This window comes from Leucobacter albus (assembly GCF_039528015.1).
GTDB classification, from domain to species: domain Bacteria; phylum Actinomycetota; class Actinomycetes; order Actinomycetales; family Microbacteriaceae; genus Leucobacter; species Leucobacter albus.
Genome location: NZ_BAAAKZ010000001.1, coordinates 146,516 through 259,350 on the forward strand (window position 1 = coordinate 146,516; position 112,835 = coordinate 259,350).

Genomic DNA, 112,835 nt, shown 5'->3' on the forward strand with positions numbered 1-112,835 from the left:
CCGAGGTCGGGGCGGAAGCCGTTCGCGGGGTCTTCGGTGGTGATGCGGCACTGGAGGGCCGCGCCGTGCAGCTTAATCTTGTCTTGCGTGAGCCCGAGGTCTGCGAGGGTCTCGCCGGCTGCGATGCGCATCTGCGACTGCACGAGATCGACATCGGTGACCTCCTCGGTGACCGTGTGCTCGACCTGAATGCGCGGGTTCATCTCGATGAACACGTGCTCGCCGGCGCGGGCGCCCTCGGTGTCGAGCAGAAACTCGACGGTGCCGGCGTTGGCGTAGCCGATCGACTTCGCGAAGGCGAGCGCGTCGCGGGTCATCGCGTCGCGCTGCTCCTGCGTGAGGTTCGGTGCCGGCGCGATCTCGACGACCTTCTGGTGGCGGCGCTGCACCGAGCAGTCACGCTCGAACAGGTGCACGGCCTCGCCGGTGCCATCGGCGAGCACCTGCACCTCGATGTGGCGGGGGCGCAGCACGGCCTGCTCGATGAACATCGTCGCGTCGCCGAACGCGCTCTCGGCCTCGCGCATCGCTGCCTCGAGCGCCTCGCGCAGATCCTCGGCGCGCTCGACGCGGCGCATGCCGCGCCCGCCACCGCCCGCGACGGCCTTCGCGAAGACCGGGAAGCCGATCTCCTCGGCGCCCGCCATGAGCGCGTCGATGTCTTGTGACGGGGGAGTGGATCGGAGCACCGGTACACCGGCAGCGATCGCGTGCTCCTTGGCCGCGACCTTGTTCCCGGCCATTTCGAGGGCGAGCCGCCCCGGCCCGATGAACGTGATTCCGACGGCCTCGGCCGCGGCAGCGAGCTCGGGGTTCTCGGAGAGGAAGCCGTAGCCGGGGTAGATCGCGTCGGCGCCGCACTCCTGAGCGACCCGCACGATCTCGGCGATGTCGAGGTACGCCCGCACGGGGCCGCCCTCGGTGCCGATGAGGTAGGCCTCGTCGGCCTTCAGGCGGTGCAGGGAGTTGCGATCTTCGTATGGGTAGACAGCGACTGTTCGCGCGCCCAGCTCATTCGCCGCTCGAAAAGCGCGAATCGCGATCTCGCCACGGTTTGCGACCAGAATTTTTTTGAACATCGTCTTTGAGTCCCTCCCATGGGCGGTAGGCTGCCCGGTCGGAGGCGCGCGTTGTGCGCGCACCCCCGGTCAGTGTTGTGTGTAGAAGTTAAGTGTCAGTCTCCACGCGAAATGCGGGTCATTTCGTCCCGCGAAACTACCTTAATGCGCGTGCGGCCCGCAGTTTCACCAAGTGACAGCTCGTGCTCGTCGAGGCGATGCCAGCCATCCAGGTTCGTATACGGTATCCCGCGATCCGAGAGTAGCTCAGGAATGATGTCGGCGTCGGCATGTTCTGGCTGCCACCAGGTGTCGGCGTCAGCCATGAGGCACTCGAGCGTCTCCATCGCATCAGACTTCGTGTGGCCGATGAGGCCGACGGGGCCGCGCTTGATCCAGCCGGTCGCGTACACGCCCGGAACCCGGTTGCCCTCGAGGTCGAGCACGCGGCCCTGCTCGTTCGGAATCACGCCGCGAGACTCGTCGAACGGGATCTCGTCGAGCGGCGAGCCGTAGTAGCCGATTGCGCGGTACAGCGACTGCATCGGAACGACCTCGAACTCGCCGGTGTCGACGACGCCACCCTCGCCATCGGGCGCCGTGCGCTCGATCTTCAGGCCCGCGACGCGGCCGTTCTCAACGACCACCTCGACGGGCTTCGACCAGAAGTGCATGTGCAGGCGGCGCGACGACGGCTCGACCTCGCCTGCCTCGCGGGCGCGCTGCTCGTCACGCCACTTGTCCATGATTCGGGTCATGACGGTGACCTGCTTGTTCTTCGCGAGCACCTCGTCGGCGTAGGGGTCTGCGTGGGCAAAGTCGCGCTCGTCGACAACCATGTCGACGTCGCGCACCTCGCCGAGCTCGCGCAGCTCAAGCGGCGTGAACTTCACGTACTTTGGGCCGCGGCGGCCAAAGAGATGCAGCTCCTCAATCGGGTTCGCCTTGAGCCCCTGGTAGACATTCTCGGGAATCTCGGTGACGAGTAGGTCGTCGGCGTGCTTGATGAGCATGCGCGAAATATCTAGCGCGACGTTGCCGTTTCCGATAACTCCAACGGACGCAGCCTCGAGCGGCCAGGTGCGCGGCACGTCGGGGTGGCCATCGAACCAGCTCACGAAGTCGGCGGCGCCGTACGAGCCCTCGGCGTCGATGCCCGGCACGTCGAGCATGGCGTCGCGGATCGCGCCGGTCGAGAAGATCACCGCGTTGTAGTGCCGCTTGAGGTCTGCGAGGGTGAGATCTTGGCCGTAGCGAACGTTGCCGAAGAAGCGAATCTGGCCGCTGTCGAGCACGTCGCGCAGCGCATTAATGATGCCCTTGATGCGCGGGTGATCGGGGGAGACGCCGTAGCGCACGAGCCCGTAGGGGGCTGGCAGTTGCTCGAACAGATCGATCTCGACCTCGAAATCGCGTTCTGCCTTCAGCAGCAGGTCTGCGGCGTAAATACCGGCGGGGCCGGCCCCAACGATCGCCAAGCGCATCTTGCTCATACCTCGGAACTACCCTTCCCTCGAAACAATGGACTCCGCCATGCGCTCAAGCGCGCGCTTCACCGGCGACTTCGGCAGCACGTCGAGTGCTGCTACGGCCTCGTCGGCCCAGCGCTGGGCGGTGGCCTCGGTCTCACGCGTCACCTCGTGGGTGTACAGCGCGTCGACCTCAGGATCCATGACCGACAGGTCGGCTCCGTCGGCGATAGCCTGCACACCAGCGTCGATGCGGGTGAGCAGTGCTTGTGCCTCGGAATCGCCGCCTGCGGCGCGGTTTCGAAGGAGGAGCAGGGGGAGCGTCGCGACACCAGCGCGCAGGTCGGTGCCCGCGCGCTTGCCGGTTCGCTCCTTCTTGGGAGACAGGTCGATGACGTCGTCGATGAGCTGGAAGGCGACGCCGATGCGCTCGCCGTACTCGGTGACGGCGTTCGCGTGCTCGGCTGAGCCGCCGCCGAACATCACACCCATGCGCGCGGCGGTAGAGATGAGGGCGCCGGTCTTATCCGCGAGCACCTGAATATAGTGCGCGATCGGCTCGTCTTCTGGCTGCGGCCCGACGGTTTCGTGCAGCTGGCCTAGGCAGAGCCGCTCAAAGGTCTGCGCCTGCAGCAAGATCGCGTCTTCGCCCATGCCAGAAACAAGCGACGAAGCGCGCGCAAACAGCAGGTCTCCGGCCAAGATCGCCACGGAGTTCGACCACACGACCTGCGAGGCTGGCACCCCGCGGCGCAGGCTCGCGTCGTCCATGACGTCGTCGTGGTACAGCGACGCGAGGTGGGTCATCTCGACTGCGACGGCGGCGCGACGAACGAGCTCGCTCGGGCCGTCGCCGAGCTGGCTGGTGAGCACCGTCAGCATCGGGCGGATCCGCTTGCCTCCCGCCTCGGCCAGATAGCGAGCCGGAGCGTCTGCGACCGCAGAGGCAAAGCCAAGGTTCTCGAGCAGCGTCGCCTCGATGAGGTCGAGCTCGCGCTGCAGCTCCTTCGCCTGACGGCGATCTTCAGCGCTGCGGAAGAGGCGCATCGGGAGCGCCTGCGTCGTGGTGTCAGCCGTGTTCTGGCGGATCACTCGGTGCCTCGTTCGTTCGTCTCGGTTTTGGGGGTGGCGCCCTTGGGCTGTTGCTTGGGCTGCTTCTGCTGCTCCGCTGACTTGGCTGCGGTGTCGGCCGACGCTGCTGGCTTCTTTGCGGCGGCTGGCTTTTTCGCTGCGGCGGGCTTTTTCGCTGTTGGCTTCTTTGCGGCTGCGGGCTTCGACTCCGTGGCCGGCTTCTGTGCCGCCGGTTTCTTCGCTGCGGCGGGTTTCTTGGCGGCGGGTTTCTTCGTGGCCGGCTTCGTCTCGTCAGCGGGGCGCGCTGCCTCCGCGACCGGCTGCGGCTTTGCGCGCGGCACGAAGCCGCGGTGCAGCGCGACGATGCCGAGCGTCAGGTTGCGGTAGGCGACGCGCTCGAGCCCGGCCTCGCGGAGCCACGCCGCGAGCTCTGCCTGTGCTGGCCAGCTCTCGATCGACTCGTTGAGGTACTTGTAGGCCTCGGCGGCGTCGCGATTGATGACGCCGGCGACGCGCGGGAGCACGTGCCTGTTGTATTTCGTGTAGGCCCAGTTCACTGCGTCAGACGTCGGGCGCGAGAACTCTGCGACGACGACGCGACCGCCCGGCTTAACGACCCGGGCCATCTCGGCGAGCGCGCGCTTTGGCTCCGACACGTTGCGAAGCCCGTACGAGATCGTCGCCGCGTCGAAGCTGTCGTCTTCGAACGGCAGCTGCGTCGCATCGGCCCAGACGAAGTCGATGAGGTCGTTGCCGGCATGCCGCCTGCGGCCCTCGGCAAGCATGCCCTCGGAGAAGTCTGCGGCGGTGACGTGGGCGCCGTGCGCGGCGAGGGCGGCCGACGAGGTGCCGGTGCCCGCGGCGATGTCGAGAATCCGCATGCCCTTGCGGGGCGCGATCGCCCGGGTGGTGGCGAGGCGCCAGAGGCGCGAATTTCCGACCGACAGCACATCGTTGAGGAGGTCGTACTTCGGGGAAACCTCATCGAACATGGCAGAAACGTCCGTCGCATGCTTGGTCGTGGTGTCTGGTCGAGTCACCGTTCCATCGTAGCCGGTTGTGCCTCTGTGGGTGCTTGCAGTCGTCGACGAGTAGATTGGCATGGTGAAGACCGATGCGACCGTAAGCCCTGCGGGCGACGTACCAACACTCCGCGCGGTGACGCGGCCACTCGGCAAATTGCCAAATCTGCTCGCGTTTGCCGACGAGCACGCGCCGCTGTTTTGGAACCGCGGCGACCGCGGCTGCGTCGGTATCGGGGAGTTGCTACGGCTGAGTTTCACGGGGCCCGATAGGTTTCGTGCTGCCTCTGCCAGGTGGCGCGAGATCGCCGCGCTGGCCGCCGTCGATGACCCGGTCGCCATGCCGGGCTCAGGGCTCGTCGCCTTCGGCACCTTCGCGTTTGCCGACGAGAGCGCGGCTGTGAGTGTGCTCATAGTTCCTCGACTGCTTATTCATCGCCACCGCGGAACTGCCTGGGTCACCGAGGTCACCCTCGCCGGCGAAACCTCCGAGCTCGAGCGCGGGGCCGACCCGGCAGAGCTGCTGCCGACCGAGCGGGCGGTCGACGCAGCGAGCTGGGCCGGGGTGGAGCTGCGCCCCGCTGGCAGCACCGTCGACGCCTATCTCGCCGGCGTCGCCGACGCAACCGCGAGGGTCGTCGCCGGCGAGCTCGAAAAGGTGGTGCTGTCGCGCCAGATCGCGGGCAGCGTGAGCCGCGGATCCGACCTGCGCGTGCCGCTCGCACGCCTGAGCGAGCGCTACCTCGACTGCTGGACATTCGCGGTCGACGGGCTGATCGGCGCGAGCCCCGAGACGCTCGTGCGCTCGACGAGCGGCGCGGTTTCGGCGCGGGTGCTCGCGGGCACCCGCGGTAGGCACCAGGAAGACGCCGCGCGCGACCGGGCGGCCCGCGACGAGCTGCTGCGCTCGGCGAAGGAGCAGCACGAGCACGATTTTGCCGTGCAGAGCGTCGTCACGGCGCTCGCCCCCCACGTCACCGAGCTGCGCACGAGCGACGCCCCGTTCGCACTGCAACTGCCAAACGTGTGGCATCTCGCCACCGATCTCGGGGCCGCCCTCGGCGCCGAGTCGACCGCGCTCGAGCTCGTCGACGCGCTGCACCCGACCGCTGCGGTCGCGGGCACGCCAACGGCCGACGCGGTCGCGATGATCGCGGAGCTCGAGCCGTTCGACCGCGGCCGCTATTCGGGCGCGGTCGGGTGGATCGACGCAGCCGGAGACGGCGAATGGGTCATCGCGCTGCGGTGCGCGCAGTTGGGCGAGGCGGGCCCAGACGGGGCACGCGCGCTCGTCGCCACGGCTGGTGGCGGCATCGTCGAGGGGTCAGACCCGCAGCACGAGCTCGGCGAGACCGTTTCGAAGTTTCGACCGATCACGGAGGCCTTCGGGGGCTAGCCCGACAGGTCGGTCGGCGGTCGAGCGCGTTCGGTCTCGCCCGGGTGCCTCCGGTCAGCCTGGCCAGCGCAGCCCTGCGGTCGCGGCGAGCCTGGCCTGCTCAGCCGCGACGTCGAACTCGGCCGAGGGCCACTGCGGGTCGATGCCCCGCAGCGCCGCGATCACGATGCGCTGCACCGCGACCCGGGCGTACCACTTGGAGTTCGCCGGCACGACAAACCAGGGCGCGTGCGGCGCGTTCGTGCGCTCGATCGCGAGCTGGAACGCGGCCATGTACTCGGGCCACTTCTGCCGCTCGTCGACGTCTCCCGGGTTGTACTTCCAGTGCTTGGCCGGGTCGGCCAGCCTGTCGCCCAGTCGTTCGGCCTGCTCCTCGGGCGAGACGTGCAGCATGATCTTCACGATGCGCGTGCCGCTCTCGGCGAGCCCGCGCTCGAACTCGACGATCGCACCGTACCTGCGCTCGATCTCCTCTGGCGGCGCGAACTCGCGCACCCGCTGAATGAGCACGTCTTCGTAGTGCGAGCGGTCGAACAGCCCGATCACGCCCGGGCCTGGCACGCGGGGAGCAACGCGCCAGAGGAAGTCGTGTGCCCGCTCCTCTTCGGTTGGAGACTTGAACGCGGTGAGCTGCAGGCCGTGGGGCTCGAGCTGCGCGAAGACGTGGTTGACGATGCCGCCCTTGCCCGCAGCATCCATCGCCTGGAGCACGACGAGCACCCGGTCTGGCGCGCCGGCGCGGCTCTGGGCAAAGAGGCGCTCTTGCAGCTCACGCAGCTCCTGGGCCGAGGCCGCGAGCTCAGCCTGGCCGGCCTTCTTGTTCGCGGTGGTGCCCGGCGTCGAGGCCGGGTCGATCGCGGCGAGGTCGAAGCCGTTGCCTGTGCCTGTGCCTGTGCCTGTGCCTGTGCGTGTGCGTGTGCCGCCTTCGGTGCGGGTGCCGACGCGCAGCAGCTCATCTACATCACCGTTCCAGAACTGCTGTGTCATAGTGCCCCCTGGGTTGCTCACACGCTGCCTGCTTGGCAACCGTTGCAGTATGGCAACTCTAGGTGCTTGTGCGCCGGCTGCGCCCGAGCGGGGCTGTGTGTTGCCCGCGCCAGCCCTTCACTTGCCTCCGAGGTGGTGCGCCTATTGCCAGCAGCTACTATCTGATCTCGGAGACAAGTGCAGGGCTCGTGGGGCCCGGGGCGTGGGGCCAGGGGCCAGGGGCGTGGGGCCCGGGGCTAGCGGCCCGGGGCCCGGGGCCAGTGGCCCGCCAGCGAGCGCCGACCGCGAGCTCAGTTGGCGTCGAGCGGCACCTCGACGAGCATCGGCCCGGTCACGGGAGCGGTGAACAGCCGCTCGAGCTCGCCGCGCTCCGCGACGAGCCGGTACTCCCACCCGTAGGCCGCCGCGAGCGCCGCGAGGTCTGCGCGCCGCGGGGTGCGCATGACGCGCTCGAACGCCGCCGCCGGCGTTGTCGCTGCCACCTCGAGCCCGTCAAAGATCGTGCCGCCGCCGTCGTTGCCGACGATCACCTGCACGCGCGGCCGCGCCTCGGGAGCCTCAGGCAAGAGCAGGGACCCAGCGTCGTGCAGCAGCGCGAGGTCTCCGATGAGCACGCGAGTCGTGCCGGCTGCGCGCCTCGGGTCGGCATCTGCCTGGCTCGCGGCGGCCACTCCAAGCGCGGTCGCGATGGTTCCGTCGATGCCGGCGAGCCCCCGGTTGGCGTGCACCTGCAGCTTGCGAGCGGGCGCGAGCCCGTCGAGCACGCGCACGAGTCGCGAGGCTGCGACGACGAGCCGGTCGTGCGGCCACGTCGCGCGCCAGGTGCTCTCGACGAGCAGCTCACGCGACACGGGCTCGCGCTTCACCGCCACCTCTGCGCGCGCGTAGGCGTTGCGCTCCTTGTAGCCGGTCTCACGCGCCGCCTCGAGGTCTGGCTCGTGCACGGTGGTGCGCAGTCGCTGTAGCTCGCGGTCGGCGGCGACCCACGCCCCGAGCCAGCGCCGGTGCGCGCGCGGGTCGTGCCCGTCGGCGACGGCGGCCGTCGCAACGATGCGTGCGCCCGGTGCGGGGGCGTAGTGGTCGCCAGCGTGCGGATCCACCACGATCACATCGACGTCGCCCCGCTTGAGCATCGCGGGTACCTGGCGGGTGAGTGTTGGGTGCCCGAATACGATGGCGCGCTCGATGAGACCGCCGATTGCCGGGTCGTCGATGAGGGTCGCGTAGCAGCTGATGGCCTCGCGGCCGAAGCGCGCGCCGCTCACCGCCTCGGCGAGGAGCGGCAGCCCCGCCGCCCGCGAGAACTCCTCGGCGGCGTCGCCGGCGCCCGCCCCCGCGATCACGACCGCGAGCGCGTCGCCGTCGTGCACGTAGCCGCCCGCGCCCGTCGGGTCGGGGAAGTTGGTCTCGAAGCGCTCGCCGTCGCTGCGCGAGGCGGCCCCCGGCGCCAGCGCGGCATTCTGGGCGCGCTGGGTGCGGGCCTCGAGCCCCTCTTCGGCGGCCGCGGCGAAGCCCGCCGCGATCATGTCGTCAAAGCCCGCCGTGCCAGACAGCGGTTCGACGAACTGCAGGTTGAGCTGCACCGGGCCAGCCGGCTTGTCGCCGGGGAAGCCGAGCGCGGCGCTGAACGCGCGCGCGGCGACCCTGTCGGGGGTCTGCGCGCCCCCGCCTGGCCCGGCCACCTCGCCGGCGATCTCGCCGTGCTCGCCGAACGCGGGCGGTGCGACGTCGAGCGACAGCCTCGCTGCCTGGCCGAACGCGTCGAACTGGGTGGTGGTCTGATTGCTGCGGGTGCCGCGGAGCCGGGCAGGCCGATCGGCCGTGAGCGCGATGAACGGCACCCGGCCCTCGTGAGCCTCGAACGCGGCCGGCGCGAGGTTCGCGACCGCGGTTCCGCTCGTCACGATGACGGGGGCGGGAAGGCCGGTCTCGCGCGCGAGGCCGAGCGCGAAGAACGCGGCGGATCGCTCGTCGACCCGCACGTGCAGGCGGATAGCGCCGGCCGTTTCGGCCGCGGCCGCCGCGAGCGCGAGGGCCTGGGAGCGCGACCCCGGGCACACCACAACATCGGCGACACCGCGGCGGATCAGCCCGGCGAGCAGCTCAACTGCAAAGATCGATGCGGGAGCCGGCCCCGGCATTAGCGGGTCTTGTCCTGGCCCCGGTCGCGCTCCTCGCCCGGGCGCGGCTCCCCGGGCTCTTCGCCGGGGAATGTCTCATTGTCGAGCTCCTTCAGGCGCTCCTCGAGATCGCGCAGCGATTCGCGCTCGCTGTCTGAGAGCTGTCGGCCGGTGAACCGCGGGTCGTCGTCGGGGGCGAGGTGCTGCTTCGCTCCCGGGCCGCTCGTTGGGCTGCCCTTGCCGATCATTAACCAGAGCACCGCGCCGACGACGGGGAGCAGCACGATAATCACAATCCATACGGGCTTGCTCACGCCCCTGGCGCGCGAGTGGTCGGTCATCGCCGCGTCAACCAGCGAGTACAGGGTGAACGCCACGGCAATGACGGCGCCGATAATGATAAACCTGACCATGGCCTCATGTTACCCGGCAAGCCTCCGGGCGAGGAGGGGGAGCGTTCAGTCTGCGAGGGTAGACTCGCCGCTGTGAGTGAACAACGCAAAGCCTGGACCACGTACATTGTGCTGCGCCTGCTCTTTTTCGTGGTGCCCTTCGCGGCGCTGTACGCGCTCGCCCTGGCTCTCGGGTTCACCATGATGCTCGCCGGCATCACCGCCGCTGTGCTCGCAGCACTGATTGGTGTCTCGCTGTCGATTCTGCTGCTGTCGAAGCCGCGCGAGGAGGCGTCGGAGAGCATCTACGCCTGGCGCAATCGCGATCGCACGGCTGATGACGTTGCTGAGGACGCCGTGCTCGACAGCGAAACCGACGGGCGCTAGCTCGCCCCCGTCTTCTTGGCGCGCTGCTCTCGCAGAAAGTCGCGCGCCGTGTACTGGCGCGAACGCTGCCCGTAGTCGGCAGACGAGAGGCCGCTAATGAGGGAGCCAGCGTCGACATCGAGCACCGTCGCGATGCGCACGAGCGTTTCGGCCGACGGGCTCTGAGCGCCGCGCTCGATCTTGCCGATGCTCGTTTGGCTGAGCTCCGAGAGGTGGCTCAGGTCGTCCATCGAAATTCCCAGGGCGAGCCGGGCATTACGAATACGTTCGCCAATTATTTGGGCTGCGTGTGAGTGGAACGGTGGCACCATACAAGGGTCTCGGGTTTCGACAGGAAATGCCAGACCCAAAATCAGAGGGTGCAAAGTTGGTAGGTAGAAAAGTACCTGATTGTTCGCGGGCACTTCACCGGTGCCCGCGAGCTGGCGGCGATGCACCGGAAGATCACGGCGACCGCCGCATACACTTGACGGTGTTCGCCGCCCCCTATGTGTGTAAGGACGACAGCACATCGTGACCACCCCCTCAGACAGCGCCCCGATTCGCATTCTGCTCGGCTGCGACACCTTCGCGCCAGACGTGAACGGAGCCGCGCGCTTCGCCGAGCGACTTGCGGCCGGCCTGGTGCGCCGTGGCCACGAGGTGCACGTTGCCGCGCCGTCAAAGAAACACCGAACGGTCGGCGCGTTCCGCGAGACGATCGAGGGCGAGCAGATGGTCGTGCACCGCATCGCGAGCTGGCGGTGGTACCCGCACGACTGGCTGCGGTTCGTGCTGCCCTGGCGGGCACGGCACTATGCGCGACAGATCCTTGACCAGGTGAAGCCAGACGTGATCCACATCCAATCGCACATTGTGATCGGTCGCGCGCTGGCCCACGAGGGCGCTAGGCGCGGCATTCGCGTCGTCGCAACGAACCACGTGATGCCCGAGAACGTCTTCGATTTCACGCTGCTGCCCGAGCGTGCGAAGCGCATCTTTGTGCGCTGGGGCTGGCGCGACGCCGATCGGGTGCTGCGCCGCGCCGCGGCGATCACGACCCCGACGCGACGCGCAGCAGACTTTCTCGAGCGCAACACCTACCGCCGCGGCGTGCTGCCGGTGAGCTGCGGGCTGCGCGCGAGCGACTACACTGCGATTGTCGGGCCGCGCGAGCGTCACAAGATCGTGTTCGTTGGCCGCGTGACGCTCGAAAAAGAGATCGATGTCATCATCCGGGCGCTCGCGCGGCTCGACCCATCGCTCGACGCGAGCTTCACGATCGTCGGCGACGGCGACCAGCGCAAGCAGCTCGAGAAGCTCGTCGCAGAGCTCGGGCTTACGGGGCGCGTGCACTTCACCGGGCGGGTGAGTGACGAGGTGCTGCGCGGCCACCTCACCGACGCGACGGTGTTCGCAATCGCGTCTATTGCCGAGCTCCAGTCGATCGCCACGATGGAGGCGATGGCCTCTGGCCTGCCGATCGTCGCGGCCGATGCGATGGCGCTACCCCACCTCGTGCACCACGGCGAGAACGGCTACCTGTTCCAGGCGGGCAACGACCGCGAGCTCGCCGACGCGCTGACGAAGGTGCTGACCGCCGACCCGGCGGAGTACGAGCGTATGCAGCAGGCGTCGCTCGCCGCGGTGCAGTCGCACGATATCGACCGTACGCTCGACACCTTCGAATCCCTATACCGGGGCATTCCGGTCGCCTAGCGCGCGATGCACATTCTCATCGTCACCGATCAGCACCCCGAGTCGCTCGGTGGGGTGCAGGTCGCGCTGCGGTTGCAGCGACGCTTCCTCGAGCGCGCGGGGCACACGGTGTCGATAGCGGCCCCCGCGCTGGATCGCGCGGGCTACGACCCGGGTGCCGCTGGCCCGGGCGCGCAGGGCGCCGGGGCGTACATCGACCTCCCATCGCGCCCCATCACCACCGACCGCGAGTACGGCATCAGCTGGCCGGGGAGGCGCACCGACAGGGCGCTTGACGAAGCGCTCGCCGCGCGCCGTGCCGCGGGAGCTCCCCCGGTCGATCTCGTGCACATTCAGGGTGATTTCTGGGGCGCGATGATCGGGCTGCGGGCAGCGAAGCGGCACCGGCTACCGGTGGTGTTCACGATGCACAACAACGTTGAGGAGGGCACGCGGGCGGTCACGCGGCTCGCTCCCCTGGCGTTCGCGGGGCTGAGGGTGTGGCGGCGCCTGGCCGTTGGCCGAGCGCCCGCGGCGGCGCGGGCAGCGGCGGCGCGGGCAGCGGCGGCGCGGCCTGCGTCGGGTGGGCGGCGGCTCGGCGGCGGGGCCTGGCGCTATCTCTCCGAGCTCACCGCTGGCGCGGCGCTTGTGACCGCGCCGTCGGGGCACTTCGCCGCAGAGCTCGAGCGTCACGGCGTTGCTGACGAGGTCGCGGTGACGAGGGGCGGTGTCGATGACGAGCTCATCGCGACGGTGCGCTCCGCTCCGCGCACCGAGCGCGACCGGCCGCGGCTCGTGTGGCTCGGGCGCATGAGCGGCGAGAAGCGCGTGCTCGAGTTTATTGACGCCCTCGGGCAGGCTGCCGCGAACGCCGACGTGACGCTGCACGGGGCCGGGCTGCTGCTCGGCAAGGTGGAGCGGCGGATTGCGGAGCTGGGCCTCGGCGACCGGGTGCGCGTCGCGGGGCCGGTGCCCTACGAACAGGCGCTCGCGGCGATGCGCGACGCCGATGCGCTCGTGCAGACGTCGATCGGCTTCGAAACCCAGGGCCTCACGCCATACGAGGCGGCTGCGCTCGGCACACCGACGGTGTTCTGCGACCCGAATATTGCGGGCGATCTGGCGGTGACGCCGTCGTGGCTCGCGGCCGACGCGAGCGTCTCTGCGCTCGCCGCCGTGCTCCGCGACGCTGTTGAAGAGCTCAGCGGGCAGGCGGGCGAGCTGCGCGTGGGCGCGGCGGCGGGGGAGCGGCTGCTGCAGTCGACTCAGACGGCCGCGATGATCGCGCTGTACGAGCGGGTGCTCGCGAGCTGATTCGTGGCGGATCCGCGGCTCGTGCTCCCACGCGCCGAACGGCCGTTCTTCAGCGTCGCAGGCTGGGGCATCGCGATGGCTCTGTCGAGCCACGCGTTGTTGCCGGGGTCGCCGCTTAGAAGCGCCAGGCGACGGCCTGGAAGCCGGTCGGCGGTGCGGGCACCCACGAGTCGTCTGCCTGCACGTAGCCCGAGCCGGTCGGGTTGTTCGACTCGATGATCTTGTAGGTGCCGTCGTCGTTCACGCCGGTCACGAGCACGGTGTGCACGCCCGAGACCCACGAGGTCGGGAACTGCAGGTGCTCGTACTGAATCACGTCACCGGGCTGAGCCTCGCTTGGGGCCAGGCGCACGGCGCCTGCGTAGTTCGACACGGGGTCGCCGCCGCCGCTCCAGGCGCCTCCGCCCGCGCGGATCCACCGCTGAGCAGAGACGATGCACTCGCCGGGAGCTCCCCAGCCGGTCGCGCGGCTCGTGCCAATTTCGGCGGTGGCTGCGGCGATCGCAGCGTCGACGTCAAAACCGTGGGCGGCGCTTGCGCTTGTGCTTTCGGCTTCGGCGAGCACAGAGCTAATCGGCGCGAGGGGGGCGGTGCCCGCCTCGGTGCTCAGTGCTTGGGTGGTCAGGGAGACGGTTGGTGCGGCCGCTGCGGCCGTAAAAACTTCAGTCTCGATTGCGCCTGCTGGCGCTGCTCCCAGTGCGAAGGTCACAGTTGCTACGAGCGTGACCACAAAGGGTTTGGCGGGTGATGGCACTCAGAGACTCCAAAACGTTGATGATTGCATGGCCGGTGGGCCTGCAACCTTTCCAGTATGCGTTACTGTTCCGTTACATTCAAGCTGAGGTGCGTTTTCCCAGGTTCGCCGGGTTTCTGTCGCGTGGCGCGAGCGCGCTCTGGAACACGCTAGACTGGTTTGCGTTGGTTCGGTTCGCCGGTCAGCAAGGAGGATTCGCCTAGCGGCCTATGGCGCACGCCTGGAACGCGTGTTGGGTTCACGCCCTCGGGGGTTCAAATCCCCCATCCTCCGCCACTGGAAAGCCCCTCACGGCCGTGAGGGGCTTTCGTGTTTCTGCCGGCGTGTGCGGGTGCCCACAGCGCCAACGGCGTGGCAAGCCAACAGACTTGGCGCAACTCGCAAGGCTTGACACAGTTCGACAACAAAGTGCCCCGATCCAGACCTCCTATGGAGCGGCATAGATACTCTGGCTGTATCCGAAGCGGCGTAACTCGCTACACTCAGCTTCGAGGTTTCAACGAACGAATACCCCACCTCACACAAGGAGGAATCGATGAAGATTCGCTACGCACTTCCAGCTCTCGCCGCGGCGGCGGCACTCGTGCTCACCGGTTGCACGAACAACGCAGCCGAAGAAAGCGGTGGGGATGCCCCCGAGTCGTCGTCGATCAAGCCCGACGAGGCGGCGGTTGCGCTGCTGCCCGCCGAGCTGCGCGACGCCGGCACGCTCGTGATCGGCACCGACGCCGAGTACCCGCCGAACGAGTACAAGAACGACAAGGGCGAGCCGATCGGCTGGGGCGTAGATCTTGCCAACGCCGTCGCCGCGAAGCTCGGGCTCACCCCCGAGTGGGAGATCCTCGGGTTTGACGCCATCATCCCCCGTATTCAGGAGGGGGTCGTCAACCTCGGCTCCTCGTCGTTCACCGACACCGTCGAGCGCCAGAAGTCGGTTGACTTCGTGAACTTCTTGAACGCGGGCAGCCTCTGGGTGGCGCCGGCGGGCTCCGACGTGAACCCCGACGACGCATGCGGGCTCACGATCGCGGTGCAGGCCACGACCGTGCAGCACACCGACGAGCTGCCGCGCCGCGACCAGGAGTGCAAGGACGCGGGCAAGCCCGGTATCGAGATCATGCCGTTCGACGGCCAGCCCGAGGTGACGAACGCCGTGATCAACGGCATGGCCGACGCTTTCTCGGCAGACCTGCCCGTCTCGGGCGACGCCGTCGCGAAGACCGGTGGTCAGCTCGAGTCGGTCGGCGAGGTCTTCGACGCCGCGCCCTACGGCTTTGCCACAGAGAAGGGCAGCGACGTCACGAAGGCAGTGCAGGCGGCGCTGCAGTCGTTGATCGACGACGGCACCTACCTCGAGATTCTCAAGGGCGCCGGCATCGAGTCGGGCGCGCTCACCGAGGCGACGATCAACGCCGGCGAGAACTAACAGGTTCGATGCGGGGGAGGGGTGGCCGCGCTCCGGCCACCCCTCCTTCCACCCCTATAACGAGGAAGGGCAGTTATGTCCCACCCGACAGGCGGAGTTGACGACCAACACGCCGAACCAGAGGCGATTCAGGCGATTCGCCGCAAGCACCCCTGGCGCTTCGTGCTTGCCGTCGTGCTCGTCGTGCTCGCCGCGCTATTTGTTTACGACGCCGCCTTCAACCGCCCGGTGTTCGCCTGGCCAGAGGTCGGCAAGTATCTCTTCGACACCCGCATCATCGGTGCGATCGGGTACACGCTGCAGCTGACCGTCTATTCCATGATCATCGCGATCGTGCTCGGCGTGCTGCTCGCGGTGATGCGGCAGTCGCCCAACCCCGTCGTGAAGGCGGTGTCTTGGGTCTACCTGTGGCTCTTCCGCGGCACGCCGGTGTATGTGCAGCTCACCTTCTGGGGGCTCGTGACGGTCATCTACAAGACCATCACGATCGGCATCCCCTTCACCGACGCCGTCGTGACGCTCACGACGAAAGACCTGCTGTCGTACTACACCCTCGCGATCATCGGCCTCGCGCTGAACGAGGCCGCCTACATGGCCGAGATCGTGCGCGCTGGCCTGCTCGCGGTCGACAAGGGGCAAGACGAGGCGGCGACCGCGCTCGGGCTCGGCTGGTGGCACACGATGACCCGCGTGGTGCTGCCGCAGGCGATGCGCGTGATCATCCCGCCGACCGGCAACGAGGTCATCTCGATGCTGAAGACGACGTCGCTCGTCGCGGCGGTGCCGTTCATCGGCGAGCTCTTCACGAGGCAGCGAGATATCGCCGCGGTGACGTATCAGCCGGTGCCGATGCTCATCGTCGCGTCGATCTGGTACCTCGTGATCACGTCGATTCTCATGGTCGGCCAGTACTACCTCGAGAAGCACTTTGCGAAGGGCATCGGGCAACGGCCAGACGTGCAGCGGCCGAGCGTCGCGACAGAAACCATCACAGTTGTCGGTGAGGCCGAGCCCGGCCACCCGACCTACACCGAGGAAGACGGGCGCACAAGCATCGTGCCACCGCACTCGGGCACAGGGGGAGGCGGGCGATGACCGAGACACTCACCGGTACGCCGATGGTAAGGGCCGAGGCGATCTCGAAGTCGTACGGGTCGAACGAGGTGCTGAAGTCGATCTCGCTCGAGGTCAAGCGGGGCGAGGTGCTGTGCCTCGTTGGCCCCTCTGGGTCGGGCAAGTCGACGTTCTTGCGCTGCATCAATCACCTCGAGACGATCAACGCGGGCAGGCTCTGGGTCGACGGCGAGCTCGTCGGGTACCGCCAGCACGGCGACAAGATCTACGAGATGCACCCGAAGGAGGCCGCCAAGCAGCGCCGCGACATCGGCATGGTGTTCCAGCGCTTCAACCTCTTCCCGCATAAGACCGCGCTCGAGAACGTGATGATGGCGCCGACGCTGCTGAAGAAGGGCTCGAAGACCGCGCTGCAGTCGCGCGCGATGGAGCTGCTCGCGCGCGTCGGGCTTGCGGATCGCCATGACTACTACCCGGCTCACCTCTCGGGCGGCCAGCAGCAGCGCGTCGCGATCGCCCGCGCCCTCGCCATGGACCCGAAGCTCATGCTGTTCGATGAGCCGACGAGCGCGCTCGACCCCGAGCTCGTCGGTGAGGTGCTCGACGTGATGAAGGGCCTCGCCGAGAGCGGCATGACGATGATCGTCGTCACCCACGAGATGGGGTTCGCGAAGCAGGTCGCCGACAAGCTCGTGTTCATGGACGGGGGCGTGGTCGTCGAGTCGGGCGACCCCGTCGAGGTGCTCACGAACCCGCAGCGCGAGCGCACGAAGGCGTTCCTCTCCAAGGTACTGTAGCCACCGGCGCCCGCACAGGGGCCGCGCACGCGAAACGGGCGGGGATCCGCTCGATGTGGATCCCCGGCCGTTTCGCGCGCGCCGCCCGAACCGGGCAGCCGCGGCTCGCGCCTAGGAGTTTACGCCGAGGTCGCGCTTGATCTTTGTCGTCGAGACGCCCTCCGTGCGGTCGAGGTAGACGACGTCGCAGTACGGGGTGAGAATCTCGAACCTGGGGTCGCCCTCCCAGTCGCCGCCCATGACGACGGTGTCGATCTGGTACTTCCGCACGTCTTCGATCTTCTGATCCCACGACTCCTCGGGAATCACGAGGTCGACGTAGCGCACGGCCTCGAGCATGTTCTTCCGCGTCTCGAAGTCGTGGTAGGTCTTCTTGCCCTTGCCGGCGTTGAACTCCTCGGTCGAGGCGGCCACGACGAGGTAATCGCCGAGGCTCTTTGCGCGCTTCAGGAGCCGAATGTGCCCCCAGTGGAGCAGGTCGAAGGTGCCGTAGGTGAGGATGCGCTTCATGGCGCCATCCTATTAGGCGAGGCTGGGCTCCGCTCGTGGCGCAACGAACGCACTGGTTGTGGTGGGTGATTCTGCGTAGACTCGATGGCACGAGTTTCACCGTTGAAAGGGGTGCGGAGATGGCCGAGGAAACGAAGAAGGCAATGCCAGATCACGATTCGGACCCGGCTCGGACGCCGGGCGATGGCTGGGTCGGCGAGGGCGGGGCGTCGCACCTTGGCCCGGCGACGCATATCGCTTCGGGGCGCGAGGAAGTGGAGGGCGCTGACGCCGACGCCTCCGGTAGCGACGACGCTACCGATGGCGACGAGACTGCCGACGGCGCCGGCAAGTAGCGTGCTGCTCGCGCGCGCCTAGCCGCGCGCGAGCAGCAGCACGCCAGCGATGGCCGAGACCGCGCCGATGAGGAGCGCGACGGAGATGAGCACCGCGTGCACGGTGAGGAAGCGGGTCGGCCTGCCGTGCTCGTCACGCGCCCGCGGATCCTTCGCGACGCGCGTCCAGAAGCGCGGCCACACCAACACGTTGTAGACGGCGTTCACGAGCAAGAGCACTCCGGCAAAGACGACCATGGTCGCAAGTCTACGCGGGCGGAGCGGGGCGACATGCTTGAGCTCGAGTATCGGGTCGAGCGTTTCGGGCGCACGTCGATCACTCTGAGCTGCCGCGTCGAAAACGCCGTGACAGGCCAAGAGGTGCTCCGGCTCGACACGATCGTGTTCGTTGCCGTCGACGCAGCGGGCAACCCGACCGCACACGGTAAGACCGCACCGACGCCCGGCACCGAGCGCATTCGCGAGGGCGGGGCGTAGCCCGTGCCCCGTTAGCCGGCGGGTACCGCGTCGTAGGTCACCCACGGCGTCGCGGTTGCAACGCGATCGTAGATGCTGCGCGCCGTGGTGTTCGACTCTGCGGTGATCCAGCGCACGACCGAGGCGCCCTCGACCTCGGCGATGACGCCGAGCCTGGCGATCAGGGCGGTTGCGACCCCCTTGCCGCGCGCCGCAGGCGAGGTAAAGAGGTCGTCGAGGTAGAGCCCCGTCAGGCCCGAGAGCGGCCGCGCAAACGTGCGAAAGTGGGCGAACCCGATGACCTTGCCGCCCTCGACGGCCGCGATGCCCCGCGTCTCGTGGCTGGGGTCGTCGAGCCACGCCCACACGCGCTCGATGACCTCGGGGTCGTGGGGCTGCTTGTAGAACTCGCGATAGCCGCGAAAGCAGGCCTCCCACGACTCGCGGTCGCCGGGGTTGATGGCTCGCAAAATGAGTGCGCTCATTGAGCAGCTCCTGTCGTCGTGTCGGCCTGTCGCGCGTCACGATTCGGGCGCCGGCGGCCTGGGGAAATATGAGATAACCCTATCTGGCTCGCGCGCGCGTGACCGACTTCAACTATGCATTTTCAAAGAACTTGGCAAGAAAATGCATTACATTCCGCCGATAAAGTGCGATGCTGAGAACAGCGCCCATCTGCACGGGTGAGAGAAATTCCGATAGGAGCAACGAACATGACTGCAACCGATACCCCAGAACGCACTGTCGAGGAGCGCGCCACAGACGGCGCCCGTGTGCTCTTCGGCGTTGGTGGCCTCATCGCCATCGTGCTCGGCCTCTTCGTTCTGTTCGCGCCCAAGACCTCGGCCGGTGTGACGCTGACGCTCATCGCCGCGCTCATCGGCGCCTACGCAATCGTCACGGGCATCGTGTACTTCGGCACCGCAATCTTCTCGCGCGGCGTCGGTGGCTGGTCGCGGGTCGGCCACATTCTGCTCGGCATTCTGTACGTCATCGGCGGCGTGATCATCATGTCGAACCTGATGTTTGCCGGTGTCGTCACGGCGCTGATGTTCTCGATCATGGTCGGCGTGCTCTGGCTGTTCGAGGGCGTGCTCGCATTTGCCACGGCATCGAAGTCGAACAACAAGGTGTGGAGCATCATCTACGGCATCATCTCGGTGCTCGCGGGCGTCGCCCTGCTGCTCTCGCCGATGATGGGCGCAGTGACGCTCTGGTGGCTGCTCGGCATCTCGATGGTCGTGCTCGGCGTCGTGCAGGTCGTGCGCGCTTTCCGCGTCGGCAAGTAGCCCCGGCGCGCTTCTGGCGCGGCCCTTCCGGCACCGGCGCCCCGGCCCTTCCGGCACCGGCGCCCCGGCCCCGGCTCCCAACATGGCGACGCCCCCTCAGGCGAGGGGGCGTCGCCGTTGTGTTGGGTTACGCCTGCAGCGACTCCGCGGTGATCTCTGCGTCGCCCAGCACGAGCTCGATGAACTTGCGTAGGCACACGAGCCCCGCCGAGGCCTTGTCGAACTCGGCAGCGACAAAGCGGTCGGCCGTGATCAGCGCGAGCGCCGAGTGGGCTGGCATGATCGCACCCTTAAGCTCCGCGGCGCCGGCCGTCGGCGCGAGCGCGCGCAGCTCGGCCATCGATGTGAACAGGGGCAGCACGAGCTGCCCCTTGGTTGAGCGAATCGTGCGCACGCGCGGCCCCTTCTTCTGCCCAGCGGTGCCCGTGACGTCGACAACGAGGTACCCCTCGCGCAGCGCATTCAGAAAACGCGCGAGGTGCTCGTAGTCGGGAGAAGCCTGGAAGGCCACGAGCGCCTCCCGCGCGGCGGCGTTCTCGTAGTTTTCATCAACGCCCTCGGGAATTTCCTGCAGTTTGGCCATGCCTACAGCCTACGTTGCCTGTCGGCTAGCCGCGCCGCGGCTGGGGCTCGTCGTCGCCGATGCCGCGCGCGGCGAGGGCTTGGCCCGTGAGCTGCGCCTGCGAAACCGTGCGCAACACGAGAGGCACGGTGCGGGCGCGGAGGCTGCGCTCGAGGCCGCGGGCGCGAGCCGCCTGCTGGGCGTCTCGCGCGAGCTCCTGCACCGCCGGAATCATGCGGATCGTGAGCGAGAAGGTGAGCGCGATCCGCTCGGTGTCGACGCCAAGCCGTGCGAGCGGCGAGAGTGCCCACGAAACGGTGTCGAGCATATCGCTCGCTCGGGTGCTCGCGGTGACCGCGCTCGCCGCAAGAATGAGTGCGAGAAGGTCTGCGATGACCTCGACCCCGCGCTCCCAGCCGGCGCTCCACGTCTGAAACACGAACAGCGGCACGCCGATGAGGGCGAAGGTGCGCGCGACCCGCCAAAAGTCGCGCCCGCGCAGCCCCGCGAGGAACGCGAGTGTCGCGCCGATCGCCAGCGCCACGCCCGCGCTGATCCAGCCCGGCGCGATGAGCACGGCGGCAGAGAACGCAAACAGCCCGAGGAGCTTGGTGCCGGGGCGCAGCGCATGGAGCGGCCCTCGGTGGGTGACGTAGGCGCCGAGCGGCGCTGCCGCAGTCACTGCGCCGCCACCCGCTCGCGGTAGTGGGCGACCGCGGCGGCGGGTTCGCCGTCGAATGCGATGCGCCCGTCGGAGACAACGAGGGTGCGGTCGGCCCGCGCCGCCAGCTCGAGGTTGTGCGTGACGATAACGACCTGCTGCGGGAGCGAGAGCAGCAGATCGCCAATGATGCCGGTGTTTCGCAGGTCGAGCAGGGTCGTTGGCTCGTCGGTGATCAGGATTCGGGGCTCAGTCGCGAGGACGGTCGCGATCGCGAGCAACTGCTGCTGGCCCCCCGAGAGCGCGTGCACGCTGCGCTCGGCGAAGCCCGCGAGGCCGAAGCGATCGAGCGCGGCGAGCGCGGCCGCGCGGCGCGCTCCGGCGTCGCGGTGCTCGCGCCTGAGCGAGAGCTCGACGTCTTCGATGACGGTCGGCATGATGAGCTGTGCCGACGGGTCGGTAAACACGAACCCGACGGCGCGGCGCACCGCTGCGCCGTCGGCGACGGTATCGAGGCCGGTGCCCGTGCCGGCGTCTGTTCCCGTGCCCGTGCCCGTGTGAACCGTGACGCTGCCCGAAGACGGCTCAACAAGCCCGTTGATCAGTCTCGCGAGCGTCGACTTGCCCGAGCCGTTCGCGCCGATCACCGAGATCCGCTGCTCGGTGAGGCGCAGCGAGACCGGGTGCAAGATAGTGGCCCCGTCGTGCGCAACGACGCTTGCCTGATTGAACGAGATCACCCCGTGATCCTACGCCGCGGCGGCCGGGGTCGCTTCGGCCCGCTGCGCTGCGCGCGCTGCGGCCCGACCGCGCCGCGGCAGCAGCGCCGGGAATGCCCGGTGCACCGAAGTCGCGACGATCGCTGCGAGCAGATCTTTCAGCAGATCGCCGGGGAGGAACGTGAGCCCAAACGTAAAGGCCTCAGGGAGGGTGAGGCCCGCGCGCCAGGCCATGCCGAGAGCGCCGAGTGGGTACACGACGAGAATGGAAGCCGCGGCGCCCGCGAGTAGGATCAGCGGAACGCTGGTGGCGATGCGCCCACGGGGCAGCCGCTCAACGATGAAGCCGGTGACGAATGCCGCGATGGGGAACGACACGAGGTAGCCGACTGAGGGGCTCGCGAGCGGGGCGAGGCCGGCCCCGCCGCCGGTGAACACCGGCAGCCCGATGAGCCCGACCGCCAACCACAGCAGCGCGGCGAGCGCGCCGCGGGTCGACCCGAGCACGGCGCCGGCGAGAATCACCGCGAACGTTTGCAGCGTGATGGGCACGACGCCGATGGGAATCGCTGGCAGGAGCGAGCACGCGCCGATGAGTGCGGCGAAGCTCGCGATGAGGGCGAGGTCGGTCGTTGTGCTGCGGCGCCTACGAGCGGGGGTCGTGGATGGTGTGGCGGTCATGAAGTCTCCCAACGTCGGCAACCTGAACGGTGTTCTGGTGAACGGTGTTCAGGTTACCGATAGACTGGTCGCATGCGCAACACGAGAGCCGACGTCGTCGCCGCCGCGCTGCGCGTGCTCGCCGCACAGGGGCTCGAATCGTGCTCCATGCGGCGCGTAGCTGCCGAACTCGACGTGCAGCCCAGCGCGCTCTACCACCACGTGCCGAACAAGCAGAGCCTGCTCGCGCTCATGGCCGATGAGATCGTCAGCGGGGTGCCGCTTGCCGGGGCGGATCCGCGGGCGCTGTGCGAGGGGCTGCGCGTGGCAATGCTTGCTGTGCGCGATGGTGCCGATGTCGTTGCGACCGCCGAGGCGTTCAGGCTCGGCTCGTCGGCGGTGGAGGGGCGCCTCGCCGAGCTCGTCGGCCGCGACGGCGCGCGCACGCTGCTGCTGTACACCTTTGGGCACACGCAGGCGACGCAGACGCACCGCCAGGCCGCTGAGTTTGGCGCGCTACTGGCTGCGCCTGGCGCCGACCTCGACGCGTCGTTTGGGCGCGGCCTGGCCATTATTTTGGCCGGGTTGGCCGGGGTGGCCGGTCTGGTGGGGGAGCCAGGCGGCGAAACTGGCGGCTCGGGCCGCGAGCGAAAAATAGTGCCGAGCCACTGAAAGCTGCCTGAGACTTCCACCGAATTCTTGCCTCTTCTTTCAGGCAGCCACGAAATACTGGTGTTCCACCGCAGCAAACGAAGGGGGATCACGATGGGTTTTCTTGAAGATGCAAAGGACAACGTTGCCAAGGCAGCGAAGCAGGTCGGCGACGCCGTAGAAGAGGGCGTCGACAAGATCAAGGACAAGGCCGACGAGGTTCGTGCCGAGGCAGACGTGAAGCGGGCCGAGGCCGAGCGCGACGCCGTGAAGGCGCGCAATGACGTGAAAGACGAACTCCGCGACTCGTAGGCCTGAAAGCCTCGCGCGCGAGATGCGCCAACGAACGCCCCGCCAAGTGATTGGCGGGGCGTTCGTGCTGTGTGTGGCGAGCCACCGCGTGCCCAGAAGCGCCGCAGCCTGCGGCGTTCTCGGGCGCCGGGCGTTACCGTTGAGGTATGGAGAACAACAAGACCCCCGACCGGGCGAAGCGCCGAGCCACGATCTGGATGGTGGGGAGCATCGGCGTTCTGGGGGCGATCGGCGGTTGGCTCGGCGCTCAGCTCGGTTGGGTCGGCTGGGGCGCGGGCGGCGGCATCGGGGTGGGGGCCGTCATCGGCTTCATCATGGGCATGTCGCCCGAGCACAAGGACTAGCTGCTCGGCAGCTTGAGCCACACGCGACGGCCGTGCCCCAAGGCAGCGCCGAGGGTGCGATGACGGCACCCACCCGTATGCCTGGCCGAGCCTAGACCCCCGCCCCGTAGACGCCGGCGTAGTCGTTGCGCAGCGCCTTCTTGTCGAGCTTGCCGACGCCCGTTCGCGGCAGCTGCGCGACGTGCACAATCTGCTCGGGCAGCTGCCAGCTCGCGAACCTGTCTGAGAGCCCAGCGTGCAGAACTTCGAGCGGCAGCGGCTCGCCGTCGGTCGTGACGACGAGCGCGAGGGGGCGCTCCTCCCACTTCGGGTGCGGCACGCTGATCACGGCGGCGTCGGCGACGCGGTCGAGGCCGACGATCGCGTTCTCCATGTCGATCGACGAGATCCACTCGCCGCCGCTCTTGATGACGTCTTTTAGTCGATCGGTGAGTTTGAGGTAGCCGTTCGCGTCGATCGAGCCGACGTCGCCGCTGCGCCAGTAGCCGTCGAGGAAGTGCCCCTCGTCGTCGGCGAGCTCGTGGTAGCGCTCAGCGATCCACGGCCCGCGCAGCAGAATCTCCCCGACGGCCTCGCCATCGTGGGGCAGCTCGGCCCCCGAAGCGTCAACGAGCCGAATGTCGACCCCGTTGACCGGCAGGCCCTGACTGCGCTTCATGTCCCAGCGCTGCTCGTCAGACACGGTGTCGCGCAGCGACGGCTTCAGGTCGAGGTTGACGCTCACGAGCGGCGTCGTCTCGGTGGCGCCGTACGCGTGAATCACGTTTGCCCCGGTGAGCTCATAAAAGTCGCGCATGAGCGAGAGCGCCGGCTCCGTCGAACCAGAAATGAGTCGCGCGCGGCTCAGGTCGGGCTTTGTCTCGAGTGTGCGAATGTAGTTGAGCATCGGCTGGAAGATCGCGGGCGCGCCGTTCGCCACGGTCACGTTCTCTGAGATGAGCGTGTCGACGAGCTCGGGCAGATCCTCTGCCTGGTAGCGGCCCGGCAGCACGATCTTCGCGGCGCTGTACACGGCGGCCTGCGCGAACCCCCAGCTTTGGCAGTGAAACATGGGCGTCACGGGCATCACCGTGTCGCCCGCGCCGACTCCGAGGGTCGCGGCGCAGGTGAGCGTGTGCAGGTAGATGCTGCGGTGCGAATAGAACACGCCCTTGGGGCGGCCGGTCGTGCCCGTCGTGTAGCACGCGCTATACGCCGAGCGCTCGTCGATGATCGGCCAGTCATACTCTGGGCTCGCAGCGGCGACGAGATCTTCGAAGTGGCGCGCGTTCGGCAGCGTCGTCTGTATCTCCGATGCCGGGCGATCTGACATCACGATCCACTCGCGCACGCCGGGTGCGAGCGGTGCGAGCGCCTCCGCTACCGGGAGCAGGGTTTCGTCGACGAGCACGACGGAGGCGCCGCTGTGCGTGGTGACGTAGCCGAGGTCTGGGGGAGGCAGGCGCAGGTTCATTTGCAGCATCACCGCGCCGACGCCGGGAATCGCCCAGTACAGCTCGAAGTGGCGCTTGCTGTTCCAGTCGAGAATGCCGACGACATCGCCGGCGCCGACGCCGGCTGCCGTGAGCGCGTTCGCGATGCGCTGGGTGCGGCGGTAGGCGTCTGCGTATGTGTAGCGCTGCCAGTCGCCTGCGACCGTGCGAAAGACGATCTCTTGCTCGGGGAAGGTGCGCGCCGAGTGCCTGATGATTGTGGTGGTGTTGAGCTGGTAGCTGTCTCCGAGCGTTGAGGGTAGCCCGGTGACGAAAGCTGCGGTCATGATTCCTCCTTGAATCGATGCGGTGTGCGCCAGCGCGACCCCCGGGGTCGAGTGTGCGCTCCGCGCGAACCACTCACGTGCATCGATTCACCCACAGACACGCGACCCCATCGTTGCGCAGTTGTCATACAACTGTACCCCGGGAGGTGGATTTGTGTAGGGGTGCGGTCGCCTAGAAGAGGGTGTTTTTGTCTTCCATGCCGCGCATCGCGTCGTAGTCGAGCACGAGGCAGCGAATGCCGCGATCTTCCGCGAGCGTGCGCGCCTGCGGCTTGATCTCCTGCGCGGCGAACACGCCCTGTACCGGGGCGAGCTTCGGGTCGCGGTTCATGAGCTCGAGGTAGCGCGTGAGCTGTTCGACGCCGTCGATGCCGCCGCGGCGCTTGATCTCAATCGCCACCGAAGCGCCGCTCTCGTCGCGCGCAAGAATATCGACGGGGCCAATCGCGGTCATGTATTCGCGGCGCACGAGTGAGTGCCCGTCGCCGACGAGCTCGATCTGCTCGGCGAGCAGCTCCTGCAGGTGGGCCTCGACACCGTCCTTGATGAGCCCCGGGTCTACGCCAAGGTCGTACGAGGAATCGTGGATGATCTCGAACAGCGACACGACGAGCTTGTCTGCCGTCTTCTTGTGGGTCACCTGCCACTGCTCGACGATGCCGGCCTCGCGCACCTCGTCGTCGAGTTCGAGGGTCTCGTGCGAGCATGGCGGGCTCATCCAGTTCAGCGGCTTGTAGGAGCCGCCGTCTGAGTGCACGAGAATCGAGCCGTCGCCCTTGAGCATGAGCACGCGTTTCGCGCGCGGCAGGTGGGCCGAGAGCCGGCCCGCATAGTCAACGGAACAGTCAGCAACCACGATTCGCACCGTGTCAGTTTAGCCGGTCTCGACCCGACCCGCCTGCGTGCCGGGGCCGGCCCCCGGCTCGCGCGCCGCCCTGGCCGCGAACACGACGAAGACGAGCAGCCCGATGAGCGGCAGGAACGCCCGCAAGAGGCCGAAGTGCTCGCCGAGAAACCCGATCGCCATCGGCCCGATGAGAAAGGCGGCGTACGCAATCGCAGAGACCGTGGCGACCCCGCGCACAGCCTTCGCCGGGTCATCAGCAGCGGCCGAGACGCCGATGGGGAAGCCGAGGGCGCTGCCGATGCCCCAGAGGGCCGCGCTGGCATAGGCAGCCCAGGTGAAGGGCAGCACATTCATCAGCACGATGCCGACGCCGGCGGTGACGGCGCTCGCGCGGAGAATCGTCACGCGCCCGAAGCGGGCGAGCAAGACGCTGCCGGCCGCACGCGTCGAGAGCATCGCCACGAAGAACACTCCGAGGGCGAGCGCGGCCGCAGGGTTCGAGAAGCCCCGGTGGTCTGCGAGGGCGAGCGGCAGCCAATCGGTCGCCGTGCCCTCCGTGAAGCTCAGGCTCATTGCGACCAGACCGATCACGATGATGCGAGGGTCGCGCCACGGGTTGTATGCCGCAGGCGCGCCGCTTGGCGCGGGCGGAAGCGGGGGCAAGTGAATCGGGCCGGTGTTCGTGCTCGCGGGCACCGGCCCATCGGGCACCGCGGTGGGTTCGACGCGCGGGATCCACCGCACCGCGAGCGCGATCGCGGCGACAATGAACGCGAACACGACGGCGAGGTGAATCGGCACCGGCACACGAAGATGCTCGGCGAGCGCCCCGAGGCCCATCGCGGAGACGCCGCCAAGGCTGTAGCCGCCGTGCAGGATCGGCATTCGCGATTTACCGAGCGCGCGCTCGGCGGCCGCACCGCTGACGTTCATCGCGACGTCGCTCGTGCTGAAGAAGAACCCGAAGCAGGCGAGCGCGAGCATGCCAGGAATGCGCAGATCGAACCACAGCAGCGTCGCCCCGAGCGGCATGAAGACCGCCTGGCCCAGCGCGCCGAAGAGAATCGCTCGGCGCGGCCCGATCAGCGTCACTGTTTGGCCGGCGAACACGAGGCCGAGCACCGAGCCAGAGGCGAGCACCAGGCCGATGACGCTCATCTCGAACGTGCTCGCCCCGAGGTGATCGCGCACCGCGGGAATGCGGGCGAGCCAGTTGCCGAACCCGAACCCGAACAGCAGAAACACCGCGAGCACCGCGATGGTCCACCGCTGGGGGGTGATCTCGGTGTCTTTGGCAGCCACAGTGCTCCTGACGAAAGGGGTGACCGCGCTGCGGCTGAACGCCCCCATTCTACGCGGCGAGGTCGCATCGGGCGAGGCTGGAGCGCGTGGAGGAGTGCGCCGGCGGGGTGGTGCGCTAGCCGCCGAGCACGATCCACCTGCCGCTTCGTGTGCGCACCCCGAGGGTGACAGCGCGCGCGAGCATGAACACGATCATGAAGCAGGCGACGATCGCGACGAGCGCCGCGGTGCCCGTCGGCACGAGGCGGGAGGCGAGCCAGAGCACGGGCAGGTACACGGCGAGGTTCACGAGGCTCGTCCACGCGAGGTAGCGGGCGTCGCCCGCACCCATGAGCACCCCGTCGAGCACGAACACGAAACCGCCGAGCGGCAGCGACAGCCCGAGCACGATGAGCGCGGGTGGCAGAATCTCGAGCACCCCCGGGTCGCTCGTGAAGGCGCGGCCGATGACGGGGCTGCCGAGCGCGAGCAGCGCGCCGATGAGGGCCCCGGCGGCCAGCCCCCAGAAGATCGATCGCGAGACCACCCGCCGCGCCCCAGCTGCGTTTCGCGCCCCGAGCGCGTCGCCGATGAGCGCCTGCGCCGCGATCGCGAGCGCGTCGAGCGCGAATGCCGCGGTCGAGAAAATCGTGAACACGACCTGGTACGCCGCGGTGGCCTCAGTGCCGTGGCTCGTTGCGGCGAACACCGTCGCGAGGAAGGCCGCGCGCAGCCCGAGGGTGCGAATGAACAGCCAGCCGCCCGAGCGGCCAGCCTGCGACAGCCCGTCGCGCTGCGGTAGCCAGCTCGCGCCGGCCAGCCTCGCGTGCCTGGCAACGACGAGCACGTAGACCACGACCATGCCCCACTGCGCGACGACGGTGCCCCAGGCGCTGCCGGCGATGCCCCAGCCGAGGCCGTAGATGAACCACCAGTTCAGCAGGGCGTTCGCCGAGAAACCGATCGTCGCAACGTAGAGCGGGGTGCGGGTGTCTTGGAGGCCTCGCAGCAGCCCGGTCGCGGCGAAGACAAGCAGCATCGCGGGGATGCCGAGACACGACACCGTGAGATAGGCGAGCGCCTGCGCTGTCGTCTCAGGATCCGCCCCGAATGCGCGCACGATTGGCGCGGCGACCAGCCAGAGTGCCGTGCCAACGACGACGCCGATGCCGAGTGCGAGCCAAAGCCCGTCGATGCCGGCCTGCACCGCCCCGCGTAGGTTCCCGGCGCCGCGCCTGCGCGCGACCAGCGGGGTCGTCGAATACGCGAGGAAGATCATCAGGCCGACGGCAGTTTGCAGAATCGCGCTCGCGATGGCGAGGCCAGCGAGCGGTGCGGCTCCGAGGTGGCCGATGAAGATCGCGTCGAGCGTGAGTAGCATCGGCTCGACGATGAGGGCGCCGAGCGCTGGGAAGGCGAGGGCCGCGATGCGCCGATCGATCGTGCGGCGCTCGCCGCCCGGCGCTTCCGCTGCTTCAGACATGAGCAATACGCTACCGGTTGCCTGTGACAATGCGGTGCCCTCCATGTGCGGGAGGATGCAACGCTGAGAGTGAACGCAATGCCGACGGTCTGGCCCCGCGGCTAGGCTGTGCTCATGAGTAACTCCGGTATTGAACTCACCGAGCTCGACGCGTCGGTGCGCCCCCAAGACGACCTGTTTCGCCACATGAACGGCAAGTGGATCGACCGCACCGAGATCCCTGCCGACAAAGCCAGGTACGGTTCGTTCGCCGTGCTCGCCGAGAACGCCGAAGAGGCCGTGCGCGACATCATCACCGGCACCGAGTCGCCAGCCCCCGGGCTCATCTCGGGCGGGGCTGAAGCCGAGGCCGACAAGGTCGCGGCGCTCTACGCGAGCTTCATGGACACGGAGCGCATCGACCAGCTGGGCGCGGCACCCATTCGCGCAGACCTCGACCGAGCGCTCGCCGTTACTTCGGTTGGGGAGCTCGTGCGCCTCACCGCGGAGCTCGAGCGCGGCGGGCTCGGCGGCTTCTACGGCATGTTCATCGACAACGACCCGGGCGACCCCGCGCGCTACATCCTCTTCGTGATGCAGGGCGGCATCGGCCTGCCCGACGAGTCGTACTACCGCGAGGAGCAGTTCGCCGAGGTGCGCGAGCAGTACGTTGCCCACATCGCGCGGATGCTCACGCTCGCCGGCGTTGGATCCGAGAGCGCCGGCGACCCCGAGCGGCTCGCGGGCCTCGCGTTCGACCTCGAGACGCGCATCGCTCAGAGCCACTGGGACACCGTCGAGAGCCGCGACATTCAGAAGCTCTACAACCTGCGCGACTTCGCCGGGCTGCAGGAGATCACCCCGCAGCTCGACTGGAGCGCCTACATCGCAGCCATGGGAGCCCCCGAGGCCGCCTTCGCCGAGGTCGTCGCGGCGCAGCCCAGCGCGCTCGCGGGCCTCGCCTCGCTCCTCGTCGACGACGAGCTCGAGGCCTGGCGGGCCTGGCTCGCCTGGTCGATCGTGCGCTCCTCGGCTGCGCTGCTCACGCAGGAAATGTCGCGCGCAAACTTCGACTTCTACGGCACCGCCCTCACCGGCGCGACCGAGCAGCGCGAGCGCTGGCGCCGCGGCGTCTCCTTCGTCGAAGGGGCAATGGGCGAGGCCGTCGGCCGCATCTACGTCGAGCGCCACTTCGACGAGAACTCGAAGGCAGCGATGGACGAGCTCGTCGGCCACCTCATCGACGCCTACCGCGATTCGATCACTGAGCTCTCGTGGATGGGCGCAGACACCCGCGAGCGCGCGCTCGAAAAGCTCGAGAAGTTCACCCCGAAGATCGGCTACCCCGAGAAGTGGCGCGACTACTCGGCGCTCGCCGCAGACTCTGGCGACCTCGTCGGCAACTCCAAGCGCGTCGCCGAGTACGAGTTTCAGCGAGAGTTCGGCAAGATCGGCAAGCCCATCGACGCGACCGAGTGGTTCATGACCCCGCAGACCGTGAACGCCTACTACAACCCTGGCATGAACGAGATCGTGTTCCCCGCCGCGATTCTGCAGCCGCCGTTCTTCGACGTGACCTGGGATGCGGCGGCGAACTTCGGCGCGATCGGCGCGGTCATCGGCCACGAGATCGGCCACGGCTTCGACGACCAGGGCTCGCGCTACGACGGCGACGGCAAGCTCACCGACTGGTGGACGGAGCAGGATCGCGAGGCGTTCGAGAAGCTCACCGGCGCGCTCATCGGCCAGTACAACGAGCTCTCGCCCGAGGGAGCAGACGGCCAGACCGTCAACGGCGAGCTCACGATCGGCGAGAACATCGGCGACCTGTCGGGGCTCGAGATCGCGTGGAAGGCATACCTGCGTTCGCTCGCGGGCGCCGAGTCTCCCGTGATCGACGGGCTCACTGGGGCCGAGCGCTTCTTCCTCGCCTGGGCCCAGGCCTGGCAGCAGAAGTCGCGGCCGGCCGAGGTGGTGCGCCTGCTGACCATTGACCCGCACTCGCCGAACGAGTTCAGGTGCAACCAGATTCTCAAGAACCTCGACGCGTTCCACGAGGCGTACGCGACTGAGCCCGGCGATGGGCTCTACCTCGCCCCCGAGGAACGCGTGAGCATCTGGTAGGGCTTGGGCTTGGGGCCTGCCCGATATGAACTTTCTGCGGGAAATGCGCTTTTGCGGGGGCGCATAACGCGCACAGCGTGCAGAGAGTTCTGGGCCGGGCCGGGCCGGGCCGGGCCTGGGGCCGGGGGCCTGGGGTCGGGGGCCTGGGGCCGGGTCGGGGCTGGGTGCTCGCGCTTGGTGGCGCGGGCTGCCCCTCCCGTGGGTGAGGGCAGGTCGGGTGCGCGCTCGGTGGGCGGCGCGGGTGCTCGCCGGCCCGTGTGCGCCGAATGGCCGAACTTTCTGCGGGAAAGACGCGAATAGGAGCCCCCATAGTGCGCATTGCCCGCAGAAAGTTGGCTCGGTGGCAGGCAGGGCGCGGGCGCCCTCGTAGTTCATCTGGTGCGGCTATCGTGGTGCTATGCGCGCCCTTGCCAAGATCACTGGAGCTCTCGCTGCTGTCGCTGCCCTCACCGCGTTGGTCGGGTGCTCAGCCCCGCCCGCGGCTGAGCCATCGGTGCCGCCCGAGGCGGGCGCGCCCAGCGCGACAGCGCCTGAGAAGCCAGCGGAGACGATGTTCAGCCTCGACAGTATCTCGTCTTGCGCCCAGGTCGAGCAGGCGGTCGCTGCGTACATCGAGGGGCTCGTGCCAGACGAGGGCAACGTTGTCGACGAGTGGGGCGTGACCTGCCAGTGGGAGAGCCCGGAGGAGGGAACGGACCTCGCGGATATTCGCTCCGTCTCCGTGCTGCTTGAGCCCGTCGAGGCCGACGCCGAAGCACCCGACCCGAGCATGGTCGCCGAGGCCGATGGCGGCAGCGTCATCGAGAGCGACTGGGTCGCAGGGCACGGAGGCGTCGCGTTCTCGCTCACGCTCGGCACCGCGGTCGCCGGGTCGACGGCGACGACGGTGTGGGTTCCCGGTGTTGAGGCGCAGGTCGGCGGGGCACAGTGGGGTGACTACCCGGCGCTCGACGGGCCAGCTGCGGTCGCGGTGGTGCAGTCGCTGCTGTCGTAGCTGCCCGAGCGCGCAGCAGCAGGCGCGCAGCCCGCTGCCGGTAGGTCGGGAGCCAGCAGCTCGCAAGCCCGGTGCAGCGCCGTTAGCGCCACCTGCGCCACCTGCGCCACCCGCACGGCCGCCCCCGCACGGCGGCACAGCTCGCGCAGGCTACTGCGGTGGTCATGCAGTGGTGCGGCCGCCCAGCGCGCGGTGCATCGCCGACGCTACGGCAGGTCGACCGACTCGGGGTCGGTGCCGAAGCGTTCGCGCTGCTTGCGGTGCTTGTCGGATTCGAGCGCGAGCTGCTTGCGCTGCTGCTTCGCTTCGAGCGCGAGTTGCTTGCGTTCGAGGCTCGCCTGTTTCTTGCCCGCTGCGAGCTGTTTGCGCTCGGCCTGTCTCACGGCGCGCGGCTGCCGGGGTGGCACCTGCGCGAGCACCTCGGGGTAGGCGAAGGGCGCAGGGCCGAACGCCTGGCGGGCCGACCGCACGACCTTTTTACCAAGCAGCCGGTTGCCCGTGCCGCCGATGACCGCCCCGACACCGTAGGGGATAGCCTTGCCGATCACGGAGGCCGTGCCGGTTTTCGCGAGCTTCTTCAGAAACATCGACCGCAGCTGGTCGACCGCGGGCCCGACGAGGTTCTTTGGCATCGCGGTCGTCACGATCTCGCTCCAGAATGCGTTGCGCGCCATGCCACCTGCGACCTGGCCGGTTACCTGACGCAGCAGGGTCGCGCCCTCATCGCCAAGCATGAGCGCGAGGATGAGGGCGTGCGTGCGGTCGCGGTCAGTGAGCACGATGCCGTGCACCTCGGCGACAGCGTGCGCGAACAGCGCGGTTGCCTCGATGAACCCCAGGGTCTCGGCGCCGGCGAGCGCGAGTGCTGCAGCCGTGCCCACCGCTGGGATCGCTGCTGCTGCGCCGACGCCCGCGCCGCCAGCCATCACGGTGGCGAGGTAGTGGCGCTCGAGCATCTCGGTGAGCTGCTGCGGGGTCGCGCCGGGGTGGCGGGAACGAATGCGCCTGAGGTGGGCGAGCACGATCGGCCGCTGCACCGTGAGCACGCCGTCGAGCGCCTTCGCCACCGCCGGGTGCTGCTGGTGGTAGCCAGAGCCCGAGGGGGCCTGCGGCGCGGCATCGACAACGATGATCGGCTCTTCGGGCCGGGGCGCATAGCGGGGCTGATTCATAGCGACATGCTAACCAGCGAGGCTGGAAGCGGGGGCATGCGTTCGCTGTGGGGAAACGGGGCAGGGAACCCGCCCGCGCGGCCGGCAGGCCGGCAGGCCGGTAGGCCGGCTTGCCAGCCCGTACGGGGCGTGCGCTAGGCTGGCTGCCAACGACACGGGGTGCCGCAACCAGCGGCTGAGATCAGACCCGTCGAACCTGCTCTCGTTAGTACGAGCGAAGGGATGTCCCTATGCACGCACCATTTTCCGCGCCCGCAGCCGAGCTGGCGGAGGTGACCGCAGCACTGCTCGCTAGCCTGCGGGCCCGCGGCCCGCTCGTGCACTGCATCACGAACGGTGTGGTGCAGGGCTTCACCGCGAACGCGCTCCTCGCCCTGGGCGCAGCTCCCGCGATGGTCGACATCACGGGAGAGGCCGGGTTGTTCGCCGCCGCGGCAGACGGGCTGCTTGTGAACCTCGGAACCCCGGCGCCCGAGCAGCGCGACGCGATGCGCGAGGCCGTCGCCGGGGCGAACGCTGCCGGCACCCCGTGGGTGCTCGACCCGGTCGCGATCGGTGCGCTGCCGATTCGCACGGCGCTCGCCAACGAGCTTGTGCGCGAGCGCCCGACCGCGGTGCGCGGCAACGCCTCCGAGGTGCTCGCGCTCGCCGGGCTCGGAACCGGTGGCCGCGGCACCGACGCGTCTGAGGCGGCAGCGGCCGCGCTGCCAGCTGCGGCCGCCCTCTCGGCGCATCACGGTGCGGTCGTCGCAATCTCCGGCCCCGAAGACCTCGTGCACGCCGCCGGCCGCACGGTTCGCGTGCTCGGCGGCGACGCCCTGCTCACCCGCGTGACGGGCGGTGGCTGCGCGCTGGGCGCGGTGACCGCGGCCTTCCTCGCGGTGCGCGGCGACGAGCAGCCGGCGGCCGCCGTGGCAGCGGCCCACGCCGTCTACGGGCTCGCGGCCTCGGCAGCCGCGGCGGGTGCGAAGGGCCCAGGGAGCTTCGCCGTGCGGCTGCTCGACGAGCTGTCGCTGCTCACCCCCGAGCGGGTGCGGGCGGAGGCAGTGTTTGCGGAGGCAGACGCATGAAGCTCGACCTCTACCTCGTCACCGATGCGGCGCTGTGCGGCGCGCGCGGCGTCGTCGAAACTGTGCGCCAGGCGGTCGACGGCGGCGTGACGATCGTGCAGCTGCGCGACAAGCTGAGCACCCCGGCCGAGCAGCTCACCGAGCTCGAGGCGCTCGCCGCCGCAATCGACGGCCGCGCGGATCTCGTCATCAACGACCGGCTCGACGTCGCGGTGGCGGCGCGCGAGCGCGGCATCCCGGTCGCCGGGGTGCACCTCGGGCAGGGCGATGACGCCGTGACGCGCGCACGCGCAGAGCTCGGCCCCGACGCGATCGTCGGCCTCACCGCGAACACGGCGGCCCACCGCGAGGCAGTCGCGCGTCTGGCACCGGGAACGGTCGACTATCTCGGGGTCGGCGTGATCCACCCCACCACCACGAAGCCAGACCACCCGGCCCCGCTTGGCGTCTCAGGGTTCCGCGAGTTCGCGGCCGCAACCGCGCTGCCGTGCGTCGCGATCGGCGGCGTACAACTCGCCGATATCGCACAGCTCCGCGCGGCAGGCGCGGCGGGCGTCGCAATCGTTTCAGCGCTGTGCGCAGCGCCCGACCCAGCGGCAGCCGCCCGCACACTGATGACCGAGTGGCAGGAGGCCGCCAAATGACCGCACCGTTCACCCCCAACATCCTCTCGATCGCGGGCACCGACCCGACGGGCGGCGCCGGCATTCAGGCCGACCTGAAATCGATCGCCGCGGGCGGCGGCTACGGCATGGCAGTGGTCACCGCGCTCGTCGCCCAAAACACCAGGGGCGTGCGCGAGGTGCACGTGCCAGACACCGCCTTCCTGCGGGCGCAGCTCGACGCCGTGTCAGACGACGTGCGCATCGACGCGGTAAAGATCGGAATGCTCGCGAACACCGAGGTGATCGAGACGGTCGCAGACTGGCTCGGCGCGGTGCGCGGAGCTACGGCGCAGCCCAGCTTCCCAGTCGTGCTCGACCCGGTGATGATCGCGGCGAGCGGCGACCCGCTGCTCGCGCCCGAGACGATCGAGGCGCTCAGGCGGCTCATTCCGCTCGCCGACCTCGTCACGCCCAACCTGTTCGAGCTCGCCGAACTCACCGGTGAGGCGGTCGCCGCAGACTGGGCGGCGGCGCTCGCGCAGGGGCGCAGGCTCGCCGAGGCAACGGGCGTGCGCGTGCTCGTGAAGGGCGGGCATCTCCCCGGCGAGAGCGCGCCCGATGCGCTCGTTGCACCGGGTGGGGAGGTGACGGAGTTTGCTGGGTCGCGGATCCACACCCCGCACACCCACGGCACCGGCTGCTCGCTCTCCGCCGGCGTCGCGACGAGAATCGCGCGGCGGCCGGGCGACTGGGCGGCCGCGGTCGGCGAGGCGAAGGCGTGGCTGCGCGAGAGCCTCGCCGCGGCGGGCGAGCTGAGCGTCGGCGGTGGATCGGGCCCGCTCAACCACCTCGCCGGGCTCTGGCTGCGCGGCGGCCTCGAGACCCGGCCGACGGCCGAGGCCGTGCGCGAGACCTGGTGGGCAGGCATCGCCACCGTGCGGGAGCAGACCGAGCAGCTCGGCTTCATCAGGGGCCTCGCCGATGGCACGCTCGAGCGCGCGCACTTCCTCGAGTACATCGCGCAGGATTCGGTGTACCTGCACGCCTACGCCCGGGTGCTCGCGCGTGTGTCGGAGATCGCGCCGAGCCCCGAGGAGCAGGCATTTTGGGCCCGCGCGGCGCACGGGGCGATCATGGGGGAGCTCGAGCTGCACCGCGCGCGGCTCGGTGACGACGCGCCGATTCACGTCGCGAGCGCCGCGCCGTCGGCAGCGACGAGCGGCTACGTGAACCACCTGCTCGCCGCGAGCACGAAGGACTACGCCGAGGCCGCGGCCGCGGTGCTGCCGTGCTTCTGGGTCTACGCCGATCTCGGCAAGCGCCTGGTGTCGGGCGCGATCCATGCGCGTGCCCAGCAGGCTGATCACCCGTACGCGGAGTGGATCGCCACCTACGATGATGCGGGCTTCGCCGCCGACAACGAGACCGCGATCGGGTATGTCACTGCGGCCGCGGCCGCCGCCGATGCCGCGACGCGGGAGCGGATGTGGCGGGCGTTCGAGGTCGGTGCGATCTGGGAGCGGGAGTTCTTCGGGCAGACGCCAGCCGGGTAGGCGGGTGGCTGCGGTCGGGTTGCTGGGCCGGGGCGCTGCGGTGGGCTGCTGGGCCGGGGCCGGGCCGGGGCGCTGCGGTGGATATGGGATCTGCGGTGGATAGGCCTGAGGCGGGCGGATCGGGGCTTTGTTCGGCCGATTGCCGATGCTGTGCAGCGGGCGCGGGGTGGATCGGGCCGAGCGCCCGGGCGCGGGGCTAGCTGGCGACGAGCTGGTGGGCCTCGCAGCGCGGGGCCTCGTGGGTGGCGCAGGCCACGAAGCGCGCACGGCAGGAGCCCTCGGCGCAGTCGACGAGGTTCGCGGTCGGGGCCCCGCACGCCCGGCAGCTGCCGATGACCTTCGCGCCCGGTGCGAAATCCATCGCCTCGCGGCCGTCGAACACGGCGAGCGAGCCCTCCCACAGCCCGTCGTTGCCGAAGGCCTCTCCGTAGCGAACGATGCCGCCGTCGATCTGGTAGACCTCTTCGAACCCGCGGGCGACCATTGCCGCCGAGAGAATCTCGCAGCGAATGCCGCCCGTGCAGTACGTCACGATGGGCTTGCCCTTGATGTCGTCGTAGGCGCCGGATTCGATCTGCGCGATGAAGTCGTGTGTCGTCTGCACATCGGGCACGATAGCGCCCTTGAACTTGCCGATCTCGGCCTCCCAGGCGTTGCGGCCGTCGAAGAACACGACGTCGTCGCCGCGCTCGGCCACGAGCTCGTTCACCTTCTCGGGAGAGAGGTGCGTGCCGCCGCCGACGACGCCCGTCGCGTCGACGACGGTCTCCTCGGGAATACCGAAGGCGACGAGCTCGTCGCGTACCTTCACGCTGAGCTTCGGGAAGTCGGCGCTCGCCTGCCAGGGCACCGAGCGATCCACGCCCTTGAGCAGAGCGGGGGCGACGGGCACGAAGCCGGTGCCCTCGCTCCACTTCACCTCGAGGCCTGAGAATGGCCCGTACTCGCGCGTGCGCTTCAGGTACTGCTTGCAGGCATCGATCTCGCCGCCGACGGTGCCATTGATGCCGTGCTTCGAGATGATGATGCGGCCGCGCAGCCCGAGCGACTCGCACAGCTCGCGCTGCCACAGCATGACGGCCTCGGGGTCACTGATCGGGGCGAACGCGTAGTACAGCAGAATCTTGGGATGGCTCACGCCCCCAATGGTACGCGCTCAGCCACACGTTCCCGCGTGAATCAGCTGGGCCCCGTGGTCGGAAGCCTCCGTCATGAGATAGTCGGCGGAGCCATTTGCTGATTGGTTGAGGAGGTCGCGGTTGCCCCCGAGGAAGAGTACCGTGTAGGAACTCGTTGCGGCCTCGAAGTGCGTTCCGGCCGGAATGCTTGCCGGCATGCTCGTATTGCAGGTGCCGACGATGCGGGCGTGCGCAAACTCGTGCTTGATGAGGTCAAAGAAATAGGGGTCGTAAATGAGATTGCCGTAGTTCACGTGCTGCTCATTCACGAAGATTGTGAAGGGGCGCTGGGGGCAGTAGGCGCCGCCGAGATCTTCCGGGCGCAGCGACAGCGTGCTTGTATCGGGGCAGGCGGCGAAGAAGTCATCCATGGAGCTGCTCAGGTGCATACCGAGCCCGGCGGCGAGTTCGTTCACCGCCGAGACGTAGGTGCCGTTCGCGTCAAGATAGGGCACGAAGCCGGCGGCAAAAGCCTCGCGCTGGGCGTTGAAGGCCTCGGTTCCGCGCGGGTAGTACTCGCCGTGATAGTTATATTTCGTGCCGTCTTCGAGCGTGATGACGACGAGCTTATCGAAATGCTCCTGCGCTAAGAACCGACGCTCGAGCTCGGTGACAGCGTCACTCGCTTCCTGTATCCCAGCATCGAGATCGGCGTCTGCTGCGGTGATAGAACCAACGAACCCCAGCTCCTTGGTTTGCGTCTCAAGCAGCGACAGGAAGGCTCCGACGTAGTGTTCGTCGTAGCCTGCCTGGCCGTTCGGGAAGAACTGGGAGAGCTCCTCGGGAGTCATTGCCGAGTACTTCTCGTAGGTGCCATTCACGATCGCATCGGCAGCCTCGAAGCCGGGACGCTCGGCGCCCGTGACCGGGCCGGCTGACGGTGGGGCGGGGGTCCAAGTACCCGGGCGCGAGAGGGCGTCGGTGAGGTCGGAGGTAGAGCGCAGGAAGTTCGCGAGGCTCACAACGAGTGCGATCACGATGACGATCGCGACGCCCACGCCTGCGATCGCCCACCCGATCCAGCTGCGCTTTTTCTGCGGGGCTACCGCCTGCCCCGCCGGCGGGAGCTGGCCGGCGAACTGGCCAGGGAACTGGCCAGGGAACTGGTTCGTGGCCTGGCCGGCGCCGGGCAAGTGGCCCGGATGCCAGGGCTGCTGCTGGCCTGGCCAGGCGGCGGGAGCCGGAGCTGCGCCGGGCTGCTGCGCCTGCCACGGCTGTGCAGGCGCAGCCTGTTGGGCGCTTGCGGGGAGTGGTGGCTGTGCGGGAGGAGCCTGCGGGGCGCCTGCGGTCTGCGCGCGCACCTGTGCCCCAGGCTGCGGCGCCGGCTGCCCCGCTGGGGCGTCGCCGTAGAGCCGCTCCAGCTCGGTTGTGCCGAGCTGCGGCGGTCGCTGCGGGAGCTGTTGCGGCGAGTGAGCCTGCTGGTGCGGCGCCACGGGGTAGCCGGGAAGCTGCTGCGCAGCGAAGGGCTGCGCAGCGAAAGGCTGAGCGGGGTCGGTCTGCGCTGGGTACGGCTGCGCGGGCGGCTGGGTCTGCGGCACCTGCTGTTGCGGGAACTGCTGTTGCGGCACCTGTGGGTAGGGCGACCACGGCTGCGGCGCTGGGAGCGGGGGCTGCTCAGCGGGCGGCGGGGCGGTTGCGTCGCCCCCTGCGTGCGGGTCGTTCGGCGTTGGCTGAGCGGGGTTCGTCACTGAATCAGACCGTTTCTGCTGGCGGCGTGTGGACGGTCTGAGTCTACAAGCGCGATGTGAGGGCGCTCCAAGCATCGTTCTACGGCCGCGGATCCGCCCCGCGTGAAAATCTGATATTGCGGTGAGGCGCGCTTGCGCGTAAGCTTGACCCTTGGTCGTGCGCCGTCCCAGTGCACGCACCGCGGGAACCGTTTCGTGAGGCTTGCCTCGGCGGGTTTCGCAGACAAGAAATCTTGGGTGAGGCCGTCCGGTCTCACGGTATGAGAGGAAACATCATGGCAGCAGTGTGCCAGGTGACCGGCGCCGTTCCCGGCTTCGGACACAACATTTCACACTCGCACCGTCGCACCAAGCGTCGGTTCGATCCGAACATCCAGAAGAAGACTTACTACGTGCCCTCGCTCGGACGCAAGGTAACTCTCACCCTGTCGGCTAAGGGCATCAAGGTTATCGATGCTCGCGGTATCGAGGCAGTGGTCTCCGACCTGAAGAAGCGTGGGGTGAAGTTCTAATGGCGAAGGACAAGGACGTACGTCCGATCATCAAGCTGAAGTCGACGGCAGGCACCGGGTTCACCTACGTGACCCGCAAGAACCGTCGCAACACCCCCGACCGTCTCGTGCTGAAGAAGTACGACCCGGTCATCCGTAAGCACGTCGAATTCCGAGAGGAGCGCTAAGCATGGCTAAGAAGAGCATGATTGCGAAGAACAAGCAGCGCCAGGCGATTGTTGCGCGTTACGCTGAAAAGCGTCTCGAGCTCAAGAAGGCGCTCATTGACCCCAACGGCACCGACGAGAGCCGCGAGGCTGCTCGTGTTGGCCTGCAGAAGCTGCCCCGCAACGCGTCGCCCGTGCGCGTTCGGAGCCGCGACGTCATCGACGGCCGCCCCCGTGGTGTGCTGACGAAGTACGGTGTTTCGCGTGTTCGCTTCCGCGACATGGCGCACCGTGGCGAGCTGCCCGGCATCACGAAGTCGAGCTGGTAACAGCCCGGCGCTAGTGCCTTGCGAGAGGGGCGGTGTGGATCGCAAATGATCCACACCGCCCCTTTCTGTTGCCCTCGCAGCGTGTTCACCGAGAGCGAATACGACACGCAGTCCGAAGAAATCCGCGGAATCGCGCCGCTTTTCGGGAAACGTAGGGTAGATTCATACCGATCAAACTGATCGGAACCTCTTAGCGGAGGTCACACCCCGAATAGATCAGGGGCCGGCCACAATTCGGTCACCGCCCTGAAAGGACACAACATGGCACTCAACAAGACCGAGCTCGTCGCAAAGATCGCCGCTGAGACTGGCCAGAGCCAGGCTGCAGTTTCGAACGTTCTCGACGGCCTGTTCGCTGCTGTTTCGGAGACCGTCGCCGCAGGCGAGAAGGTTTCGATCCCCGGCTGGCTCTCGTTCGAGACCGCGACCACCGCTGCTCGCACCGGCCGCAACCCGCGCACCGGCGAGACCATTGACATCCCCGCTGGCAAGCGCGTCAAGGTGTCGGTTGGCTCGAAGCTCAAGGCTGCCGTGAAGTAGCTTTCGCTTTTCACGAAACCCCCGAACGGCCGCGGCCGCTCGGGGGTTTCGTCGTTTTTGCCTGGGCGTAAGCTAGTGCGGTGCGCAAGAACTTTACAGACCCGTCAGAGATCCGCCCCTGGGCCGCGCTCTGGACGCTCGTGCTCGGCTTCTTCATGATCCTCATCGACACGACGATCGTGTCTGTGGCGAACCCCACGATCATGCAGAGCCTGAACACCGACATGACGGCGACGCTGTGGGCGACGAGCGCCTACCTGCTCGCCTACGCGGTGCCGCTGCTCATCACCGGCAGACTCGGCGACCGCTTCGGCCCGCGCCGCGTCTACCTCATTGGTCTCACGGTCTTCGCGCTCTCGTCGCTCGCGTGCGGGCTCTCGCCGACGATCGAGGTGCTCGTCGTCGCGCGCGTGTTCCAGGGCTTCGGCGCCGCCCTCATGACCCCGCAGACGATGTCGGTAATTACCCGCATCTTCGCGCCGCGCGAGCGCGGCCAGGCGATGGCCGTGTGGGGCATCACCGCGGGCGTGGCGACACTCGTCGGCCCGATTCTCGGCGGATTTCTTATCGACGCGGTCGGGTGGGAGTGGATCTTCTTCATCAACGTGCCCGTCGCCGTTGTCGCCTTTGTGCTTGCGCTGAAGTTTGTGCCGCGGCTCGAGACGCACGCGCAGCGGCTCGACTGGCTCGGCGTCGTGCTCAGCGCCGTCGGCATGTTCCTGGTCGTCTTTGGTATTCAAGAGGGTGAGACCTTCAACTGGGGGCAGATCTGGGGCCCCATCTCGGTCTGGCTGCTCATCGGCGTCGGCCTGGTCGTGCTCGGGCTGTTCGTGTGGTGGCAGCACGTGCAGCGCGGCGAGCCGCTCTTGCCGCTGCGCATCTTCCGCGACAGAAACTTCTCGATCGGCACCTCGACGATCGTGACGGTCGGCTTCGCGGTGACGAGCATGAGCATGCCGCTGATGTTCTTCTTCCAGCTCGTGCGGGGGCTCACTCCAACGCAGTCTGCGCTGATGCTCGTGCCGATGGCCGTGCTGTCTGCCGCGCTTGCGCGCCCCGCGGGCATTCTCATCGACCGCGGCGACCCGCGCCGCATCGCGACCGCGGGCCTGCTGCTGCTCGCCGGCGGCATGCTGCTCTACTTCGTGATGCTGCGGCCGGGAACGCCGCTGTGGCTGCTGCTCATTCCCAGCGCGGTTCTCGGCGTCGCGAACGCGGGCATGTGGGGGCCGCTGTCTGCAATCACGACGTTCAACCTGCCGCTCGATCTCGCGGGCGCCGGTTCAGGCGTCTACAACACGAGCCGCCAGGTTGGTGCGGTGCTCGGCTCTGCCTCGATCACGGCTCTCATGACCGCGCGCCTCGCGGCCGAGCTTGGCACTGGCGACGCCGGTGGCATGGGCGGTGGCATGGGCGGTGGCCAGCTCCCACCGCAGGTGCAGGAGGGCTTCGCTGCCGCGATGGGGCAGTCGCTGCTGCTGCCGGTCGCCGTGATCGCGGTCGGAGCGGCGCTCACGCTGTTGTTCGCGCCCCGCCCGCCGCGCACCGGGCCGGTGCGCGTGCAGGCCGGGCCGGCCGAGAACGCCTAAACAGGCGGGCCCGGTGGGCCGCGCGAGCGCGCCACGATGGCACACCGCTCGGCGGTAGCCCAGCCACTCGGCGGTGGCCCAGCCGCTCGGCGGTGGCCCAGCCGCTCGGCGGTGGCCCAGCAGTTCGGCGCCCCAGCCGCTCGGCGCCTTGCTATAGCGATGGTCTACACTGGTTCGTGGGGCGAGCCCGCGACCACAGTGGTGTGGGGGAGCCGCTCCTTCTCACGATTGGACCCGAATGGCGCTGAACAACCTCACGAGCTCGAGTATCTCGGACACGGTCACCATGGAACTGCGCGAGGCGATTCTCGCTGGCGATTTCGAGCCGGGCGCGCGCCTCATCGAGCGCCACCTCGCCGCGCAGCTCGGGGTGAGCCACATTCCCGTGCGCGAGGCGCTCGCGCGGCTGACCGAGGAGGGCCTCGTAGAGCGCGAGCCGCGGCGCGGAGCGCGCGTCGCCGAGCTTGGCAGTGTCGAACTCGAGGAGGTGTCGAGTCTGCGCTCGGTGCTCGAGCGGTTCGTGGTGGAGCGCGTGCAGGCTCGGTGGCAGCCGGGCAACGAGGAGCAGCTGCGCGCGATCGTCGGCAAGATGGCCGAGGCCGCCGAGGCGCGCGACGTTGACGAGCTCTTCATGCTCGACCGCCGGTTTCACGAGGCACTGTGGGGCATGGCCGAGCACTCGGTGCTCGCCGACATCGCCTCGCAGCTGCGCGGGCGCATCAACAGTTTCTTGAAAGCGGCCAACGCCGCGCTTGGTCAGCACGAGCTGCAGCGCCACGTGCAGGCGCACGAAGATCTCATCGTGGCCATCGCGAGCGGCGATCTCGCCGCGGCGCAGGAGTCGATGTCGCAGCACATCGACGATGCCGTCACGCGCGTCTCCTCGACCGGACGCGAGGGCGGCCAAGGCGTCGAGCCGGTCACTTCGCCATGACAACCGGTGATGCCGGCGCGGTCGATGGCACCGGCACGGCCGGAGCCGACGGCGCTGCCACTGTGGCCGGAGCGGCCGGAGGAGCCCTGCCGGCAGTTCGCGCCGTGCGGGTCGCGGAGTCGCCAGCCTGTGAGCTTGCGGAGTCGCCGCGCCTCTCGCCGAGCGGCCGCTCGCTCTGGTTCATTGATATCGAGGCCGCCAGGGTGTGGCGGGTTGCGGCGACCGAGCTTGGAAACCGCGCTGCCTACGAGTCGCTGCAGCTCCCGCAGCTGCCCGGCTTCGTCATTCCTGAAAGCGACTCGAGCGCGCTGCTGGGCCTTGCCGATGGCCTGTACCGGCTGCACTGGGAGGGGGCGCAGCTCGCGCGGGTGTGGGAGCTGCCGGGCGCCGCGGTGCCGGTGCGCATCAACGACGGCGCGCTGGCGCCTGACGGTGCGGTGTGGTTTGGCACGATGAACCTCGGGGAGGGCGACCCCGATGCCGGGTTGCTGTTTCGCTATGCCGAGGGCGTCGCCCGGGTGGTCGACGGCCCCGTCGCCTGCTGGAACGGGATCGTGTTCGATGCCTGCGATGCCGCGGTGCTCGCGACCGACACACTCGGCCGCGAGATTCGGCGCTACGGCCGCGATGGCGACCGCGGCGCGAGCATCGCGGTGCCTGGCCCAGGCCGGGCGGGGCTTCCCGACGGCCTGTGGCTCGCCCCGGACGGCTCGCTGTGGAGCGCGATCTGGGATGCGGGCGAGGTGCTCGTGCTGCGTGGCGGGGCGCCGGCCAGCGCTGTGCTTACTCCGGGCATGCGGCCCACCGCAATCGCCGGGCTGCCCGACGGCGGGGTCGTGATCACGCTCGCGGCCGACGCGGCGGGCCCCGGCGGGCTGGCCGTGCTCGAGGCGGCAGGCGTCGCCGAGGTGCTCGGGCTCGCGCACGAGTCGTAGCTCGCGGGTCGGGGTGCGTTCTCGCGGTGGATCGAGGCGGATCGCGGCGGCTCCCGGAGATCGCGGCGGATCGCGGCGGATCACGGCGGATCACCCCGGAGCGGTAGCGCCCCCGAGGGGGCACCGGCTGGGCCGCGGCGACGCAATCGTCGGGGCAGGGGTTCGAGCCTCTGCGCGCTGACCCGGGGCCGGCGACCGTGCCCCGGTGGCTTGCGATTGTGGCAAAAACCCGGGCGCGTGCCCGTTTGCTCGTGGACAGCCTCGGCGTTATGCTAGATACTATAGCGGAGGCGTGAGTGTGCATGCCGCGATCATCTTGGAGGAACAGTGTTGTTGCGAAAGAAACTTGCGACCGGCGTTATCGCCGCCGCTGCAGTCATAGCTTTGTCGTCGTGCGCCGGCACGGGCGGGGGTACCCTCGGCGAGGGCTCGGGGGGAGCGGGCCAGAGCTCGATCACCGTGGCAGCCGCCCAGGGCATCCCGCAGCTCAACCCGGCAATCCGCACCTTTGCGTGGGAAGAGGTGCTCTTCCCGCTGCTGTGGAACGGCCTCACCCAGACCTCTGAGTCGGGCGAGATTGAGGGCGACCTTGCCGAGAAGTGGGAGGTCAGCGATGACCAGCAGACCTGGACGTTCACGCTGAAAGACGGCGTCACCTTCTCGAACGGCGACCCCCTCACCGCCGAGGCGGTTGTCGCCTCGTTCGAGTACTACCTCGCGCCCGAGACCGCGACGCAAGAGAAGACGAAGCTCGAGGCGATCACGAGCGTCGAGGCGACCGACGAGCGCACCGTTGTCTTCACGCTCGACCAGCCGACCGCAACCTTCCCCGCAGGCATCGTCTGGGTGAAGGTCATGGACATGGACGAGCTCGACCAGATCGACAAGAACCCGATCGGAACCGGCCCGTACACGGTGAAGGCGTTTACCCCCGACAACTCGGTGACGCTCGTTCGCAACGACGCCTACTTCGGCGAGGCGCCGGCCCTCGAAGAGATCGTCATCGAGAAGGCGGCCGAGTCGACCGCCGCCGTCACCGGCCTGCGCTCGGGAGACATCGACGTGCTCTGGTCGGTGCCGCAGGGCGACGTTGCTCAGTTCGAGGGCGACAGCGCAATCTCGCTCGTGCGCCCCGACAACCCGAGCCAGTGGCCGAGCTGGGAGATGGACACGACGTCTGCGCCGTTCAACGACGTGCGCGCCCGCCAGGCCCTCGCCTACTCGATCGACCGCGAGGCCGTGCTTGCAGCGGCCTACGCCGATCAGGGCAAGCTCGCTCCGACGAACAACGCGCTCGGCGAGAACAACGCCTGGTTTGGCGGCGAACTCGAAGACTACAGCTACGATCTCGACAAGGCGAAGGCGCTGTTTGCCGAGGCCGGGGTGACCGAGGGCTCAACGCTCACCTGGTGGGGCGTTGCCGGCCAGTACCCCGAGTGGAACACGAGCGCCGAGATTCTCCAGGCGAGCCTGAAAGAGATCGGCATCACGCTGAAGATCGAGAACAACGACATCGGCACCTGGGTCGAGAAGTTCTACCCGGCTGGCAAGAGCTACCCGGCGACAATCGTGCCGAACTTCCAGTCGACCCCGCCCGAGCCCGCGTACTCGCTGAACTTCTACCTCGAGGGCCGCTGCGAGTGCAACTGGGTGAACCCCGACTTCCAGGCCGCGTTTGATGCCGCGGTTGGCGAGCCAGACGAGGCAGCGCGCAAGGCAAAGTGGGGCGAGGTGCAGACCATCATCAACCGTGAGGTGCCGCTCATCGTTCCCATCCAGGCCACGGTCGTGACCGCAACCGCGAGCGCGCTCGACGGCGTCTGGGTTGAGGGCGGCGGCCAGCTCCACCTCGAGAACGCCAGCTTCAAGGGATAACGTGACCAGATTCATCCTTCGGCGGGTGGCGATCAGCGCAGTCATGCTGATCGCCACCTCGCTCCTCGTATTCATCGTCCTCCGGCTGTTGCCGGGCGACCCCGTGATCACGCGTCTCGGCTCGACCCCCGGGGTCGACGCCGAGATGATTGAGCGGCTTCGCGCCGAAGCGGGGCTCGACGCCCCAATCTGGCAGCAGTACCTCAACTGGATCGCCGGCATGTTCCGCGGCGACTTCGGTCAGTCTTACTTCAACCAGTTCTCGGTGAACGAGCTCATCGCGCAGCGACTGCCCGCGACGCTCGAGCTCACGGCGATCGCGGTGCTGCTCGCGCTCGTCATCGCGGTTCCGACCGCGGTGTTCGCCTCGCTGAAACCGCTCGGCTGGCTCGACCGCGTGCTCACTGCGATCTCCACCGCAGGCATGGCGCTGCCGCAGTTCTTGATCGGCATCGTGCTCATCGTGGTGTTCGCGGTGACGCTTCGGTGGCTGCCGGCGCGCGGCTACGTTCCGTTCTCAGAAGACCCCGGGCTCAACCTTGTCGGCATGATTCTGCCTGCCGTGACGCTCGCGCTCGCCTCGGCGCCGCTGCTCATCAGGTTCTTGCGCGCGTCAATGATCGAGACGCTCGCGGCCCCCTTCATTCGCACCGCGCGGGGCAAGGGCGTCGACCGCGCGGGCGTCGTCGTCGGCCACGCACTGCGCAACGCCCTCATCCCCGGGCTCACCATGCTCGGCCTCATCGTCGGGTACACGCTCGGCGGCGTCGTGATTATCGAGTACGTGTTCGGCATTCCCGGCCTCGGCTCGCTCGCGATCGACTCCGTGTTCAAGCGTGACTACGCGGTGCTGCAGTCGGTCGTGCTGCTCATCAGCGCGATGTTCATTCTGACCTCGCTCATCGTCGACCTGCTGTATGGCGTCCTTGATCCGCGACTGCGAGTTGGGAAGAAACGTGGCTAATCTCACCACCCAAAAACTGCTCCTGCCCATCATGCGCCGCGGCGGGTCGCTGCGTCGCACCCCGTGGCAGACGTGGGTCGCGGTCGGCGTGCTCGGCCTCATTGCCATCGCGTGTATCGCAGCTCCACTCGTCGCGCCCTACGACCCGACGCAGCAGTCGCCAGACCGCTTCGCTGGCATGAGCGGCGCGCACTGGTTCGGCACCGACGAGCTCGGCCGCGACCTGCTCAGCCGCGTGCTCCACGGCGGCCAGCTGACGCTGTTCATCGTGCTTGGCGCGACGCTCATCGCGATGGTGCTCGGCACCGCCTGGGGCATGGCGGCCGCGTTTCTGCGTGGCTGGGTCGACGAGTTGCTCATGCGCCTCGCAGACACCGTCATGGCCATTCCGCAGATGCTGTTCGCGCTCGTGTTCATCTCGGCGTTTGGGGCGACCCCGCTGAAGCTCGCGGTGATCATCGGCGTGCTCCTCACCCCGACGACCGCGCGGCTCGTGCGCTCGTCGGTGCTCGGTGAGGTGCAAGAGGACTACTACACCGCCGCGATTTCGTACGGCGCGTCGAAGGGCCGCCTGCTGCTGCGCGAGGTGCTGCCGAACGTTGCCGGCCCGATCACGGTGCAGGCCGCGATCAACGCGGCGAACGCGCTGCTCCTCGAGGCGTCGATGAGTTTCGTCGGGCTCGGCATTCAGCCGCCCGAGGCCACCTGGGGCACGCTCGTGCAGCAGGGCTACCAGAAGATGTATCAGTCGACCGGCTACGTGCTGTTCCCCGCCATCTTCATCTTCCTGACAATCTGGATGCTGAACCTGCTGGCCGATCAGCTCGGCGAGACCGCGCAGGCGAAAGGGCGGAAGTAATGAGCGACGCAACACCCGCGGGCGCGCCCGTGCTTGAGGTCACCGACCTCACCGTAAATTACGGCGAGGCGCAGCCCGTGAAGGGCATCAGCTTCTCACTGCGGCGCGGCGAGAAGATCGGCATCGTCGGCGAGTCGGGTTCGGGCAAGAGCCTCACCGCGCTGTCGATCATGCAGCTCAACGACGGCGCGACGACCGGCGGCAGCATCAGGCTCGGCGACACCGAGCTCACGGGGCTGAGCCAGCGCCAGATGGCGAAGCTGCGCGGCGGCCGCGTCGCGATGGTGTACCAAGACCCGATGAGCTCGCTGAACCCGGTGATGACGATCGGCTCGCAGCTTGTCGAGGCGATCCGCCTGCACAGCCCGATGAGCAAGCGCGCCGCCCACCTGCGCGGCGTCGAGCTGCTCACCGAGGTCGGCGTGCCGTTCCCCGAGCAGCGCATGGGGCAGTACCCGCACCAGTTCTCCGGCGGCATGCGCCAGCGCGTGATGATCGCGATGGCGATGTCTGGCAACCCCGAGGTGCTCATCGCCGACGAGCCGACGACCGCGCTCGACGTGACCACCCAGGCGCGCATCATCGACCTGCTCGACAGGCTCGCCGAGGAGCACGGCACCGCCGTCATTCTCATCACCCACGACCTCGGCGTCGCTGCGGGCTTCTGCGAGCACGTGCACGTGATGCGGCACGGCAAGATCATCGAGTCGGCGCCGGCGACCGAGCTGTACGCGAACCCGCAGCACGACTACTCCCGGTCGCTGCTCGGCGCCGTGGTCGACCTCACCGTCGACGTGAACAAGCCCATTCCGACGAGCGCAGACATTCTCGCGGCCGAGGGTGTCGCCCCCCGCGAGCTCGCGGCCGAGGCGCAGGTCGCCGGCCGCGGCGAGGTGCTCGTGAGCGTGCGCAACCTCAAGAAGACCTTCCAGCTCGGCGGCGGCGAGTCGGTGACGGCGATCAACGATGTCTCGTTCGACATTCGCCGCGGCGAGACCTTCGGCCTCGTCGGCGAGTCTGGCAGTGGCAAATCGACGGTCTCGCGCGCGGTGCTCGCGCTGCAAGACGTCGATGCGGGCACCGTCTCGATCGGCGGGCGCGACGTGCACCGCCTCTCGAGCGGCGAGTTGCGGGCCGCCCGGCGCGACATGCAGATGGTGTTCCAAGACCCGTTCTCGGCGCTCAACCGCCGCCAGACCGTCGCGCAGATCGTCATGGCGCCGCTTGAGGCGCACGGCATCGGCGGCCACCAGGAGAGGCTCGAGAAGGTCGCTGAGACGCTCGAGGTCGTCGGGCTCGGGCAGGGCTTCAACGATCGCCTGCCCGGCACGATGTCTGGCGGGCAGTGCCAGCGCGTCGCGATTGCGCGCTCGCTCGTGCTCGACCCAGAGTTCATGGTGCTCGACGAGTCGGTCTCTGCGCTCGACGTTTCGATCCAGGCGCAGGTGCTGAACCTGCTGCGCGATCTTCAGGCGCGGCTCGGGTTGACGTATCTGTTCATCAGCCACGACCTCGCGGTGATTCGCTACATGGCGAGCACCGTCGCCGTGATGCGACGGGGCACGATCGTCGAGCAGGGCAGCCGCGACGAGCTGTTCGCGAACCCGCAGCACGAGTACACGCGCTCGCTCATGGCAGCGATTCCCGTCGCAGACCCGACGGTTGAGCGCGAGCGGCGCAGGGAGGCAGCGCGGCTCGCGGCGGCGCTGCAGAGCGGGGTGGCGGCGTGACCTCGCACAGCATGCCCAGCACGACGCGGCTCGGCGACCGGCTCGCCGTGCCGCGCACGAGCGCCGGTATCGGTGTCGCGGTGCGCGACATCACACCCCCGGTCGGCATTCGCGCGAAGAACTGGGGCCCGGCCGACTGGGCTCGCGCCGAGGGAGCGCATCACGAGATGACGCTCACCGCGCTCGCGATCGTGCCGGCGGCGGATCCCGGAGCCGGGCCAACCGAGGCTGTAGCCGGGCGCGTGCGTGTGATGATCACGGCCGACGGCACCTGGTGGCGCCGCGTCGCCGACGAGTGGGGCGTGCGCGGCAGGGTGCTTGCGGCCCTTGGGCTCGAGGCCGACCAGCTGACGCTGTCGCTCTCCCACACCCACGCCGGCCCCGTGCTGTGCGCCGCCGACGAGCACCTCGACGGTGGCGAGCTCATTCCCGGGTACCTCGAATCGCTCGGCGACGCGGCGATCGCCGCGGCCAAGCAGGCGCTCGCGACCGCGGCGCCGGGGCGCATCGAGTGGGCTCGCGGCCGCTCGGCGCTCGCCGTGAACCGGGAGCTCGACGTCGACGGGCGCGCGCTCGTCGGCTACAACCCGCAGGCCGAGCCGGCCGACGACACCGTGCTCGTCGGCCGCATCACGTCTCGCGCTGGCGAGACGCTCGGCACCATCGTGAACTACGCCTGCCACCCGACGACCCTGTCGTGGCAGAACCGCCTGGTGTCGCCCGACTACGTCGGCGCGATGCGGCAGCTCGTCTCGGCGGCAACGGGGGCGCCGGTGCTCTTTCTCCAGGGCGCCTCTGGCGAGCTGTCGCCGCGCCAGCAGTACACGGGTGATCTCGACGTCGCAGATAGGCACGGGCGCTCGCTCGGGCACGCCGTGCTCGCCGCGCTCGACTCGCTGCCGGCCCCCGGCACCGAGCTCGAGCTCGCCGGCGTCGTCGAGTCAGGCGCGCCGCTCGCGATGTGGGAGCCAGCGCAGGCCGCGGGCGGCGAGGCGATCGCGGGCTGCTGCGACGCCGTCGACCTCGAACTCGTCGACCTGCCAACCCTCGCCGAGCTCGAGGCAGGCTGGGCCGATATCGACCCCCGCAGCCGCGAGGAGCGGCTCGGGCGCGCGCGCAACCTGCGCGACGGTTATATCGACGGCCCGACCGTGCGGCACCCCGTGTGGGCGTGGCGGCTCGGCGACGCGGTTGTTGTCGCCCACCCGGGCGAGGCCTACTCGCGGTTGCAGACCACGCTGCGAGCGCGCTTCCCAGGCACGCCGATCGTGGTGGCGAACCTCACCAATGGGCCCGGCTTCGTCTACCTCCCCACCCAGGAGGCCTACGATCGCGGCGCCTACCAGGCCTGGCAAACGCCGCTGCGGGCCGGCTCGCTCGACCGGCTCGAGGCGCACGCGATCCGCCTCGTCGCCGAGCTGCTCGACCCGGCGCAGTAGCGCGCAACCCCGCTTCCCCCGTATCTCTCCGAAAGGCACCCATGAACCAGTCACCAGCCCCCGCAGCAGCACCGGCCACCGCGGGCCGCGCGCCCGTCGCGATCGTTACCGGCGGCGCCGGCGGTATCGGCTGGGAGATCGGGCGCAGGCTCGTCGCCGACGGTTACACCGTGATCGCGTGCGACATGGTGCCCGGCCTCACCGCGGAGCCGCTCGACGACTCCGACCGCGCCCACGGCACCGACCGCGCCGGTGTGCCGACGCTGTGGCGTGAGCTGAACGTCACCGACCACGCGCAGGTCGCCGAGGTGTTTGCCGCGATCGCCGCAGAGTTTGGCGGCATCGACGTGCTCGTGAACAACGCCGGCATTCAGCGCCACCGGGGCATCGAAGACCTCAGCTGGGAGGAGTGGGAGGCCGTCGTCAACGTCAACCTGCACGGTGTCTTCAACGCGTTGCAGGCCGGGGGCAAGCAGATGCTCGAGCAGCCAGAGGGCGGGCGCATCGTGAACATCTCGTCGGTGTCTGCCCGCGGCTCTGCCGGGCGCGCACCGTATTCGACGACGAAGGCGGCCGTGATCGGGCTCACCTCGACCGCCGGTGCCGAGTGGGCAGCCCGCGGCGTGCGGGTCAACGCGGTGGCCCCGGGGTACGTCGACACCGGCGTCTTTCGCCAGGGCGTCGCGGCCGGCACGCTCAGCCTCGACACGATTCTCAGCCGCATCCCCGCGAAGCGGCTCGCGCAGGCCGGCGAAATCGCCAACGCCGTGAGCTTTCTCGTCTCAGACCAGGCGTCGTACATGAACGGGCAAACGCTCTACGTCGACGGCGGCTTCATGATCGACTACGGCGTGCCGCTCGCGAAGAAGCCGACGCCGTGAGCGCCGACGCCGTGACCTCGGGCAGCGCCGTGACGGCCGTGCAGACGGCGAACGCGGTGCTGCCGCTGCCGCAGCCGCTCCACCTCGGCGCGATGACCGTGACGCGGCGCGAATACGCCGGGGTGCGGGTGGCGAGCGCCGACGGGCTCGTCGGCTCGGCCTACTGCCTGAGCCGCGAGGCCCCGATGACCGAGATCGTCGACCGCCTCGTCGCCGGCCACGCGATCGGCCGCGACAGCGACGACCCGGCGCTCGTGTGGGAGGGCATGCTGCGCGGCTCGGCGATCGTTGGCCGCGTCGGCCTCGTGCGCCGCGCGATCGGCCTCGTCGACGTCGCGCTGTGGGACATCGCCGCGCAGCGCGCGAAGCGCCCCGCCTGGGAGCTACTCGGCGCGCAGCCCGGGCCGCGCGAGACGATGCTCGTCGCCGCCTACCCGACGCCCGATCGGCCCATCGAAGCGGTCGTGCACGAGGTCGTCGAGCAGGCGGCCGAGGGCTGGCCGCTCGTGAAGATCTCGCGCGCGGCAGACCCGGCCTACATGGGCGAGCTCATTCGAGCCCTCAACCGCGAGCTGCCGGCTGCGTGCGGGCTCGTCGTCGATGTCGGCTTTGGTTGGCGCGACGCAGACGCCGCGCTCGCCGAGATTCGGGCCTGGGGCGACATCGAACTCGCCTGGCTCGAAGACCCGCTGCTGCCCGAAGACGTCGCTGGTTGCGCGCGCATTCGCCGCGAGACCGGGCTCACAGTCTCGGTTGGAGACGAGGTCACCGACCCGAGCGTGCTGCGCGCGCTGGTGAGCGAGGGCGCCGTCGACGTGCTGCGCATCGACGTCATCGCCGTCGGCGGGCTCACCCCCGCGCGCGAGCTGCGCGACTGGTGCGCCGAGCGCGGCGTTCCCGTCTCGTGCCACGTGTACCCCGAGGTCAGCGTGCACCTCGGCGCGGGAGTCGAGACCTTCAACCGGCGCGCCGCAGGCAACCCGTACGATCCGTCGCCGCTGCTCACGCTCGGCGGCCCCAGCTTCGACGGCGGCCTGGCGACTGCGCCCAGAGCCCCCGGCCTTGGGTTCACGCTGCGCGACGAGCACTTCGCCTTCGGCGGCTAGGCTCGGTTGCGCGCGCGGCGATCCGCACCGCTACGAGCCACAGCCCCGAGGCACAGCCCCCTTCCACCCCAGCACCGAGCCGAGGAGCCCCAATGAGCCACCCACCCGCGTCACGCAGCGTCGTCGTTACCGGCAGCGGAAAGGGCATCGGTCGCGCGATCGCGGCGAGGCTCACCGCAGACGGCTGGGCTGTCGTCGGCCTCGAGCGCAGCCCGGGCTCGGGCACCGTCGAAGAGGGCGTGTGCAGAGATGTCGTGCTCGGCGACGCGAGCGACCGGGCCGCGCACACCGCGGCGGCGAACCGGGCGCGCGAGCTCGCTCCGCTCGCCGGCTGGGTGAACAACGCTGGCATCACGAAGACCACCCCACTGCACCAGCTCAATGAGGCGACGGTGCGAGAAGTCATTGAGATCAACGGCCTCGGCTACCTCTGGGGCGCGTCGGCCGCTGTCACCGCGTTCACCGAGCAGCTCAGCGGCGGCTCGATCGTCAACGTCGGCTCGATTCACGGCCGCGCCGCGTTCGCCGATCACGCGGCGTACGAGTTCACCAAGGGCGGCATCGACGCGCTGAGCCGCAGCATTGCGGTCACTTACGGCCCGCTCGGCATTCGCGCGAACACCGTCGCCCCCGGTGGGGTGCGCACCCCGCACCTCGAGGCGCAGATCGCCGCCGCGGCCGACCCCGAGGCCGAGGAGCGGGGCCTCGCCGAGGGGCCGCCCATGCGCCGCATTGCGCGCGCAGAAGAGGTCGCGGCGGTGACCGCGTTTCTGCTGGGCGACGAGGCGCCGTACGTCAGCGGCCAGTCGATTGCCGTCGACGGTGCGTGGACGGCGTCGTTCGGGCGCCCGGGCGCCGACCCCGCGCTGCTCGCCGCGTACGGCCTGGGCGGGGCGTAGGCGGCGAGCGGCATGTTTGCCCGGGTCGGCGCGGCGGCGCTGTGCCCGCGGGCGCGGTAGGGCTGTGCCGGTGGCAACAACGCTACCGCGGCAAGCGGCGCGCTATGCCTTGAGCATCGACGCGCGCTGAATCAGGCCGTCGACGACGTCGAACGTCGCGATGGTCTCGGTCGCGATGCCCGCGTTGATCACGCGCTCCTGGGCGACCACCCAGCGCTCGCCGAAGAGCACCGTCGTGTCGATCTCGCACGACAGCTCGGGGTTCTCGAGCCTGGGCGCGTAGAAGGCGATGATTGCCTCGCGGCCGACGATCGGCTCGGGGGCGACGCCGGTGATGATGGCGTCTTCGGCGTAGGTGCCGACGAACGTCGTGAGGTCGTGGTCGTTGAAGGCGTCTACCTGTGCGTTGACGACGGCGAGGGCGGTGGGGCGGGGAATGCTCATGCTCGGTCTCCTGGGTGCGGTGGTGCTGTGCGGGCCCGCGGCAGCGCTGTGCGGGTGGGGTGCCGCAGCGCTGCCGCGGGGGCGGGTGGGGTGCGGGGTCGACGCGCTGGCGCTAGTCGATGCGCACACCACCGTTGACGTCGTAGGTGGCGCCCGTGGTGAACGCCGCCTTCGGGGAGGCGAGGGCGGCGATGATCCACGCAACGTCCGCCGGCTTGCCAAATTCGCCAAGCGGAATCGAGCTCGTGAGCGCGTCGCGGGCGGGCCCCTGCAGGTGGTCGGTGATGGCAGAGAGTACGGGGCCGGGGGTGACGGCGTTCACGCGAATGCCCTCGCCAGCGAGATTGCGCGCGAAGGAGCGGGTGAGGGCGAGGATCGCGCCCTTGCTGGCCGCGTAGTGCATGCCCGTCTTGAGCGCGCCCTGCTGCCCGGCGATCGACGAGAGGTTCACGACCGAGCGATCGACCGGAGCCTCGGGGGTGCCCGCAGCTGCGCGCAAGAGCGGCAGCGCCGCGCGGGTGAGCAGGAAGGTGCCGCGACCGTTTGTCTCCATGACCGCATCCCACTCGTCGATGGTGATGTCATCGAACGAGCGGTAGGGGCAGACGCCGCCGTTGTTCACGAGCACGTGGAGCTTGCCCCAGGCCGCGTCGACCTCGGCAATGAGCGCGTCGATGGAGGCGGGGTCGCGCAGATCGAGGCGCGACACCCGCGCGTCGGGCGCGCCGGCAGCGCGGCAGGCCTCGGCTGCCTCGAGGGCAGCGGCCTCGCCGCCGGTGTAGGTGAGCCAGACGGCGTTGCCGTCGGCTGCGAGGGCGAGCGCGGCAGCGGTGCCGATGCCCGAGCTCGCGCCGGTAATGAGTGCGTATCGGAGAGTCATACCTAGACGCTATAGCATTTTTGCGCGCTCCGCACGGGGGTGGCGCGCGCTTGCTAGATGCTATAGCATCGGAAATTATGAACTCCGATCTCGTACTCCTCACAGACAGTGACTTGCCAGGCACCGCTGCCGGCGACACGCTGGCTGCCGCAAACCTCCGCTTCGCCGAGGCGAATTCCCGCGATGCCGCGACCCTCATTCAGTCGGGCAGCGACGCGACCGCGCTCGTGGTGCAGTGGGCGCCGATCACCGCCGAGGTGATGGACGGGATGCCGAACCTCAAGATCATCAGCCGACTCGGCATCGGCGTCGACATGGTTGACATTGCCGCTGCGACCGAGCGCGGCATCGCCGTCGCGAACACGCCGACCTACTGCATCGAAGAGGTTGCCACGCACACCCTCGCGCTCATCCTCGCGCAGGCCCGCGGCCTGAGCCGCTACGACGCAGCGGTGCGTGCGGGCAGGTGGTCTGCGGTTGACGCGGTGCCGATGTCGATCCGCCCGACCGCGACCACCGTCGCCGTCATCGGTTACGGCCGCATCGGCCGCATGGTCGCGGCCTCGCTCACCGCGATGGGGTTCCGCGTTGTCGTCTCAGACCCCTTCCTCGACGAGCAGGCCGCGATCGCGGCAGGGGTCACGCCAGCCGCGCTTGCCGACGCGCTCGCCGGGGCAGACATCGTCACCCTGCACGCGCCGCTGACCGAGTCGACGAAGCACATGCTCAACGCCGAGAGCATCGCCACAATGCGCCGTGGCGCCGTAGTCGTGAACACCTGCCGAGGCCCGCTCATCGACGAAGAAGCGCTCGCCGACGCGCTCGAGTCGGGCCACCTCGGTGGCGCTGCCCTCGACGTCTTCGCCGAGGAGCCGCTGCCCGAGACGAGCCGCCTTCGCGCGAACGACCGCGTCGTGCTCACCCCGCACGCCGCGTGGTACTCGCCCGAGGCGCTCGCCGACCTGCCCGTGCACGCCGCGCGCAACGTCGTCGACTTTCTCGCCGGGCGCGAGGTGCCGGCGATCTTGAACCCCGAGGTGCTCGCACAGGGGGTGTCGGCGTGATCGAGTTCATGCGGCTTGGAGCCGTTGGCGCCGAGATTCCCGTCGCGCGAGACGGCGACGCGGTGTACGACCTGCGCGGCCTCACCGCCGACATCGACGGCGCATTCTTCGAAGCAGGCGGCATCGCCCGGGCCCGCCAGGCGGTTGCGGCAGGCGAGCTGCCGCGGGTAGAGGGCTGGGAGGCGCTTCGCGTCGGTGCCCCGGTCGCGCGGCCGTCTGCCGTCATCTGCATCGGCATGAACTACGCCGAGCACGCGGCAGAATCTGGCTCGGAGCCGCCCGAGAACCCCGTCGTGTTCATGAAGACGCCGAACACCGTTGTCGGCCCGGCAGACGAGGTGTTTCTGCCACCGAACGCCGAGAAGGTTGACTGGGAGGTCGAGCTCGCTGTCGTGATCGGCCGCCGCGCCCGCTACCTCTCGAGCCCCGCCGAAGCGCGAGACTACATCGCCGGGTTCACGATCTCCAACGACGTGTCTGAGCGCGCCTTTCAGATCGAGCACTCGGGCGGGCAGTGGTCGAAGGGCAAGTGCTCAGAGACCTTCAACCCGCTCGGCCCGGCGCTCGTGCCCGCCGACGATCTTGACTACCAAAACCTCAAGCTCGGCTCCCGCGTAAACGGCGGCGAGCGGCAGAACTCGACGACCGCCGACATGATCTTCCCGGTCGACCTGCTCATCTACCACCTGAGCCAGTACCTCGTGCTGGAGCCGGGCGACATCGTCAACACTGGCACCCCCAAGGGCGTCGCGCTGTCGGGAAACTTCCCGTACCTGGCTGCCGGCGATGAGATGACGATGTGGATCGAAGGGCTCGGCGAGCAGACGCAGCGCGTCGTGCCGGCCCCCGGGGTGTAGCGAGGGCAGTCGGAGGGGCAGCGCCTGAACGTTGCCCCTCCGACTCGAGCCGAGCGGCGCGTCCTATCCCCGCGGAAACCGCCACGCGATCAGGCCCGCACCGGCGGCAATGAGCCCGCCACACCAGGCGAGTGCGAACCACGCCTGGCCTCCAGGGTCGCCGCCGAGCAGCAGGGCGCGGATAGCCTCGGTGAGCGGGGTCACCGGCTGTGCTGCCGCGATCGGCTGCAGCCACCCTGGCAGGGTCTCGAGCGGCACAAAGGCGCTCGAGAGGTACGGCAGGAACAGCAGTACGAAACCGTAACCGTTCGCCGCCTCCGGGCTCGAAGCGAGCATGCCGATCGCGGCGAAAATCACGGTAATCGCGAGGATCCACGCGAGCACGAGCGCGAGCGCGATGGCCCACTCCTCGGGCCCCGCGCTCGGCCGAAATCCGACGAGGAGCCCGACGCCAAGCACAAGCGTGGTCGCGACGAGATTGCGCAGCACGCTCGCGCTGATGTGCCCGACGAGGCAGTATGCGGCGGTGATTGGCAGGCTGCGGAAGCGCTGCATCGCCCCGCCCGTGATATCGCGGTTCACCGACACCGCGACGGAGGCGGCCCCGAAGCCCGAGCACAGCACGATGATGCCTGGCACGACGAAATCGACGTAGCCGCCGCCCGGGGCGATCGCGCCGCCGAACACGGTGGTGAACAGCAGCATGAGCATGACGGGCAGCACGATCGCGAGCATCCACCCCTCGCCGTCGCGCATGCTGTGGCGCAGGCTGCGCTCGACGAAGACGCGGCTGGCGGTGAGGGCGCCGGCGCCCCGGTGCATCGTGATGGTCATGAGCGTGCCTCCTCGGCGGTGCGGGTGAGTGCGATGAATGCGTCATCGAGCGTCGGGGTGCGCAGTTCGACGCGAAGCCCGCGCTCGGCCTCGGTGAGGCGCTGCAGCGCGCGCTCGAGGCCGCGGGCGGTGCCGTCGAGCTCGAGGCTGCGGCGCACCGCGCCCTCGGCGTCAAGGAGCACCGCGGTTTCGGCGCCGACGAGTCGCTTGAGCTCGGCCGGGCTGCCGTCGGCGACGATGGCGCCGCCCTGCAAGATTGCGACGCGGTCTGCGAGCGCCTCGGCCTCATCGAGCAGCTGCGTGGTGAGAAAGACGCAGCTGCCGGCGCGGGCGAGCGCGGCGACGTCGTCCCAGAGCCGCAGGCGACTCGTCGGGTCGAGGCCCGTGGTTGGCTCGTCGAGGAAGAGCACCGCCGGCGGGCACATGAGTGAGGCCGCGAGGTCGATCCGCCGCCGCATGCCCCCGGAATATCCCGAGACCGCGCGGTTCGCGGGCGCCGCGAGATCGAACGCCTCGAGCAGCTCGTCGGCGCGCGCCCTGGCCCGGCGCGCGGGGAGCCCGAGCAGGCGCCCGATCATCACGAGGTTCTCGCGACCCGAGAGGGCCTCGTCGACCGACGCGTACTGCCCGGTCGCGCCGATGAGGCGCCTCACCGTGCTCGCGTCTCGGGTTGTGTCGTGGCCGAGGATCCGCGCGGTGCCAGAATCCGGGCGCAGCAGCGTGGTGAGGATCGACACGAGCGTCGTTTTCCCCGCCCCGTTCGGGCCGAGCAGCGCGAACACGCCGCCCTCGATGCTGAGATTCAGGCCGTCGAGCACGGCGTGCTGGCCGTAGCGCTTCGTGAGATCGGTGATCTCGATCGTTGTGGTCATTCCTGCTCCAGGTGTGGTTATTCTGCGTGCGTTGCAAACAGTATGCCACATAAACAGTATCCGTAATAAACAGTGGCCCGAGTGCGCGGTTATGATGGGGAGCAGACCACACGAGTAAGGCAGTGATGACCGAAGCAGAAGTCTCCCGCACCCTCGCGATCGCCTGGGGGCTCGCGGCGGCCCCGCAGCGCGGCCCCAAGCGCGAGTTGTCGCTCGAGCGCATCGTCGACGCCGCCATCGAGATCGCCGACGCCGAGGGCCTCGCGGCGGTGACCATGCAGCGCGTCGCCAAAACGTTCGATTTCAGCACGATGGCGCTGTATCGCTACGTCTCGACGAAAGACGACCTGCACCAGCTCATGCTCGACGCCGCGATGACCGGGGGGCTCGGGCCCATCGGGGGCGGCGATTGGCGCGAGGGATGCCGGGCGCTGCTGCGAGGGCTCGTGCTCGGGTACCGCGCGCACCCCTGGGTGCTCGACATCTCGCTCACGCCAGACATTCACATGATGCCGGGGCAGATCCGGGTCGCAGACCTCGGGCTTGGCGCGATGCGCGACATGCCGGTGCCCGAGACGACGAAGCTCGCCATCCTCATTCTCATCTCGTCGGTCGCGCAGGGCCACGCCGCGGTCGAGCGCGAGGTGCTCGCCGGGGCCGCGATGAACGATGCCACCCGGGCGCTGATCGAGGAGGCTGTTACCGTCGCCGAGTTTCCCAATGTCGCCGCGTTCGTGCGCAGCGGCAGCTACTTCGGCGATCACCCCGGCGATCACGCCGGGGGCCGGCCCGGCGGCCCGCCCGGTGCTGCCGAACAGGGCGGGGAGAAAGACATCGAGGGCATCTTGAGCTTCACCACCGAAGTGGTGCTCGCAGGCCTCGCCGAGATCGTCGAGCACGCGCCGGGCCCCGAGCCTGCCGCGACGACTGCCACCCAGCTCGCGCCGCCCGACGCGCTCGCCGCAGCAGAGGGCGCCCTCGCCGCGCACATCGAGCTGCGCAAGGCCACCCAGCAGCGCCTCCGCGACCTCGAGCGGCAGGAATCAGGGCTGGTGAAGGCACGCGACCGGGCGAAGGAGCTCGCGAAGGCGCATTCGAAGCTGACGTAGCGGTAGTCGCGGGGCACACGCGGGCGGCCCGAGGCTGGCGCTGCCCGAGGCTGGCGCTGACTAGAGCCGCCGCCGCCGACCGCGAAAAAGTGCTGATCAGTCACCACTGCGGCGCCACCCACCGGGTACGCTCATGACATGAGCATGGGTGGAGGCGGCGGCGGCCGCGGCGGCGGCAGAATCTCCGGCGGCGACTTTGCCGCGCAGCGCAAGCAGAACGCGGCCGCGCCGAAGGTCGCGAACCTCGGCGGGCGCATCGCCGAACTGTTCAAGCCCTACAAGGGCCCGCTGGTCGTCATCGTCGCGCTCGTGCTCGTCTCGGCCGCGCTCGGCATCATGCCGCCGCTCATCACCCAGCGCGTCTTCGACGACGGCCTGTTCCCGGTCGACGGCGGCGGGCCGAACATGTCGGTGCTCGCGTGGCTGGTCGGCGCGATGATTCTCGTCTTCGTCGTCTCCGCGCTCATCGGCGTCGTGCAGACCTACTTCACCGCGCGCGTCGGCAACCGCGTCATGGGTGACCTGCGCGTGAAGCTGTTCTCGCACCTGCAGTCGATGGAGCTCGGTTTCTTCACGCGTACGAAAACCGGCATCATTCAGTCTCGCTTGCAGAACGACGTTGGCGGCGTTGCCAACGTGCTCACCAACACCGTCTCGAACGTCATCGGCAACACCGTCACCGTGATCGCGGCCGCCGTCGCGATGATTTTGCTCAGCTGGCAGCTCACCATCATCGCGGTCATCTTGATGCCAGTGCTCGTCATCGCGCAGCGCCGCGTCGGCCAGGTGCGCGCCCGCATCGCCGGCAAGACCCAGGAGTCGCTCTCAGAGATGAGCGCCATCACGCAAGAGGCGCTCTCGGTCTCTGGGGTGTTGCTCGCCAAGACCTATTCGCGCCAGACAGCCGAGACCCAGCGCTACGCAAACGAAAACTCGACTCAGGTGTCGCTGCAGGTGAAGCAGGCGATGAGCGGGCAGGTGTTCTTCGCGCTCGTGAACGTGTTTCTCTCGGCGGTGCCGGCGATCGTGTACCTCGTCTCGGGCTGGCTCATAGTGCGTGCGACCGGGCAGGGCTTCGACGCTGGCATCACGGCAGGCACGATCGTCGCGTTCACGACAATTCAGTCGCGGCTGCTGTTCCCACTCATGGCGCTGATGCGCGTCGCGCTCGACCTGCAGACCTCGAGCGCGCTGTTCGCCCGCATCTTCGAATACCTCGACCTCACCCCGCAGATCGTCGACAAGCCAGGCGCCATCGAGCCCGCTGAGGCCGAGGGGCGTGCAGGCCGCATCGAGTTCGACGACGTCGTGTTTGCGTACCCCGATGCGGGGCCGAACGACCGGCCGACAATCGACCACGTCTCGTTCGCCATCGAGCCGGGGGAGTTCGTCGCGTTCGTTGGCGCCTCGGGCTCGGGCAAGACGACAATTGGCTCGCTCATTCCGCGGCTGTACGACGTTACCGGCGGCGCGGTGCGCTACGGCGGCGACGACGTGCGCGATCTGAAACAGGAGGCGCTGATGGATCGCATCGGCGTTGTCACGCAGGAGCCCTACCTGTTTCACGCCTCGATCGGCGACAACCTGCGCTACGCGAAGCCCGACGCAACCGACGAAGAGATCATCGCCGCGGCCAAACTCGCCAACATTCACGAGGCGATCGCCTCATTTGCCGATGGCTACGACACCGTCGTCGGCGAGCGCGGATACCGGCTCTCTGGCGGCGAGAAGCAGCGCATCGCGATCGCCAGGGTGCTGCTGAAGAACCCGCGTGTGCTCGTGCTCGACGAGGCGACGAGCGCACTCGACACCGTCAACGAGCGCATCGTGCAGCGGGCACTCGACGACGCCCGCGAGGGGCGCACGACCATCGCGATCGCGCACCGGCTGTCGACGGTCGAGGGCGCCGACCGCATCTTCGTGCTCGGTGCCGGGCAGATTCTCGAGCAGGGCACGCACGCCGAGCTGCTCGAGCTCGGCGGCGCCTACGCCGAGCTCTACGCGCAGCAGAGCTAGGGGCTGGGGCGGGCTGGTGCGGGGGCTGGCTGGCGCGGGGGCTGGTCGGCCCGGGCTGGCGCGGGGACTGGCTGGCGCTGGCTGGCGCTGGTCGGCCCGGGCTGGCGCTGGTCGGCCCGGGCTGGCGCGGGGCGCCCGCCAAACCTACACTTGCCTCCGAGCCCTTGCCTTGCATCGCGGCACAAGGGGGTGTGCTCGGTGACAAGTGTAGGGCCGGGCTGACCTGGGGGCCGTGCCGGGCCGACCTGGGGGCCGTGCCGGGCTGACCTGGGGGCCGTGCCGGGCCGCCCCGATGGTAGGGAAAACCCGAACGCGGGTCTCCGGTCAGCTGGGTGGGGCGCCCGCCCGCGGCGCTCTAACGTAGGAGTATGAGCAAAACTCCCCAGGTAGCCCAGACGGCTACCCCGGTCGCTGGCGCAGCGCACCAAGCGCCGCAGCCGCACCCTTCGCAGCAGGCGCCGCAGCCGCACCCCTCGCAGCAGGCGCCCCAGCCCAGCGCCGCGCAGCGAACGCAGCAGCCCAGCCCCCAGCCCAACCCCCAGCCCCGCCCGCCGCTGCGAGTCTTCCTCACGATGCTGCACCTCGCGGCGCTTGGCATGCTCGGCTGGGTCGCGCTCGCGGTCTCAGCAATTCTCGTGGGGCTTGGCCTGGGGCTCGCGCTCGTATTCGGCGTCGGCCTGCTCTTTCTTGTCGCGCTGGTCTATGTGCTCTGGGGCATCGCATTCTTCGAGGTCGAGCGCGTGAACGGGCTCTACGCGCTCGGCGGCCCGCGGCTCAGGGCTGTGCACCAGCGCGGCACCGGCCTCGGCGGGTTTCTGCGCACGCTCGGCGCGCAGATCGTCGACGGTGGCATGTGGCAGGCGATCGCAAGCTTCACGGCCTCCGCTCTGCTCGGCCTGGTGTTTCTCGTGTGCGCACAGAACTTCGTGTGGAGTGGCGCGGGCGCGGTACTGGCGCTCACCGGCCGCACGGTCGAGTATCACCCGAGCTTTGGCTCGCTCCTCGCGCCCTACGTCGGCTCGCTGACGCCGCTTTCGTTTGCGGGCATCGCGCTGTTGTGCGCGGCCGCGATGGTCGGCGTCGCGCTGCTGCACAGGCTCATCGCGGTGTGGATCGCCCGGGCTGGCGCCGAGAACGCCCAGTTTGCGGCAGCGGCGCAGCTCGCGGAGCAGCAGCGCGTTGGCGCCGTGCGCGCGGCAGATGTTGAGCGCACGAGGCTCGAGCGCGACCTGCACGATGGCGTGCAGCCCCGGCTCGTGTCTGTCGGCATGACGCTCGGCCTGGCGCAGCAGCAGATCGAGTCAGACCCCGAGGGGGCAAAAGCGCTCATCGCCGAGGCGCACACGTCGACGAAGGCCGCCATCACGGAGCTGCGCCAGCTCGCGCGCGGGATCCACCCCTCTGTGCTCGAAGATCGTGGCCTTGATGCCGCGCTCTCCGCGCTCGTCGGCCGGTCGCACATTCCCGTCGCCCTCGACGTGCGGCTCGACGGGCGCTGCAGCCGCGAGGCCGAGACCGCCGTCTATTTCGTCATCGCCGAGTCGCTCACGAACGCGGCGAAGCACTCGCGCGCGAGCGAGGTGCGGGTGACCGTGCGGCTGCGCGACGCCCAGACGCTGTGGGCACGCATCGAAGATAACGGCGCTGGCGGCGCCCGCGTGATTCCCGGGGGTGGTCTCGACGGCATTACCAACCGGGTGCTCGCGGCGGGTGGCACCTTCCGCCTCGATAGCCCCCTCGGCGGCCCGACCTCGCTGGAGGTGAGCATCCCATGCGCATCTTGATCTGTGAAGACTCGGTGCTGCTGCGCGAGGGCCTCGTGCGGTTACTCGAGCATTCGGGGCACGCGGTTGTCGGCGCCTTCGCCGACACCGCAGGGGTGATCGACGCGGTCGCCGCCGAACTGCCCGACCTGTGCATTCTTGACGTGCGCATGCCGCCGACGTTCACCGACGAGGGCATCAGGCTGGCGCTCGAGTTGCGCGGCACGCACCCGCAGCTGCCGGTGGTCGTGCTGTCGCAGTACGTCGAGGAGCGCTACGCGAGCGATCTCATAGCTGGGCAGGGAGGCGCGTTCGGCTACCTGCTGAAGGATCGCGTCGCCGACGTCGCCGATTTCGTCGACGCGCTCGAGCGGATCGCCGGCGGCGCCACAGTGCTCGACCCCGAGGTGGTGGCGCAGCTGCTGACGAGGCGGAGCAGGGACGCGAAGATGGCGCGGCTCACCGCCCGCGAGCGCACGGTGCTCGCCGCGCTCGCCGAGGGGCGGTCGAACCAGGCGATCGCCGCACTGCTGTTCCTCTCGGAGGCGAGCGTCGAGAAACACATCACGGCAATCTTCCAAAAACTCGAGCTCGAACAAGACGAGTTCGGCGATCGCCGCGTGCTCGCCGCGATCGCCCACCTCGAAAGCGCTGGCGGTGCGCACCCCGCCGACGCGACCCAGCTTCCCCCACAGATTGGACACACGAGATGACCAGCCAGCACCCGGGCCCCTCTTCCCCGGGCCCCGCCGCCTCCGGCGCGACGTTCCCTCCCTCCGAGCAGCATTCCCAGCAGTACCCCCAGCAGCCCGCCCTCCCGCAGCAGACACGGCGCGGCATCGGCACAGCAGGCCTCGTGACCGCCGTCGTCGGCGGCATCGTGCTCTTCGGCCTCGGCGCGACCGCGGCCTTCACGATGGCATTCGCGTCGCAGCCCGCAACGGGCGTGGCCGCTTCGGCGAGCCTCGGGGCGCCCATCGACGCGAGCGGCGTGACGAGCCTGAACCTCAACGCGGGTGTGGCCGAACTTGATGTCGCCTTCGCCGACGTCTCTGGGGCAACGCTGAAAACCTCGGGGGCGAACGCCGATCGATGGGAGTTCTCGCGCTCGGGCGACACGCTGCAGGTGCGCGCCCCGAAGACCAACTCGGGGTGGTGCGTGTTCGGGTTGTGCCCGAGCTCCCGCGGTCAGCACATGGGCGCCACGCTGACGCTGCCAAGCGAGCTCGTGGAGAGCGCACTCGACGCCGATATTCGCGTCGGCGTCGGCTCGGTGCGCGCGGCCGGAGTCTTCGGCGCGCTGAAGGTGAAGGTCGACGTCGGCGAGGCGGTGATCTCGGGCGCCGCGAAACAGCTCGACCTCGATATCGGTGTTGGAACGTTTACCGGCGGGTTCGCCGACACGGAGTCGGTGCAGGCACGCGTCGCGCTAGGCGATCTTGAGCTCGCGCTGACGGGCGAGCCTCCGGCCGACGTGAACCTCGAGGTGAGCACGGGGGCGATCGAACTCGTGGTGCCGCCGGCTGAGTACGACGTCGCCATCTCCCGCAGCCTCGGCGATGTCGAGAACGCCCTGCAGACGGCCGCGGGCGCGCCCCACAAGATCAGCGCCAAGGCTGAGCTTGGCGATATTTCGCTGCGCGAGGGTCGCTAGCGCAGATAGCGGCCCTCGGAGGGGAGTAAACTCGGCCCGTGAGCTCGAAGACGCGACAGATAACTCAGTCCAGTAAGCTCGCCGGCGTGCGTTACGACGTGCGCGGGCCGATTCTCCAGGAGGCTGAGCGACTCGAGCGCGCCGGGGAGAAGATCCTGAAGCTCAACATCGGCAACCCGGCGCCCTTCGGCTTCGAGGCCCCGCCCGAGATCGTTGCCGCGCTGCGCGAGGCGCTCCCGCACGCGCAGGGGTACACCGACTCACGCGGCATCCTGCCAGCGAGAGAGGCTGTCGCCGAGCACTACTCGCGCATCGGGGTGAGTGCGGTGACGCCGGCCGATGTGTTCCTCGGAAACGGCGTGAGCGAGCTCATCTCGCTCGTGCTGCAGGCGCTCGTGAGCCGGGGCGACGAGATTCTCGTTCCCTCGCCCGACTACCCGCTGTGGACGGCGCAGGTGACGCTGCAGGGCGGCCGCGCGGTGCACTACCCGTGCGACGAGTCGAACGGGTGGATGCCCGATCTCGCTGAGATCGAGTCGCTCATCACGCCCGAGACCAAGGGCATCGTGCTCATCAACCCGAACAACCCGACGGGCGCGGTGTACTCTGCCGAGCTCGTGCGCGGGTTCGCGGCCCTCGCCGAACGGCACGGCCTCGTGCTCATGGCCGACGAGATCTACGACCGCATTCTGTACGACGGGGAGACGCACGAACATGCCGCGCTGCACGTGCGCGACACGCTCTGCCTCACCTTCGGAGGCCTGTCGAAGGCGCAGCGCGTCGCGGGCTACCGCGCGGGCTGGCTCGTCACCTCGGGCGATCGCGAGCGTGCGGCAGATTTTCTCGAGGGCCTCACCCTGCTCGCGAACATGCGGATGTGTGCGAACGCGCCGGCCCAGCACGCGATCCCGGTCGCGCTCGGCATTGAGTCGTCGATCGACGCGCTGTGCGCGCCCGGCGGGCGACTGCTCGAGCAGCGCAATGTCGCCCACCGCCTGCTCACCGAGATTCCCGGGGTGAGCTGCGAGCTGCCCGGCGGTGCGATGTACCTCTTCCCGCGGCTCGACCCCGAGCGCTACCCGATCGCAGACGATCAGGAGTTTGTGATCAGCCTGCTGCGGGCCACCCGCGTGCTCGTAACGAACGGGCGCGGGTTTAACCTGCCGACGCCCGACCACCTGCGGTTCGTCACGCTGCCGGAGGTTGCCGTGCTCGAGGAGGCAATCGGGCGCATCGCCGAGTACCTCGGCACCGTGCGAGTCTAGGCGGCGCGGTGGGCATCAAGATTCTCGCCGTTGGCAAGAAGCACGAGAGCTGGGTCGCCGACGGCATCGAGCGCTACGAGAAGCGGCTGCGCAAGCCCTTCGACGTGAGCTGGCAGCTGCTGCCGCACTCGGCGCGCGAGGGCGAGGCCGCGCGGGCCGAGGAGTCTGAGCGCATACTGCAGCGGGTGGATCGCGATGCCTTTCTCGTCTTGCTCGATGAGCGCGGCGCGAACGTCGATTCCCCGGCGCTGGCCTCCCGGCTTCGGGGCGCGCTCGACTCAGGCAAGCAGATCGTCGTGGTGATCGGGGGCGCGTACGGCGTCGACGACGCGGTGCGGTCGCGCGCGAACTTCGTGTGGAGCCTCTCGAAGCTCGTGTTTCCGCACCAGCTCGTGCGGCTCATTCTCGCGGAGCAGCTGTATCGCGCGCAGGAGATCGCCGCGGGGCGCCCCTACCACCACGTGTAGCGGGCTTGGGCCCTGGCCCTGGCCCTGGCCCGGGGCTGACGGGCGGTGCCGGCTGCGGCAGCACTTCGATATGGAGCCTGCGCGCCCACGGGCCGAAGCGGCTCGAATCTCCCTGCCCTGTGCAGAGAACCCCGTGTTCGGCAGACGAGCTCGCAGTGTCGGTGGCCAGGGGTACCCTCGCCGCATGTCCCCCTTTCGATTGAGCGCACGAACGCTGCCGCCACGCGCGCGAGCACCGGTGCTGGGGGTGCCTGTCGGCGCCGCCGCGGCCTCACCGGCGGTGCCGGTGCCGTGGCGGGTGGTGCGACGCGCCCTGGGCACGATAGAGCTCGAGTACCGGGGGAGTGTCGCGGCGCACTCCGTGCGGTTCGCGCTCGCGGGCGAGGGCATGCTCGGGCTGTCGCTGCCGCAAACTGTGCAGCCGGGGGAGCGCCTGCGTGTCGCCGTGCGAGGCGTGAGCGCGGAGCGGGCGGCAGCCGCCCACGACGCGATGCTCGTGCTCCGCTGGTTTCAGCACGACGGCACCGAGTTGCTCTGGCCGATTGCGGTCGAATAGGGCGAGTGGCAGGGGGTCAGATCGCGGGTCACGGGCGGGCATAAAAGGCCGCGCACAGGTGTTGCAATAGGTAGAAGTCTGCGATCAATTCCAAACTGATTCCGACACGCCGAGACCTGCCGGTGGATGAAAAAACTTTTCGTCTCCCCAGGCTGTGGATAACCTCCGCAGGAGGGCGGAACTGAGCCAAAAGTTCTCCCCAACCCCGACGTTTTGGCGGTGGAAAGCTCGTGGAAAACTACATCGGTGTAACTACATCATCTTGTGGTCGGCCCGGGTGTGGTTCACTAGATGTTGTGGCTCACGCGAGCTAAAGACTTTTGATGGAAGGGCATAAAAATGGCAGTTACGGTCTACACCAAGCCGTCGTGCGTACAGTGCACGGCAACCTACCGAGCTCTCGACAGCAAGGGCATCGAGTACGAAGTTCACGACCTCTCTGAAGACGAGACTGCGCTGCAGGCCGTCAAGGAGCTCGGCTACCTGCAGGCACCCGTCGTCGTGACCGACGATGAGCACTGGTCTGGCTTCCGCCCCGACAAGATCGCGGAGCTCGCCGGCCGCATCCTCTAGCCAGAAGATGTGTGGTTACCGTGAGTAATCTGGTGTACTTCTCCAGCGTTTCGGGGAACACGCACCGCTTTATCGAGAAGCTCGGTATCCCCGCGAAACGCATTCCGTTGTACGCCCGAGAAGATCCACTGCAGGTCACCGAACCCTACGTGCTGCTCGTGCCTACCTACGGCGGTGGCCCCGCACTCCGCGCGGTTCCGAAACAGGTGATCAAGTTTCTCAACGACGAGCAGAACCGATCACTCATTCGGGGCGTGATGGCGGCGGGCAACACCAACTTTGGAGAGGCCTACGGCATCGCGGGCAGCATCATCGCCCGCAAATGCCAGGTCCCTTTCCTATATCGCTTTGAACTCTTTGGAACACCGGACGACGTGACAGCCGTCCAAGAAGGATTGGATAAGTTTTGGAAACAGCAGTAATGGAGCCGGGGCTTGAATCATCGAAGATCAGCGAGATGGATTACCACTCGCTGAACGCGATGCTCAATCTGTACGACGCAAACGGCAAGATCCAGTTCGACAAGGATCGCGAGGCCGCCAGGCAGTACTTCCTGCAGCACGTCAACCAGAACATGGTGTTCTTCCACAACTTCGAGGAGCGCCTGCGCTACCTCATCGACAACGACTACTACGAGAAGGCACTGCTCGATCAGTACTCGACGAAGTTCATCGAGCAGCTCACCGATGAGGCATACGCGCTGAAGTTCCGCTTCCCCGCGTTCCTCGGTGCGTTCAAGTTTTTCACCTCGTACGCTCTGAAGACGTTCGACGGCAAGCGCTACCTCGAGCGCTTCGAAGATCGCGTCGTGATGGTGTCGCTCGGGCTCGCCCAGGGCGACCAGGAGCTCGCGCGCGGCTTCATGCGCGAGATGATCTCGGGCCGGTTCCAGCCGGCGACCCCGACGTTCCTGAACATGGGCAAGGCGCAGCGCGGTGAGCTCGTCTCCTGCTTCCTGCTCCGCGTCGAAGACAACATGGAGTCGATCTCTCGCGGCATCAACTCCTCGCTGCAGCTCTCCAAGCGCGGCGGCGGCGTCGCGCTCTCGCTCTCGAACATTCGCGAGGCTGGCGCCCCGATCAAGAAGATCGAGAACCAGTCCTCTGGCATCATCCCCGTGATGAAGCTGCTCGAAGACAGCTTCAGCTACGCGAACCAGCTCGGTGCGCGCCAGGGCGCCGGCGCGGTGTACCTCTCCGCTCACCACCCCGACATCATGAAGTTCCTCGACACGAAGCGCGAGAACGCCGACGAGAAGATCCGCATCAAGACGCTCTCGCTCGGCGTCGTTGTGCCCGACATCACGTTCGAACTCGCGAAGAAGAACGAAGACATGTACCTCTTCTCGCCGTACGACGTCGAGAAGGTCTACGGCGTGCCGTTCGGCGATATCTCGGTGACCGAGAACTACTACGACATGGTTAACGATTCGCGTATCTCGAAGACGAAGATCAGTGCGCGCCACTTCTTCCAGACCGTCGCCGAGCTGCAGTTCGAGTCGGGCTACCCGTACATCGTGTTCGAAGACACCGTGAACAGGGCGAACCCCATCAAGGGTCGCATCAACATGTCGAACCTGTGCTCCGAGATTCTTCAGGTCAACACCCCGACCACCTACAACGAAGACCTCAGCTACAAAGACATCGGCAAGGACATCTCCTGCAACCTCGGCTCGATGAACATCGCGATGGCGATGGACGGCGGCAACTTCGGTGAGACCGTCGACCTCGCGATCCGCTCGCTCACCGCGGTGAGCGACATGAGCTCGATCAGCTCGGTTCGTTCGATCGAAGACGGCAACGCCCAGTCGCACGCCATCGGCCTCGGCCAGATGAACCTGCACGGCTACCTCGCTCGCGAGCACATCCACTACGGTTCAGAAGAGGGCATCGACTTCACGAACATCTACTTCTACACCGTGCTGTTCCACGCGCTCACCGCGTCGAACAAGATCGCGATTGAGCGGAAGCAGGTCTTCGGCGGCTTCGAAGATTCGAAGTATGCGTCGGGCGAGTTCTTCGACAAATACACCGACGAGGCGTGGGAGCCGGCGACCGAGCGCGTCCGCGAACTGTTCGCCGACGCGAACATCGAGATTCCGACTCAGGCTGACTGGGCGGCGCTGAAGGCCTCCGTCATGGAGCACGGCATCTACAACCAGAACCTCCAGGCGGTTCCGCCGACGGGATCCATCTCGTACATCAACAACTCGACGAGCTCGATCCACCCGATCGCCTCGAAGGTTGAGATTCGCAAGGAGGGCAAGCTCGGGCGCGTGTACTACCCGGCCCCGTTCATGACGAACGACAACCTCGAGTTCTACGAAGACGCCTACGAGATCGGCCCCGAGAAGATCATCGACACCTACGCAGCGGCAACGCAGCACGTCGACCAGGGCCTCTCGCTCACGCTGTTCTTCAAGGACACCGCGACCACTCGCGACATTAACAAGGCGCAGATCTACGCGTGGCGCAAGGGCATCAAGACGATCTACTACATCCGTCTGCGCCAGCTCGCGCTTGAGGGCACCGACATGACCGAGTGCGTCAGCTGCATGCTGTAATAGATCAGCGACGCAACGATCAGAGACACTGAAGGACAGTAGAGGAACAGAATGAACCCGAAGCCGTTCAAGCTGGGACACGCGGTGCAGGCCATCAACTGGAACCGCATCGAGGACGAGAAGGATCTCGAGGTGTGGAACCGCCTCGTGAATAACTTCTGGCTCCCCGAGAAGGTGCCGCTCTCGAACGACGTGCAGTCGTGGGCGACGCTGACGCCAGACGAGCAGCTGCTCACGATGCGCGTGTTCACCGGCCTGACCCTGCTCGACACGATCCAGGGCACCGTCGGCGCCGTATCGCTCATCCCCGATGCGGTCACCCCGCACGAGGAGGCCGTCTACACGAACATCGCGTTCATGGAGTCGGTGCACGCGAAGAGCTACTCGTCAATCTTCTCGACGCTCGCGTCGACGCAGGAGATCGACGACGCCTTCCGCTGGTCGACCGAGAACGCTGCGCTGCAGAAGAAGGCGCAGATCATCGTCGACTACTACGAGGGCGACGACCCACTGAAGCGCAAGGTCGCCTCGACGCTGCTCGAGTCGTTCCTGTTCTACTCGGGCTTCTACCTGCCGATCTACTGGTCGTCGAAGGCGAAGCTCACGAACACCGCCGACCTCATTCGCCTCATCATTCGCGACGAGGCCGTGCACGGCTACTACATCGGCTACAAGTACCAGCTTGCGGTCGCGAAGGAGACCCCGGAGCGTCAGGAAGAGCTCAAGGAGTACACCCTCGCGCTCCTGTACGACCTCTACGAGAACGAGATTCTGTACACGCAGGACCTCTACGATCCCGTAGGCCTGACCGAGGACGTCAAGAAGTTCCTGCACTACAACGCCAACAAGGCGCTGATGAACCTCGGGTACGACCCGATGTTCCCGAAGGAAATGACCGACGTCAACCCGGCGATCCTCTCGGCGCTCTCGCCGAACGCCGACGAGAACCACGACTTCTTCTCGGGCTCGGGCTCGTCGTACGTCATCGGCAAGGCCGAGGCCACCGAAGACGAAGACTGGGATTTCTAGTTTGACGACTAATTCGATGGCGCAAATGGTTGCGCTGAGCGAATCTCTGTCCGAGATAGGTGCTTCGATAGATCTTCCCTCGGCGAAAGCGGTAGCGTCGTTAGCGAAGTCTCTATCTGTGTTCTCTGAAGCGACTGGTGCCATCTTGGAGAAAGCGTACGCGCCGTTGGCGTCGCTGGCTGAGACGTTGTCGGTGGTCTCCGAAGTGACGGCGATGTCGAATGCGAGTTGGACGGCGCCGTTGGCAACATTAGTAGAAACGCTGCCGGACTTCACACAAACGCTTGGGGCTACTGCGGCTGCAGTTACGAGGATTCCGCTGCAAGGAATGCTGGATTCATTGTCTCTGACGGCAAAGTCGTTGGATCTAGTGACTCCGAGTGTGGCAGCGCTGGTTGAGGACCTTGCTTTTGCGAACTTCGATGCCCAGCGGATGATATCCGGTCTCCCTGCATATGCAGGGTTGGAATCGCTGAACGGATTGTTTGGAAATATCTCCGCCCAGATGGGGCTTGCAGGCGCTCTCAGTCCTGAGGTTCGGACGAAGCCTGGAACGGAAGGGTATCAAGACGAGTTTGTTCGTGTTGTTCGAGAAGGTTGGACTGTACAGGGAACTGCTGCGCGTACCGGACAAGATGATGCTGCACGCTCCTGCGATGTTGTTCCGTACAAAGATGACCAAGGTCGACTCACCAACACCGTTGCTACCGTGATGGCTCTGGTAGTTGGGGCCGTGGCTTGGACAGCAGACCTAACCATGAACAGCGCACCGTCCCCCGTCGCGGCATTGTTGGTAGCGGGAGCTGTTTTTGGTTGGTGTCGCAAGCAGCGATGATCGACAGGGATGCTCATTGCGGTTATGGGCATCGAGGGAAGCTTTCCTCGTGTTGTGTCACTACCCGTCGACGAGGACGCTCCTTCCAGCCTTATCCTCGCCACGGCGGTGGGTAGCTAAACTGTAGGGCAGGTCAAGCTGTCACCTAAACGTTGCGCTTTCCGGATCTCTTAGATGAGTCACGTCCGGGCCTATCGCGACGCGGCGCCGGTTGGTAGCGTGGCCACATGACCTCCACAACGCACAAGGCTCAGCGCCTCTCAGAACTTCATGCAGCCCCCGAGATTCTTCGCGTCGTCAATGTGTGGGACGCGATCTCGACGAAGGCCGTCGCGGCGCTCCCCGAGACGCGGGCAATCGCGACGGCGGGCCATTCGATCGCGGCGACCTTCGGCTACGCCGACGGCGAGATTCCGCTCGAGCTCACCCTCGACATGGTCGGGCGCATTGTCGAGGCGGCGGGAGACCTGCCGGTGAGCGCCGACCTCGACGCTGGCTACGGCGACGCGGGTGAGGCGGTGCGCCGCGTCATCGGCGTGGGCGCGGTCGGCGCGAACATCGAAGATCGGCTGCGGCCGCTCTCTGAGTTCGTCTCCGAGATCGAGGCTGTCGTCGCTGCCGGAGCGGTCGAGGGCGTGCCCTTCGCGCTGAACGCCCGCACCGATGCGTTCGTGCGCGCCGGCGGCCGCCCGGTCGAGGAGTCGATTGCCGACGCTATTGAGCGCGGCCGGGCCTACCTCGATGCGGGCGCCGACGTCGTGTTCGTGCCGGGCGTGCTCGACGCCGACACTACGCGCCAGCTCGTCGCAGGCATCGGCGAGCGCAAGATCAGCGTGATTGGCCTGCCCGGTGCGCTCACGGCGCGCGAGTACGAGGAGCTCGGTGTAGCCCGCATCTCGTACGGGCCGACGACCCAGCGTGCGGCGCTGACCGCCTTCCAAGACCTGGCGATCGACCTCTACCGCGACGGCGTGGTTCCAGAGAGCGTGCGCCCGCTGAACTGACCCGAACGCGACCGCGGGGTGCGCTCCGTTGTGAGAGCGCACCCCGCGGCCCGGCGTAGAACCCCGAGCTAGTCGAACAGGCGCCGAAACACGTTGGTCTCGGCGAGGTCGATGAGCTCTTCCCCTCGCCCCGAGAGAATCGTGCGCAGCGCGAACAGGGTGAAGCCCTTCACCTGAGCCGCGGTGATGGTCGGCGGCATCGATAGCTCCTGGCGAGCGGTTGTGACGTCGATGAGGGCGGGGCCGTCGTGGGCAAACGCCTCAGCGAGCGCTCCCTCGAGGTCGTCGGGGCGCTCGACGCGCCGGCCAAAGATGCCCATTGCCTCTGCGACGGCTGCGAAGTTCGGGTTGTCGAGGTCGGTCGCGTAGGTGACAACGCCCGCGGCCTTCATCTCGAGCTCGACGAAGTTCAGCGAGGAGTTGTTGAACACGACAAGCTTCACCGGCAGCCCCAGCTGCCGCAGCGTGAGCAGCTCGCCGAGCAGCATCGCCAGGCCGCCGTCGCCGGCGAGCGCAACGACCTGTCGTTCGGGGAAAGCTACCTGCGCGCCAATCGCCTGCGGCAGCGCGTTGGCCATCGAGCCGTGGTTGAAGGATCCGATCAGCCGCCTCGCGCCGTTCATCTCGAGGTAGCGCGCGGCCCACACTGTCGGGGAGCCGACGTCGGGAATGAACACGGCGTCGGCTGCGGCGAGTTCGCTGACGAGCCTGCCGACGTACTGCGGGTGGATCGGGGTGCGGTTGCGGTCGTTCGTCGCGAGCTCGTCGAGGCCCTTGCGGGCCTTCGTGTAGTGCCTCGTCGACTCATCGAGGTGCTTGCTGTCGCTGCGCTCGGTGAGGCGCGGCAGCAGGGCCTGAACTGTGTCTTTGACGGAGCCGACGACGCCGACGTCTACGGGCACCCGGTTGCCGAGGTTTTCGCCGCGGATGTCGATCTGAACGATTTTCGCCTTCGACGGGTAGAACTGGCGGTACGGGAAGTCGGTGCCGAGCATGAGCAGCACCTCGCACGACTCCATCGCGCGGTAGCCAGAGGTGAACCCGAGCAGGCCCGTCATGCCGACGTCGAAGGGGTTGTCGTGTTCGAGGAACTCCTTGCCGCGCAGCGTGTGCACGATTGGCGCCCTGAGCCGGTCGGCGAGGGCAATAACCTCTGCGTGCGCCCCTTCGGTGCCGGCGCCGCCGAGAATCGTGATGCTGCGGTGGGAGTTCAGCAGCTCGGCGATCTGGTCGAGCTCGCTGTCTGCGGGGCGAACCACCGGGCGCGACTGCCGAATCGGCGCAGATCGGGGCCTGCCCGTCGCGGGCTGGAGGAAGACCTCGCCGGGCACAACGATCACGGCGACGCCGCGTTTCTCGATTGCGGCGCGCATCGCGCCCTCGAGCACGTGGGGGAGCTGGTCGGCTGAGCTCACGAGCTCGGTGTAGACCGACGCCTCGCGGAAGAGCTGCTGCGGGTGCGTCTCCTGGAAATAGTTGCTGCCGATCTCTGCCTCAGGGATCTGCGCGGCGATCGCGAGCACCGGCACGCGGCTGCGGTTCGCGTCGAACAGGCCGTTGATGAGGTGCAGGTTGCCCGGGCCGCAGCTGCCTACGCACACGGCGAGCTCGCCCGTGAGCGCGGCGTCGGCGGCAGCGGCAAAGGCGGCGGCCTCCTCGTGGCGCACGTGCTGCCAGGCGACCTCGCCGTCACGCCGCAGGGCATCGGTGAAGCCGTTCAGGCTGTCACCGGGGAGGCCGTAGACGTGTCGCACGCCCGCGTCTTTGATGGTGTCAACTATCTCATCGGCGATGGTGCGCACGTGTCATTCCTCCCGTTGGTGGCGCCAGCATACTCTCGGCCACTGCAAGCGGGGTAGGTCTTCCCTGAGAGATGTCTCAAATAGGCGCGAGGGGAGGCACGGAGGCCAGTCTCGGTCTGCGCCCTAGAGAAAGCAAGGCCTTGCTCAGAAGCTGAATAGAGGGCGCTGCGGCGATACCCTTGTAACCATGCACCTGAATGAAACGCGCGAGTGGAACCGGTTCTACGCCAAGGGCACCCCGGTCGATATCGAGCCGGTGACCGGTTCCCTCGTGGATCTGCTCGATGAGCGCTGCTCACAGTGGGCAGATCGCGACGCGATCAGCTTCTTCGGCCGCACCGTGAGCTACCGCGAGCTCGGCGATCGCGTGGCGCGCGTCGCGCAGGGGCTGAAGGATCTCGGCGTCGGCGCCGGCGACCGCGTCGCGCTCATCATGCCGAACGCGCCGCAGCACGTGATCGCGTTCTACGCGGTGCTGCGCCTCGGCGCGATCGTCGTCGAGCATAACCCGTTGTACACGCAGGGCGAGCTCGAGACGCAGTTTCGCGACCACCGCGCGAGCGTCGTGATCGCGTGGACGAACGTTGTTGAGACGGTGCAGACGCTGCCAGCAGAGCTCGGGATCCGCACGATCATCGCGGTCGACGTGACCCGCGCGATGCCGTTTGCCACCCGGGCAGCGCTCCGCCTGCCGATCGCGAAGGCGCGCGAGGGCCGCGCGAAGCTCTGGGCGCAGACGACGGGAACGGTGCCGTTTGCCGAGCTTGAGCGATCCGCCCCGCTCGCGGCGAGCCACCCGCGCCCGAAGCGCGACGACATCGCCTGCCTGCAGTACACGTCTGGCACGACGGGCACGCCGAAGGGCGCGATGATCTCGCACGGCAACCTGTGGGCGAACGCCCGCCAGGGCGCCGCGTGGATGCCAGACTTCACGCGCGGCGAGGGCTCCATCTACGGCCTGCTGCCGATGTTTCACTCGTTCGGCGTGCTGCTCTCGATCATCTACGCGATCGAGACGGGCTCGCGCGCTGTGCTCTTCCCGACGTTCGACCCAGAGCTCGTCTCGCAGGCGGCGAAGCGGTTCCCGCCGACCTTCGTGCCCGCCGTGCCGCCGATGTTTGACCGCCTCGCCCGCGTCGCGCGCGACGGCAAGCTCGATCTCTCGGGCGTCGTCTACGCGATCTCGGGGGCGATGACGCTCACGCCGGCCGTCGTGAAGCGGTGGGAAGATCTCGCCGGCAGCATGCTCAACGAGGGCTACGGCCTCACCGAGACGAGCCCGGTCGCGCTCGCGAATCCGTTCAGTGACGCGCGGCGGATCGGGGCGATCGGCATCCCGTTCCCCTCGACCGACATTCGCGTCGTGAACCCCGACAAGCCGACTGAACAGGTCGCGCTCGGCGAGGTCGGCGAGCTGCTCATCGCGGGCCCCCAGGTGTTTCAGGGCTACTGGAACCGGCCGGAGGAGACAGCGGCGACGCTGCTCGACGGCGGCTGGCTGCGCACGGGAGATCTCGTCGTGCAAGACGAGGACGGCTTTGTCACCGTGGTGGATCGGAAGAAGGAGCTCATCATCACGGGCGGCTTCAACGTCTCACCGAGCGAGGTTGAGCGCGTGGTGAACACGGTGCCGGGCGTCGCCGAGAGCGCCGTTGTCGGAGTTGCTCGCGGCAGCGGTGCCGAGATCGTGACGGCTGTCGTGGTGCTCGAGGAGGGTGCGACCTTCGACGAGGAGGCCGCACGCGAGGCCGCGCGCGAACACCTCGCCGAGTTCAAGCGCCCGAGCAGCTATCTCGTGTGGGAGGAGCTGCCGAAGTCGCTCATCGGCAAGGTGCTGCGGCGCACCGTGCGCGATACGCTCATCGCCGATCGCAACGCGGTGCGACCGGCGCCAGCCGATCCAGAGGCCTAGGAGTCGAAGATGTCGCCGAGAAACTCGAAGGGGCTCTTCTTCTTGCGGTAACGGGGGTCGCCGTAGCCGCCGCGGCGATCGTCGTAGCGCGGCTTCTTGCCGCGGTCGTCGTGGCCGTAGCCGCGGTCGCCGTAGCTGCGCTCGCCGTAGCCGCGGTCGTCGCGCCCCCGGTCGTCGTAGCCGTACGGCTGCGGCGGCACGGGCTGCGAGTAGTGGTCTCCGAGCGGCGGTGCGGCCTGCGGGGCCGCAGGCGATGCGGGGGCGGCGGGGGCCTGCGGTGCCTGGTGCTGGGGAGCCTGCTGCGCGGCGAACGCTTCAGCCTCGGCCTGAGCGCGCTCGAGAATCTTGTCGAGCTCGCCCCGGTCGAGCCAGATGCCGCGGCACTGGGGGCAGTAGTCGATTTCGATTCCCTGACGCTCGCTCATGAGCAGGGTGGTTCCGTCACTGGGGCAGTTCATGTTTTTAGCGTAGGCAATTCATGCCGCGAATCCGCTGTGACCGTGGCATCAGGGCCCGCCTCCGACCCAGCGAGCGCGATCAGGGCGCGGGCAGCGTCGCGCGGCACCGTCGGGTCGAGGCCCGTGAGGTCGTGGAACGCGCGCAGCCGATTCACGACCGTGTTGCGGTGCACGAAGCCCGACTCCGCCGTCTGCTTCACGGAGCCGGTCTCGCAGTAGGCGAGAAACGTCTCGACCATGCGCGCCCGGTCGCCGGGGGGGACGCTGTCGAGGCCGGCGAGCGCCGCGGGGCTCAGCCCGGGCAGCAGTGGGGCAAGGGCCGAGGCTGCCACCGGCGGCCAGAGCTCGTGCTCGTCGCTGAGGCGACCGGCCGGCGCGTAGGGCACGAGCCGATGGGCGACCCTGGCGGCCTCGGCAACCCCCTGCAGCCCCGTGATCTCGTCGACGACGACGCCCCGCGTGGCCGCGAGTGGGTGGCTACCGAGTACGTCGGCCCTGGGCCGTACGAACAGCACGCCGTCGTCGAAATCCCAGGCGAAGAAGCGATGCCTGGTGTGCTGGAGGTCAGCAACGAGGCGGCGAGCCTCGGCGACGGCGTCAGACGGCACGAGGATCGCCTCATACTCGGCGTCCACGGGGGTGCCGAGCGCGGCCGCGACCTCGGCCGCGACGTCCGCCGGGTCCTCTGCCGCGAGCAGCAGCGCGAAGGCGCGGGTCTCGGCGGCGCGGGTGTCGAGCGCGAGCGATTCGAGCTCGTTGAGAAACGCGACCTGCACCTCGCCGATGTAGTCTTCGACCGTCGAGAGCACGACCTCAGCGTGCTCGACGAGGAGCGACGCGTCGGCCGCCGAGACGACGCGGGTGAGCCCGGCCCAGAGCACACGGTAGTCGAGTCGCACGGCCTCGAGCAGCCGGTCGCGGTCGACGCCCTGCCTGGCCCGTCGCACGCCGAGCCGCTGGGGGAGGTCGGCGAGGTGGCTCGGCAGCGGCTCGCCGCGCAGCTCGGTGATGAGGAGCGTCAGCGTTTCGCGGGCCGTGGCGCGAATATCTGGCTCTGAGATGTCTTCGTAGCCGCCGCCGGCCGCGCGCAGCCGGGCGACGAAATCGTCGACGAGGGCGTCCATGTCTGCCCGCAGGTCTGCGAGGGTCGCCACCCACCAATCGTCGCGTGGCGCGGGCGCGCCTGGCATGGCCGTCACAGCTGTCCTCCCTCGGAAGTGGTCACTCCCATAGTATTGAAGTTTCACACACCGTAAGTGACGGTTTTGGGGGCAGATGTGGTTCAGAATGTGCATGTGCATAATCTGGGCGTCGATCCGTGTGCGAATGCTAATTGCCGCTTGCGCGGGAAGCGGCGACCGTAGATAGGTGGGCCGAAGACGTGCCCAAAACGTATTTCCATGGAGGAAACAATGACTGCACAGCTAGCTACGGACGAGGCTGTCCCGAACGGACGACTTGACCAGTCGAAGATGCGGAAGATCGCTACGGCGAGCGTCATCGGCACCACCGTCGAGTGGTACGACCTGTTCCTGTTTGGCACCGCGTCGGCGCTGGTGTTCAACCAGGTCTTCTTCCCCGACCTGCCGCCCGCTGTCGGCACGATCCTCTCGTTCCTCACGTTCGCTGCGGCGTACGTCGCCCGCACGCTCGGCGCGATTCTCTTCGGCCACTTCGGCGATCGCCTCGGCCGCAAGTCGATGCTGCTCGTGTCGCTGCTCACGATGGGCGCGGCGACCCTTGCGATCGGCCTCGTTCCCGACTACAACACGATCGGCCTCGCTGCGCCGTTCATCCTGCTCACGCTCCGCATCATTCAGGGCCTCGCGCTCGGTGGCGAGTGGGGCGGAGCGGTGCTCATGACCGTTGAGCACGCACCCGAGAACAAGCGCGGCTGGTACGGCTCGCTCGTGCAGGTTGGCGTTCCCTTCGGCACGCTGCTCGCGAACGTCGCGTTCCTCATCGTCACCGCCTCGGTGTCGCAGGAGGCGCTCATCTCGTGGGGTTGGCGCGTGCCGTTCATCGCCTCGATCCTGCTCGTCGCTGTCGGCATCTACATCCGCCTGAACATCGAAGAGACCCCGAGCTTTCAGCAGGTCCGCGAGCAGGGCGCGAAGGCCAAGCTGCCGTTTGCCTACCTCATGAAGCACTACTGGAAGCAGGTTGTGCTCGGCGGCATCGCGACCCTCTCGACCGGCTCCACCTTCACCCTCATGGTCGCCTCTGGCATGAACTACGGCACGAGCGAAAAGGGCTTCTCGGCGAACCTGATGCTGTGGGTCGTGCTCGTGGCCTGCCTCCTCGGCCTGTTCCTCATCCCGTTCTTCGGCAAGCTCTCCGACAAGTACGGCCGCAAGCCGATCATCGCCGCGGGCATTGCAGCAGAAGCGCTCCTGGCGTTCCCGTTCTTCTGGCTCATCAACACGGGCAACACCGCAGCGGTCTTCCTCGCGTACGGGCTCATGATGATCGCGTTCTCGGCGAACTACGGCCCGATCGCGACGTTCCTCGCGGAGCTCTTCGGCTCGAAGGTGCGCTACTCGGGGCTGTCGATCGCGTACATGCTCTCGGGCCTGCTCGGCTCGGCGATCACGCCAGCGGTCACCGTGTGGCTGCTCGACGTCACCGGCCAGAGCGACTCGATCGCCTGGTACATCGCGGCCGCCGCAGCGCTGTCGTTCGTCGCACTGTTCCTGCTGAACGACAACCATAAGCGCGACATCGACCGCGTCGGCGCGACCACGGCGATCTCGGTCGACCATTGATTCGGCGGATCGACTCGGCGCCGGGGCTCGCCCCGGCGATCGGACCCTACTCGCAGGCGGTCGTCGCGAACGGTTTCGTGTTCACGACCGGGCAGGTGCCGTTCCACGCTGACGGCACCGCGCCCGCGGAGTTCACGGATCAGGTGCGTGTGTGCATCGAGAACCTCCGCTCCGTGCTCGAGGCCGCGGGCTCCGGCCTCGACCTGGTCGTGAAGGTGAATGCGTACCTCACGTCGCCGGAGCAGCGGGACCCGTTCAACCGCGTCTACGCCGAGTACTTCGGCGACGCGAAGCCGGCGCGCACGACAGTGTGCGTTGACATCTGGGACATTCCGTTCGAGATTGAGTGCGTCGCGGTCGTGCGGAGCGCGAACGCGGCCGAGGAGGCAACCGAATGAGTCGATCCACCGATGAACTGATCGCGGCGCTCAGAAGCGTCGAGATCCCGACGCTCGGGCACTTCCTTGAGGAGGGATTCTGCGATCAGGATCTCCGCCCGGTGAACAGCGGCCCCCAGCTCGTGGGGCGGGCCCGCACGCTGGATCTCACCGCGCCCGACGCGTTCGCCGTGAACCGCGCGCTGCTCGCGCTTGAGCCTGGCGACGTGCTCGTGATCCGCGTTGCGGGTCGCGGGCACGCCCCGGTCGGCGCGGTGACCGCGCACGCAGCGATCGCGCAGGGCGCGGCCGGCATCGTCGTCGACGGGCCGGTCACCGACCAGGCTGCGCTTCGCGAGCTGCAGGATAGTCTCCCGGTATTCGCGACTGGCCTCACCGCACGCACGACCAAGCGTTCGGGCGCGCTCGCTGGCGAGGCCGACGGGGCGCTGGATCGGACGATCGAGGTGGCGGGCGTCACCGTGCGCCCAGGAGACCTCGTGCTGGGCGACGCCCAGGGCGTCTTGATCCTGCCGCCCGAGGGGCCCGGCGACGACGTGCTCGACGCCGCCCTCGCATCCGACGCCGCGGAGCCAGCGCTCGTCGCGCGCATCGCCTCGGGGGAGCCGCTCTCGGCGATCCTCGCCACGGGCAACAGCTGATTCGCGCCGGCGCCTGATCCGCAGCGGCTCGAGCCCCGCCGCACGCGCGCATCGCGCAGGCGCACCGCCCGCAGCCAGACACAGATTTTCGCGGCCACCGCCGCACCGCTTCACAAGGAGAGCACCATGACCACGCAGCACGCACCGGACACCGCCACGCACTCGGCGGGGCACCTCATCGTTCGTACGCTCGAGGCGCACGGCATCAAGCGCGTGTACGCGGTGCCGGGCGAGAGCTACCTCGACGTGCTCGACGGCCTGCACGACTCGGGCGTTGAGACCGTGGTCTGCCGCCAGGAGGGTGGCGCCGGCTTCATGGCGCTCGCCGAGGGCCGCCTCACTGGCCGCCCCGGCATCGCGATGGTCACGCGCGGCCCCGGCGCCGCGAACGCGATGATCGCTGTGCACACGGCGTACCAAGACGCGACGCCGCTCGTCTTGTTCGTCGGCCTCGTGCCCGTGAACGACCGCGAGCGCGACGCGTTCCAGGAGTTCTCGCTCACGGGCTGGTTCGGGTCAACCGCGAAGCGCGTCATGACGATCGACAACCCCGACCGCGCGGGCGCGCTCGTCGCCGAGGCGATGCGCATCGCGGCATCGGGCCGCCCCGGCCCCGTCGTCATCGGCCTCCCCGAGGATGTGCTCGTGCTGCCCGCTGCCCCCTCAGTCGCGCTCCCGGTCGCTCCCCCAGCGCCGGCTCCGCACCCCTCGGAGATCGATGCGCTCGTCGGGCGGCTAGCGAAGGCTGAGCGACCCGCGATCGTCGTTGGCGGCGATGGCTGGCACGAGGGCCAGGGCGCCGAGCTCATGGCGTTCGCCGAGGCCGCAGGCGTTCCCGTGTTCTGCGACTGGCGCGCGTACGACGCGGTGCCGCACGCGGGTGGGGCCTGGGCCGGCTGGCTCGGCTACGGCCGCACCGACGCTGTCGCCGAGGGCTACATCAACGCCGACCTGCTCGTTTTCATCGGCTGCGGTCGCGCAGACGTCTTGAGCGACGGCTACACGCAGGGCTTCGACGCCGAGACGGTGCTCGTCACGGCTGACCCCGACGCGACGATGCACTCCGGCCGCACCGACCAGCACGTGCTCGCGACCCCAGCGACGTTCGTTGCGGCGCTCACGGGCGCAGACGCGGGCGCTGCCCGCGGCGGCCGCGACGACGCCTGGATGGCCGGCCGCGCCCAGGCACAGCTCGCGACCGAGGCGCACCGCCCCGACGCCTCGATCGACGGCGTCGCCCAGCAGATGGATCTCGGCGTCGCGTTCGGCGAGCTCGACGACCGGCTCGCGGGCCAGGCCGTGCTCACGTTCGGCGCGGGCAACGCGACGATCTGGGCGCACCGCTTCGTGAAGCACCTTGCGCCCGCGAGCCTCGTCGGTGCCCGCAACGGCGCGATGGGCCTCGCCGTCCCCGCCGCTGTCGCAGGCTCCCTCATCTTCCCCGAGCGCAACGTCGTCGCGGTCTGCGGCGACGGCGACTTCCTCATGAACGGCCAGGAGATCGCGACCGCCGTCGCGCACGGCGCGAAGCCCCTCATCGTCGTCATCGACAACGAGATCTACGGCACGATCGTGCAGCACCAGGAGAACCACTACCCGGGCCGCCGTTCGGGCACCCGCATGGCGAACCCCGACTTCGCCGACTGGATGCGCTCCTTCGGCGGGCACGGCGAGCGCGTCGAGCGCACCGAGGAGTTCGGCCCCGCGCTCGATCGCGCGCTCGCGGCTGACGCTCCCGCGCTCATCCACGTGCTCATCCCCGACACCGTGATGCCGCCCGCCTCGAGCGACGTGCCGGCGACCGGCACGGCGACCGGCACGGCGACCGGCACAGCGACCGGCACAGCGACCGCCTGAACGATTCGAAGGGACAGACCATGACTGACCAGACACCAAACGAAACGTTCCTCGCCGACTGGGCGATCCACTCGCGCTTCGGCGCGGTCGAGGGCACGAACGGCGTCGAGCGGCAGGCCGCGAGCGCGGCCGACGGCGAACAGCGCAAGTGGTTCGCCGAGCTGCTCGAATCGCACGGCTTCACCGTCAAGCGCGACGCGATCGGCAACCAGTTCGGGCTGCTCGAGCTCGTGCCTGGCGCGCCCTACGTGCTCACCGGCTCGCACATGGACTCGCAGCCGACCGCTGGCCGCTTCGACGGCGCATACGGCGTGATGGCCTCGGCCCACGCCTGCTTCCGCGTGGCCGACGAGCTGCGCGAGAACCCCGAGAAGGCGAAGTTCAACCTCGCGGTCGTGAACTGGTTCAACGAGGAGGGCTCACGCTTCAAGCCCTCGATGATGGGCTCGAGCGTTTTCACCGACAAGCTCGCGCTCGAGGAGGCGCTCGCGACCGAGGATCCGAAGGGCATCACGGTGCGCGAAGCACTCGATGAGATCGGCGAGCGCGGCGCGGCACAGGTGTTCGGCGAGGAAGGCCTCGACGTCGCCTCGTACGCCGAAATTCACGTGCAGCAGGGCCGCAGCATGGAAGAGAACGGGGTCACGATCGGCCTCGTGAACGCCACCTGGGCCGCCCACAAGTACGACTTCCGCGTGAAGGGTGAGCAAGCGCACTCGGGCTCGGCGCTCATGGCCGATCGCCGCGACGCGCTGCTCGGCGCCGCCCGCCTCGTCGTCGCCGCCCGCGAGCTCGTCGACGAGTTCGAGCCTGGCGCGCTGCACACCGCGTGCGGCGAGCTCACCGTGTACCCGAACTCGCCCGTCGTCGTCGCGAGCGAGGTGCGGCTGCTGCTCGACCTGCGCTCGCCGAGCGCCGAGGTGATCCGCGGTGCGCACGAGCGCCTCATGGCCGTGATCGAGCGCGTGCAGCGCGACGATCGCGTCGAGATCGAGATCGTCGCCGAGCACAGCTGGGATCAGAACCCGTACCAGGAGGAGGGCGTCGAGCTCGCCCGCGAGGTCGCCGAGTCGCTCGGGCTCACTCACGACCGCGTGATGACGGTCGCGGGCCACGATTCGACGAACATGAAGGATCTCGTGCCGACCGTCATGCTGTTCGTGCCGAGCGTCGACGGTGTCTCGCACAACCTCAACGAGTACACGCGCGACGAGGATCTCGTTGCGGGCGTCGAACACCTGACGGGCGTGATCGGGCGCCTGGCTGAGGGCGCGCTCGTCGCCTAACGCGAGCCCACCCCGGCTCCACCCGCACGGGCCAGGGCGCGTCGCCGCGGCCCGGATACACTGAGGGAGAGACCTCCTCGGGTGCCGGGCCGTCGGCGTGCGCCGGCGCGGGCCGCCACGGTGGGTCTGCGTGGGGAAGGGAAAGCATGCACGAGCCTGGTAGCGCGCGAAACGAGCTGGTCGCCGCGCTGCGCAGCTTGGTGACGTTCGCTCCCGGGCCGGGAAGTCGCGGGTGGATCGCGGCGCGTGCTGCGCTGTCGATGGGACTACCGTTGGCCGCGCTCACGCTCAGCGGGTACCCGGGGCTCGGGCTGCAGGTGAGCACCGGCGGTTTTCTCGCGCTGTTCTTCGCGGGCAACGCCGCCGCAGAGCGCGCCCGCACCCTGCCGTTCATCGCCGTGGCCCTCGGCGCCTGTGCGGCGCTCGGGGCGTGGCTCGCGCCGGCGCCCTGGCTCGCAGCGACGGGTTTGATCGCGGTGGCCGTGGTGACGAGCGCCCTCGCATTCGCCTTCCGGGTCGGCCCGCCAGGCCCGATGTTCTTTACGCTCGTGTACGGCCTCGCCGGCATGATCACGGCGGCGCGCGACGCCGATCGCGGCACCGAGCCGCTGGCGTTTCTCCTCGCGTTCGGCTGCGGCCTGCTCTTCTCCTACCTCGTTGCGCTCACGCCGTTGCTGCTGCCAGCGCGCCGCGCGATCCGCCCCCGACCCCTGCGCGAGCTGCTGCCCGGGCCGTGGCTCGGCGCCGGTGAGCGCTGGCTCGTGGTGCGAGTTGCGGCGGTGGCCACCATAGGCACTGTCGTGAGCATGATCTGGGTCGACCCATCGCGGGCCTACTGGACGGTCGCGGCTGGCATCGCGGTGATCGGGCTGAGCACCGTTCCGAACCACTCCTTTGCGCGGGGCCTGCACCGCACGCTCGGCACCCTCGTCGGCGCCGCGGTGTACCTGCTCATCGCGCCGCTCGCGCAGCTGCCGTGGGCGTTCGTGCTGCTGCTACCCGCGCTGCAGTTCGTGATCGAACTCGTCGTGGTGCGCAACTACGGGCTTGCGCTCGTGTTCATCACCCCGCTCGTGCTGTTCATCGCGGGGGCTGCGACGGGCAGTTCCGATCACTTTGCGACGGCGCTCGAACGCCTCGTCGACACAGCGTTCGGCTCGGCGCTCGCGATGGTCTCTGGCGTGCTGCGTGAACGGCCGGCGGTCGCCAGCCGGTAGCGGCTGCCAGGCCGACAAAGTTCGGGGCCGGCCAGCCTGCTCGCCGGCGCAGTTACAGCCCGAAGAGCTCGCGCGGGTGAGTCAGCCGCCACCCGAGAGACGGCTCGGCGAATGACCCGCCGCGACGCACGGCCAGCGTTTGCGCCCCGTCTGGCCCGGTGACAGCGAGCGCGTCGCCGCCGGCCTCGACCGACAGCGTGAGCGACTCCCCTGGCACGAGCACGGCGTCGAAGCTCTCTGCCGCGCTCAGCGTGACGCGGCTGCCGTCAATGCTCGTGAGCGTGCCGAGGTGTTCGCCCGAGCTCACGACGGCCCGCCGCTCGGGCATCGCCGCGAGCGAATCCAGCAGCGCCAGCGCGTCATCGCTGCGCGCCTCGACGCTGTCGCGGCCGAGCACGACGGCGATTCGCACGAGCGGCCGGTCGGCGAATTCTCCCTGCGCCGCCGCGGCGAGCGAGTACCCTGCGAGCTCGGTGTGACCGGTCTTCACGCCAATGGCGTCAGCCGATTCGCCGAGCAGCGGGTTGGTGTTCGCTACCTCGCCAATGCCCCACGGCAGCGTCGCGTGCTCCATCGCGACGATCTCGGCGAGCGCGGGGTCTTCGAGCACGCGCCGGGCAAGTTGCAGCACGTCTGGTGCGCTCGCCACGTTGCCGTCGTCGATGCCGCTCGGTTCGGTGACCGTCAGAGACTCGAGCCCCTCCCGGTCTGCCCAGTCGGCGGCCGCCGCCACGAAAGCGTCGGTGTCGCCGAAGACGGAGTGTGCGTACGCGGTTGCGAAATCGTTCGCAGACGGCACGAGCGCGAGCGTGAGCAGCTCGCGGCGCGTGACCTCGATCCCCGCTGGGATCGGGAAGGCGATGCCGTCGACCTCGGCAAGCTCGGCCTGAAACTCGACATCGGCCTCCGTCCAGGTGTAGCTGGGCCCATCCTCGCCCGGGGCGAGCGGCTCCACCTCTTGCCCGACGAGCACGGTGACGAGCTTGGTGAGGCTCGCCAGCGGGTGCGCGTCGTCGTCGTTCGCCCAGACGGTGTCGCCGTCGAGCCACCCGACCGCGGTCGGGAGCGTCTGCCCGTCTACGGCTGCCTGGGCGGCCGCATCGTCGACGGCGAAGCGTTGCTCCGCCGGCACATCGAGCCGCAGCGTCGGCTCGGGCAGCGGCACGAGCGCCGCCGCCGCGACGTAGGAGCCCGCGACGGCGATTGTCACCAACGCGCCGGCCGCCACGGCCCTCGGGCGCCGGCGGCGGGGTGCGCGGTTCTTGGCCGCCGCGGCCGTGCTTGCCGTGGCTGTGGCTGCAGTGGCTGCGGTGTTGGTGGCTGCGGTATTGGTGGCCGTGGCCGCGGTCGCGGTGGCTTCGTCGCTGCGCGCGCTCCCGCCGTGTGTGGGCTGCTGTGGCATCATTTACCAACCGAACAGTTCGGCTGGGTGGGTGAGCCGCCACCAGAGACCCGGCGCCGGGAGCGTGCCCTCGCTGCGAAGCGCAACCTCGATATCGCCGCTCGGGGTGGCGATGCTGAGCGTGCCGGCGTCTGCGCCGGCGTCTGCGTCGCCCCGCCCGGTCGAGGCGCGGCTCGGCGCCTGGCTCGGCGCCTGCGAGAGCATCGCCGAGCGGATGGCGGTCTCGCCGGGCAGCATGGTCGCCTCGGCGCTGTCGGCCGCGACGACCGGAACCGATGCGCCATCGGGGCCGACGAGCTCCCCGAACTGCTCGCCGGCGGCCACGAGCGGAACGCGCTGGGGGAGCGCCTCGATCGCGGCGAGCATGTCGCGGCCAGACTGGGCGCGCGCCTCAATCGAAGGGCGCGCGAGCGTCACTGAGATCTTCACAACCTCGCGGCCGCCGGCAGTGCTCTCTTGCGCTGCGATGAAGTTGAACCCGGCAGAGCTCGATCGACCGGTCTTCACGCCGAGCATGCCGGGCTGTTCGCCGAGCAGCGGGTTCGTGTTCTCGATGAGTCCGATGCCCCAGGGCATGACGGCAGACTGGGTGCCAGTGAACTCGGCGATTGTTGGGTTGTTCAGCGCGAGGCGCGCGATGCGAATGAGATCGTCTGGGCTCGCAACGTTGCCCTCGTCCATGCCGGTCGGCTCGACGAACTCGAGTGAGTCGAGGCCGTGGCGATCCGCCCAATCGTCGACCGCGGCCAAGAACGCGTCGTTGTCGCCGAACACCGAATACGCGTAGGCAGCCGCAAAGTCGTTGGCCGAGGGCAAGAAAATCAGTGTGAGCATTTCGCGCAGGGTGACCTCGGTGCCGACGGGAATCGGGTAGGCCACGCCGTCGAGCGAGAGATAGTAGTTCTGGCGTTCTCGGTCTGCCGCAGTCCAGGTGTACACGGGGCCGGTGTCGCCGGGCGCGAGCGGTTGCGCCTCCTGGCACACGAGCACGGTAATGAGCTTCGAGATGCTCGCGAGAGGGTACGCGCGGTCGTCGTTCGACCACACGGCGTCGCCGTCGAGCCAACCGATCGCCGTTGGCAGCTGCTGCGCATCGACCGCGGCCTGGGCGGGGGCGAGGTCGGCCCAGCGCTCGCCGTCTACCTCGCCGGTGGTGCGAAGCGTCGGCGCGGGCAGCGGCGCGGCGGCCGCCGCTGCGGCATAGCCCCCTGCTCCGAGCACGAGCAGCGCCGGCACGAGCCAGGCGACGACCCTCCCGCGACGCCCGCGCCTGGGCGCCTGCGCGCGCGGTGCAGGCGGCGCGGGCCGAGCGGTGGCCGTCGGGGTGAGATCGTCACGCATAGCCATTAGCCTAGCTGCGCGTTGCCCGCGTAGCCTGCGCGCGCACGGGTCGCCCGGGGGTGGTTAATCTGTCACATTTGACCATTCATACCCCCGAATCCTGGGCACAACGTACGTGCGCGCTGCCCGCGAACCCGGCACAATGAGTGAGTAGAGACGTCTGTCGCAATCGAGGAGGATTTCCATGACCGCACTCATCGCGGGTTACGCACGCACGCCGTTCACCAAGTTCACCGGGCAGCTCGCGGCCGAGACGGCTGTCGCCCTGGGGGCGCACGCGGTGAAGGCGGCGCTGGCGCGCGCCGGCGTTGCCGCCGACGCGGTCGACCTCGTCGTCGGCGGCCAGGTGCTACAGGGGGGCGCCGGGCAGAACCCCGCCCGCCAGACAGCAGTTGGTGCCGGCATTCCTATGGGCGTGCCGGCGATCACGCTGAACGCGGTTTGCCTGTCGGGCACCGAGGCCGTGTCGCAGGCGGTGCGCCTCATTAACTCGGGCGAGGCCGAGATCGTCGTCGCCGTCGGGCAGGAGTCTATGACCCTCGCCCCGCACGTCATGCCGCTCCGGGCCGGCACGAAGTACGGCCCGGCCACCCTCATCGACACGGTCGAGCACGACGGGCTCACCGACGCGTTCGACCAGGTGGCCATGGGCGCGCTCACCGAGACCGGTAACGCCCCGCTCAAGCTCACCCGTGAAGAGCAAGACGCCTTCGCGGCCGCGTCACACCAGCGCGCGGCCGCCTCTGCAGAGTTTCTCGCCGCCGAGATCGAGCCCTACACGGTGAAGACGCGCCGCGGCGAAACCGTGGTCGCTGCAGACGACGGCGTGCGCGCAGACACCACGGCAGAGGGCCTCGCAGGGCTGCGCCCGGCGTTTGCGAAAGACGGCACCATCACCGCTGGCAACGCCTCCCAAATCACCGACGGCGCGGCTGCGCTCGTGCTCGTGAGCGAGGCCGCCGCCGAGCGGCTGGGGCTCAGCCCCATCGCCAGCGTCGAGGCGACGGCGTTCGTCGCTGGCCCAGACTCGCACCTGCACTCGCAGCCGTCGCGGGCCATCGCCGCTGCGCTGCAGAAGGTGGGGGCCCAGGCCAGCGAGCTTGTCGCCGTTGAAATCAACGAGGCGTTCGCAGCCGTCGGCATCCAGTCAACGCGCGAGCTGGGCATCGACCCCGCGATCGTGAACCAGCACGGCGGCGCGATCGCCCTCGGCCACCCCATCGGCGCCTCGGGCGCCCGCATCGTCGGCACCCTCGCGCGTCAGCTCGCCGAGGCTGGCTCTGGCTCGCTCGGCGCAGTTGGCATCTGCGGCGGCGGAGGCCAGGGCTCCGCGGTGGTGCTGCGGGCGCTGTAGGCATGTGAGCTGATCGGCCCCCGGCTCCGGCCCCGGCTCCGACTCCGGGGCCCGGCGCCGGCGCACCCGCCGGCGCAACCGCGAGCCCCGCTACCCCGCCGCCGGAAGCGGCGCCGCGAGCAGACCCATTTTGCCCGCGCGCAGAATCGCCGAGTCGCGATCGCGCACCCCGAGCTTGCGGTACACCGCGGCGAGGTGCTTCTTCACCGTGCCAGCGGTGACAAAGAGGCTTGAGGCCGCTTGATTCGCGTTACGGTGCTCGGCGATTGCGAGGAGCGTGCGCAGCTCCATTTCAGTGAGCTGCTCGAAGCGCTGCGCCCGCGCCGGGCCAGGGATTCGCTCGACCATGTCGACGATGTCGCAGACACCGGCCTCGCGGGCGGCGACGGCGAGGCCGTGCAGCAGCTCGTACGGCACGCTCAGCAGCATCGCTGGGAGAAAATACTTGTCGATGAGCTCCACAGCCGCCTGCAGCGCGGTGAGTGCCTCGTCTGTATGGCCGCAACCCCAGGCAGCAACCGCGGTGATGAGCCGGCGATCCACCCGCTGGCGCTTCGTCGTTCCCGGGTCGCCGACTCCCTGCGCGAGCAGGAGTGCCTCGACGTCGTTGCCCGAGAACACCTCGAGGCGTGCGCGCTCGAGCCGAAACGACGGCTCATCGGCGGGGCCGCGGGCGATGAGCTCGGCCGCGCGTGTGAGGTTGCCCACCGAGCTGTTGAGCATCGCCTCGAAATTGACGATGTAGGGGCACCAAGCCTTCGGAATCGGCGCGAGCTGCGTACCCGCGGCGAGCCCCGCGACGAAGTGAGTGAGGGCGAATTCGATGCCGCGGCTGCCCCGGATAGCGGCGGCCTCCGCGATGAGGAGCATCGGCCACGGCTCGAGCCGATCGCCGATGAGCGAGAGCCGCTCGCGCGCCCGCTCGAGCAACGCCCCGTCACCGTTCTCCTGCGCGAGGTGCGCCCGCGCGATCTCAGCACCGACCCACGCCAGCCCCGGGGCGGTCGCGCCGCTCGTCGCGACGTGCGTGTCGAGCTCATACAACAGCTCGCCAGCGCGCCGAATGTGGCCGTCGATCGTGTCGGTGAACGCGAGTTCTGCGAGCGCGCCGACGAGCCAGTTCGCGCCAGATTCGGCGTCGGTCACCGTGCGGGTCGAGGCGTGGGGGAAGCCGTGCCACGGTGCGCTGATCTTGCGCTCGGCGTGCCGCCGCAGCCGCTTGAGGTTGCGGCGCGCCCTGCCGAAGTCGCCGACTGCGAGCGCCGTGCCCGCGAGCTCGCGGTAGAAGACCGAGAGTGAGCCGTTGCCAGCGAGCACCGCGCCGGCATCGTCTGAGTCGGCTAAGGCGACGGCCGCGCTGGCAGCGTTTGCCGACTGGGCCAGTGCCTGCGCGGGTGTGAAGCGCGCCTCAATGTGGTGCAGTAGCGCCCGCGCAGCGTCGAGGTCGCCGAGCACCCGGTTCATGACCATCGACTCGCACAGCAGGTGCAGGTGGAGCGGCCCTGGCGCCGTCTTGGCGCCCTCGGGGAGGCGGCGAGCGAGCCCGCTCTGCCAGAGCTGCAACAGATAGCGCAGCCGCGACGGCGACACCCCGACCTGCGGGTTCTCGAGAAAGAGCAGCGCGGCGGTGAGGGTCGGGTAGGTGTGGAGCACGCTCTCGGGGAGCGCGCGGAGCATGCTCGCGCAGGCGTCGCCCTCGTCAGTGAGTGTCGTGAAGTTCTGGGCGAGCACGACCTCGGCCGCCGCGAAGTCTTCCGCGGCGCAGAACAGGCGAAACGCGGTGAATGGCGCCGTGGCGGCGATCTCGGCGGCGCGCCCGCGGTACAGCGCCTGGCGCTCAGCGAGCGGAATTGCGTTCGCCGCGAACTCCGCGAAGGGGGTGCGCATTGCCCGATGGCAGCGGTACTCGGGCGGGCCGGCTTCGCCCGTTGGAACGAGAAAGCCGAGCTCGGTGAGGTGCTGCACCGTTGCGGTCGCGGCGGCATCGTCGGTGCCGAGCAAGTCGCGAATCTGCGCGAGGCTGAACGAGTCGATTTGCGCCGAGGCGAGCACAACGCTGCGAGCATCGGGGTGCATGATTTCGAGCGAGGCGAGCGCGTACGCGCCAAGGTTTGCGAGAGGGTCGAACGTGCGCGCTGCCGGCCCGCCCGACCACACCCGCCCCGCCGCCGTGTCTGCGTAGAGCACGTCAGAGCCCAGATTGAGCGCCGCGCGGATCGCCAGCGGCCAGCCGTCACAGCGCTCGATTGCTGCGGCGAGGCTCGGGCTCACCGGGACGCCGAGTGACTGCGCGAGCTCGGCTGCCTCGGCCGGCGTGAGCTTGAGATCGTCGGTGCCGATGATGCGCACGCGGGTGGTCGCGCTCACGAGCGGGCCGTCGAGGAGCGTCACCCTGCGCCCGATGACCACGAGCGACAGCTGCGGCGAGGCAGCCGACAGCTCAGCGAGCGCCATATCGGTGGCCGCCGAGGTGATGAGTTGGTAATCGTCGACGACGAGCGTGATGCCGCTGCGCAAGCCCCTGGCGAGCGCCAGCACGGAGGCGGCGGGGGCGGTGCCCTCGGCGGGTCGCGCGTCAGAGAGCGGCGCGAGAACGGCGATCATACTTTCCCAGAGTGGTTGCGAGGGGCCCTGCACGCAGTGCAGCCAGCGTACGGGAAAGGCGCCGGCAGTGTCGCCCCCAAGCCAGTCTGCGATGGTGGCGGTCTTCCCGTACCCCGTAGGGGCGCACACGAGCGTGAGTCGCTGCATTCCGGCTGAACCAGCGGTCTCTTCGATGAGGCGCTCGATCAGGCGGCACCTGCTTGGTAGCGCCACCCGTGCGCCGTCGATCACCGCGCGTCGGTCATGAGGTTGGGTACCCGGGGCGTCGTTAAACCGCAGCATGGGTACCTTTCGTGGGTGGGGGAAACGTTGGGTGAAGCGCCCAGGGGGTAGTGGCGGTGGGGCCGTTTCCCTCGAGGGAGAAGAACAGGGGGAAGGTCTTGCGTAGGAGCGTACGCACACCTCAGCACCAGCCTATGCTGAACGACGGCGCGATGGAACCGCTGATTTTGCTGCGGTAAATTCCTGGTCCGCGCCGACAGGGTTCGCCCGCTGAGATTTGGGGTCTCGCGGCGAACCGTTCACACCAGAGTTGGTCTTGGGGAAGACCAGTCTCGCGCGTCGCACACTCGTGCGCGCAACGTTAATGGGGGACAGTTGGGGAAGCCTCGCAATAGGGGGATTGCGACGAGCGCGCTCGTATTGAGCGCGCTCGTCGGAATCATCATGCCGCTCGGAGACACCGCGGCGTCTCCTGCGTACGCCGTCGAGCGCACGCAGGCGACACCTGAGGCGAACGCGTCCGACGCAGCGCCGGAGCCCACACAGCCGTCGGGCGACGACCTTGCGCCCCAGCAGCGCACGTCGCCTGGCGACGGTTCAGAGAGGGCCGACGCAGCAGATCAAGCAGACGCGGGCGACACAGACGCGGGCGCAGCCGACGCTGATCCCAAGGCCACGCCCGATCGGCTCGCCGCAGCGCCCCGCGCGCAGGCCGGCCCCGCGCTCACCTGGTCGGTGGCAGACGCCTCGGGCGCCGCTGTCGCAGGGGCCACCGTGACCGTGCAGGGCCCGGCGAAGAGCACCGCGACGGGCGGTGTGAACTGGGGCAAAACGTACACGGTCACAGACTGCGCGGCCGGGAGCTGCGCCGGAGATTCGATGGATCAGGATCCGCGCGCGGGCTATTTCTCGGTCGACAGGCTTGTCGCCGACGGCTCCGTCACGCGTCTCACCAACGCGGCTCGCGGCGAGCGCTTCCGCATCAAACCGGTGAGCGCCCCTCTCGGCTACGAGTTCACGCGCGCTGAGTGGGTGGAGATTCCGACGTCACAGTGGTGGGCATCGGCGCTGCCCTCGCCGAACCCGTGGGCAGGCGAGAGCTTCAGTTTCGGTACGTTGCGGGTCGCCAAAGCTGAGCCGCTCGGTTGTGTTGCCGGCACGATCTACTCCGTTGCGAAGACGGGGCAGCTGCAGCAGCTCGTTGTGAACGATAAGGGCACAGCCGCCGCGGTGAGCATCGTTGGCGACGCCGCCCCGGGCCGCGACCGAGACTTCAATGGGCTCGGTGTTGGGCCAGGCGGCACGGCCGCGTACGCCTTCGAGCGGATCTCGGGCTCGCACACGAACGACGTCTACCGATTCAATCTCGCGGCCAAGGAGTGGCAGCCCCTCGGAGTCTCGTTTTCGACAGCGAATACCCAGGTGAATAAGAACTGGAGCATCGGCGGTGCGGTCGACCAGAACGGTACCTACTGGGCGGGTGGGTTCTCGCAGAACGGGTCGCGCTTTCAGCTGTGGGCACTCGAAGAGGGCGCAACCACTATGGAGCCGCGCGGCCTCGTTGAGGTGCCCGGCCCTGCCCTGGGGCGAGACCAGACTCCGAACGGTGACTTCGCTTTCGACAGCCTCGGTAACCTCTACCTCATTCGCGGCGATCTCAACAGCCGCGCGCTGTCGGTGTACCGAGTCGACGCTGCAGCCCTGAAAAAGGCGTCGGGGGTTGAGCCCGTGCGCGGAGTCGTGCAGCTGCCCTCGGCGAAGAGCCCCTTCGGTGGTGTGAACGGCATTGCTTACGACCCGACCGGGCTACTCTACTTCGGCAGTGACAGTGGCGGAACCTCTGCGCTGAGCTCGGTGAAGCTGCCGTACGACAACGGCAAACCGAGCGAGCCGACGCTCCCTAGAAACCCAAAGTTCAGCACCTCAGACCTCGCCTCGTGTGGCTACCCGCCGACCGTGACGCTGCAAAAAAACCTGCCAGACGGCCGGGTCGCGGCCGCCGACCAGTTCAGGCTCGAGCTGAAGAGCGGCGACACATCGCTCGGCGTCACCGAGACCAAGGGCGACGCCGTCGGGCCGCAGCCACAGACCCTCGGGCCCATTCCGGTGACCTCGGGCGGCACGATCTCGATCTCGGAGACCGTCGTCGGCAACACTGGGCCTGGCAACTACGCCTCGCGCTGGGAGTGCACCGTCGGCGGCACCGTCATCGCCGAGGGCACGGGACGCTCGAACGCCACCCCCATCACCGTGCCGGCGATGGCGCAGGGCGAGGAGGTGCTCTGCACCTTCACGAACACGATCGCGCAGGCGACGAAGACCGCGGTCCCGGCGTCTGGCACCGCGGTGCACCGCGACGACGCCCAGGGCGGCATCGTGCGCTACACGCTCGGTTTTGACAACAGCACCGGCCCGACGGCGTCAGACGTGCTCTACAGCGATTACCTCGCCGACGTGCTCGACGACGCCGTGTTCGTCGACGGTAAGGGCAACGTGTCGAAGACCCCCGTCGTCACCACGCAGGGCGGCATCGTCTACGATCAGGCGAAGCACTGGAACCCGAAGCAGCAGATCTTGCGCGTCGAGGGCAAGGTTGCCGCGCACTCGAAAGCATCGCTGAGCTTCTCGGTGCGGGTGCTCGAGAACTCGGTGAACGCCGAGGCGCGACAGAAGGCCTCTGGCGCGAAGGCAGCGCCGCAGGGCTACTTCCTGCGCAACAAGCTCGCGCGCGGCACCGCAGACACCCCGCCTGCCGAGTGCAAGCCGGGCCTGTGCACCGAGCACCCGATTCAGGCGTGGAGCGTGACGAAGGGCTCGCTGCCAGCCGACGGCGCCAGGCTGCACAAGGGCGGCAATGTGCACTATAAGGTCACCGCAACAAAGGCGAACGCCGGCACGACGCTCACCGGGCTCGTGCTCGAAGACGATGTCACCCATGTGCTGAAGACCGCGGGCTGGGCTCCGGGCGCCGTTGTGCCCGGCGGCGCGGCCGGCAGGGGCGTGTACCTTTTCAACGCAGACAACCGCACGATCGGGCTCGACGGCCAGCCGACCGAGGGCCCTGCGAGCACCCTCACCCCGGTGCGCGAGGTCGCCGCCCCAACGCAGGTGAACGTCGCGCCGACAGGTCAGCCTGAGGATCTCAGGTGGATCGTGACGTCGGGTGAGCCCATGGATCTGCCGGCCGAGGCCGTGCGCGCCGAGCTGTGGTTCGCCGTGCAGGCCGCCGAGAGCCCGGCCGAACGCCCGATTCCCGACCCGCAGATCTGGGTGGGGCAGGGGAAGGTGCCGACCTCGGGCTGGAAGTTTGCGAACTACGCGACCGGCACCGCGAAGTCGGGCACGGGTGCGGCCTCGCGCACGTTTGCGCCGAACGAGTGCGCGACGGGCAGCGTGCGGGCGAACACCTCGCTCGCGCCGAACGCGGCGGATCCGGTCGACCTGTCATTCCCCGAGCAGTGCCGCGTGCAGCACGAGCTGAGCCAGAACTACTTCACGATTCGCAAGGATGCCGGCGGAGCGGGCGTGCAGGCGCTCGCGGATGATCGCGACTGGGACCCGGACCCGACGGGCCTGTGGAACATGGTGGGGCACGAGTTCGAGATTCGCGACCACGATGCGAGCACCGGCAAGCCCACGGCCTACCCGTCGGTGCAGCTCTGCCGCACCGACTACGACCCCTACGCTGCGAAGAACCCGTGGCGCGGTGCCTGGGTGACGCCCGCGGCTGCGGCCGACGAGTCGCGGTTCGCGTTCGGCGCCGAGGGGGCAGCGATTCAGCAGCGGATCCTCGACTGGAACAACGATCACCCGCCGGTGAACCCGGGCGACAAGCCGCTGCCCGTGTGCGGCACGATCTACGAGATCGGGTCGGGCGCGCAGCAGGGTAGGTGGCGCTCCGAGAACCTTGAGGCCGGCGACTACTGGCTCGTCGAAACCAAGGCGCCTACTGCGCAGGCTGCCGAAGACGCGACGTCGAGGGCACCGCGTGAGGTGCCTGGCGTGCAGCGCCTCGCCCAGCCGATCCAGTTCAAGATCTGGCCGGAGCAAGACGGGCCGTCGCTCGGTGTCTCGGCGATGCAGGGGCGCGGTCAGCTCGACGTGAGCGATGGCGCGGGCGGTTACCTCGAGCGCTGCAACCCCGGCCAGCAGCAGCCGAACGGGCAGTTCGAGCCTCGCGGCACGGTCGCGGAGCGCGACACCGCGTGCGTGAACCCGACCGGGTATCTCATGCTCGTGAAAGACCCTGTGCCAGCGCCGCTCCCGCTGACCGGCGGCATCGGGCCCTGGCTGCTCTGGGGTGGCGGGGCGCTCGCGCTCGCGGTTGCCGCGGTCGGCACCCTCTGGTGGCGCATGCGCCGCCGACAGGCGCCGCGGCACGCGGCGTAGCCCGCGGGATCCGATCTCGGGCATCGGGCCCCGACGGCTTCGCCCACTCAGTTTTCACTCACCAGGTTTTACATCTCTCAAAGCAACACCATCGTTTTCAAGAAGGGGAAACAATGTTGAACACCAAGAAACGCGGCATTCTCGCGAGCGCCGGTGCGCTCGTGACTGCCGTCGCGCTCGCATTCGGCGGCGCGGCAGCAGCAAACGCCGCTCCGGCAACCAATGCTCCCGAGCGCTCTGGCCTCGTCATCACGAAGCTTGAGCAGCCCGAGGCAACCGGAGACGCGGCGACGGGCCGGCCGCTCGAGACCCTGCCCGGCGAGACCATCGAGGGCGTCAGCTTCACGGCGCACCGGGTGCCGCTTGACACCACGAAGGGCGCGACCTCGCACGAGGCGCAGCAGGAGATCGCCGGCATCTCGCTCGCCGAGGCGCAGCAGCGCGTCGACGCGGTGCAGACCTGGGCGCCCGAGCAGACCCGCTCGGGCAAGACTGACGGGGCCGGCGAGATTCGCTGGGTCGGCGCGTCGGCAACCGAGGGCGACCTCGGTGCCGGCCTCTGGCTTATTCGCGAGACCGCGACGCCCGCCGGCGTTGTCGCAGCAGGCGACTTCCTCGTCGCGCTGCCGCTCACCGAGCCGACGAAGAAAGAGACCTGGCTCGACACGGTCTACGTGTACCCGAAGAACCACACGATCTCTGGCACGAAGACCGTTGCGAACGCCGACAAGCTCGTCGTGGGCGACACCGTGACCTGGACGGTCTCGATCAAGAACCCGAGCCCGCGCGACCCCGCGACTGGCAAGCCCGTCGCGGTTGAGATGTTCCAGATAACCGATGAGCTCGCCGCAGACTACCTCGCGCTCGCCAAGGGTCTCGACAGCGTCACCGCGCAGCTCACCGAGCCGAACACGCCGAGCCCGAAGACCGTCGATCTCGTCGCGGGCGACGCGGGCGACTACACGACCGCGCTGGCGGGCAACACCGTCACCGTGACGTTCACCGCCACGGGCCTCGCGAAGCTCGCAGAGAACGCGGCGTTTGACGCGACCGTGAAGCTCGAGACCACCGTGCTCAAGCAGGGCAGCATCAAGAACATCGCGCAGTTCACCACCTCTGCTTCGCAGCCGAAGAAGAACACCACCGAGGCCGAGATCAAGTACGGCGACTACCAGCTCGTGAAAGACACCGAGGGTGCTCCGAAGGGCACCGATGTGAGCCTTGCCGGCGCCGAGTTCATGGTGTTCGCAGACAAGGCAACAGCCGAGGCAGCGCTGAAGGGCGACTCGACTGCTCGTAAGGCAGCACTCAAGCCCGAAACCGGCGGGCACACCGACGGCGTTTGGTCGACCGACGAGACCGGCAAGGTGCTCATCACCGGCCTGCGCTACAGCGAGCACGCAGACGGCGCCCCCGTTGCGAAGCAGGGCTACTGGCTCGTCGAGACCAAGGCGCTCGAGAGCCACCAGCTGCTCACCGCACCCGTCGAGTTCTTCGTGAACGACACCTCGGGCACGCAGACCGCCCAGGTCATCGTGAACCAGTACGACCGTGGTGGCTTCGTGCTGCCCCTCACCGGTGGCACGGGCACGCTCATGCTCACCGTCGCGGGTATCGCACTGCTCGCGATCGTGCTCATCGTGGCACGCCGTCGCCGCCAGGCTGCCGAGTAACCCCTCACTCCGCGCAGAGAACGATAGGTAGCAGGAAAGGAGGTGCCCGATGAGTCACGCACTCGTGCATGAAGCGCCGGGCACCTCCGGCCCCCGCGCAGATCGAAACGATGCCGCGGCAGCGCGCAAGCGGGAGCGCCGCGGCGGCAGGCGCCTCGGGGCGCCGATCGTGCTGCAGGTGATCGCCATGCTCGGTATCGGCGCACTTGTCTACCCGGCCGCGGCCGATTGGTTCGCGGCGCTCGCGCACACCGAGGAGCGCGCTGGGTACGTGCGCGAGGTCGATCAACTCACCCCAACTGAGCGCGCCGCGGCCCTCGAGGCGGCACGCACCTACAATGCGAACCTGCCGGCCGGGGCGCTCGTCGACCCGTACTCGGCAGCCGGCGATCCCGTCGCCGAGGCGGCAGACGCCGCAGCCTACCGGGCCTACGAAGACGTGCTGCGGGTGCCGGCTATTGACGACGACGGCACCGACAACGCCGGCACCAACTCTGCTGGCACGGCTTCTTCGGGCACCCGCGCCGCCAACACGCGCTCTGCGGGCACCGACGTGATCGGCGAGGTCGTGTACCCGCGGCTCGGCATCGGGCTGCCCGTCTACCACGGCGCAGGCGAGGCCGCGCTCACCCGCGGCGTCGGCCACCTCTACGGCTCTTCGCTCCCCGTCGGAGGGGAGTCCACGCACTCCGTGCTCACCTCTCACTCGGGCCTCGTGCACGCCTCGCTGTTCACGAAGCTTCCCCAGGCGCGCATCGGCGACGTGTTCGAGGTGCGCGTGCTTGGCGAAACCATGTTCTACGAGGTCGACGGCCTCGAAACCGTCGAGCCCTTCGTTACCGACTCCCTCAGCGTCGCCCCGGGTGAAGATCGGGTGACGCTCTTCACCTGCACCCCCATCGGGGTGAACAGCCACCGCTTCCTCGTGCACGCAGTGCGGGTGCCGCCGCCTACCGGCAGCGCGCCCGCTACCGCCGCCGGGTCGGCTGGCTTTCCGTGGTGGGCGCTCATATTTGCCGGGGGCGCGGGTGGCACAGCCTACCTCCTGTTCGCGCCACCGAGGGGCCGCGCAGCCCGCGGCCGGCGAGCGGGCTCGGGGCCCGCCGCTCCCAAGTTCGACCCGACCGGTAGCAGCGCCGACGCTGCGCAGGTCACCCACGAGAAGAGGACCCCATGAAGGCCCGGCAGTCAGCCAGCGCGGTCTCGGCAGCGCGCTCAGGATCCGCCACGCTGCGGATCTCACCGCCAAGCACCGCGCTGAGCCGCGGCGCGCTCGCCGGTGCGCTGATGGCGCTGCTCGTCGCGCTTGCCGTGCTCGCCGGGGGCCCCGCGGCGCTCGCCGCAGACGTCGTGTTCCCCGCCGGCCCGAAGACGCTCGTGATCCACGCGGGTGCGGCGCCGGGCGACACGAACCGGCCGGGCCTCGCCCCCGCCGAGACCGGGGCGGCAGGGCACACCTACGAAGTGAAGCGCGTGCCCGGCTTCAGGCTCGAAACGACTGTCGACTGGAACCGCGCGGTCGACCTCACCCCCGAGGAGGCGGGTGCGCTCACCGCGAACGAACCGCTGGTGCGCGAGGGCGAAACGGGCGCCGACGGCACCCTCGTGTTCGACGGTCTCGCCAACGGGCTGTACCTCGTGACCGAGACGGCGGCGCCGGCCGGCGCGATTCTGGCGGCCCCGTTTCTCGTCGTACTGCCGCTGCCAGACCCCGCCGATCCGAGCGAGTGGCTGACGACGGTGCACGTGACCCCGAAGACCGCCAGGGTCGATGTGCGGCTCGGCGTGCGCGACGCCGCGGCTGTGACCTGCGGCGACCCCGTCGCCTGGGCGTCGCTGAGCGCTATTCCTGACGTCACCGAGCTCGCGAGCTATCGCGTGCAGCAGGTGTTTGCGCCAGGCGTCTCGTTGCTCGGGGCGGTCAGCGACACGACCGTCGAGATCACCGGGCAGCCGGCGCTCGTGCCTGGCAGCGACTACACCGTCGCGGCGGTCGTGGTCGACGGCCGCGAGGCCCTCGAGACCGTGTTCACGCTGGCCGGCATCGCGAAGCTGCTTGCCGACCCAGCCGCCGAGCTGAAGATCGGTTACGTGGGGTCTGTCGCAGCCCCCGGCGAATACACGAACGAGGTGCGCGTGCACGCGGGAGACGCGGGGGTCGTCACCGACACAGCGACCACGAAGTTTGGGCCGCTGCGGCTCCTCGTGCACGAGAAGGGCGAGCCGGGCAACCTCATCGAGGGCGCCGACTTTCGGCTGTACGCGAGCCTCGCCGACGCCCGCGCCAGCGAGCACGCCATCACATTCGCCGCCGGTGCAGACCTGCGAACGGCCGCCGACGGCAGCGTGACCGCTGAGTGCCTGCGCTACTCGGGCTTCGTCGACGGCCTTGACCGTGAGCCGGGCAGCGAGCTGTACCGCGACTACTTCGCGAAACCCATCTCGTACCCGGCCGGCTGGGTCGGCGAAGACGTGATTCTCTCGGGCGGAGTGCACTCGGTGAACGACCCCGAGACGCTGAAGGCCGTTGTGTGGAAGCGGGCAGGGGAGCCGGGCGGGCCAGGCGTGCCGCCCGTGTTGAGCGAGACCGGCGGCCGCGTCGCAGCTGCCGCGCTGCTCGGCGGAGTGCTTGTTGCGGTCGGTGTCGTTGCTGCGTCGCGTCGCCGCCGCGAGCGGGGAGCCTAGTGGTGGCCGGCGCCTCCCGCGGCACCGCGCCCCCGAATGGGCGGCCCCGCCGCGCGCGCGGGCCGCGCGGCCTGAACATCGTGTTGCAGGGTGTTGCGATGGTCGCGATCGGGTTGCTCGTCTACCCCGACGCGGCGAGCTGGGTCGCGCGCATCGGGCACAACGCCGAGATCTCGGGGTACGTGCGCCAGGTCGACGGCACGACTCCCGAGGAGCGGCAGCGAATTCTCGACGCGGCCTACGCCTACAATGACGAGCTTCAGCCTGGCCCGCTCACCGACCCGTACATCTCGGTGAACGAAGACGAGGCCGAGCGCAGCGACCTCTACCTCGCCTACGAAGAGATGCTGCGGGTGAGCGGCACCGACGCGATCGGCACGATTAACTACCCGCGGCTCGACATCGCGCTCCCTGCCTACCACGGCACATCCGACGAGGTGATTTCGAAGGGCGCCGGGCACATGTACGGCACCTCGCTGCCCGTCGGCGGGCCCTCAACACGCTCGGTGCTCACGGCACACTCGGGGCTGCCGCACTCGAAGCTCTTCACGAAACTGCCGCAGGCGAAGGTCGGCGACACGTTCTGGATCAGCGTGCTCGGCGAGGATCACCACTACCGAGTCGAAAAGACCGAGACGATCTTGCCGGGAGACACAGAGTCGCTCGAGATTCGCGAGGGCGAGGACTGGGTGACGCTGTTCACCTGCACCCCCATCGGCGTGAACAGCCACCGGTTCATGGTGCACGCGGTGCGGCTGCCCGATTCCGAGGCGCCGCAGAACGAGACGCTCGGGGGCGACGGCGTCGAGCTCGGCTTCCCGTGGTGGGCGGTCTGGTTCGTCGCGGGCTCCGGCGCGGTCGCGTGGCTGCTCTTCGCACCGCCGCGTAAGAGGCGGGCGCCGAAGCCGGGCGCTGAGCGGTAGCTGCTAGGAGTCGATTGCGGCGATTGCCGCGATGAGCTCCGCCGTGAACTTCGAGATGGCCTCGAGGTCATCGGCGCCGTGGTTCAAGGTGAGGTACGTGTTCGCCTCCCAGCTGGCAACCTCGACGTATTCAGGGACATCGAGATGGGCGATCAGTTCGGCGGGGTCCCGAGTCGGGGCATAGCTCAGGTTGATCGCTGAGTAGGTCACCTGAATCCACCCGTCTGGCGGGAATGTGCCCTCGGCGAAGTAGCCTCGATCTCCGTTGTCGATGGTGTGCTGCAGTGCCTCGGTGAGCAGGGCGTGAATCTCGGTGGCGTTCATGTCCAGAGGTTACCAAGCTCCCTCGGTGGGCCTCGGTAAGCTTCGGGGGTCAGACGCCGTCAACCCAGACGCGTTTCACGTGCAACTCGTCGTCGAGGAGCACCGCATCGGCGGCGTATCCAGGCCGGAGCGAGCCGAGATCGTGGCCGCGGCCGATCGCTGCTGCGGGCGTCGAAGTGAGTGCCCGAAGGGCTTCCTCGAGCGAGACGCCGCACGCGGTCACGGTCTGCCTGAGTGCCGCATCGAGCGTGAGCGTGGAGCCCGCGATCGCCCCGCCCTCGACGAGTCTCGCAACCCCGGCGTCGACCCGCACGGGCAGCGAGCCGAGCATGTAGTCGCCGTCGTGCGCGCACGCGGCGACCATTGCGTCGGTGATGAGCGCGACGCGCCCCTGCGCCTGGGTGAAGACGAGGTGCGCGAGGGCGGGGTGCACGTGCACGCCGTCGTTGATGACCTCGAGGGTGACGTGCGGGGATTGGAACGCCGCAGCGATCGGGCCGGGGGCGCGGTGGTGCAGGCCGGGCATCGCGTTGAACGTGTGGGTGAGGATGCTCGCGCCGGCGTCAAACGCCGCGAGCGCCTGCTCGAAGGTGGCGCTCGTGTGGCCGACGGCGACGGCGACACCAGCGTCGACGAAGGCCCGCACGGCTGCCTCCGCGCCGGGAAGCTCGGGCGCGAGCGTGATTTGTCTGAGCGTGCCGTTCGCTGCCGCGAGCATCGCCGCGGTCTCGGCGGGCGACGGGGAGCGCAGCATCTCGGGGTCGTGGGCGCCGCGGTACTCGTCGGCGAGGAACGGGCCCTCGAGGTGGCTGCCGAGCACTCCGGGCTCCGACTCGGTGAGCGCCGCGATCGTCGCGAGGTGGCCGAGCAGATCGGCGGGGCGCCCGGTGACGAGCGACAGCACGGCGCGGGTGGTGCCGTGCTCGCGGTGCGTGGCGATGACGTTGCGGATCGCGTCTTCGCCCTCCTCGTTCGCAGAGCCCCCGCCGCCGTGCACGTGAATGTCGATGAAACCGGGGGAGAGGGTCTGGCCCGTCGCGTCGACGATCTCGCAGTCGGGGCCCGCGGCGGAGGCGAGCTCACGCCAGGAGTCGCCGGCTCCGGTCGCCTTGACGACTCCGCCGTCGAACTGCACCCAGGCGTCTGCAGTGCGCACCCCATCGGTGATGAGGAGGGCGCTGTGGATGATGGTGGCGGTCATGCGATCAGGCTCCGGCTCGGGTGGCCTCGGTCGCGGAGGCGGCGCGCGGTGGGCCCGATGCCCACTATCCATACGCTTCCGAGTTTACGCCAGCTCTGGCCTGGTAGCTTTAAGGCGTGAATTCGCTGCTTGCCCAGATCGACCTGCCCGCGCTGTCGTCGACCCCCGCGCTCCTCGGTATCGATTGGCTCGACCCCGAAACGCTGCTCTCCGCTGGTGGGTGGATCGCGCTTGTGCTCGCCTGCGCGTTCGTGTTCCTCGAAACCGGCGTGCTCGTGCTCGCCTTCTTGCCGGGCGACTCGCTGCTGTTCACCGTCGGCCTCTTCAGCGCGACCGGCATCATCGACGTTCCGATCTGGATCACGTGTGTGCTGCTGTTTATCTTCGCGTTCGCGGGTGATCAGCTGGGCTTCACGCTCGGCCGCAAGCTCGGGCCGGCGATCTTTAACCGACCCAAGAGCCGGTTCTTCAACCCCGAGAACGTGCAGCGCACGCACGAGTTCTTCGAGAAGCACGGGCCGAAGGCGATCATCATCGCGCGCTTCCTCCCCATCATCCGCGGTTTCGTGCCGGCGGCGGCGGGCGTCGGGAACATGACCCGCAAGCACTTCATGGTCTACAACGCGATCGGCGCGCTGCTCTGGGCCGTCGGTGTCACGCTGCTCGGCTACTTCCTCGGGCAGATTCCGTTCGTGCAAAAGTACAGCGAAGTCTTCATCATTGTGCTCGTGCTGATCCCCGGTATCCCTATCCTCATCGAGCTCTGGCGCGCGTTCGCGAGCTGGCGCCGCAAGCGCCGCGGTGCGGCTGCCGAGGACGTCACCGACGCTGCCTAGGCTGCCCTCGGGCAGGTCTTAGGAAAATCTGAAGATTTTCCTTGCGCTCGATGAGAATCGGCGTAACATACAACCAAATGGTTGCACTCAAGGATCTTTCAGACGAAGCGGTGGATCGGGTTTTCCGGGCACTCGCCGACGCGACGCGCCGCGACATTATGCGCCGAACGCTGGCGAGCGAGCTCTCGGTGACCGAGCTCGCCGGCGACTACGACATGTCGTTCGCGGCAGTGCAGAAGCACGTGGCGGTGCTCGAGGCTGCCGACCTCGTCGCGAAGATCCCGCGCGGAAGGGAGCGCATCGTGAGCGCGAACCCTGAGACCATTCGCCGCGCTGGCGAGCTGCTCGGGCACTTCGAGATGCTCTGGCGCGGCCGCATCGATCGACTCGACGCCCTCCTCACCGAAAACATTGAGCCGTAACCCAGTTACCCGCTTGAGAGGACCCGCATCATGCCTATCACCGCCGTTACCACCGACGCCGAAGCGCTGACGCTCACCTTTGTCGCAGACTTCACCGTTCCCGTTCGCAGGCTGTGGGACGCGTACCTCGACCCGCGCCAGATCGAACGCTTCTGGGGGCCGCCCACCTTCCCCGCAGTCTTCACCCGCCACGACGGCTACCCCGGAGGCCTGAGCCAGTACCGAATGACCGGGCCGGAGGGCGAGATCAGCGCCGGGTACTGGAGGTGGGCGGCCGTCGACGAGGGCCGCTCGTTCGAGGTGCGCGACGGCTTCGCCGGCGAAGACGGCGAACCCAACACCGAAATGCCAGACATGCGCATGGTGTTTGACTTCGCCGAAACGGCCCTCGGATCCCGCCTCACCACGACGACCTACTTCAACACCCTCGAAGAGCTCGAGCAGCTTCGCGCGATGGGCATGGAAGAGGGCATGCGCTCGGCGATGGCCCAGATCGATGCGGTCGTCGAAGACCTCGCCTCGTTCGCCGTCGGCGCCGGCACCGAACTCCAGCTCATCGGCGACACCCAGGCGCGAACGAGCCGCATCGTGCGGGGCACCGTTGACCAGGTGTGGCAGGCGCACCACGACGCAGAGCTGCTGCGCCGCTGGCAGCTCGGCCCCGACGGCTGGACGATGCCGGTCTGCGAAGTGGCAACCGCCGTCGGCGAGCGTCACCGCACCGAGTGGGCGTCTGACGACGGCGAGCAGCGCTTCGGGTTCACCGGCACCGTGCTCGAGATCGAGCCACCGCGCCGCTCGGTCACGACCGAGAAGATGTGGACCCCGGAAGACCCCGACGCGGCGCAGAGCCCCGAGACGATCAACGAGCTCACCCTCATTCCCGTGGACGGCGGCACCCTCGTCTCGCTCCTCATCACCTACCCCGACACCGCAACCCGCGAGATGATCCTCTCGACCGGCATGGTCGACGGCATGGAGACGAGCTACGCGCGGCTCGAGCGGGAGTTGCTGAGCTAGCCATTCTCAGTGAATTGGCCAGCTAGAGGAGGTACCCTGAGGAATTGTGCTGACCGAGCTTGAAACCTATTCCACGATCGCGCTGTACTCGGGCATGATCGTGTACGCGATCGCGTTCGTCTTCTACGTCGTTGACCTCGCGAATCGCAGCGGTGATCTGCAGCCCGCTGCCGGCGTGGCTGGGGCCGGGGCGCAGTCGCGCGCCGCCGGTGCTGCCAGCGCGGGGGCCGGCAACACCGCAACCCTGGTCAAGCCGCGGGCTGGCACAGCGCAGAAGCTGCCGCGCTCCCGCTGGCTGCGCGCCGGCTTCGCGCTCACGGTGCTCGGCTTCGCGCTGCACCTCACGGCGACGGTGCTGCGCGGCATTGCAGCCGAGCGTGTGCCGTGGGCCAACATGTATGAGTTCGCGCTCACCGCGACCGTGTCTGTCGTTGGCATCTTCTTGATCGTGCAGTTCTTTGTCGATCTGCGCTTCCTCGGCACCCTCGTGACCGGTCTCACCCTCGTGTTTCTCGGCGTCGCGAAGGTGAACTACTACGTCGATATCGTGCCGCTCGTGCCCGCACTCGACTCGTACTGGCTCGTGATTCACATCATCGTCGCGGTGCTCGCGGTTGGGTTCTTCACCCTGTCGTTCGGGCTATCGATCTTGCAGCTGCTGCAGGCCAGGCGCACCACGCATGTGAAGGCCGGGCAGACGCAGTCGCTCGTATTCATGACCGGCTTCCCTAACCAGGTGAGGCTCGAGGACCTCGCGTACCGCCTGGCCATCATTGGCTTCGCGTTCTGGACGTTTACGCTCATCGCCGGCTCGATCTGGGCCGAGGCAGCCTGGAGTCGCTACTGGGGCTGGGACGTGAAAGAGGTGTGGACGTTCATCATCTGGGTGCTCTACGCCGGCTTCATCCATGCCCGCGCGACCCGCGGCTGGCGCGGTACGCGCTCGGCGTGGCTGAACATCGTGTCGTACGCAGCTGTGATCTTTAACTTCTCGGTCGTGAACGTGTTCTTCAAGGGCCTGCACGCGTACTCGGGCCTGTAAACAGGGCCCGGCCCGGACCCTGGCCCTGGCCCTGGCCCTGGCCCTGGCCCCCGGCCCCTGCGCCCGCTCCCTCAGAGCCTTTTCGCTCCGTCACCACGCAAATACCTAGAATTTGCGTGGTGACGGAGCGAAAACGTGGTGACGGAGCGAAAGTAGGGCGCTAGCTACCGTTGACGATAGGGAAGGAGCCCGTCGGGGTCTCGCCGTCGTCGTAGACATCGCTCGGCGAGCCAATGATTCGCGCGTCGGGCGTACCGACGACATCGTGGTCTTTGCCCGGGTAGTCAAACTTCGACAGCACCCAGCGCATGGCCTCGAGCCTGGCGCGCTTCTTGTCGTTCGACTTCACCACCGTCCACGGCGCGTGCGGGGTGTCGGTGTAAAAGAACATTGCCTCTTTCGCGCGGGTGTAGTCATCCCACTTGTCGAGGCTCGCGAGGTCGGTGGGAGACAGCTTCCACTGTTTGACCTTGTCTTGGGAGCGCGATGCAAACCTCGCGCGCTGCTCGGCCATGCCGACCGAGAACCAGAACTTGATGAGGTGAATGCCCGAGTTCACGAGCAGCTCCTCGAAATCTGGCGCGGAGCGGGTGAACTCGAGGTACTGCTGCGGGGTGCAGTAGCCCATGACGCGCTCGACGCCAGCTCGGTTGTACCACGAGCGGTCAAACATGACGATCTCGCCGCCCGCGGGGAGGTGGGTGATGTAGCGCTGAAAGTACCACTGCGTCTGCTCGCGCTCGGTGGGAATCTCGAGGGCGACCACCCGCGCGCCGCGGGGGTTCATGTACTCGGTGAATCGCTTGATCGCGCCGCCCTTACCGGCGGCGTCGCGGCCCTCAAACACGATGACGATCTTCTCGCCAGACTCCTTGACCCACGCCTGCAGCTTCAGCAGCTCTATCTGCAGCTTGCGCTTGGTCTTTTCGTACTCCTTGCGGCCGAGTTTGACGTCGTAGGGGTAGCCCTGGCGCCACGGCGCATCGGGCCCGCCGGGGTCGCTGTCGGTGCCGAGTAGTTCGCCGAGCTCATCGATCTCGGGGGTGATGTCGACCTGGCCGGGGGCGGCCATTTCGAACTGCGGGGCTTGCTGTTCGTGCTCTTGACGCATCGCGCTCCTTGCCTAACGGACGTGGCGCCTTAATCATCCCACGAAGCGAGAAATGGCCTGCGTTGCCTCGCGAAGTTTTTCTTGCGCGACCTCGCCGCCCTCTTCGGCAGCTGCGGTCACGCAGTGCCGCAGGTGGTCGTCGAGCAGCGAGAGCCCGACGCGCTCGAGGGCCTTTGTCGCCGCAGAAACCTGGGTGAGAATGTCGATGCAGTACTTGTCGTCTTCGACCATGCGCTGCAGCCCACGCACCTGGCCCTCGGCACGACGCAGCCGCTTGAGCAGGTCTTCTTTGTGCCCAATGTACCCGTGTTCGTGCTGCTCACCCATACGAGCACCTTACCCTGCCGGCCCGCCCCCTCGCCTGGAGCGCGATGCCCGAACGAGCTGCACTGCGCCGCCGAGCACCAAGATGCCGACGGCGGCCCACACGGCAATGTACATCGGCCATTCGCCCGAGCTGATGCGCTCGCCGATGAGCAACGAGGCGACGACGAGTAGGGCGGGCTCGAGGTAGCTCATGAGGCCGAAGAGGCTGATGCTCAGGTAGCGCGAGGCGAGCAGGTAGCAGATGAGGGCGATGCCGCTCCACACCGCGAACAGCGGCGCGAACCACACGAGCGACGGGTTGGCCTGAAGCGCGTCGCCAGCGGTGAGCTCGCGCAGCAACAGAAACACCGCGAGGGGTGAGAGCAGCACAAACTCCCAGAGCATCCCTCCGAGGTGGTTGGTGCCGAGCGCGCGACGCAGCACAAAGTACACGGGGTAGCCCAGTGCAACGAGCATCGTCTCCCATGACACGGTACCGACTCTGACGATCTCGAAGATCACCCCGACCCCCGCGACCGCGGCGGCCAACCAGTGCCACCACAGCAGCCGATCTTTGTACAAAAACTTTCCGATGACCACGAGCACGAGAGGCAGCAAGAAGTAGCCGAGTGCGACCTGCAGCCCGCGCCCGTTGAGCGGTGCCCAACTAAACAGCCAGAGCTGCGCGCCGACGAGAAAACCGCACAGCACAAGCGCCACGAGCAGCACGGGGCGGGCGCGAATGCGCCGAGCGATATCGGTGAAGAGTCGCAGCTGCTTGAGCGTCAGCAGCGTCGCCAAAACTAGCGGAATCGTCACAATATTTCGAATGCCCCAGAGCGACTCGGCAGATGCCGGGGCGAGCAGTGGGGTGACGAAATAGACGCCGGCGAAGAGAAACGATGAGACAACCGAGACGACGAGACCGCGCTCGGTGAACGATCTAGAGGTCGATTGCCCCAATGACCTCTCCGTAGGGGGTCTCTCCTACGGGCTGAAAACCGATGTGGAGGAAGAAGTCTTCCGGGCCCTCTGCGCCGCGCTCCCAGAGCACTGTTAGGCGAGCCACCTCGCGGCGGCGCGCCTCTGCGATGAGGGCCTCGACGGCGAAGGTGCCGACGCCGCTGCCCTGTACCTCGGCGTCTACGTTGATGCGCCACAGGGCGGCGCGGAACTCCTCTTGCGTAGCGTCGGGGTCGAAGTTGCCGTGGATAAAGCCGACGACCTTGTCGTCGAGCAGCACCACGCGCTGCCAGGCGCTCTCTGCCGGGGTGACGGCGGCGGCCGCAGCGTACGAGACGGGCGTGATGAACTGCTCTTGGCCGGGCTTGAGGCCAAGGGTGTTCACCGCAACGATCGTCGCTGCAGAGAGTTCTTCTAATCGCAGTTCACTCATACCAACAGGCTACCTTGCGAAAGGGCAAGCGCAACTGTGACTACTCATTTATTGCGATTGCTGCGCCGATGGCGGCGGCGGGTGAGTCTGCTGGCAACACCCGCAGCCGATCGGCCAGGCCAAGCGCCGCAATAAATTCGGAGGCGGCCGCCCACTCCCGCAACTGCGCCCGGATCCCGCTAACGAGCGGGTCTCCGAGAAGCCGTAGCCCGCCGCCGATAACGACGGCGCCTGGGTTGACCGTGAGCCCGAGTACGCGCGTCGCGTTCGCGGCGCCCTCGATGAGGTAGTCACGCGCGAGCTTCGCGTCTGCATCGCCCGCGGCCACTGCCTCGTTGAGCGTGCGGCCGGGGTGCTCGCCGCCGGCCGGCCAGTGCGCCTTGAGCGCCGATCCGCTGGCAACGGTCTCGAGGCAACCAAACTGCCCGCACGGGCAGGCCCGACCTCGCGGGTCGATGGGCAGGTGCCCGATCTCCCCGGCGAAGCCGTCGGTGCCGCGAATGGGGAGCCCGTCGACCGTCATACCGGCGGCGAGCCCCGTGCCGAGATTGAGGTAGGCGACAGTGCCGTCGAGACCCATGACGTGCACCGCGCCGATCGAGGCTGCTGTGACGTCGTTGTCGACGCGCACGGGAATGCCCACCCGTGCGCTGAGCTCAGGGCCCAGCGCGAGCGATGAGAGCCCCATGTTGTACGCGTTGCGCACGGTGCCGCTGTCGCGATCCACCTGGCCTGGAATGCCGATGCCGACCCCGGCGTAGTCGGCGACCTGCGCGCCCGACTCGGCCGCGAGCGCACGCACAAGCTCTGCGCTCGCACCGAGCACGCCGGCGGGGCCGGGCACGGTCGCAACCACGCGCCGGGCGGTGATCTCGCCTGCGGTATCGAGCGCGATGCCCTCGATCTTCGTGCCGCCGATGTCGAGACCGATGCGGGGGGAGGAGATCATGAAGAGGTTCTTTCAATGAGGGCGAGCAGGGCGGCCCCGGCGAGCGCCGACGAGCCGTACGTCGAGAGTTCAGCGTAGCCGTTACTGGGTGACGCGGTGGGCGACGCGGTGGGCAGATCGGTGAGCGACTCGGCCGGCCAGCCTATCTCGATCACGAGCACGGGTACGCCGGCCGCGAGCAGCGCGGCAACGCGGCGACGGGCGAGTTCGTGGCGGTGGATCTCCCGGCCGATCACGATGACCCCCTCGCCAGAGGGGAGCGCTGCTGGTGGGGTGGCCGGGTCGTGGATCGGCCTGGCATCGAAGGCTGCTGCCGCCGCTGCCTGGCCTGGAAAGGGCGTCGCCGCGGCGGCGAAGGGCCCCCACGGAGCGAACCCGACCGCCATATTCGCGTCGGACTCTGCCCGGTAGACGGCGGCGTGCGGGTGGTCACGCAGCCACGCGCTTGCGCTGTCGACGCCGCCGAACGACGTGATGATGCGTGCGAGCTCGATGGCGGTGATGCCGTCACGGGGAGACGCTGCAGCCCCAACAGCGGCCCCCGCCCCAGCGACGGCCGCCGCGCGCGCGCCGGCACTCAGCGCGCGCACGCGCGCGGCGGCGTCGGCAACCCTGGAGGCGGGGAGCCGACCGGCGGCCACGGCTGCTGCGATGTGGTCGACGATCTCGGCGAGCTGCTCGCGGGTGATGTCGACGCCGACGCAGAGCAGGTCGCAGCCCGCTGCGAGCGCGCGAACGGCGGCCTCGGGAATGCCGATCTCGCCGCTCGCGCCCTGCATGTCGAGCGCGTCAGAAACGATCACTCCGGCGAAGCCGAGCTCGTCGCGCAGCAGCCCCCGCAAGATGCGCTGGCTGAATGTTGCCGGCACCCCGGCGTCGAGCTCGGTGAGCACGATGTGCGAGGTCATGACGGTGCGCGCCCCGGCAGCGAATGCGGCGCTGAAGGGCGGCAGGTCGCGCCGTTCGAGCACGTCGCGTGGCGCGGTCACGCGGGGCAGCTCGTGGTGCGAGTCTTGCCCGGTGTCGCCGTGGCCGGGGAAGTGCTTCGGGCAGGCGATCGCGCCAGCGCCCTCGAGCCCGCGCACCCAGGCGGCGACGTGGCGCGAGGCGAGCTCGGCGGTCGCGCCGAAGCTGCGTGTGCCGATGACGGGGTTCAGCGGGTTGCTGTTCACGTCGGCGACGGGCCCGAGCGCGAGGTTGAACCCGGCGGTGAGAATCTCGTGCGCGACGCGGCGGCCGATCTCTTCGGTGTAGCGCTCATCATCGATGCGGCCCATGACCGCGGCCCCCGGGTAGGGCGACCCCTCGCGGTAGCTGAGCCTGGTGACCTCGCCGCCTTCCTCATCGATCGCGATGAGGGCGTGCGGGGCGAGGGCGCGAAGCGCCAGCCCGAGCTCCCGCAGCTGCTCACGGCTCTCGACGTTGTTGCCGTACACGCAGGCCGCGAGCATGCCGGCGTCGAAGGCCTCGGCGAGCCAGGGCGCCGGGGTGAGGCCGACAAAGCCCGGCATGAGCGTCGCGAGAATATCGCGGGTGAGCGCTCCCTGATCCGCCGCGAACTGATCCGCCGCGAACTGATCCGCCGCGAACTGATCCGCCG

107 protein-coding genes, 1 tRNA gene and 1 riboswitch (1 of these 109 cut by a window edge) are annotated in these 112,835 nt (G+C 68.6%); of the genes, 67 read left to right on the forward strand and 41 right to left on the reverse strand.

Annotation, left to right across the window (positions count from 1 at the left end; translation table 11 throughout):
* The 4 genes from ABD115_RS00640 to ABD115_RS00655 form a co-directional block, all read right to left on the reverse strand.
* The coding region (locus tag ABD115_RS00640; RefSeq protein ID WP_343957508.1) for an ATP-binding protein at positions 1-1,079 on the reverse strand (1,079 nt) is incomplete at its 3' end.
* A 95-nt stretch (positions 1,080-1,174) separates the two neighbouring features.
* Positions 1,175-2,551, reverse strand: a complete 1,377-nt coding sequence (locus tag ABD115_RS00645) for an FAD-dependent oxidoreductase (protein WP_343957143.1) — start codon at positions 2,549-2,551, stop codon at positions 1,175-1,177.
* Between the two features lie 9 nt (positions 2,552-2,560).
* The gene (locus tag ABD115_RS00650; protein WP_343957510.1) at positions 2,561-3,574 is read right to left on the reverse strand and encodes a polyprenyl synthetase family protein; all 1,014 of its coding nucleotides are present in this window, start codon (positions 3,572-3,574) and stop codon (positions 2,561-2,563) included.
* Positions 3,575-3,615: 41 nt separating this feature from the next.
* A complete protein-coding gene (locus tag ABD115_RS00655; protein ID WP_343957145.1) occupies positions 3,616-4,638 on the reverse strand; it encodes a class I SAM-dependent methyltransferase in 1,023 nt (340 codons plus the stop codon).
* Between the two features lie 61 nt (positions 4,639-4,699).
* On the opposite strand from ABD115_RS00655, the gene ABD115_RS00660 reads away from it, so the two are divergent.
* Entirely contained in the window at positions 4,700-6,016 is a 1,317-nt protein-coding gene (locus ABD115_RS00660) for an isochorismate synthase (protein WP_343957147.1), read from the forward strand.
* Between the two features lie 54 nt (positions 6,017-6,070).
* Here the strand turns inward: ABD115_RS00660 and ABD115_RS00665 are convergent, their stop codons facing one another.
* From ABD115_RS00665 to ABD115_RS00675, 3 genes are all read right to left on the reverse strand, one after another.
* Positions 6,071-7,003, reverse strand: coding sequence for a PPK2 family polyphosphate kinase (locus tag ABD115_RS00665; RefSeq protein ID WP_343957149.1), 933 nt, complete (start codon positions 7,001-7,003; stop codon positions 6,071-6,073).
* 290 nt (positions 7,004-7,293) lie between these two features.
* The gene (menD, locus tag ABD115_RS00670; protein ID WP_343957151.1) at positions 7,294-9,144 is read right to left on the reverse strand and encodes a 2-succinyl-5-enolpyruvyl-6-hydroxy-3-cyclohexene-1-carboxylic-acid synthase; all 1,851 of its coding nucleotides are present in this window, start codon (positions 9,142-9,144) and stop codon (positions 7,294-7,296) included.
* Positions 9,144-9,536, reverse strand: coding sequence for a PLDc N-terminal domain-containing protein (locus ABD115_RS00675; protein WP_343957153.1), 393 nt, complete (start codon positions 9,534-9,536; stop codon positions 9,144-9,146). The genes menD and ABD115_RS00675 overlap by 1 nt, the downstream gene beginning before the upstream one ends.
* A 72-nt stretch (positions 9,537-9,608) precedes the next feature.
* Here ABD115_RS00675 and ABD115_RS00680 point away from each other — a divergent pair, with 72 nt between their 5' ends.
* On the forward strand, positions 9,609-9,902 hold the full coding sequence (locus ABD115_RS00680) for a DUF4229 domain-containing protein (protein WP_343957155.1): 294 nt from the start codon (positions 9,609-9,611) through the stop codon (positions 9,900-9,902).
* Here the strand turns inward: ABD115_RS00680 and ABD115_RS00685 are convergent.
* Positions 9,899-10,450 (reverse strand): helix-turn-helix domain-containing protein, encoded by a 552-nt coding sequence (locus ABD115_RS00685; protein WP_343957157.1) that lies wholly within the window; start codon positions 10,448-10,450, stop codon positions 9,899-9,901. The genes ABD115_RS00680 and ABD115_RS00685 overlap by 4 nt on opposite strands.
* On the opposite strand from ABD115_RS00685, the gene ABD115_RS00690 reads away from it, so the two are divergent.
* Positions 10,416-11,600 carry a glycosyltransferase gene (locus tag ABD115_RS00690; RefSeq protein WP_343957159.1) on the forward strand — a complete coding sequence of 395 codons (1,185 nt, stop codon included), beginning with the start codon at positions 10,416-10,418 and terminating at the stop codon, positions 11,598-11,600. The two genes, ABD115_RS00685 and ABD115_RS00690, sit on opposite strands and share 35 nt — an antisense overlap.
* A gap of 6 nt (positions 11,601-11,606) precedes the next feature.
* On the forward strand, positions 11,607-12,893 hold the full coding sequence (locus ABD115_RS00695) for a glycosyltransferase (protein ID WP_343957161.1): 1,287 nt from the start codon (positions 11,607-11,609) through the stop codon (positions 12,891-12,893).
* A gap of 115 nt (positions 12,894-13,008) precedes the next feature.
* Here the strand turns inward: ABD115_RS00695 and ABD115_RS00700 are convergent, their stop codons facing one another.
* Positions 13,009-13,602, reverse strand: a complete 594-nt coding sequence (locus ABD115_RS00700) for a lipase (protein ID WP_343957163.1) — start codon at positions 13,600-13,602, stop codon at positions 13,009-13,011.
* A 233-nt stretch (positions 13,603-13,835) separates the two neighbouring features.
* Here ABD115_RS00700 and ABD115_RS00705 point away from each other — a divergent pair.
* From ABD115_RS00705 to ABD115_RS00720, 4 genes are all read left to right on the forward strand, one after another.
* Positions 13,836-13,923 (forward strand) — tRNA-Ser (locus ABD115_RS00705).
* A 259-nt stretch (positions 13,924-14,182) separates the two neighbouring features.
* Positions 14,183-15,073, forward strand: a complete 891-nt coding sequence (locus ABD115_RS00710) for an ABC transporter substrate-binding protein (protein ID WP_343957165.1) — start codon at positions 14,183-14,185, stop codon at positions 15,071-15,073.
* A gap of 75 nt (positions 15,074-15,148) precedes the next feature.
* Positions 15,149-16,168, forward strand: a complete 1,020-nt coding sequence (locus tag ABD115_RS00715; protein WP_343957167.1) for an amino acid ABC transporter permease — start codon at positions 15,149-15,151, stop codon at positions 16,166-16,168.
* Positions 16,165-16,944 carry an amino acid ABC transporter ATP-binding protein gene (locus ABD115_RS00720; protein WP_343957169.1) on the forward strand — a complete coding sequence of 260 codons (780 nt, stop codon included), beginning with the start codon at positions 16,165-16,167 and terminating at the stop codon, positions 16,942-16,944. The genes ABD115_RS00715 and ABD115_RS00720 overlap by 4 nt, the downstream gene beginning before the upstream one ends.
* A gap of 111 nt (positions 16,945-17,055) precedes the next feature.
* Here ABD115_RS00720 and tagD read toward each other — a convergent pair whose 3' ends face one another.
* Positions 17,056-17,454, reverse strand: coding sequence for a glycerol-3-phosphate cytidylyltransferase (tagD, locus tag ABD115_RS00725; protein ID WP_343957171.1), 399 nt, complete (start codon positions 17,452-17,454; stop codon positions 17,056-17,058).
* Positions 17,455-17,573: 119 nt separating this feature from the next.
* Here tagD and ABD115_RS00730 point away from each other — a divergent pair, with 119 nt between their 5' ends.
* The gene (locus tag ABD115_RS00730; RefSeq protein ID WP_343957173.1) at positions 17,574-17,789 is read left to right on the forward strand and encodes a hypothetical protein; all 216 of its coding nucleotides are present in this window, start codon (positions 17,574-17,576) and stop codon (positions 17,787-17,789) included.
* A gap of 18 nt (positions 17,790-17,807) precedes the next feature.
* Here ABD115_RS00730 and ABD115_RS00735 read toward each other — a convergent pair whose 3' ends face one another.
* Entirely contained in the window at positions 17,808-18,026 is a 219-nt protein-coding gene (locus ABD115_RS00735; RefSeq protein ID WP_343957175.1) for an SCO4848 family membrane protein, read from the reverse strand.
* A 33-nt stretch (positions 18,027-18,059) separates the two neighbouring features.
* Between ABD115_RS00735 and ABD115_RS00740 the strand changes: the two genes are divergently transcribed.
* On the forward strand, positions 18,060-18,266 hold the full coding sequence (locus ABD115_RS00740; protein ID WP_343957177.1) for a hypothetical protein: 207 nt from the start codon (positions 18,060-18,062) through the stop codon (positions 18,264-18,266).
* Positions 18,267-18,277: 11 nt separating this feature from the next.
* Here ABD115_RS00740 and ABD115_RS00745 read toward each other — a convergent pair whose 3' ends face one another.
* Positions 18,278-18,730, reverse strand: coding sequence for a GNAT family N-acetyltransferase (locus ABD115_RS00745; RefSeq protein WP_343957179.1), 453 nt, complete (start codon positions 18,728-18,730; stop codon positions 18,278-18,280).
* Between the two features lie 228 nt (positions 18,731-18,958).
* Between ABD115_RS00745 and ABD115_RS00750 the strand changes: the two genes are divergently transcribed.
* Positions 18,959-19,534, forward strand: coding sequence for an HdeD family acid-resistance protein (locus ABD115_RS00750; protein WP_343957181.1), 576 nt, complete (start codon positions 18,959-18,961; stop codon positions 19,532-19,534).
* Between the two features lie 127 nt (positions 19,535-19,661).
* Here ABD115_RS00750 and ABD115_RS00755 read toward each other — a convergent pair whose 3' ends face one another.
* The 4 genes from ABD115_RS00755 to ABD115_RS00770 are packed head-to-tail and all read right to left on the reverse strand — an operon-like array spanning position 19,662 to position 22,157.
* Complete coding sequence (locus ABD115_RS00755) at positions 19,662-20,117, reverse strand: SseB family protein (RefSeq protein WP_343957183.1); 456 nt, start codon at positions 20,115-20,117, stop codon at positions 19,662-19,664.
* A gap of 25 nt (positions 20,118-20,142) precedes the next feature.
* Positions 20,143-20,778 (reverse strand): energy-coupling factor transporter transmembrane component T family protein, encoded by a 636-nt coding sequence (locus ABD115_RS00760; protein ID WP_343957185.1) that lies wholly within the window; start codon positions 20,776-20,778, stop codon positions 20,143-20,145.
* Positions 20,775-21,497 (reverse strand): energy-coupling factor ABC transporter ATP-binding protein, encoded by a 723-nt coding sequence (locus ABD115_RS00765; protein ID WP_343957187.1) that lies wholly within the window; start codon positions 21,495-21,497, stop codon positions 20,775-20,777. The genes ABD115_RS00760 and ABD115_RS00765 overlap by 4 nt, the downstream gene beginning before the upstream one ends.
* Before the next feature lie 9 nt (positions 21,498-21,506).
* Positions 21,507-22,157, reverse strand: a complete 651-nt coding sequence (locus ABD115_RS00770) for a biotin transporter BioY (protein ID WP_343957189.1) — start codon at positions 22,155-22,157, stop codon at positions 21,507-21,509.
* Between the two features lie 72 nt (positions 22,158-22,229).
* Here ABD115_RS00770 and ABD115_RS00775 point away from each other — a divergent pair, with 72 nt between their 5' ends.
* From ABD115_RS00775 to ABD115_RS00785, 3 genes are all read left to right on the forward strand, one after another.
* The gene (locus ABD115_RS00775) at positions 22,230-22,808 is read left to right on the forward strand and encodes a TetR family transcriptional regulator (RefSeq protein ID WP_343957191.1); all 579 of its coding nucleotides are present in this window, start codon (positions 22,230-22,232) and stop codon (positions 22,806-22,808) included.
* A 93-nt stretch (positions 22,809-22,901) separates the two neighbouring features.
* Positions 22,902-23,099, forward strand: a complete 198-nt coding sequence (locus ABD115_RS00780; RefSeq protein WP_343957193.1) for a hypothetical protein — start codon at positions 22,902-22,904, stop codon at positions 23,097-23,099.
* A 146-nt stretch (positions 23,100-23,245) separates the two neighbouring features.
* Positions 23,246-23,443 (forward strand): hypothetical protein, encoded by a 198-nt coding sequence (locus ABD115_RS00785; protein ID WP_343957195.1) that lies wholly within the window; start codon positions 23,246-23,248, stop codon positions 23,441-23,443.
* Between the two features lie 91 nt (positions 23,444-23,534).
* Here the strand turns inward: ABD115_RS00785 and ABD115_RS00790 are convergent, their stop codons facing one another.
* From ABD115_RS00790 to ABD115_RS00805, 4 genes are all read right to left on the reverse strand, one after another.
* Positions 23,535-25,202, reverse strand: a complete 1,668-nt coding sequence (locus ABD115_RS00790) for a long-chain-fatty-acid--CoA ligase (RefSeq protein WP_343957197.1) — start codon at positions 25,200-25,202, stop codon at positions 23,535-23,537.
* A gap of 172 nt (positions 25,203-25,374) precedes the next feature.
* Positions 25,375-26,067, reverse strand: a complete 693-nt coding sequence (nucS, locus tag ABD115_RS00795; protein ID WP_343957199.1) for an endonuclease NucS — start codon at positions 26,065-26,067, stop codon at positions 25,375-25,377.
* Between the two features lie 9 nt (positions 26,068-26,076).
* Positions 26,077-27,351 (reverse strand): MFS transporter, encoded by a 1,275-nt coding sequence (locus ABD115_RS00800; protein WP_343957201.1) that lies wholly within the window; start codon positions 27,349-27,351, stop codon positions 26,077-26,079.
* Between the two features lie 115 nt (positions 27,352-27,466).
* A complete protein-coding gene (locus ABD115_RS00805; RefSeq protein WP_343957203.1) occupies positions 27,467-28,813 on the reverse strand; it encodes an MATE family efflux transporter in 1,347 nt (448 codons plus the stop codon).
* A 114-nt stretch (positions 28,814-28,927) separates the two neighbouring features.
* Between ABD115_RS00805 and ABD115_RS00810 the strand changes: the two genes are divergently transcribed.
* Together ABD115_RS00810 and ABD115_RS00815 are read left to right on the forward strand one after the other, a co-directional pair.
* The gene (locus ABD115_RS00810; protein ID WP_343957205.1) at positions 28,928-30,916 is read left to right on the forward strand and encodes a M13 family metallopeptidase; all 1,989 of its coding nucleotides are present in this window, start codon (positions 28,928-28,930) and stop codon (positions 30,914-30,916) included.
* A 397-nt stretch (positions 30,917-31,313) separates the two neighbouring features.
* Positions 31,314-31,910 (forward strand): hypothetical protein, encoded by a 597-nt coding sequence (locus tag ABD115_RS00815; RefSeq protein WP_343957207.1) that lies wholly within the window; start codon positions 31,314-31,316, stop codon positions 31,908-31,910.
* Between the two features lie 206 nt (positions 31,911-32,116).
* Here ABD115_RS00815 and ABD115_RS00820 read toward each other — a convergent pair whose 3' ends face one another.
* Positions 32,117-33,082 (reverse strand): hypothetical protein, encoded by a 966-nt coding sequence (locus ABD115_RS00820; RefSeq protein ID WP_343957208.1) that lies wholly within the window; start codon positions 33,080-33,082, stop codon positions 32,117-32,119.
* 145 nt (positions 33,083-33,227) lie between these two features.
* A riboswitch (TPP riboswitch) is annotated at positions 33,228-33,322 on the forward strand.
* On the opposite strand from ABD115_RS00820, the gene thiM reads away from it, so the two are divergent.
* The 3 genes from thiM (at position 33,313) to ABD115_RS00835 (ending at position 36,310) form a co-directional block, all read left to right on the forward strand.
* Positions 33,313-34,152: a hydroxyethylthiazole kinase gene (gene thiM, locus ABD115_RS00825; RefSeq protein WP_343957210.1), complete on the forward strand. Its 840-nt coding sequence runs from the start codon at positions 33,313-33,315 to the stop codon at positions 34,150-34,152. (Overlaps the previous riboswitch by 10 nt.)
* Positions 34,149-34,796: a thiamine phosphate synthase gene (gene thiE / locus ABD115_RS00830; RefSeq protein ID WP_343957212.1), complete on the forward strand. Its 648-nt coding sequence runs from the start codon at positions 34,149-34,151 to the stop codon at positions 34,794-34,796. The genes thiM and thiE overlap by 4 nt, the downstream gene beginning before the upstream one ends.
* Positions 34,793-36,310 (forward strand): bifunctional hydroxymethylpyrimidine kinase/phosphomethylpyrimidine kinase, encoded by a 1,518-nt coding sequence (locus ABD115_RS00835; RefSeq protein ID WP_343957214.1) that lies wholly within the window; start codon positions 34,793-34,795, stop codon positions 36,308-36,310. Before thiE ends, ABD115_RS00835 begins: the two co-directional genes overlap by 4 nt.
* Before the next feature lie 196 nt (positions 36,311-36,506).
* Here the strand turns inward: ABD115_RS00835 and ABD115_RS00840 are convergent, their stop codons facing one another.
* Together ABD115_RS00840 and ABD115_RS00845 are read right to left on the reverse strand one after the other, a co-directional pair.
* Positions 36,507-37,448 carry a tRNA uridine(34) hydroxylase gene (locus ABD115_RS00840; RefSeq protein ID WP_343957217.1) on the reverse strand — a complete coding sequence of 314 codons (942 nt, stop codon included), beginning with the start codon at positions 37,446-37,448 and terminating at the stop codon, positions 36,507-36,509.
* A gap of 18 nt (positions 37,449-37,466) precedes the next feature.
* On the reverse strand, positions 37,467-39,176 hold the full coding sequence (locus tag ABD115_RS00845; protein WP_343957219.1) for a hypothetical protein: 1,710 nt from the start codon (positions 39,174-39,176) through the stop codon (positions 37,467-37,469).
* Between the two features lie 275 nt (positions 39,177-39,451).
* Here ABD115_RS00845 and rpmB point away from each other — a divergent pair, with 275 nt between their 5' ends.
* The 15 genes from rpmB to ABD115_RS00920 all read left to right on the forward strand — a co-directional run bounded on the left by rpmB (position 39,452) and on the right by ABD115_RS00920 (position 53,914).
* Positions 39,452-39,688 carry a 50S ribosomal protein L28 gene (gene rpmB, locus ABD115_RS00850; protein ID WP_343957222.1) on the forward strand — a complete coding sequence of 79 codons (237 nt, stop codon included), beginning with the start codon at positions 39,452-39,454 and terminating at the stop codon, positions 39,686-39,688.
* Complete coding sequence (gene rpmG / locus ABD115_RS00855; RefSeq protein WP_042544303.1) at positions 39,688-39,855, forward strand: 50S ribosomal protein L33; 168 nt, start codon at positions 39,688-39,690, stop codon at positions 39,853-39,855. The genes rpmB and rpmG overlap by 1 nt, the downstream gene beginning before the upstream one ends.
* Before the next feature lie 2 nt (positions 39,856-39,857).
* On the forward strand, positions 39,858-40,163 hold the full coding sequence (gene rpsN / locus ABD115_RS00860) for a 30S ribosomal protein S14 (protein WP_042544304.1): 306 nt from the start codon (positions 39,858-39,860) through the stop codon (positions 40,161-40,163).
* A gap of 261 nt (positions 40,164-40,424) precedes the next feature.
* On the forward strand, positions 40,425-40,703 hold the full coding sequence (locus ABD115_RS00865) for an HU family DNA-binding protein (protein ID WP_042544305.1): 279 nt from the start codon (positions 40,425-40,427) through the stop codon (positions 40,701-40,703).
* Positions 40,704-40,783: 80 nt separating this feature from the next.
* The gene (locus tag ABD115_RS00870) at positions 40,784-42,292 is read left to right on the forward strand and encodes a DHA2 family efflux MFS transporter permease subunit (protein WP_343957224.1); all 1,509 of its coding nucleotides are present in this window, start codon (positions 40,784-40,786) and stop codon (positions 42,290-42,292) included.
* 238 nt (positions 42,293-42,530) lie between these two features.
* Positions 42,531-43,226 carry a GntR family transcriptional regulator gene (locus tag ABD115_RS00875; protein ID WP_343957226.1) on the forward strand — a complete coding sequence of 232 codons (696 nt, stop codon included), beginning with the start codon at positions 42,531-42,533 and terminating at the stop codon, positions 43,224-43,226.
* Positions 43,223-44,161 (forward strand): SMP-30/gluconolactonase/LRE family protein, encoded by a 939-nt coding sequence (locus tag ABD115_RS00880; protein ID WP_343957227.1) that lies wholly within the window; start codon positions 43,223-43,225, stop codon positions 44,159-44,161. The genes ABD115_RS00875 and ABD115_RS00880 overlap by 4 nt, the downstream gene beginning before the upstream one ends.
* A gap of 333 nt (positions 44,162-44,494) precedes the next feature.
* A complete protein-coding gene (locus tag ABD115_RS00885; RefSeq protein WP_343957229.1) occupies positions 44,495-46,036 on the forward strand; it encodes an ABC transporter substrate-binding protein in 1,542 nt (513 codons plus the stop codon).
* Between the two features lies 1 nt (position 46,037).
* Positions 46,038-47,000 (forward strand): ABC transporter permease, encoded by a 963-nt coding sequence (locus ABD115_RS00890; protein ID WP_343957232.1) that lies wholly within the window; start codon positions 46,038-46,040, stop codon positions 46,998-47,000.
* A complete protein-coding gene (locus ABD115_RS00895) occupies positions 46,993-47,859 on the forward strand; it encodes an ABC transporter permease (protein ID WP_343957234.1) in 867 nt (288 codons plus the stop codon). Before ABD115_RS00890 ends, ABD115_RS00895 begins: the two co-directional genes overlap by 8 nt.
* Entirely contained in the window at positions 47,859-49,589 is a 1,731-nt protein-coding gene (locus ABD115_RS00900; RefSeq protein ID WP_343957236.1) for an ABC transporter ATP-binding protein, read from the forward strand. Before ABD115_RS00895 ends, ABD115_RS00900 begins: the two co-directional genes overlap by 1 nt.
* A complete protein-coding gene (locus ABD115_RS00905) occupies positions 49,586-51,028 on the forward strand; it encodes a hypothetical protein (protein WP_343957238.1) in 1,443 nt (480 codons plus the stop codon). Before ABD115_RS00900 ends, ABD115_RS00905 begins: the two co-directional genes overlap by 4 nt.
* Positions 51,029-51,069: 41 nt before the next feature.
* Positions 51,070-51,909, forward strand: a complete 840-nt coding sequence (locus ABD115_RS00910) for an SDR family NAD(P)-dependent oxidoreductase (protein WP_343957240.1) — start codon at positions 51,070-51,072, stop codon at positions 51,907-51,909.
* Positions 51,906-53,015, forward strand: a complete 1,110-nt coding sequence (locus tag ABD115_RS00915; RefSeq protein ID WP_343957242.1) for a mandelate racemase/muconate lactonizing enzyme family protein — start codon at positions 51,906-51,908, stop codon at positions 53,013-53,015. Before ABD115_RS00910 ends, ABD115_RS00915 begins: the two co-directional genes overlap by 4 nt.
* A gap of 92 nt (positions 53,016-53,107) precedes the next feature.
* Entirely contained in the window at positions 53,108-53,914 is an 807-nt protein-coding gene (locus ABD115_RS00920) for an SDR family NAD(P)-dependent oxidoreductase (RefSeq protein WP_343957244.1), read from the forward strand.
* 102 nt (positions 53,915-54,016) lie between these two features.
* On the opposite strand, the gene ABD115_RS00925 is transcribed toward ABD115_RS00920, so the two are convergent.
* Positions 54,017-54,358: a nuclear transport factor 2 family protein gene (locus ABD115_RS00925; protein WP_343957246.1), complete on the reverse strand. Its 342-nt coding sequence runs from the start codon at positions 54,356-54,358 to the stop codon at positions 54,017-54,019.
* Between the two features lie 112 nt (positions 54,359-54,470).
* Complete coding sequence (locus ABD115_RS00930; RefSeq protein WP_343957248.1) at positions 54,471-55,238, reverse strand: SDR family NAD(P)-dependent oxidoreductase; 768 nt, start codon at positions 55,236-55,238, stop codon at positions 54,471-54,473.
* Between the two features lie 77 nt (positions 55,239-55,315).
* On the opposite strand from ABD115_RS00930, the gene ABD115_RS00935 reads away from it, so the two are divergent.
* Both ABD115_RS00935 and ABD115_RS00940 read left to right on the forward strand, forming a co-directional pair.
* A complete protein-coding gene (locus ABD115_RS00935; protein WP_343957250.1) occupies positions 55,316-56,302 on the forward strand; it encodes a C-terminal binding protein in 987 nt (328 codons plus the stop codon).
* Positions 56,302-57,159 carry a fumarylacetoacetate hydrolase family protein gene (locus ABD115_RS00940; protein ID WP_343957512.1) on the forward strand — a complete coding sequence of 286 codons (858 nt, stop codon included), beginning with the start codon at positions 56,302-56,304 and terminating at the stop codon, positions 57,157-57,159. The genes ABD115_RS00935 and ABD115_RS00940 overlap by 1 nt, the downstream gene beginning before the upstream one ends.
* A 63-nt stretch (positions 57,160-57,222) precedes the next feature.
* Here ABD115_RS00940 and ABD115_RS00945 read toward each other — a convergent pair whose 3' ends face one another.
* Both ABD115_RS00945 and ABD115_RS00950 read right to left on the reverse strand, forming a co-directional pair.
* A complete protein-coding gene (locus tag ABD115_RS00945) occupies positions 57,223-57,993 on the reverse strand; it encodes an ABC transporter permease (RefSeq protein WP_343957252.1) in 771 nt (256 codons plus the stop codon).
* Entirely contained in the window at positions 57,990-58,865 is an 876-nt protein-coding gene (locus ABD115_RS00950; RefSeq protein WP_343957254.1) for an ATP-binding cassette domain-containing protein, read from the reverse strand. Before ABD115_RS00950 ends, ABD115_RS00945 begins: the two co-directional genes overlap by 4 nt.
* 125 nt (positions 58,866-58,990) lie before the next feature.
* Between ABD115_RS00950 and ABD115_RS00955 the strand changes: the two genes are divergently transcribed.
* From ABD115_RS00955 to ABD115_RS01020, 14 genes are all read left to right on the forward strand, one after another.
* On the forward strand, positions 58,991-59,974 hold the full coding sequence (locus tag ABD115_RS00955) for a TetR/AcrR family transcriptional regulator (RefSeq protein ID WP_343957257.1): 984 nt from the start codon (positions 58,991-58,993) through the stop codon (positions 59,972-59,974).
* A gap of 144 nt (positions 59,975-60,118) precedes the next feature.
* On the forward strand, positions 60,119-61,990 hold the full coding sequence (locus ABD115_RS00960) for an ABC transporter ATP-binding protein (protein ID WP_343957515.1): 1,872 nt from the start codon (positions 60,119-60,121) through the stop codon (positions 61,988-61,990).
* 368 nt (positions 61,991-62,358) lie between these two features.
* The gene (locus tag ABD115_RS00965) at positions 62,359-63,774 is read left to right on the forward strand and encodes a sensor histidine kinase (RefSeq protein WP_343957259.1); all 1,416 of its coding nucleotides are present in this window, start codon (positions 62,359-62,361) and stop codon (positions 63,772-63,774) included.
* Positions 63,762-64,466 carry a response regulator transcription factor gene (locus ABD115_RS00970; RefSeq protein ID WP_343957261.1) on the forward strand — a complete coding sequence of 235 codons (705 nt, stop codon included), beginning with the start codon at positions 63,762-63,764 and terminating at the stop codon, positions 64,464-64,466. Before ABD115_RS00965 ends, ABD115_RS00970 begins: the two co-directional genes overlap by 13 nt.
* Positions 64,463-65,407, forward strand: a complete 945-nt coding sequence (locus ABD115_RS00975; protein WP_343957263.1) for a DUF4097 family beta strand repeat-containing protein — start codon at positions 64,463-64,465, stop codon at positions 65,405-65,407. Before ABD115_RS00970 ends, ABD115_RS00975 begins: the two co-directional genes overlap by 4 nt.
* Before the next feature lie 38 nt (positions 65,408-65,445).
* Positions 65,446-66,672 (forward strand): pyridoxal phosphate-dependent aminotransferase, encoded by a 1,227-nt coding sequence (locus tag ABD115_RS00980; RefSeq protein WP_343957265.1) that lies wholly within the window; start codon positions 65,446-65,448, stop codon positions 66,670-66,672.
* An 8-nt stretch (positions 66,673-66,680) separates the two neighbouring features.
* Positions 66,681-67,139, forward strand: a complete 459-nt coding sequence (gene rlmH / locus ABD115_RS00985) for a 23S rRNA (pseudouridine(1915)-N(3))-methyltransferase RlmH (RefSeq protein ID WP_343957267.1) — start codon at positions 66,681-66,683, stop codon at positions 67,137-67,139.
* A gap of 184 nt (positions 67,140-67,323) precedes the next feature.
* Entirely contained in the window at positions 67,324-67,695 is a 372-nt protein-coding gene (locus ABD115_RS00990) for a hypothetical protein (protein WP_343957269.1), read from the forward strand.
* Positions 67,696-68,034: 339 nt separating this feature from the next.
* Positions 68,035-68,268, forward strand: a complete 234-nt coding sequence (gene nrdH, locus ABD115_RS00995) for a glutaredoxin-like protein NrdH (RefSeq protein WP_343957271.1) — start codon at positions 68,035-68,037, stop codon at positions 68,266-68,268.
* A 20-nt stretch (positions 68,269-68,288) separates the two neighbouring features.
* Positions 68,289-68,690, forward strand: a complete 402-nt coding sequence (gene nrdI, locus ABD115_RS01000; protein ID WP_343957273.1) for a class Ib ribonucleoside-diphosphate reductase assembly flavoprotein NrdI — start codon at positions 68,289-68,291, stop codon at positions 68,688-68,690.
* The gene (gene nrdE, locus ABD115_RS01005) at positions 68,690-70,831 is read left to right on the forward strand and encodes a class 1b ribonucleoside-diphosphate reductase subunit alpha (RefSeq protein ID WP_343957518.1); all 2,142 of its coding nucleotides are present in this window, start codon (positions 68,690-68,692) and stop codon (positions 70,829-70,831) included. The genes nrdI and nrdE overlap by 1 nt, the downstream gene beginning before the upstream one ends.
* Positions 70,832-70,882: 51 nt before the next feature.
* Positions 70,883-71,860, forward strand: coding sequence for a class 1b ribonucleoside-diphosphate reductase subunit beta (nrdF, locus tag ABD115_RS01010; RefSeq protein WP_343957276.1), 978 nt, complete (start codon positions 70,883-70,885; stop codon positions 71,858-71,860).
* A 1-nt stretch (position 71,861) separates the two neighbouring features.
* The gene (locus ABD115_RS01015) at positions 71,862-72,695 is read left to right on the forward strand and encodes a hypothetical protein (protein ID WP_343957278.1); all 834 of its coding nucleotides are present in this window, start codon (positions 71,862-71,864) and stop codon (positions 72,693-72,695) included.
* Positions 72,696-72,922: 227 nt separating this feature from the next.
* Positions 72,923-73,699 carry an isocitrate lyase/PEP mutase family protein gene (locus ABD115_RS01020; RefSeq protein ID WP_343957280.1) on the forward strand — a complete coding sequence of 259 codons (777 nt, stop codon included), beginning with the start codon at positions 72,923-72,925 and terminating at the stop codon, positions 73,697-73,699.
* 68 nt (positions 73,700-73,767) lie between these two features.
* Here ABD115_RS01020 and poxB read toward each other — a convergent pair whose 3' ends face one another.
* Complete coding sequence (gene poxB / locus ABD115_RS01025) at positions 73,768-75,501, reverse strand: ubiquinone-dependent pyruvate dehydrogenase (RefSeq protein ID WP_343957281.1); 1,734 nt, start codon at positions 75,499-75,501, stop codon at positions 73,768-73,770.
* Between the two features lie 187 nt (positions 75,502-75,688).
* Here poxB and ABD115_RS01030 point away from each other — a divergent pair, with 187 nt between their 5' ends.
* On the forward strand, positions 75,689-77,413 hold the full coding sequence (locus ABD115_RS01030; protein WP_343957284.1) for a long-chain-fatty-acid--CoA ligase: 1,725 nt from the start codon (positions 75,689-75,691) through the stop codon (positions 77,411-77,413).
* Here ABD115_RS01030 and ABD115_RS01035 read toward each other — a convergent pair.
* On the reverse strand, positions 77,410-77,871 hold the full coding sequence (locus ABD115_RS01035) for a TFIIB-type zinc ribbon-containing protein (protein WP_343957287.1): 462 nt from the start codon (positions 77,869-77,871) through the stop codon (positions 77,410-77,412). The two genes, ABD115_RS01030 and ABD115_RS01035, sit on opposite strands and share 4 nt — an antisense overlap.
* The gene (locus ABD115_RS01040) at positions 77,868-79,061 is read right to left on the reverse strand and encodes an RsbRD N-terminal domain-containing protein (protein ID WP_343957520.1); all 1,194 of its coding nucleotides are present in this window, start codon (positions 79,059-79,061) and stop codon (positions 77,868-77,870) included. The genes ABD115_RS01035 and ABD115_RS01040 overlap by 4 nt, the downstream gene beginning before the upstream one ends.
* A 222-nt stretch (positions 79,062-79,283) precedes the next feature.
* Between ABD115_RS01040 and ABD115_RS01045 the strand changes: the two genes are divergently transcribed.
* The 6 genes from ABD115_RS01045 (at position 79,284) to ABD115_RS01070 (ending at position 86,035) form a co-directional block, all read left to right on the forward strand.
* Positions 79,284-80,636, forward strand: a complete 1,353-nt coding sequence (locus ABD115_RS01045; protein ID WP_343957289.1) for an MFS transporter — start codon at positions 79,284-79,286, stop codon at positions 80,634-80,636.
* Positions 80,633-81,034, forward strand: a complete 402-nt coding sequence (locus tag ABD115_RS01050; RefSeq protein WP_343957291.1) for a RidA family protein — start codon at positions 80,633-80,635, stop codon at positions 81,032-81,034. Before ABD115_RS01045 ends, ABD115_RS01050 begins: the two co-directional genes overlap by 4 nt.
* Positions 81,031-81,675, forward strand: coding sequence for an RraA family protein (locus ABD115_RS01055; RefSeq protein WP_343957293.1), 645 nt, complete (start codon positions 81,031-81,033; stop codon positions 81,673-81,675). The genes ABD115_RS01050 and ABD115_RS01055 overlap by 4 nt, the downstream gene beginning before the upstream one ends.
* A 126-nt stretch (positions 81,676-81,801) precedes the next feature.
* Positions 81,802-83,532 (forward strand): thiamine pyrophosphate-dependent enzyme, encoded by a 1,731-nt coding sequence (locus ABD115_RS01060; RefSeq protein ID WP_343957295.1) that lies wholly within the window; start codon positions 81,802-81,804, stop codon positions 83,530-83,532.
* A 20-nt stretch (positions 83,533-83,552) separates the two neighbouring features.
* On the forward strand, positions 83,553-84,818 hold the full coding sequence (locus ABD115_RS01065) for a M20 family metallo-hydrolase (protein WP_343957297.1): 1,266 nt from the start codon (positions 83,553-83,555) through the stop codon (positions 84,816-84,818).
* A gap of 146 nt (positions 84,819-84,964) precedes the next feature.
* Positions 84,965-86,035, forward strand: coding sequence for an FUSC family protein (locus ABD115_RS01070; protein WP_343957299.1), 1,071 nt, complete (start codon positions 84,965-84,967; stop codon positions 86,033-86,035).
* A gap of 52 nt (positions 86,036-86,087) precedes the next feature.
* On the opposite strand, the gene ABD115_RS01075 is transcribed toward ABD115_RS01070, so the two are convergent.
* Positions 86,088-87,440 carry a D-alanyl-D-alanine carboxypeptidase family protein gene (locus ABD115_RS01075; RefSeq protein ID WP_343957301.1) on the reverse strand — a complete coding sequence of 451 codons (1,353 nt, stop codon included), beginning with the start codon at positions 87,438-87,440 and terminating at the stop codon, positions 86,088-86,090.
* Positions 87,441-88,778, reverse strand: coding sequence for a D-alanyl-D-alanine carboxypeptidase family protein (locus ABD115_RS01080; protein ID WP_343957303.1), 1,338 nt, complete (start codon positions 88,776-88,778; stop codon positions 87,441-87,443).
* A 184-nt stretch (positions 88,779-88,962) separates the two neighbouring features.
* Here ABD115_RS01080 and ABD115_RS01085 point away from each other — a divergent pair, with 184 nt between their 5' ends.
* Positions 88,963-90,132, forward strand: a complete 1,170-nt coding sequence (locus ABD115_RS01085) for an acetyl-CoA C-acyltransferase (RefSeq protein WP_343957305.1) — start codon at positions 88,963-88,965, stop codon at positions 90,130-90,132.
* A gap of 90 nt (positions 90,133-90,222) precedes the next feature.
* On the opposite strand, the gene ABD115_RS01090 is transcribed toward ABD115_RS01085, so the two are convergent.
* Entirely contained in the window at positions 90,223-93,018 is a 2,796-nt protein-coding gene (locus ABD115_RS01090; RefSeq protein WP_343957306.1) for a helix-turn-helix transcriptional regulator, read from the reverse strand.
* Positions 93,019-93,378: 360 nt separating this feature from the next.
* On the opposite strand from ABD115_RS01090, the gene ABD115_RS01095 reads away from it, so the two are divergent.
* From ABD115_RS01095 to ABD115_RS01115, 5 genes are all read left to right on the forward strand, one after another.
* Entirely contained in the window at positions 93,379-97,347 is a 3,969-nt protein-coding gene (locus ABD115_RS01095; RefSeq protein WP_343957308.1) for a DUF7927 domain-containing protein, read from the forward strand.
* A 113-nt stretch (positions 97,348-97,460) separates the two neighbouring features.
* Positions 97,461-99,020 carry a SpaH/EbpB family LPXTG-anchored major pilin gene (locus ABD115_RS01100; protein ID WP_343957310.1) on the forward strand — a complete coding sequence of 520 codons (1,560 nt, stop codon included), beginning with the start codon at positions 97,461-97,463 and terminating at the stop codon, positions 99,018-99,020.
* Between the two features lie 49 nt (positions 99,021-99,069).
* Positions 99,070-100,197 carry a class C sortase gene (locus ABD115_RS01105; RefSeq protein ID WP_343957311.1) on the forward strand — a complete coding sequence of 376 codons (1,128 nt, stop codon included), beginning with the start codon at positions 99,070-99,072 and terminating at the stop codon, positions 100,195-100,197.
* Positions 100,194-101,705 (forward strand): SpaH/EbpB family LPXTG-anchored major pilin, encoded by a 1,512-nt coding sequence (locus ABD115_RS01110; protein WP_343957313.1) that lies wholly within the window; start codon positions 100,194-100,196, stop codon positions 101,703-101,705. The genes ABD115_RS01105 and ABD115_RS01110 overlap by 4 nt, the downstream gene beginning before the upstream one ends.
* 2 nt (positions 101,706-101,707) lie before the next feature.
* Entirely contained in the window at positions 101,708-102,628 is a 921-nt protein-coding gene (locus tag ABD115_RS01115) for a class C sortase (RefSeq protein ID WP_343957315.1), read from the forward strand.
* A 3-nt stretch (positions 102,629-102,631) separates the two neighbouring features.
* On the opposite strand, the gene ABD115_RS01120 is transcribed toward ABD115_RS01115, so the two are convergent.
* Together ABD115_RS01120 and nagA are read right to left on the reverse strand one after the other, a co-directional pair.
* The gene (locus tag ABD115_RS01120) at positions 102,632-102,952 is read right to left on the reverse strand and encodes a hypothetical protein (protein WP_343957317.1); all 321 of its coding nucleotides are present in this window, start codon (positions 102,950-102,952) and stop codon (positions 102,632-102,634) included.
* A 49-nt stretch (positions 102,953-103,001) separates the two neighbouring features.
* On the reverse strand, positions 103,002-104,153 hold the full coding sequence (nagA, locus tag ABD115_RS01125; protein WP_343957318.1) for an N-acetylglucosamine-6-phosphate deacetylase: 1,152 nt from the start codon (positions 104,151-104,153) through the stop codon (positions 103,002-103,004).
* Between the two features lie 116 nt (positions 104,154-104,269).
* Between nagA and ABD115_RS01130 the strand changes: the two genes are divergently transcribed.
* The 4 genes from ABD115_RS01130 to ccsB all read left to right on the forward strand — a co-directional run bounded on the left by ABD115_RS01130 (position 104,270) and on the right by ccsB (position 107,473).
* The gene (locus ABD115_RS01130; RefSeq protein ID WP_343957320.1) at positions 104,270-104,989 is read left to right on the forward strand and encodes a VTT domain-containing protein; all 720 of its coding nucleotides are present in this window, start codon (positions 104,270-104,272) and stop codon (positions 104,987-104,989) included.
* A 77-nt stretch (positions 104,990-105,066) separates the two neighbouring features.
* Positions 105,067-105,411 carry an ArsR/SmtB family transcription factor gene (locus ABD115_RS01135; RefSeq protein WP_343957322.1) on the forward strand — a complete coding sequence of 115 codons (345 nt, stop codon included), beginning with the start codon at positions 105,067-105,069 and terminating at the stop codon, positions 105,409-105,411.
* 30 nt (positions 105,412-105,441) lie between these two features.
* Complete coding sequence (locus ABD115_RS01140; RefSeq protein ID WP_343957324.1) at positions 105,442-106,431, forward strand: SRPBCC family protein; 990 nt, start codon at positions 105,442-105,444, stop codon at positions 106,429-106,431.
* Positions 106,432-106,525: 94 nt separating this feature from the next.
* Positions 106,526-107,473 carry a c-type cytochrome biogenesis protein CcsB gene (ccsB, locus tag ABD115_RS01145; protein ID WP_343957522.1) on the forward strand — a complete coding sequence of 316 codons (948 nt, stop codon included), beginning with the start codon at positions 106,526-106,528 and terminating at the stop codon, positions 107,471-107,473.
* 160 nt (positions 107,474-107,633) lie between these two features.
* Here ccsB and ppk2 read toward each other — a convergent pair whose 3' ends face one another.
* The 6 genes in view from ppk2 to ABD115_RS01175 are tightly spaced (at most 40 nt apart) and all read right to left on the reverse strand, a layout consistent with a single transcriptional unit that may run on beyond the window.
* Positions 107,634-108,584 carry a polyphosphate kinase 2 gene (gene ppk2, locus ABD115_RS01150; protein ID WP_343957326.1) on the reverse strand — a complete coding sequence of 317 codons (951 nt, stop codon included), beginning with the start codon at positions 108,582-108,584 and terminating at the stop codon, positions 107,634-107,636.
* Positions 108,585-108,617: 33 nt separating this feature from the next.
* Positions 108,618-108,911 (reverse strand): metal-sensitive transcriptional regulator, encoded by a 294-nt coding sequence (locus tag ABD115_RS01155; RefSeq protein ID WP_343957328.1) that lies wholly within the window; start codon positions 108,909-108,911, stop codon positions 108,618-108,620.
* Between the two features lie 9 nt (positions 108,912-108,920).
* Positions 108,921-109,853 (reverse strand): EamA family transporter RarD, encoded by a 933-nt coding sequence (gene rarD / locus ABD115_RS01160; protein WP_343957330.1) that lies wholly within the window; start codon positions 109,851-109,853, stop codon positions 108,921-108,923.
* Entirely contained in the window at positions 109,834-110,286 is a 453-nt protein-coding gene (locus tag ABD115_RS01165) for a GNAT family N-acetyltransferase (RefSeq protein ID WP_343957331.1), read from the reverse strand. Before ABD115_RS01165 ends, rarD begins: the two co-directional genes overlap by 20 nt.
* Before the next feature lie 40 nt (positions 110,287-110,326).
* Positions 110,327-111,235 (reverse strand): ROK family protein, encoded by a 909-nt coding sequence (locus ABD115_RS01170; RefSeq protein WP_343957333.1) that lies wholly within the window; start codon positions 111,233-111,235, stop codon positions 110,327-110,329.
* Positions 111,232-112,835, reverse strand: the 3' portion of a protein-coding gene (locus tag ABD115_RS01175) for a glycoside hydrolase family 3 protein (protein WP_343957336.1). 37 nt of this gene lie beyond the right edge of the window; the window shows 1,604 of its 1,641 coding nt (coding positions 38-1,641); its start codon lies beyond the right edge, outside the window; the stop codon is at positions 111,232-111,234. The genes ABD115_RS01170 and ABD115_RS01175 overlap by 4 nt, the downstream gene beginning before the upstream one ends.

Coding starts and splice junctions, on each gene's coding strand:
- ABD115_RS00645 (WP_343957143.1), bottom strand. CDS start 2,551: ATGAGCAAGATGCGCTTGGCGATCGTTGGGGCCGGCCCCGCCGGTATT.
- ABD115_RS00650 (WP_343957510.1), bottom strand. CDS start 3,574: ATGCGCCTCTTCCGCAGCGCTGAAGATCGCCGTCAGGCGAAGGAGCTG.
- ABD115_RS00660 (WP_343957147.1), top strand. CDS start 4,700: ATGGTGAAGACCGATGCGACCGTAAGCCCTGCGGGCGACGTACCAACA.
- ABD115_RS00665 (WP_343957149.1), bottom strand. CDS start 7,003: ATGACACAGCAGTTCTGGAACGGTGATGTAGATGAGCTGCTGCGCGTC.
- menD (WP_343957151.1), bottom strand. CDS start 9,144: ATGCCGGGGCCGGCTCCCGCATCGATCTTTGCAGTTGAGCTGCTCGCC.
- ABD115_RS00675 (WP_343957153.1), bottom strand. CDS start 9,536: ATGGTCAGGTTTATCATTATCGGCGCCGTCATTGCCGTGGCGTTCACC.
- ABD115_RS00685 (WP_343957157.1), bottom strand. CDS start 10,450: ATGCGAATCGGGGCGCTGTCTGAGGGGGTGGTCACGATGTGCTGTCGT.
- ABD115_RS00695 (WP_343957161.1), top strand. CDS start 11,607: ATGCACATTCTCATCGTCACCGATCAGCACCCCGAGTCGCTCGGTGGG.
- ABD115_RS00710 (WP_343957165.1), top strand. CDS start 14,183: ATGAAGATTCGCTACGCACTTCCAGCTCTCGCCGCGGCGGCGGCACTC.
- ABD115_RS00715 (WP_343957167.1), top strand. CDS start 15,149: ATGTCCCACCCGACAGGCGGAGTTGACGACCAACACGCCGAACCAGAG.
- ABD115_RS00720 (WP_343957169.1), top strand. CDS start 16,165: ATGACCGAGACACTCACCGGTACGCCGATGGTAAGGGCCGAGGCGATC.
- tagD (WP_343957171.1), bottom strand. CDS start 17,454: ATGAAGCGCATCCTCACCTACGGCACCTTCGACCTGCTCCACTGGGGG.
- ABD115_RS00730 (WP_343957173.1), top strand. CDS start 17,574: ATGGCCGAGGAAACGAAGAAGGCAATGCCAGATCACGATTCGGACCCG.
- ABD115_RS00735 (WP_343957175.1), bottom strand. CDS start 18,026: ATGGTCGTCTTTGCCGGAGTGCTCTTGCTCGTGAACGCCGTCTACAAC.
- ABD115_RS00740 (WP_343957177.1), top strand. CDS start 18,060: ATGCTTGAGCTCGAGTATCGGGTCGAGCGTTTCGGGCGCACGTCGATC.
- ABD115_RS00745 (WP_343957179.1), bottom strand. CDS start 18,730: ATGAGCGCACTCATTTTGCGAGCCATCAACCCCGGCGACCGCGAGTCG.
- ABD115_RS00750 (WP_343957181.1), top strand. CDS start 18,959: ATGACTGCAACCGATACCCCAGAACGCACTGTCGAGGAGCGCGCCACA.
- ABD115_RS00755 (WP_343957183.1), bottom strand. CDS start 20,117: ATGGCCAAACTGCAGGAAATTCCCGAGGGCGTTGATGAAAACTACGAG.
- ABD115_RS00770 (WP_343957189.1), bottom strand. CDS start 22,157: ATGACCGCCACACCATCCACGACCCCCGCTCGTAGGCGCCGCAGCACA.
- ABD115_RS00775 (WP_343957191.1), top strand. CDS start 22,230: ATGCGCAACACGAGAGCCGACGTCGTCGCCGCCGCGCTGCGCGTGCTC.
- ABD115_RS00780 (WP_343957193.1), top strand. CDS start 22,902: ATGGGTTTTCTTGAAGATGCAAAGGACAACGTTGCCAAGGCAGCGAAG.
- ABD115_RS00785 (WP_343957195.1), top strand. CDS start 23,246: ATGGAGAACAACAAGACCCCCGACCGGGCGAAGCGCCGAGCCACGATC.
- ABD115_RS00790 (WP_343957197.1), bottom strand. CDS start 25,202: ATGACCGCAGCTTTCGTCACCGGGCTACCCTCAACGCTCGGAGACAGC.
- ABD115_RS00805 (WP_343957203.1), bottom strand. CDS start 28,813: ATGTCTGAAGCAGCGGAAGCGCCGGGCGGCGAGCGCCGCACGATCGAT.
- ABD115_RS00810 (WP_343957205.1), top strand. CDS start 28,928: ATGAGTAACTCCGGTATTGAACTCACCGAGCTCGACGCGTCGGTGCGC.
- ABD115_RS00815 (WP_343957207.1), top strand. CDS start 31,314: ATGCGCGCCCTTGCCAAGATCACTGGAGCTCTCGCTGCTGTCGCTGCC.
- ABD115_RS00820 (WP_343957208.1), bottom strand. CDS start 33,082: ATGAATCAGCCCCGCTATGCGCCCCGGCCCGAAGAGCCGATCATCGTT.
- thiM (WP_343957210.1), top strand. CDS start 33,313: ATGCACGCACCATTTTCCGCGCCCGCAGCCGAGCTGGCGGAGGTGACC.
- thiE (WP_343957212.1), top strand. CDS start 34,149: ATGAAGCTCGACCTCTACCTCGTCACCGATGCGGCGCTGTGCGGCGCG.
- ABD115_RS00835 (WP_343957214.1), top strand. CDS start 34,793: ATGACCGCACCGTTCACCCCCAACATCCTCTCGATCGCGGGCACCGAC.
- rpmB (WP_343957222.1), top strand. CDS start 39,452: ATGGCAGCAGTGTGCCAGGTGACCGGCGCCGTTCCCGGCTTCGGACAC.
- rpmG (WP_042544303.1), top strand. CDS start 39,688: ATGGCGAAGGACAAGGACGTACGTCCGATCATCAAGCTGAAGTCGACG.
- rpsN (WP_042544304.1), top strand. CDS start 39,858: ATGGCTAAGAAGAGCATGATTGCGAAGAACAAGCAGCGCCAGGCGATT.
- ABD115_RS00865 (WP_042544305.1), top strand. CDS start 40,425: ATGGCACTCAACAAGACCGAGCTCGTCGCAAAGATCGCCGCTGAGACT.
- ABD115_RS00875 (WP_343957226.1), top strand. CDS start 42,531: ATGGCGCTGAACAACCTCACGAGCTCGAGTATCTCGGACACGGTCACC.
- ABD115_RS00880 (WP_343957227.1), top strand. CDS start 43,223: ATGACAACCGGTGATGCCGGCGCGGTCGATGGCACCGGCACGGCCGGA.
- ABD115_RS00900 (WP_343957236.1), top strand. CDS start 47,859: ATGAGCGACGCAACACCCGCGGGCGCGCCCGTGCTTGAGGTCACCGAC.
- ABD115_RS00910 (WP_343957240.1), top strand. CDS start 51,070: ATGAACCAGTCACCAGCCCCCGCAGCAGCACCGGCCACCGCGGGCCGC.
- ABD115_RS00920 (WP_343957244.1), top strand. CDS start 53,108: ATGAGCCACCCACCCGCGTCACGCAGCGTCGTCGTTACCGGCAGCGGA.
- ABD115_RS00925 (WP_343957246.1), bottom strand. CDS start 54,358: ATGAGCATTCCCCGCCCCACCGCCCTCGCCGTCGTCAACGCACAGGTA.
- ABD115_RS00930 (WP_343957248.1), bottom strand. CDS start 55,238: ATGACTCTCCGATACGCACTCATTACCGGCGCGAGCTCGGGCATCGGC.
- ABD115_RS00935 (WP_343957250.1), top strand. CDS start 55,316: ATGAACTCCGATCTCGTACTCCTCACAGACAGTGACTTGCCAGGCACC.
- ABD115_RS00945 (WP_343957252.1), bottom strand. CDS start 57,993: ATGACCATCACGATGCACCGGGGCGCCGGCGCCCTCACCGCCAGCCGC.
- ABD115_RS00950 (WP_343957254.1), bottom strand. CDS start 58,865: ATGACCACAACGATCGAGATCACCGATCTCACGAAGCGCTACGGCCAG.
- ABD115_RS00955 (WP_343957257.1), top strand. CDS start 58,991: ATGACCGAAGCAGAAGTCTCCCGCACCCTCGCGATCGCCTGGGGGCTC.
- ABD115_RS00960 (WP_343957515.1), top strand. CDS start 60,119: ATGGGTGGAGGCGGCGGCGGCCGCGGCGGCGGCAGAATCTCCGGCGGC.
- ABD115_RS00965 (WP_343957259.1), top strand. CDS start 62,359: ATGAGCAAAACTCCCCAGGTAGCCCAGACGGCTACCCCGGTCGCTGGC.
- ABD115_RS00970 (WP_343957261.1), top strand. CDS start 63,762: ATGCGCATCTTGATCTGTGAAGACTCGGTGCTGCTGCGCGAGGGCCTC.
- ABD115_RS00975 (WP_343957263.1), top strand. CDS start 64,463: ATGACCAGCCAGCACCCGGGCCCCTCTTCCCCGGGCCCCGCCGCCTCC.
- ABD115_RS00990 (WP_343957269.1), top strand. CDS start 67,324: ATGTCCCCCTTTCGATTGAGCGCACGAACGCTGCCGCCACGCGCGCGA.
- nrdH (WP_343957271.1), top strand. CDS start 68,035: ATGGCAGTTACGGTCTACACCAAGCCGTCGTGCGTACAGTGCACGGCA.
- nrdE (WP_343957518.1), top strand. CDS start 68,690: ATGGAGCCGGGGCTTGAATCATCGAAGATCAGCGAGATGGATTACCAC.
- nrdF (WP_343957276.1), top strand. CDS start 70,883: ATGAACCCGAAGCCGTTCAAGCTGGGACACGCGGTGCAGGCCATCAAC.
- ABD115_RS01020 (WP_343957280.1), top strand. CDS start 72,923: ATGACCTCCACAACGCACAAGGCTCAGCGCCTCTCAGAACTTCATGCA.
- ABD115_RS01030 (WP_343957284.1), top strand. CDS start 75,689: ATGCACCTGAATGAAACGCGCGAGTGGAACCGGTTCTACGCCAAGGGC.
- ABD115_RS01035 (WP_343957287.1), bottom strand. CDS start 77,871: ATGAACTGCCCCAGTGACGGAACCACCCTGCTCATGAGCGAGCGTCAG.
- ABD115_RS01040 (WP_343957520.1), bottom strand. CDS start 79,061: ATGCCAGGCGCGCCCGCGCCACGCGACGATTGGTGGGTGGCGACCCTC.
- ABD115_RS01045 (WP_343957289.1), top strand. CDS start 79,284: ATGACTGCACAGCTAGCTACGGACGAGGCTGTCCCGAACGGACGACTT.
- ABD115_RS01055 (WP_343957293.1), top strand. CDS start 81,031: ATGAGTCGATCCACCGATGAACTGATCGCGGCGCTCAGAAGCGTCGAG.
- ABD115_RS01060 (WP_343957295.1), top strand. CDS start 81,802: ATGACCACGCAGCACGCACCGGACACCGCCACGCACTCGGCGGGGCAC.
- ABD115_RS01065 (WP_343957297.1), top strand. CDS start 83,553: ATGACTGACCAGACACCAAACGAAACGTTCCTCGCCGACTGGGCGATC.
- ABD115_RS01070 (WP_343957299.1), top strand. CDS start 84,965: ATGCACGAGCCTGGTAGCGCGCGAAACGAGCTGGTCGCCGCGCTGCGC.
- ABD115_RS01075 (WP_343957301.1), bottom strand. CDS start 87,440: ATGATGCCACAGCAGCCCACACACGGCGGGAGCGCGCGCAGCGACGAA.
- ABD115_RS01080 (WP_343957303.1), bottom strand. CDS start 88,778: ATGCGTGACGATCTCACCCCGACGGCCACCGCTCGGCCCGCGCCGCCT.
- ABD115_RS01085 (WP_343957305.1), top strand. CDS start 88,963: ATGACCGCACTCATCGCGGGTTACGCACGCACGCCGTTCACCAAGTTC.
- ABD115_RS01090 (WP_343957306.1), bottom strand. CDS start 93,018: ATGCTGCGGTTTAACGACGCCCCGGGTACCCAACCTCATGACCGACGC.
- ABD115_RS01100 (WP_343957310.1), top strand. CDS start 97,461: ATGTTGAACACCAAGAAACGCGGCATTCTCGCGAGCGCCGGTGCGCTC.
- ABD115_RS01105 (WP_343957311.1), top strand. CDS start 99,070: ATGAGTCACGCACTCGTGCATGAAGCGCCGGGCACCTCCGGCCCCCGC.
- ABD115_RS01110 (WP_343957313.1), top strand. CDS start 100,194: ATGAAGGCCCGGCAGTCAGCCAGCGCGGTCTCGGCAGCGCGCTCAGGA.
- ABD115_RS01120 (WP_343957317.1), bottom strand. CDS start 102,952: ATGAACGCCACCGAGATTCACGCCCTGCTCACCGAGGCACTGCAGCAC.
- nagA (WP_343957318.1), bottom strand. CDS start 104,153: ATGACCGCCACCATCATCCACAGCGCCCTCCTCATCACCGATGGGGTG.
- ABD115_RS01135 (WP_343957322.1), top strand. CDS start 105,067: ATGGTTGCACTCAAGGATCTTTCAGACGAAGCGGTGGATCGGGTTTTC.
- ABD115_RS01140 (WP_343957324.1), top strand. CDS start 105,442: ATGCCTATCACCGCCGTTACCACCGACGCCGAAGCGCTGACGCTCACC.
- ccsB (WP_343957522.1), top strand. CDS start 106,526: ATGATCGTGTACGCGATCGCGTTCGTCTTCTACGTCGTTGACCTCGCG.
- ppk2 (WP_343957326.1), bottom strand. CDS start 108,584: ATGCGTCAAGAGCACGAACAGCAAGCCCCGCAGTTCGAAATGGCCGCC.
- ABD115_RS01155 (WP_343957328.1), bottom strand. CDS start 108,911: ATGGGTGAGCAGCACGAACACGGGTACATTGGGCACAAAGAAGACCTG.
- ABD115_RS01165 (WP_343957331.1), bottom strand. CDS start 110,286: ATGAGTGAACTGCGATTAGAAGAACTCTCTGCAGCGACGATCGTTGCG.
- ABD115_RS01170 (WP_343957333.1), bottom strand. CDS start 111,235: ATGATCTCCTCCCCCCGCATCGGTCTCGACATCGGCGGCACGAAGATC.